We start from the raw sequence: 114471 nt of genomic DNA on the forward strand, positions 1-114471 counted from the left end.
ACGCTGAAGAGCGGAAGGAGCGGGACGCGCATGGCGCGGACACTGACAGCGCGCCCCTCGAGGCGCAAGCTCAGCCCTCGTAGACCTCGTCCTGCTCGATCCGCGACAGCACCCAGTCGAACTGCCCCGAGGTCAGCTTCACCCGGCAGTGCCCGCAGTGGCCCGCGGCGTCGAGCGCGAGGGGAGCGCCGCAGCTCGGGCAGACGGGGTCCGTCCGCGCTGGCCCTTTGGCGCCGCTCGCGCGGATCAGCGTCCAGTACTCGGTGTACTCCCGCTCCCGCTTGCGGTCGCCGCCGACGACCTGGCCGTCCGAGTCACGGACAGTGTAGTCGAGGCCGGTGGCGAAGACCCGCAGCGTGATGGCGTCGAACCACCGATCGCTGGTCACCCGGGCGAGCTCCAGCCGCCCGATGCGCGGGTTCTCCATCACGTTGCGCAGGCCCGAGCGCCGGTAGGCTTCGATCCAGTAGGTCTGCGCGGTCCACAGGTTGTCGCTCAGGTACGGGCGTGCCTTGTCCCAGGCGAGGCTGGACCAGGCCACCTGCATGGTCTGGAAGATCACGCCGACGCGGGCGAACAGCGCCTCCTGCTGAAACCCGGGGTCGCGCGCCGCGAGCGCGGCGAGAGCCTGCCCCAGGCCCGCGTCGATGCGGGTCGGCAGCTCGCTGCCCGTCTCCTCCGTGGTGCCGGTGAGCATCGGAGGGCGCGCCTCGCGGCCCATGACCGAGATCTCGCCCACTACCCAGTCGAACGCACCGGTGTCCACCACGGCCTGGCAGTAGCCGCAGCTGCCGCCGATCACGCGGTCGAGCGGGGCGCCGCAGTTGGGGCAAACGAACACGCGCACGCGATCCGGCGGGCGGCTGCGCGCGCCGGCCTTGCGGGTGAACGTCCAGGACTCCGCGACCCAATAGCTGGTCGGGCTGCCGCCCGCTGCGGTCTCGGTGTAGTTGGCTTCCAGCTCGATCACCACGTCGGCCTCGCTCGGCGTGACGTGCACCAGGTCGTAGCGCATCGACCCGACCACGACGGTGCTGACCGGATGGGCGCCGAGCGCGGCCAAGGTGGCGCGCGCCTCGGGGCGAAGGTACGGCGCCAGGGTGTCGAGCTTGCCCGCGCCGCGGGCGGCATGGGCCTCGGTGTAGAGGGCGTAGACGAAGTCCTCGAAGCAGACGATGGAGAAGTCCGGGTCCTGGGCCTTCAGCGCCTCGAGCTCGGAGCGCGCGGAGGTCGAGACCTCGGGCGCGGGCGGAGCCGCCGTGGTCCAGCCCTTGGGCTTCCTGAGCCAGCGAAGGAACAACACGCCGCCCAGACCCAGCATGGCCGTGGCGATGAAGCCCACCACGCCCAGGAACCCGAGCACGGCGATCTCCCCTTCGCGCTCGTTGTTGCCCCGCACGCGGGTGGCGGCGGGCCGCGGCGGGACCGTGCCGTAGAGCGACGGAGCACCGAGCGTCCAGCTCGTGGCGCGTTCCCGCGGGCTGCCCACGCGGTAGGTGTACACCGGCGCGGGCTTGTAGGTCGGGCCGGAGGTCCCGCTCTTGGACGACGACGACGACGAGGAGCTGGAGCGCGAGGAGCTGCCGCTGGAGCTCGAGCTCGAGCTGCGCGAGGAGCTGGACGAGGACGAGGACCGCGACGACGACGACGAGCTGCCCTTGAAAGAGCTGCCACCGCCGGGCCGCGCGTCCGCGGAGGTACCCCAGAGGCACGAGAGGACGAGCGCCAGGAGCGCAGTGCGTTTCACGACACCATCCCGTCCGGCAGCTCGTTCACGTCGTCCGCTGCTCGCGGCAGCCCGCGCGACAGCGGCGTCCCCAGCTGCGCGAGCCCGCGCTCCAGCTGGCTCAGGCCGTCGCCGCGCACGGCGGAGGCGATCTCCAGCACGGCCGCGCCGAAGTCGGCGCCGAGCTTCCTCGGGTCCACGCCCACGTCCGGTACCACCTCGACCGCGCGCTCGAACAGCGACACGTAGATCAAGATGCCCGTGCGGCCGGTGGTGGCGTGGATGCGCTGCTCGTGGAACGCGGTGAGCGCGGCCTTGCGCGCGTTGTCGGCCTGCGTGCTCGCGCGTACGAACAGGCGCCTGAGCGGGGGGACCTGCGCGCAGAAGAAGGCGGCGCAGGCGTAGAGCACGAGCAGCGCGGGCGGCACCAGGTCGTCGGCGAACTCGGCGGGGTGGTAGACGTAGACGAACAGCCCGAGCCCCGAGAGGATGGAGGCGAAGCTCAGGTCCGACGCCAGGTAGCTGCCGGAGCGCTGGCGCACGGTGACCACCACCTCGGCGGAGGTCCGAGCCTCCAGCGCGACGATGGCGCGTTCGACCCGCTGCTTGGCCGCGTCGCTCAGCCAGTCGTGGTCGCCCGACATCAGCTCGAGCCTCCCAGCACCGTGACGTTCGGCATGTGCTGCTTCAACGCCGCCTGGAGCGCCTGCTGGAGGTTCCATTGCAGGTCGAACTCGACCTCGAAGGCGGTGGCTCCCTCGAGCTTCTCGGCGCTCTCTGCCTGGACCCGCAGGCCGCCCAGCTTCTTCTTCTGGGCCAGGTCGAACACCAGGAGGTCGGCGCCCACGAAGCCGCCGTCGAACTCCTGGCGACCGCCCGCGTCGCGGCCGATGGACGGCCGCACGAAGGCGCGCGTGCGCAACACGAACAGGAAGTCGAGCTTCTCGCACACGTCGAAATGCTTGTTTGCCGTGTAGCCAGTGCCCGACAGCGGCGCGTCGTCCGGGTGAAGCGGGTCCCAGGGGTAGCGCTCGGTGTGCACGAAGGCCGAGCAGGTGTTGAGGATCTTGGTGCCGTCCACGCGCGCGTACACCAGGCCGAGCTCGTCCAGCTCGCGCAGGTCCTCGGCGTAGACGAGCACGGCGTTGGCGGCGTCCGGATAGCCCGACTTCATGTTGAAGCTGGCCTTGACGTCGGCCGGCTCGTCCTTGTCCAGGAGCGGCGTGCGGGCGAGCTCCTCGCTCACGCCGCGCACCAAGGCGAGCCGCTGCTCGACGGCCGGGCCGCGCTGCTTCACGACCTCGTCGACGTAGGGTCCGCACCCAGCGACGAAGAGCCACCCCCAGACCCAGAAGGTGTGGCGCAACGTCACGGGATGGCCTCGCCTCCCTGTTGGACGTTGTCCTTGGTGAAGGCGCGCGTGCCGAGCACGATCTTCTTCGGCACCGTCTTGCCCCCGAGGATGGCCAGCGCGGTCTCGATGGCCTCCGCCCCACCCGTTGGGTAGAGGAACGTCGCGTCCAGGATCCCCCGCTTCACGTACTCGACTCCCTCGTGAGGCAGCGCGTCGATGCCGACCAGCTTGATCTCCTTCTCCCGGTTCACGGCCTTGGCCGCCAGGTGGGCACCGTGCGCGCCGGGGTCGTTGTGGGCGTAGACGAGGTCGATCTTCTTCTGCGTGGTGAGCGCCGACTCCATCTCCTTGCGCGCGTTCGGCTCCAGCCACTGCATGTCCGCTTCGAACACGACCTTCAGGTCGGGGTGCTTGTCGAGCTCGAGCCCTTCCCGAAAGCCCTTGTGGCGGTCTTGACCCGGGGTGCTGGTCATCAGCCCCTTGAGCTCCACGATCGCGCCTTTGCCGCCGAGCGCCTTTGCCGCCCACTTGCCCGCCTCGCGCCCGATCTTGACGTTGTCGGCGCCGATGAAGGTCGTGTACTCGTCGCCCTGTACGGCGCGGTCGAGCACGATGACCGGGATCTTCTTCCGGTAGGCGTCGGCGACCGGCGCGGTAAGCGGCGCTGCTTCCTTGGGGCTGATGATCAAGAGATCGACGCGCTGCGCGACCAGCTCTTCGACCTGAGCGCGCTGGCGGAGCGAGTCGTTCTGCGCGTCTTTGAGCACGAGCTTCAGGCTCGGGTGCTTCTCCGCGGCCTTCTTCAGGTCCTCGTTCATCTGCACGCGCCAGGGCTCGCCCAGGTTGCACTGGCTCACGCCCAGGAGCCACGGGCTCTCCGCGGTGCCGCGCTTCGGGGCGGCGCTCGGCGCCGGGGCAGCACCACCTGGCGCCGACTCTTTGCAGGCCACCACCGTCAGCGCCCCGGCCAGCGCCAGCGCCATCCCCCTTGCACCCGGAGCGACCATCGGGCCGGGACGCTACCATGCCGCCGGGGACCCGTCCGCGCACCGATTGCACCGGCGCGCACGCCGCGCGCACGCTCTTCGCCTTGCTCCAGGCCGATCCGTGAGCCGCGCGCAGCTGCTGCGCTCTGCATGGGTCTTGCATGGCCTCTTGGTGCAGCCCCCTTGGGGCTTGCAGAGCTCCGGAGTGACGCACATGTCCAATCGTTCCGAACCCCAGGTCTTGGTCGCCGGCGCCGGTCCGGTGGGTCTGTTCGCCGCCTTGTGCCTGGCGCGGCGGGGGGTGAAGCCCTGGATCATCGACGAGGCCTGGCGCGGGGCCACGCACAGCTACGCGCTGGCGTTGCACCCCACCTCCCTGGAGCTCTTGGAGGAGCTGGGGCTGGCCAAGAAGGCGCTGGACGGCGCGCGCAGGCTGTCGCGGGTCGCGCTGTACGAAGGCAAAGAGCGGCGCGGTGAGCTCGACCTGTCGAAGCTGCCCACCCGCTTCCCCTTCATCGCCGTGCTGCCGCAGGCGGAGCTCGAAGAGCTGCTCGTGTCGGCGCTCCAGGCCCAGGGCGTCGAGGTGGAGTGGAACCGCCGCCTGGCCTTGATCAAGCACGAAGCCGCCGGAGTCGAGGTGACCGTCGAGACGCTGACCAAGGAAGCGCAGGGCTACGTCGTCGCCCACGAGGAGACGGTGGTCGAGAGCTCGGAGACGCTGACCGTTCCGTTCCTGCTCGGCGCCGACGGGCACGAGTCGCTGACGCGCACGCAGCTCCGCGTGGGTTTCGACGAGGTCCGGCCGGCGGAGCAGTTCGCGGTGTTCGAAGTTCAAGGTGAAGACGACGGCACGGACGAGATGCGCATCGGTCTGGAGCAGGGCTCGACCAACGTGCTCTGGCCGATGCCGGGCAATCGCCACCGCTGGAGCTTCCAGGTCGGCGACGACGTTCACGTCTGGCAGGACTCTCGCGACAAGGACCGCCTGCTCGGCATCGGTCACGGCCCGAGCTTCCTGGAGACGGCCAACCTGCCGAAGCTGGTCGCCGAGCGTGCGCCGTGGTTCGGCGAAGAGACCGGCGTCACGCGCTGGCGCACGGCGGTGCGCTTCGACTACGGCCTGGCGCGCTCGTTCGGCAAGGGCCGGGCCTGGCTGGCGGGCGAAGCCGGTCATGCCACCGGCCCCGTCGGCATGCAGAGCATGAACGTCGGCTTCCGAGAGGCGTGGCGCCTGGCGGAGATCTTCGCCGGCGTCCTCCAGGGCACGCTGAAGGTCGAGGCGCTCGCTGCCTACGACCAGGAGCGCCGCGCCGAGTGGACGCGCTTGCTCGGGATCGGAGACGACCGGTTGGCGCCCACCGAGCGCACTCCGGACTGGATCCGCCGTCACGCCGACCGGCTGAGCCCCTGCATCCCGGGTGGCGGCGCGGCTTTCGAGCAGCTGGTGGGCCAGCTCGGCTTCCAGACCCGGTGAGCGGCAACCGGCGACTTTTCGTGCGTTTCGCGCCGCCTGGTAGAAACCTCCGCCGGGCGGCGTAAGAGGCACGAGCCCGCTCCGCGGATGCGGGTAAACTGCGGGCTTGGGTCAAAGGGTGCGCTCCATGACTTACTTCGCTCGGCTCCCGCGGGCGCTCGCCATCGTGGCGGCGCTCCTCACTGTGCTGCTCGGGACTGGGACCGCGCTCGCGGCCACCACCATCCCTGGTGGAAACGTCATCAACCAGACCTGGACCCCTGCCGGGAGCCCCTACATCGTGGAGGGCGACACCATCGTGCCCGCCGGCGCGAGCTTGACCATTCAGGCCGGGACGACGGTGCTCTTCAAGTCGACGGACGCGCAGGGGGGCGGCGCCAACACGACGAAGGTCGAGCTGATCATCAACGGGACGCTGACCGTGGCCGGCACCACGGCGAACCCCGTCACCTTCCAGTCGGAGACGGGCACCACCGCCGGCAGCTGGTACGGCATCATCGTCAACTCCGGCGCCAGCGGGGCCAGCATCTCCGGCGCCGTGGTCAAGCACGCCACTTACGGCGTGAGCAGCGCGGCCACCGGTTCGCTGCTGAGCGTCGTGGACTCGACCTTCTCGACGAACACCAACGGCGTGCACTTGACCGGCGGCTCGCCCACGCTCACGAAGGTCACCACCACGGGCAACACCTACGGGTTCCACGTGATCCCTCCCGCTTCGCCGAGCTTCGTGGAGGCGCAGGTCTACGACAACACGAGCTACGGGCTCTACGCCTATGCGGCCTCGGGAACCAGCACCATCTCCGTGGACAAGAGCACGTTCGACAAGAACGGGAGCTACGGCGTCTACACCTACAAGGCCAGCGCAGCGACCCTGACGATCAACATCAAGAACAGCATCGTCACGAACCACACCACCTACGGGGTCTACCGCTACACGAGCTACTTGCCGACGATCAACATCACCTACAGCGACATCTGGGGTAACGGCACCAACACCAACGCGACCCTCGGCGCTGGCAGCTTCTCCTGTAATCCGCTCTACGTCTCCCCGACCAACCGGCGCCTGACGGAGAACTCGCCGGCGCGCAACTCGGCGGAGTCGGGCGGTGGCGACATCGGCGCGCTCGCGTACACGGGGGACCCGACGCCGGGTCTGCACGGTGTGCTGTGGACGAACAAGGTCCTGTCCAAGGCCGGGTCGCCCTACGCCGTGGCCGGTGACCTGCGCGTACCGGTCGGCGTGACCCTGACCTTGGAGCCCGGCGTGACGCTCAACTTCGCGACCACCGACATCATGGCCTGCGGCGTCGTCACCACCAAGGCTGAACTCCAGGTCGAAGGCAGCCTCTACGCCGTCGGCACCGCCGCCGAGAAGATCACGCTGACCTCGGCGGGTACCACCGCCGGCAGCTGGAACGGCCTGCGTCTGGCCCCGGGCTCCAGCGGCTCGACGCTGGGCTACCTGATCAGCGAAGAGGCGACCAACGGCATCCTCTACGACACCACTGGCACCGGGAACTCGCTGCACCACCTGACCCTGAAGACCAACACGTCCGGGCTCCGGGTGGACACCGGCTCGGCCGGCGCGGACATCGTCGAGGCCACGGCCAACACATACGGCGCCCACGTCAACTCGCCCGGCTCGCTGGCGCTGACCAACGCGCTCCTCTACGCGAACACGAGCTACGGCGTGTACGCCTACGCCGCGTCTGGCACCAGCACGGTCAACCTGATGAATTCGACGCTGAACGCGAACGGCAGCTACGGTGTCTACACCTACAAGGCGAGCGCGGCCACGCTCACCGTCAACGTCACGAACTCGATCGTGACCAACCACACCACCTACGGCGTCTACCGCTACACGAGCTACCTGCCCACGGTGAACATCACCTACAGCGACATCTGGGGGAACGGCACCAACACCAACGCCACCATGGGCGCGGGGTCCATCTCGCAGAACCCGCTGTACAAGAGCGCGTCGGACCTCCGCTTGCAGGCCAGCAGCGTGTGCGTGGACGCGGGGACGGCGACCGGCGCGCCGAACCACGACTTCGACGGCGTGAGCCGGCCGCTGGACGGCAACGGCATCGGCGGCGCGGCGTTCGACATGGGCGCGTTCGAGCTGTCCATCGTCGGCGTGTGCGGTGACGGTGTGCAGAACACCGGTGAGGCCTGCGACGACGGCACCAACAACGGCAGCTACGGCTACTGCAATACCAGCTGCTCGGGCCTGGGACCCCACTGCGGCGACAACATCAAGAACGGCACGGAGGACTGCGACGACGGCAACAACTCCAACACCGACAGCTGCACCAACGCCTGCAAGAACGCAGCCTGCGGGGACGGCTTCCAGCAGGCCGGAGAGGCCTGCGACGACGGCAACACCTCCAACACCGACGGCTGCCTGACCACCTGCATCGCGGCCAGCTGCGGCGACGGCTTCCAGCAGGCCGGCGTCGAGGAGTGCGACGACGGAAACAGCTCGAATACCGATGCCTGCGTGGCGGGCTGCAAGGCGGCGAAGTGCGGCGACGGGCACGTGCAGTCGGGCGTCGAGGCGTGCGACGACGGCAACACCAACAACAACGACGCCTGCTCCAACACCTGCGCGCTGCCCGGCTGCGGCGACGGCGTCCAGCAGGCGGGCGAGGCGTGCGACGACGGCAACAAGGACAACACCGACGCCTGCCTCTCGACGTGCATCGCAGCGTCCTGCGGCGACGGGTTCGTGCGAACCGGCGTCGAGGAGTGCGACGACGGAAACGCCGCCAACACGGACGCCTGCACCTCGACCTGCAAGGCGGCCAAGTGCGGCGACGGCTTCGTGCAGTCCGGCGTCGAACAGTGCGACGACGCCAACGCGGACAACACGGACGCGTGCCTGGGGACCTGCAAGTCCGCGGCGTGCGGCGACGGCTACGTGCAGAGCGGGGTGGAGGCCTGCGACGACGGCAACCAGGTGGACGCCGACGGCTGCTCCAACCAGTGCAAGCTGCCCGGCTGCGGCGACGGCGTGATCCAGCCCGGTGAGGCCTGCGACGACGGCAACACCAGCGACGAGGACGCCTGCATCAGCACCTGCAAGAACGCCTCGTGCGGCGACGGCCACGTCTTCGCCGCGGTCGAGAAGTGCGACGACGGCAACCTCCAGGCCGGCGACGGCTGCAGCCCGCTGTGCGAGCTCGAGGGCGGCACCGGCGGTGCGGGCGGCACCGGCGGCAGCGGCACCGGGGCCAGCGCGGGCACTGGCGCCAGCGCCGGCAGCGGCGGCACCCCGGGCTCCGGCGGTGGCACGGCGGGCGGGCAGGGCTCGAGCGACTCGAGCTCCGGCTGCGGGTGCCGAGTGCCCGCCGGCGACGGCGCACCCGGCGCGCTGGCCTCCTTGCTCGGCCTGCTGGCGCTCGCGTTGCGCAAGCGACGAAAGGTCCGCTACTGATCGCCCGCGTGCGCTCCGAGGTTCTGGTCGTGTTGCTCGGCTTGGGCGCGCTCGCCGCGTGCGCCCAGGCCGAACCGGTGACCGACGGCGCGGGCGGAGCCGCAGGCAGCGACGCATCCAGCGGTGGCGGCTCGGGCGGCAGCGACGGTGGCGGCAGCGGCGGCAGCGGCAACGCCGACGCCGGCGATGGCGAAGCCGACGCCTCGGTGCCCGAGCCCTGTCAGTGCGGCGAGCCGAGCTGCGGCCCCTGCCCCACGACCAAGAACGTCGCAGCGGGCGGCTACGGCATCAACGCCACCGAGGTCACCAACGAGGAGTACGCCACGTGGCTGCTCTGGCAACCGAACCCCAAGCTCCAGACCGGCGCCTGCGCGTGGAACACGAGCTACCTGCCCTCGCAGGGGTGGCCGGCGACGTACCCCAAGCTGCCCGTGGTCTACGTCGACTTCTGCGACGCGCTGGCCTACTGCCGCTGGTCCGGCCGCAGGCTGTGCGGCAAGATCGGCGGCGGCGCGAACGGGTTCCCGGACTTCGCGGATGCGAGCAAGAGCCAGTGGTACAACGCCTGTAGCGTCGGCGGCACGCGGGCCTACCCGTACGGCGCGAGCTACGCCGGAAGCAGCTGCAACGGCGCGGACTACGGCAAGGGAACGGCCGTCGCCGTGGGCGAGGCCACGGCCTGCGAGGGCGGCTACCCGTCGCTGCAAGACATGAGCGGCAACGTGTGGGAGTGGGAGGACTCGTGCAGCGGCAGCGCCGGCGAGGCCGACCTGTGCCGCATTCGGGGCGGCTCCTACTCGCAGAGCGGGGCGGCGCTGGCCTGCGACGCCGACAGCAGCTTGGCGCGCAACACCACGGGCAAGAGCGTGGGCTTCCGCTGCTGCGAGTGAAGTCAGCCCCGCTTAGCCACCACCAGCACGTTGCCGTCGGGATCCGCGAAATACGCCGCCTCGTCGCCCCAGGGCCGCTCGGCGAGCGGAGAGAGCAGCCGCGCCCCCGCCGCCACGAGCTGCTCGGCGCTCGCGCGCGGATCGTTCACGTAGAAGTAGAGCTCGGTGGGCGAGAGCGCACCGCTCGGGATCTGCTCGGGGAGCTGCCCGGTGTTGTGCGCGAATCCTTCGCGTTGATAGAGCCCGAGCCGCATCCCGCCGGGGAGCTCGTGCTCGGCGTACACCGGGACGTCCACGCTGAGCGGCCAGCCGAAGGCGTCCGCGTAGAAGCGCTTCGAGATCTCCAGATCGCCGACGGCCAGGATGGTCAACACGTGTCGCGCGCTCATGCTTCACCTCTCTGCCAGGGCCTCTGGAACAGCACCGCGAACACTAGGATGGCGCCGGTGAGCATCAGCCGCGCCTCGGTGCTGAAGGCGTTCAGGCTCAGGATCTTCTGGAGCATGCCCAAGGTGAGCGCGCCCACCAGCGTGAGCCCGACCCCTCCGCGCCCGCCGGCGAGCGAGGTGCCGCCCAGGACGACCATGGCGATGGCGTCGAGCTCGTATCCGGTGCCGGTCTCGGGATCGCCGTGGGTTTCCTGCGCGGCCTGGCAGATGCCGGCGACGGCCGCGAGGGCGCCGGAGAGGGCGTAGGCGAGGCCGAGCGTGCGGCCGACGGGCACGCCGGAGAGGCGCGCTGCCTCGTAGCTGCCGCCGACGGCGTACAGGTAGCGGCCCGCGCGCAGGCGCGCGAGCACGAGCCAGGTCAAGAGTGCCGAGGCCGCGAAGATCAGCGTGACCACCGCGACGTTGTCGCCGAGCACCTTGCTGTCGATGGCGCGGAACACCGCGGGCAGCTCGACCGTGCTCGACGAGCCGTCCGGCAGCGTCACGTAGTTCGTCACCTTCTTGCCGCCCGCGATCAGCTTCGCCAAGCCGCGCGCGAACACCATCATGGCCAGCGTGACGATGAAGGGCTGCACGCGGAAGCGGGCGACCAGCGCGCCGGAGCACAGTCCCATCAAGCCGCCGGCGGCGACCACGACGGCGATGGCGACGGGGGCGCCGAAGCCCATCGGCATGCTGAGGGTCGCGAAGCTCACCGCCGAGACCGCCAGCACGCTGCCCACCGACAGGTCGATGCCACCCGAGACGATCACCAGCGTCATGCCGCAGGCCAGGATCCCGAGCACGCTGATCTCCCGCAGCATGGCGCGGTGCGTGCTCCACTCGAAGAAGGCGCCGTTCTGGTTGAAGACGCAACCGATGACCACGACCACCAAGAGCGGCAACAGCGCGCGCGCGGCGCTCGAGCGGAGCACGTTCACGACGACCCCATGGTGAGCGCGAGCAGGCGCCCGCGGTCGAGCTCGGCCCGCGAAAAGAGGCCCTGGGCCCGGCCGCGGAACAGCACCAAGATCCGATCCGAGAGCTGAGAGAGCTCGTCCAGCTCCGACGACACCAGCACCACTCCGGTGCCGGCCTCGGCCACCTCGCGCACCAGCCGGTGCACGTCGGCTTTGGCCGCGACGTCGATGCCGCGCGTCGGGTCGTCGAGCAAGAGCAGCTTGGGCTCCGTCATCAGGCAGCGCGCCAGCGCGACCTTCTGCTGGTTTCCCCCCGACAGCGCGCCGACCGGTGCGCCGAGCGACGGTGCCACGAGCCGCATGCGCTCGGTGACGGGTTTCGCGCGCTCCGCTGCCGCGCGCGGCGAGACGAGAAAGCTCGACAGGCTGCTCAGCGTGGCGTTGTCGGCGATGGACCGCGCGGGAAAGACGCTGTCACCGCGAGCGCGCGCGAGCAGCGTCACGCCGCGCTTCACCGCCATCGCCGGTGAGCGGGGGCAGTAGCGCGTGCCCCCGAGCGTCATCTCGCCGCTGGCTTCGTCTGGAAGCGCGCCGAAGAGCGCGTGGAGCAGCTCGCTCGCGCCGGAGTCCCAGAGCCCGGCGACGCCCAGGATCTCGCCCTCTCGCACCTCGAGCGCCACGTCGTCGAGCACGGGCCGGGTTCCTCGGCGAGCCTTCACGCTCAAGCGCGACGCGGACAGCACGACCCGCTCCTTGGGCGTCCGCTCTCGAGCCCCCTCCAGATCGACGGCGGAGCCCACCATCTTCTCGATCAGCGAGCGCTCGTCGAGCTCCGAGGCAGGGCCGGTGTGCACCACGCGCCCGTCGCGCAGCACGGTGATGCGGTGGGCCAGCCGAAAGATCTCGTCCAGCCGGTGCGAGATGAACACGATGCCCTTGCCGGCAGCCGAGAGCTCTGCGACGCGCTCGAACAGGCGCTCGGCTTCGGGCTCGGCGAGCGCGCTCGTCGGCTCGTCCAGGATCAGCACGCGCGCTGCGTGGCTCAGGGCCCGCGCGATCTCGACCAGCTGGCGCTCGGCCAGGCCCAGCTCCTCGACGTGTCGATTCGGGTCGAGGTCGAGACCCACGCGCGCGAGGGTCGAGCGCGCTTCGAGCAGGTACCGAGACGACACCCAGGGGGACAGCAGCGGGCGGCGCTCACCCAAGAACAGGTTGTCGAGCACCGACAAACCGGGCACGAGCGAGAGCTCCTGATGGATGGTCGCCACGCCGGCCCGCGCCGCGGCCTGCGGCTCGCGAAAGCGCACGCTCTTCCCCCCCATGCAAAGCTCGCCTCCGTAGTCGCTGATGGCGCCCGACAGGATCTTGATCAGCGTGCTCTTGCCCGCCCCGTTGCCGCCGGCCAAGACGTGGACTTCCCCCGCCCGCACCTCGAACGAGACGCCGGACAGCGCTCGCGTCGAGCCGAACGACTTGTCGACGGCGCGGAGCTCGAGGAGCGGCTCGGTCACGCTGGCCAGAGTAGCGAAACCTGGCGGAAACGCGCGTTCGTTGGCATGCTTGGCGGATGCGCGGGACGACCCTGGGTGCGATCGCGATTCTGGCTCTGATTTCCCTGTCTGCTTGCGGCGAAGACGACGACGACGGGGGAGGGACCGGGGGGCAGAGCAGCGGCGGCGCCGCCGGCTCCGCCGGCAGCGGCGGTGGCAGCGCGGGTAGCGGCGGTGGCAGCGCCGGTAGCGGCGGCGGCAGCGCGGGCAGCGGCGGCGGCAGCGCGGGCAGCGCCGGTAGCGGCGGCGGCAGCGCGGGCAGCGGCGGCAGCGCGGGCAGCGGTGGGACCGACGCGGGCACCGGAGGCAGCGACGCGGGCAGCGACGCGGCATCCGGCGGCAGCGGCGGCGGCAAGCCCGACGGCGGCAACTCGAAGTGCACCTTCGACACCGACTGCAAGCTCTTCTCCTCGTATTGCGCCAGCGACCCTTGCGTGTGCTTTGCGCTCCAGCCCGGAGAGGCAGACCCGAAGTGCGGTGGCACCACAGTGACCTGCTTGAAGGACCCGTGTCAGGGCAAGGTGGCGGTGTGCGGGAGCGGCGGCACCTGCAAGGTGCAGTAGCGCTCGCGCTCTGCGTGTCGGCCTGCGGTTCGCGCTCGGCGCTGCTCGAGCCGGGCGCGAGCTCCGGCGGCGGCGCGGGTAGCGGTGCTACCGCGGGGGTTGGCGCCTTCGGCGGCGGTGGCTTCGGCGGCGGTGGTTTCGGCGGCGGCGGCTTCGGCGGCGGCGGCTTCGGCGGAGGTGGCGCCGGCGGAGTCGCGGGCTTCGGTGGCGCTACGGAGTGCGCGGGCTTGTTCCAGGTCGAGCCGCTCGTCGAGGTCCAGCACTCCGCCAGCGAGCACGATCAGCTGCCGGAGCTGGTGTTCTCGAGCGACGACGACTCGCAGGTCAGCGTGGCCTTCGTGCGCGAGCCCGTCGAGTCACCGAGCGCCTTCCGCAAGCTCGCGCACGCGACGCTCTCGCCCTGGCTCGACTGGCCGAACGGCGGAATGCTCGCGCCCTCCTACGAGACCTTCGCCAGCCCGCAGCTCTCGACGAAGTTCCGCGCGGGCGCCGGCTTCGGCGGCGAGCTGGCGCTGCTCGTCGCGCATCAAGCCGGTAGCAGCGCGGTCGCAAGCCTCGCGCCCATGGTGGACGCCAAGGCCTCGAGCGCCGGGCCCACGGTCACGCTGCTGGGCTCGACCCCCGCGTTCGTGGCGCGCGGCAGCGACGGCCGCCACCTCGCCGGGACGCGGGACGACACCTCGCTCTTCGTCCATGTCGTGAAGTCCGGCTTCGTCACCCAGACCAGCACGCTCGGCTGCGCTTCTTTCGGCGCCGTGGCAGACGCGGTGGCCTTCGCGGACGGCTGGCTGGTCGCGTACGCGAACGGCATGAACGCACCGAAGCTCGGCTGCGGCCAGCAAGATCCGGGACCGCCGGTTCGCCTCGACTTCGCGCGCGTCGGCTTCGACGGCACGGTCACGTTCCTGACCTCGCTGAACGCGGGCGCACCGCTCATGCACATCGCGGCGGCGCCGCACCCGGACGGCGCCTACGTGGTGTACCGCGTCGCCAGCGGCGGTCTGGTCGCGCCCATCGAGTGGGTGCGCGTCGAGGGCTTCGGCGGCAGCCTGCTCGGTCCCGTGGACGTCTCCGGCTCCGGCGACTTTCCGCTGGAGTTCGACGCCGCCGCGCTGGGCGACCGGCTGGTGGTCGCCTGGGGCAACGACCCGGCGGGCAACCCTCCGGACCTCGTGCTCAGCATGTTCGACCCGCTGGGTGCGCCAGTCGGCGGGCTCACGCTCGAGCCCCAGTTCGGCGGGCCGCTCTCGGTCATCGGCGCGCCCGGGGGCCACAGTCTGGTGGTGGCCTGGCAGGGGCCGCCGAAGAACGCGGGTCAAGGCGGCAGGGTGAACCTCGCGCGCTTCGACTGCTTCGGCGCGCCGTGACACTACTCCAGCTGGAGCAGATCGCGGGCTGCCACTGAGGCATCGACCCACGAGAGTGCCGGCGCGGCCGGCGCCTCCCCGGCGTCGGGTGGGATTTGTCGCCGAACGTTTCCGGAGATCGTCTTGACGAGGGCGCCGAAGAGCGCGCGGCTGGCCGACAGGCGCGGGGCACGCAAGGGCGAAACCCGAGTCTGAAAACACGAACGCCGCGGATGCCCGAGGGCACCCGCGGCGCGCGCGTGGGTCAGCTGGCGATCAGCCGGTGCCCGGTAGCGTGGCGTTCGACAGCCACTTGAAGCCGTCGAGCAGCGTCGCCGAGTCGAAGGCGCTGTCGCCCACGTCCCAGACCACGATGCGGAGCTCGACGATCTGGCCCGGGATGACGTTGCCCGCGGTGGTCAGCCAGTAGGTGCCGCCACCGATGGTGCAGCCGGTTCCACCCTGCTTGTCGAAGCCCGTGCCGAGCAGGCTGCTGATGCCCGCCTGGCAAGAGCTGGCGTTCACGCTGGTGTCCCAGCAGCCCGGGTTCGAGGTCTGGGTCTCGCACACCGCGAACAGGCTGGTGCCCGCCGCGATGTTGATGCCAATCGGCCACTTCTTGGCGGTGCTGTCCAGGTACGTCATCAGGTTCTTGTCCACCGGGTTGGCGATGGGCGAAGGCGTACCGCTCGGCGTGTCCACCAGCGCGATGACCTGATCGTTGAAGTTCGTGCAGACGTACTCGGGGTACTCCGCGCTGAGGAAGTAGGAGTTGAACGAGAAAGCCCGAGCGTTGGTCGGCGCGCGCAGGCGCAGGCGCAACATCACCGAGTCGTTCGGCGTCGCCGGGCTGCCCGAGGTGCCGGAGCCGCAGTTCGGCGCCACCGGCAGGGCGTTGGCGGCCTTGAGCGGCAGGTTCGCCGTGGTGAACCAGTCCTTGATGCAGCGGGCGTCCGTGCAGGTCGAGATGTTCACGGTGCTCGCCGGGGCGTGCGTCGTGCTGACGTTGCCGCCGCTCGGCGCGCCACCGTTCGGGCCGGGGTTGGTCTGGGTGCCGTCGGCGGCGATGCCGCTGGAGAACACCGCCATCGAGCCACCCTCGATCGGCACGTTGTTGGTGCCGAACTTCGGCCGGATCGAGCGGGCGCGGGCGTCGCCGAGCGCCGAGCCGTCGGCGCGCAGGATCTCCGCGGTGATGAGGCCCCAGGTCTTCTGGTTCTTGGCCGGGTTCTCGGTCGTGGTCCGGCAGATCCCCATGGCCTTGGCGTAGTCGCCCGGGGTCGAGGAGTTCGACGTCAGGGCCTGGTCGCAGGGCAGCGCGTCCTCCTGGTCGAAGAGATCGACCTTGGCGTTGCAGTTGTCGTCGATGCCGTTTCCGACCACCTCGACTGCGCCGGGGTTCACGTACTGCGGCTCGCTGCCGCAGGTGCCCGGCTTGTCGCAGCAGTCACCCTCGGAGACGAGCCAGCCGTCGCCGTCGCAGTCCGTGGTGGCGCTGTTGCACTGCTGGCAGGTGCCAGTCACGCAGGTGGCGCCGGGAGCACAGGCGTTGCCGCAGCTGCCGCAGTTGGCGCCGTCGGTCTGGGTGTTGACGCAGAAGTTGCCGCACTTGGTCAGGCCGCTGCCGCACACGCTGGCGCAGGCGCCGTTGTTGCAGACCTGCCCGGAGCCGCACACGGTGCCGCAGGTGCCGCAGTTGGCGCCGTCGGTCTTGGTGTCGACGCAGGTGTTGCCGCACTTGGTGGTGCCGCCGGAGCACTGCAAGCTGCAGGTCCCGCCGGAGCAGACCTGGCCGGTCGGGCAGGCGTTGCCGCAACCGCCGCAGTTGCCCGGGTCGGTGTTGGTGTCGACGCAGGTGTTGCCGCACTTGGTGGCGCCGCCCGAGCACTGCAAGCTGCAGGTGCCGTTCGAGCAGACCTGGCCGCCGGTGCAGGCGGTGCCGCAGGTGCCGCAGTTGGCCGAGTCGGTGTTGGTGTCGACGCACACCGTGCCGCACTTGGTGGTGCCGCCGGAGCAGGTCAGACCGCAGGTGCCGGTCGAGCAGACCTCACCGCTCTGGCACGCGGTGCCGCAGGCGCCGCAGTTGGCGGGGTCGATCTGGGTGTCGACGCACTTGTTGCCGCACAGCACCGTGCCACCGAGGCACTGCGAGGCGCACTGGCCGGCGGAGCAGACCTGTCCCGTGGTGCACGCGGTGCCGCATGCGCCGCAGTTGGCGGGGTCGATCTGGGTGTCGACGCACTTGCCGCTGCACTCCGTGCTGCCGCCCAGGCAGCTCGAGGCGCACTGGCCGGCGGAGCAGACCTGGCCGGTGGCGCAGGCGGTGCCGCAGGCGCCGCAGTTCTGGGGGTCGATCTGGGTGTCGACGCACTTGTTGCTGCACTCGGTGGTGCCGCCCTTGCACTGCCCGGCGCACTGACCCGCCGAGCAGAGCTCGCCGGTCGCGCACTTGGTCCCGCAAGAGCCGCAGTTGTTGGGGTCGTAGTCGGTCTGGACGCACTGGCCGTCGCAGAGCGTGGCGCCGGGGCACTGGGTGCCTCCACCGGTTCCGCCGCTGCCGCCGACGCTGCCGCCGGTGTTGCCGGAGCCTCCGGTCCCGCCGCCGACGCCGCCGGGGCCGCCGTCCTTGGCGCCGGTGCCGCCGAAGCCGCTCGAGCTTCCGCTGTCGCTGCCGCAACCGGCGAGCGGTGCGGCCGCGAGGCCGGCGAGCGCTGCGGCCGCGAAGGCCACATTGCGCAGTCTGTTCATCTTCATCGTCTTCTCTCCTATTGGAAGAAATTCCCGCCCCAACCCTCGCTGAGGTCGAGTGTCTTGGCGTGCCTGCCCGCGGGGCGGGCACACCGGGCCGGGTCCTCATACCGCGGGTCGACGCCGAGTCTTCCCTACGGTCGCACGGCGAACTACCCCAGTGCCAGGCCGCTGTCGATGGGGCAGAGCGCCTCGTTCCGAGACTTCCGGTGCCAGCGCGGACGGGGGCCAGAGCCCGGCGTCCGCCAGCAACGCGACCAACCGGTTCCGGAGCGGCTCCGCGACTGGGGCGGCCAGCCACGGCAGGAGCGGAGTCAGCGTGTCGAGCGCGCCGTCCGCGAGGGCACGCGTCCGGGTTTGTCCGGGAGACTCGTCGTGCACGAAGTACAACACCATTCCCAGCATCAGCACCCAGAGCCCCAGCGCGGCCTGGTCCCGGAGATCTTCGGCGACCTCCGGAATCGAGAGCGCTTCGCGCAGGATGCCGATGCCTCGCGCTCTGAGCGATCCCGTCTCGCGCGAGAACACCGACACGGTCGAGCTCGGATCGCCGATGGTCCGGAACAGCCCGGTCAGGAGCTTGCGGTCGTGCTTCATCAGATCCAGGCGCACGTGGAAGACGGCGCGCAAGCGCTCGCCCAGATCACCCGAGCGCGCGAAGACGTCACGAGCGCGGCGCTCGTGCTCATCCATCTGCGTCTCCCAGTGGGCGAGCACGAGCGCTTCTTTGGACGGGAAGTAGTAGTAGGCCGACCCGAGCGAAGTGCCCGCGGCCTCGGCGATCTCCCGCATGGTCGTGGCGTCGAAGCCGCGTTTTCGGAACTTGCCCAGCGCCGTCTCCAGGATGCGCTCGCGGGTGGACTCCGACTTCTTCTTGCGTTTCACCGGTACGGTCCTCGGGCTCCCAGCTCGCAACTATCCGACGCGCAGGGGCGGTGTGAAAAGAGCGCACCGACCCGGCGGCGCTCGGCGGAGACGGTGCGGAAGAAGCGCTCGGCCAGCGGGGCCAGGGCGGGGGTGGAGATGCGTTCGGCCCACTCCCGATAGTCACGGAGCGCCCACAGGCACATCACGAACGCGGGCGCGCCCGCCCAGACGCGGCCGTCGTCGGCGATGACGCAGAGCTGGCCGCCTCGAAAGGGGACTTGCCCGAAGCGCCGGCGAGCCTCCTCCGAGTCGCAGGGCAGGAGCTCGAGCGGCACGAAGCTCGGCTGCGTCCCGAGCCAGTCCTTGCAGTGCAAGCACAGGTCGCAGCCGGCGTCGTAGAGGATGGTCAGCGTTCGCATGTCCTCACCCGCTGGCGCCGCCGCTGGTGGCGTAGGCCTGGCTGGCGTGGGCCGCGGCGGCGGCCGGCGTGTAGTCGACGCGCCACTGGTAGGGCACGGGCGGCGGCAGCTCGGCGAGCTTGGCGCGCCGGCGGATGCGGTGGAACAGGTACATGTTGAAGAAATGCATGAACCCGAGCGACAGCAGCAGCCAGCCGAGCTTCTGCGCCAGGATCTCGACCGCGGCGACTCCGCTCTCCGGCCGATCCGCCCGGAGCAGCAGGCAGGCGTAGCCGAGGTTCATCAAGTAGAAGCCGACCACGAGCAGGCGGTTCACCGCCTGAGCCAGATCCGGTGAGTCCTTGAACACGTCGCGCAGGAACACCGCACCGTTCTTGAACAGCGTGCGCGCGAGCCAGATGGTGAGGCCGATGCTGACCACGCTGTAGACGGCGTACACGGTGGTGAGGGCGGTGGCTGGGTCCTGGGGGGTCATGGGTGCCTTTCTCGGGCCGCCGGCCCGTTCTTGAACATGTTCAGATTGTGAACACGTTCAACAAAACGTCAAGCCCTCCGACGTGCCAGAAAACCGCGAAGACGCCAAGAGCGCCAGGAGCGCCAAGAGTGCAAAAAGAAAAACGAATCTTTGGTTTCTCCGACTCTGAAGGGCACGCTCTCTGCTTGGCGTTCCTTCCGGCGTCTTGGCGGTCGATGCTGGTGGCTCCGATCCGCGGCCAGGTGGGGGGGAGGCGTGTTAGAAGGGGGCCTCGACGCAAGCTGCCGTTGCGTCAGGTTTTCGCCGGAGAACGCCGTGAATCACTGGGCCGCCGCGCTGGCCTTCCTAGTCCTGTCCGCCATCGTCGGCGGGAGCATGCTCGTGATCGCGCGCGTGCTCTCGGTGCGCGCGCGCGTCGAGTCGCCGCTCAAGCGGGACACCTACGAGTGCGGTGAGGAGCCAGAGGGTCCCGCGTGGCTCAAGTTCCACCCGCGCTACTACGTGGTCGCTCTGGTCTTCGTCCTGTTCGACGTGGAGGCGGCGTTCCTGTTTCCGTGGGCCATCAGCGTCGGCAAGCTCGGGCTCATCGCCATCATCGACATGCTGGTGTTCATCGGCATCCTGATGCTGGGTTGGCTGTACGCGCTCAAGAAGGGTGCGCTCGATTGGCACTGAAAGAAGACCACCGCGCGTTCGAGCACCCGCTCTACGACTTCATGGCTCGGATGCCCGGGCTGGACGTCGCCACGACGACCGTGGACAAGCTCCTGACCTGGGGCGCCTCCAACTCGCTGTGGATCTTCCCCATGGCCACCAGCTGCTGCGGCATCGAGTTCATGGCCGCCGCCGCCAGCCGCGTCGATCTCGACCGCATGGGGACCATCGTGCGCGGCACGCCGCGCCAGAGCGACATCATGGTCGTGGCCGGCACCATCACGGTGAAGATGGCGCCGCGGGTGAAGAAGCTCTGGGACCAGATGCCGGAGCCCAAGTGGTGCATCGCCATGGGCTCCTGCGCGATCAGCGGCGACTTCTACCGCGACATCTACTCGGTCGTGCCGGGCATCGACACCTTCCTGCCGGTGGACGTGTACGTGCCGGGCTGCCCGCCGAACCCGGAGGAGCTGATGCACGGCCTGCTGCGCCTGCAGCAGAAGATCATGGACTTCCGCGCCGGCAAGCCCCGGGAGGCCGCGGAGCGCCCGCCGACGCCGGAGCACATGCGCCGCCCCAGCCTGCCGCGCCTGGACGACCCGAGCCGTCCCGAGGAGCTCAGCCGGCTTCAGACCGCGAGCGCCGGCAGCCTGGGCCACGGCACGCAGATGAACCTCGCCGCGCTGCGCCGCTCGAAGGACGGCGAAGCGCTCGCGGCGAAGCTGGCGGAGCTGAAGCAGCCCCCGGTGGTCGAGACGAAGAAGGAGTAGCGCGTGACCGCGAAGGGCGTCGCCAAGAACGAAGAATTCGACAAGCTCCTCGCCGACTCGTTCGGCGTCACGGACTTCCCCGCCGACGCGCCGCCCGTCGTGGATCGCGCGCGCCACTTCGAGCTGGCCAAGCAGCTGAAAGAGCTCGGCTACCGCATCTACGTGACCGTGGTCGCCACGCACTACCTGCCCCAGGCCGCCAGCAAGACCGGCCCGGAGCAGCCGGAGCACTTCGAGGTGGCCACCGTGCTGCGCAAGCCGGTGAAGGGCGCGCCCGTGGCGACGTGGCGCTGCAAGCTCGCCGTGGGTGAGGGCATCGAGTCGCTGGTGCCGCTCTTCGCCGGCGCCGACTGGCAGGAGCGGGAGCAGTACGATCTGGTCGGCGTACGGTTCGAGAACCACCCGGATCTACGCCGCCTGATGATGCCCGACGACTGGGAGGGGCACCCGCTGCGCAAGGACTACGCCATCGACACGGCGTGCTCTCCCTGGAGGTGACGCGATGGAGCTGAGCGTCGATCCCACCCCCGACAAGCCGGTCAAGAAGGCGAAGCCCGGCCCCGCCTGGCTCCTGCCCGATGCCGCCGCGCCGATCCAGCGCGGCGACCCGTACCTGAACATCGAGGACTACGACCCCGAGGCGGATCTGATGATCCTGAACCTGGGGCCGCAGCACCCGAGCACGCACGGCGTGTTCCGCGTCAAGCTGTACCTCGACGGTGAGCTGATCGTGAAGGCGGTGCCCTACGCCGGCTACCTGCACCGCGGCGTCGAGAAGCTGTGTGAGAAGCTCGCGTTCACGCAGATCACCCCCATCGTGGACAAGAACGACTACGTGTCGCCGATGATGAACGAGCAGGCCATCAACATGGCCTTCGAGGCGCTGCTGGGCGCGGAGGTCCCGCGGCGGGCGCGCTACATCCGCACCCTGGTCGCCGAGCTCCAGCGCATCGCCAGCCACCTGCTCTGGCTCGGGACCTTCGCCCTCGACCTGGGTGGCGCGCTGGGCGGCGGCTCCACGGTGTTCCTGCACTGCTTCCGCGAGCGCGAGCTGATCCTCGACCTGTTCGAGATGCTGACGGGCTGCCGCTTCCACTACAACACGCACACCGTGGGCGGGAACCGCCATGACATCCCCGAGGGTTGGGCCGCGCAGGTGAAGCAGGCGCTCGCGGTCATCGAGTCGCGCGTCGGCGAATACGAAGAGCTGATGACCCACAACGCGATCTTCGTGAAGCGCTCGCGTGGCGTGGGTGTGCTCGACGGCGAGCTGTGCATGGAGCTCGGCATCACGGGCCCGCTGATGCGCGCCGCCGGCGTGGACTACGACATGCGCCGCGACGCGCCCTACCACGCCTACGACGAGATCGAGGTGCGCGTGCAGACCGAGAAGGCCGGCGACTGCCAGGCCCGGACGCTGGTGCGCATCCGCGAGATCGCCGAGAGCATCCGCATCGTGCGCGAGCTGATCGATGGTGTTCCAGAGGGTCCCATCTGCGGCCACAAGCCCATCAAGATCGTGCTGCAAGAGCGCAGCGCCGGCGGACAAGCCTACGCGGCGCTCGAGAGCCCGCGGGGCGAGCTCGGCACCTGGGTGATCGGCGGCGGCGCCAACAAGGGCACGAGCCCGTATCGCCTGAAGATCCGGCCGCCTAGCCTGCACGCTTCGTCCTGCTTGCCCTACGTGTTGCCGGGACACAGCGTGAGCGACGCCATCGCGATTCTCGGCAGTCTCGATCCGATCATGGGTGAAGTGGACCGCTAACGCTTGACCCCGCCCGCGCGTGTCCGCGAAAGTACGGGGCATGCGCAGCATCAAGTCGAAGGGTCTCGCTTCCATCGCTCTGATCGTGGGGGTCGCCGCCGCACAGGCGTGCTCGGGGGAGGGGGCGACGGAGCAGCAGGAGCCGGTGCAACCAGCTGCGGGCGCGATCCAGGTTGCCAGCGCAGGCGGCTGCACGGTGGAGTGGGTGCGCTTCAATTACGACACACCCGGCACCGACACCGGGGAGTTCATCGAGCTTCGCGTGACGAACGCGGGTTCGAGCGCGACAACGCTGGGCGCTTGCGGGCTGTCCAGCATCCGCCTGGTCAGCGACAGCGATTGCGGCACCTACAACACCATCAACCTCGCGAGCGTCGCGATCCCGAACGACGGCATCATCGTGATCTGCGACTCGACGCAGATCACCGGTGGCGTCTGCGACGTGAACGTCAGTGCGGGCGCCGCGGGGTGGCTCCAGAACGGGGCGCCAGACCACCTCAGCTTCGTGGCCGGCAACGGCAGCGTGTCGCTACACGCCACGTACGAAGGTGCCTCGGATTGTCTGCCGGACGGCGGGGCAGCGGCGACGGTGAGCCTGCTGACCGAGGACAACGCCTCGCCCGACATGGTCAATACCTGGTGCAACGGGGCATGGGTGCTCCAGGACGTCGCCATCTCCGGCGCAGGGACCGCGCTCAACTGCGCAACCGACGCCGGAGCGGACGCGGAAGCGGGCACGGATGCGGGCAACGAGGCTGCCGCGGACGCCACCAGCGACGTCAATCCTGACGCGCCCGGCGACGCGGCGAGCGAAGCCGCCCAGGACGCGACCAGCGACGTGAACACGGACGCGGCCAGCGACGCCGGGAGCGACGCGACGACCGACGCCGCGACGGACGCTGCCGGCGACGCGACGACCGACGCCGCGACGGACGCTGCCGGCGACGCGACGACCGACGCCGCGACGGACGCTGCCGGCGACGCGACGACGGATGCGGCTGGCGATGCAGCCACCGGAGGCACCGGCGGCACGGGCGGCGCGACGGGCGGCACGGGCGGTGCAGCCGGCAGCGGTGGCGCGACAGGCGGCACTGGCGGCGCAGCCAGCAGCGGTGGCGCGGCCGGCAGTGGCGGCGCGGCGGGCAGCGCGGGCGCAGCAGGCACGGGCGGCGCGAGCGGCGCAGCAGCGGCGCGGGTACCGGCGGGGCGGCCACCGGTGGCGCGTCGTTCGGCGGCTTCGGCGGCACGAAGGCCGACGCGGGCGTCGGCGGCAGCAAGGGCTCGGGCTCGGGCGACGACGGTGGTTGCGGCTGCGCGGTGCCGGGCACGACGCCGACCTCGCCCGGCGCGTTCGCGCTGGTCGCGCTCGCGTTGGCGGGTCTCTTCCGCCGGCGGCGCTGAGCTACTTTACGCGGAAGATCGCCGCGCTCTTCGCGGGCAGCGAGAGCTTGCCGCCGCCCGCGCCGAGCGCGAGCTTGCCCTGACCGGCGACGCGCTCGGCGCGCTGGCCCAGGCCGGGGCGCGCGAGCTCGGCGACTTGATCCTCCTCGCTCATGTTCACGCCGGCGACGTAGGCCATGAAGTCGTCGTGGCGATAGAGCGCGAACACCGAGTTGGTCCCGGTGTCCAGGACCTCCATCTCGCCGGTGCCCCAGACGGCGCGGCCGCGCCGGAGCTCGAGCAGCGAGCGGTAGAACGCGTACATCGAGTCCGGAGCGTCCTTCTCGACCTCCAGGTTGAAGCTGTCCGCCTCCGCACCGAAGGCGATCCAGGGCTTGCCGGTAGTGAAGCCGTGCCCGGGGCTGCCGTCCCACAGCATCGGCGTGCGCGCGGCGTCCCGCAGATCGACGACCTGCTGGCTGCCCGGGCGCAGCGCCAGCTCCTCGCCATAGTAGATGAAGGGTGTGCCCTTCGCGGTGAGCTGAATCAGCGCCGCGCGCTGGTGTCGCGTGTCGTCGCCCTGGGCGGCGCTGAAGGCCCGGGGTACGTCGTGAGAGCCGATGACCAGGCCGTCCTGCGCGCCGGGCGGGAAGCCGTTGAGCGACTTCTGGAACGTGTCCACGATGGCGGTGGCGTTCTGGCTGCCGAACGGGAAGGTCCAGAAGTAGCCGAAGCCGAAATGGAAGGCCATGTGGAACATGTCGCTGCCGTTGCCGAGGTAACCGGTGGCGTCCGTGAGGTTCGACGGCTCCGCCACGATCACTCGACCTGGATACTCGTCCACGACCTTGCGGAGCTTCTTCACGTAGTCCCGCGTCTCGGGGATGAGATCGCACTCCTTCGCCGACTCGTAGAGCAGGCCGATGACGTCGCAGCGGAAGCCGTCCACGCCCTTGGCGAGCCAGAAGCGCGCCACGTCGAGGGTGGCGTCCACCACCTCCGGGTTCCGGTAGTTCAGATCCGGCTGCTCGGGATAGAAGCGGTGGTAGTAGTACTGGCCTCGGGTCGAGTCGAGCTGCCAGGCGGAGCTGCCGAACACCGCGGACGCCGTGCCGCAGCCGATGTTCGGATCGCTCGGCGTGTCCGACCAGACGTACCAGTCCGCCTTGGGGTTCGTCTTGCTGCTGCGCGACTCGGTGAACCAGGCGTGTTGGTCGCTGGTGTGGTTCAAGACCAGGTCCATGATCACGCGCATCTTTCGCTCGTGCGCGGCGGCGAGCAGCGCCTCGAAGTCCGCGAGGGTGCCGTACTCGGGGTTCACGTCCTGGTAGTTCGAGACGTCGTAGCCGGAGTCCTTGAACGCCGTGGGCATGATCGGCATGAGCCAGATCGCGTCCACACCGAGCTCCTTCAGGTAGTCCAGGCGCGAGGTGAGGCCTTTGATGTCGCCGATGCCGTCACCGTCCGAGTCCTGGAACGAGCGCACGTAGATCTCGTAGAAGACGGCGTGCCGGTACCAGTCGTCGCCGTCGAGCAAGCTGGCCGCCTCGGCGGGCCAGTCCTTCTCGGGGAAAGCAGCGGGCTCCGGCTCGGAGTCGTCGCCGCAGCCGAACAGGGACAGGCACAAACCCAGGGTCGCGTGGAGCTTCTTCACCATCGACATCGTACCTCTCCTCGACACTGGGCGGGGATGGCTCGTGCCGGCGCGACGCACCTGCTCGGAAATTGTCGGTCAGCTCAGATCCCGAGAACCTCCCGTCCGTATACGGGAGGCGTGCGCGAGCTTGGCGCTCGTGCCGCGGACCTCCATGCGCGGCCCAGGAGTGACGATGTCGACGCGAAGCATTCGGCAATTGGCTTGGCTCTGCCTCGGGACATGGCTGTGGGTCGCGACCGGGTGCGCTCAGCAGGCTCCATCCGCGAAGCCCCCCGCTACGCCGAGCGGCCCAGGCAGCGTCGACCCATCCGTCCCCCAGGCGAGCCTGGTGTTTCCGGACGACGACCCCAACGCCGTGCCCGTCTCGTCCACGATCCGGAAGGTGACGGTCTACTCGGATCGAGCGCTCGTGTCCCGGGAGGCGGCGGTCAAGGTCACGGCGGCACCGACCGTGTACGCCTTCAAGCACCTCCCCGGTTGGGTGGACGACGGCTCCGTGCGCGCCGCGATCTCCGCCGGACGCATCGTGGACGTGCGCGTCGGCAGGAGCTACCTGGCCAAGGCCACCGAGCGAAGCTATCGCAAGGCCGAGTCCGATGCCCGGGCCTTGGCCGACCGGCTGCTCGCGCTCGACGACGAGCTCGCGGTGCTCGAGGCCCAGTCCAAGCAGGTCGAGGACATCAAGGCGTTCTCGCTCGCCAAGCTGAGCAAGGACGTGACCGGCGGCGATGCCAGGCCTGCAGCTCAGGTCGAGCCGACCGGCAGCGTCGGAGTCGGGACCTACGCGGCCGTGGTGGAGTACATCGGCAAGAAGCTGCGCGAGATCGCCAAGGGGCGACGCGCGGTCCAAGCCGAACGAGCCAAGCTCGCTCCCGCCGTCGAGGCCAGCAAGCGTCGCCTGGAAGAGCTCCGCGGCCTGACCCAGCTCGAGGAGACGAACGTCTTCGTCACCGTGCAGGGCACGGCCTCGAGCGCTGGCCAGCTCCAGCTCAGCTACATGCTCCCCGGGGCGACCTGGGAGGCCTCCCACGAGCTTCGCACCGGCGGCGCTGAGCCGACGTCGGTCGAGCTCACCTCGTTCGCCGTCGTCACCCAGGCCAGCGGCGAGGACTGGGACGACGCGGAGCTCACCTTCTCCACGCAGTCGTCCAGCGCCGCGGTCCGCATCCCCGAGCTCGAGGCGCTGACCCTGGGTGAGAGCCACGCGAGGACCCAGAGCATCGAGCGCCACTCGGCGTCCTTCAGGCGCGCCGAGGCCGCGTTCAAGGGCCAGAATCGTCTTTGGAACAAGCGAGTCCAGAGCGCCGAACGGAGCAGCACGTTCGAGGAGAGCTATCAGACGAACTTCGAGTACCTCCAGGTGGTGCAGGCCAAGACGGTGCAGATCTTCCAGAGCTTGCAGCAGCGCGGGACGACGACGCAGTTCAAGGCGATGAGCGCGACCAAGGTGCGCGCGGACGGCCGCTCGGTGCGGGTCCCGCTCGGTCGCGCGAGCCTGAAGGCCCAGAAGTCCTTGGTGGCCGCGCCGGAGCAGTCCCTGAACGCGGCTCAGACCCTCGAGCTCCTCAACGACAGCGGCCAGTCGCTCCTGCCGGGAAACGTGGCCCTCTACCAGGGAGGCGCGTTTCTGGGCATGACCAACCTCGACTTCGTCGCGGACGGCGAGCAGTTCGCCGTGTTCCTGAGCGTGGCGGACCAGCTCAAGCTCTCCCGGGTCCTGGACAAGCGGCGCAGCGCGCTGGTCCGCAAGCAGCGCACTCAGATGCAGCTGGCCTTCGTCGTCACGGTCGAGAACCTGTCCTCCAAGGTCATGTCGCTGAAGCTCGCCGATCGCATCCCGGTGTCCGAGGACCGGGACGTCGTGGTCAGCGGAGTCAAGATCGCGCCCGAGGTGAAGCCCGACTCCAAGGGCATCCTGCGCTGGCCGCTGACCTTGCAGCCGAAGGAGAAGCGCAAGTTCGAGATCCAGTACCAGATCGAGTACCCGCCGACGCTGGTGCTGGAGGCGAAGCGCAGGGAAGCCGCCGAAGCGAGCCCCGCTGCGGCGCGTCCCGGCAGTCCGGCGCTCCCATCTCCGCGCAAGGCCTACGACATCAGGCAGGACATCGAGCAGCTCGAGAAGGCGTTCTAGCGTCGCTTGGCTTCCACCGACGCCTCTGGTCTGATCCGACCAACGGAGGCCATCGTGGAGACTCGACTTCGGCACTGGCTCGTCTCGCTCACCGCGCTGGCCGCGGTCTTCCTGGCGGTAGGGCCCGCGCGCGCCCAGGTGTCGATCAGCGCCGTCGGCACCGCGGTCACCCAGAGCTTCGACACGCTCGCCAGCACGGGGACGTCGTCGGCGGTTCCGGCGGGCTGGGCCTTCTCCGAGGCCGGCTCGAACGCGAACACCACCTACACGGCGGGCACGGGCTCGAGCGCCACCGGAGACACCTACAGCTTCGGCAGCGCCAGCTCGAGCGAGCGCGCTTTCGGTGCGCTCTCGAGCGGGTCCGTTCAGTCGACGCTCGGCGCCTCCTTCGTCAACGACACCACCTCCACGCTCGGGATCGTCGAAATCCAGTTCAACGGCGAGCAGTGGCGGGCCGGCGGAACGGCGGCAGCGGACAAGCTGAGCTTCGAGTACAGCCTCGACGCGACCAGCCTCACCACGGGCACCTGGACCGCCGTCACCGCGCTGGACTTCGTCGGGCCGATCAACGCCACCACCGGGGCGCTCGATGGCAACGCCGCGGCGAACCGGGTCGCGGTCTCCGGGTCGATCTCCGGTCTGAGCCTGGCGCCGGCAGCCAAGCTCTGGATCCGCTGGCGCGACGCGGACGTGACCGGCAGCGACAACGGTCTCGCCATCGACGACTTCTCGCTCACCGCCCTCTCGTGCTCGTGCGTCGATCAGGGTGCGGCGAGCTGCGGCACCACCGGCCTCTGCGACGGCATGGGCGCGTGCCTGACCTACGCCGCCGGCACGGTGTGTCGCGCCAAGTCCGCCGCCGAGTGCGACGTCGCCGAGACCTGCGCGGGCAGCGGCGCGGCGTGCCCCACCGACGGCGGCGAGCCGAACGGAACGCCGTGCTCCGACGACGGCAACGCCTGCACGCTGGATCTGTGCGACGGGGTCAACCTCACTTGCCAGCACCCCGCCGGCAACGCCGGGGCGGCCTGCAGCGACGGCTCGGATCCCGGGACTTGTTGCGGCTCGTCGGCGAGCTGCTGCACGGGAGCCAACTGCTGCAACGGCGCGGGTGTCTGCACCTCCGGGAACAGCGCCAGCGCCTGCGGCAGCGGCGGCGGTGCTTGCGCGAGCTGTAGCGACGGCAGCGCCTGCACGAGCGACGTGTGCAGCGGCGGGACTTGCAGCAACCCGGCCATCACCTGCAACGACGGCAACCCCTGCACCACGGACGCGTGCAATCCGAGCACGGGCTGCACGACGACGAACGTCTCCGACGGGACCTCGTGCGCGGACGGCACCGTCTGCAACGGAGCGGAGACCTGCCAGGCCGGCACGTGCAGCGCCGGGACGCCGCTCAATTGCAGCGACGGCAACCCCTGCACCACCGACTCCTGCGACCCGACCTCGGGTTGCCAGACGGCGACAGCGCCCGACGGCACCTCCTGCGCGGACACCGATCTGTGCGATGGCGCGGAGACCTGCACAGGCGGCGTGTGCGGGGGCGGGACCCCGGTCGCCTGCAACGACGGCAACCCTTGCACCGTGGACGCATGCGATTCGACGACGGGCAACTGTACGACGACGAACGTCGTGAACGGGACGCCCTGCTCCGACGGCAACGCCTGCAATGGTGCGGAGACGTGCCAGTCTGGAGCCTGCACCTCCGGCACCGCTCTCGACTGCGACGACGGCAACGCCTGCACGACCGACTCGTGCGCCGCCGCCACGGGCTGCGCGTCCGTCCCGGTCGCCAACGGTACGGCGTGCTCCGACGGCAACGCCTGTACGCAGGGCGACTCGTGCAGCGCGGGAGCGTGCACGGCCGGCGCTGCGCTGAGCTGCGACGACAACAATCCGTGCACGACCGACTCGTGCGCGGCGGCCACGGGTTGCTCGAACGTCGCGGTTGCCAACGGGACGATTTGCGACGACGGCAACGACTGCTCCACGGCCAGCGCGTGCCAGTCGGGCACGTGCACCGCCACCGCCGGCAAGGACTGCAACGACAACAACCCGTGCACAGCGGACTCCTGCGACACGACGACGCAGGCCTGCACGCACACGCCGGTCGCGAACGGGACGGCGTGCAGCGACGGCGACGTGTGTACGGTGAGCGACACCTGCTCCAACGGCGCCTGCCAGGCGGGCGCGGGCCTCGACTGTCAGGACTCCAACGCCTGCACCAACGACGGCTGCAACCCGACCACGGGGTGCACGCACACCGCTACCAACGGCGCATCGTGCAACGACGGCAACCCCTGCACCCCCACCGACACCTGCGTGGGGAGCGTCTGCACCGGCGGCGGCGTTGCATGCCCGGCGGCGAACGAGTGTCACGACGTCGGCACGTGCAATACCGCCAACGGGCAGTGCACCGCGCAGCCGAAGGCGGATGGCACGGCGTGCTCCCTGGGCGTGTGCACCGCGGGGGCCTGCACGGCGGTGGGCGACGCTGGGATCGACGGCGCCGCGGGCGCCGCGGGCGCCGCGGGCGCTGCCGGTGCTGCGGGTGCCGCCGGTGCCGCGGGCAGCGGCGGAAGCGCGGGCGCCGCCGGTTCGGGAGGCGCGGGCGGGACCGGGGGCGGCGCGCCGGACGCGGCGGTGGGTGGCGGCGGCACCGGAGGCAAGGACGCCGGCGTGGACGGCGGCGCGGGCAAGCAGGCGTCGAGCGGCGACGACGGCGGATGCGGATGCCGGACCGAGCGCTCGGGCAGCTCGGCTCCGAGCGCGCTCGCCGGCATCGCGCTCGCGTTGCTGGCGCTCTCGCGGAGGCGGAGACCGAGCCGGCGTGACTGCGAGCTCAGCGAGTCGGGGCGCCGCGCCACCGGCGACGGGCCGGCGCTCCGTTGACGGTCGAGTACGCGCGAGCGGTGGCGCGGGTCGTTCCGCCGCGAGGGAACGAAACAATTGACCATGGCGAGAGCTCGGAGATCCCGCATAGCCTGAAGGTGTCCGATGCCAACCCCGCGTGCACCGAGAGCGGTCCTCGTCGTCACTCTCGGTTGTCTGGCGCTCGGCCCGTCCAGCTGTGGCGGAGAGGTGGACGCCTCGTCGATCCAGGGCGCGCCGGACGCCGGCTCGGACGTCGGTGCCGGCACGGGAGGCAGCCTCGCCGACGCCGGCTCCGGAGGCTCGACGGGAAGCTGCTGTTCCGCGCACCCTGGTGCGGGCTGCAAGGATCCGCTGATCGCCCAATGCGTCTGCGCGAACGACCCCTTCTGCTGCCAGGCGCAGTGGGACGAGGTGTGCGCGACCCAGGTCGTGAAGCTCGGTTGCGGTAGCTGCATCCCGAGCGGCGGAGGAGGGGCCGGCGGCAGCGGAGCGGCGGGAGGCTCCGGCGGTACGACGACCAGCGGCGGCGGTACGTCGGGGGTCGGCGGCGCGGCGAGCGGGGGCGCTGCGGCAACGGGAGGCTCCGGCGGTGGCGCGGCGTGCGATCCGACCAAGTGCCCCCCGCTGAACGCGCCGTCGTGCTGCGTGACGCCCTCGGGACCGTGCGGGCTCCAGCAGAACGACCAAGTCTGCGTCGAGAACCAGTGCGCGAAGCCTGTGGACGCATGCCGGACCTGCCTCTGCAGCACCTGCGGAACCGAGTTCCAGAAGTGCCTCTACTACGCGGGCTGCGAGAAGATCGCGGACTGCATGTTGAAGACGAAGTGCACGGACTGCTACACGGACTCGACCTGCAAGAGCGTGATCGACCTGCACGGCGGGTGGGGTGGCCCACAGCAGCAGGTGGCCGAATCGGTGCGACAGTGTGCGTCACTCAAGGGGTGCGCTTGCCCATGACGCCCACGACCCGGCGCGGGGTGCGATGGCTCGGCGTGGCCTTCCTCTCGGCGCTGGCGCTGATCGGATGTGGGGAGAGCGCCGACGGGCCGGCGGGAGGGACCGGCGGCGTTGCCGGCGCCGACGCTGGACCCGGCGCGGCCGTCGTCACCGACAGATCTGCTCTTGATGATCGACAATTCGCTGTCCATGGCCGACAAGCAGGCCTTGCTCCGGAGCTCCGTGCCCAGGCTCGTGCACCGACTGGTGAACCCTCCGGCTGGAGCGACGCCCGTTCGCGATCTGCACATCGGTGTCATCACGTCGAGCCTCGGCGGTCACGGCGCGGACACCTGCAGTCCGACGGCGACCGATCTCGAGCACACCAATCCGACCCAATTCGACGGCGCACACCTCTTGCCGAGCGTTCGCGAGGGCATCGCCAGCCATCAGTCCTTGGGGTTTCTCTGGTGGGACCCGGCCCAGAAGGGGGGAGGCGAGACCAACCTCGGAGCGCTGATCGCCGACCTCACCGATCACATTCAAGCCGCGGGTGAAGAGGGCTGCGGCTTCGAGGCCTCTCTCGAAGCCTGGTACCGCTTTCTGATCGATCCATCGCCCCCGGCGTCCGTCGTGCGCGTCTCCAGCGTCGCCGTGCCCAAGGGCGTCGACAACATCCTGCTCCAGCAACGCAAGGACTTCCTCCGGCCGGACTCGGCAGTCGCCATCGTGATGCTGAGCGACGAGAACGACTGCTCCATCGTAGACGGCGGCACGAACTGGATCGCCGCGCAAGTGACCACCGAGAGCGGCGCACTCTTCCATTTGCCCCGCTCGACGAGCGACTGCGCGACGGCTCCCGACGGACCCTGCTGTCGTTCGTGCGCCAACGCCGAGTCCGCGCCGCCGCCCGGCTGCGGCAGCCTCGCGGCGGATCCGGAGTGTCAGAAGGGGATGTGGGACGACCTCGGCGACCACGCGAACGTGCGCTGCTGGCAGCAGAAACGGCGCTTCGGCATGGACTTTCTGTATCCGACCAGGAGGTACGCGGAGGCGCTGACGCAGCCGACCCTGTGTCCGACGTGGACGAACGAAGCCGAGTGCGCGAGCGAGCGCGTCCCCAACCCACTCTTCAGCGAAGGGCGGGACCCAAGACTGGTGTTCTTGACCGGCATCGTGGGCGTTCCGTGGCAGAACCTGGCAACGGCGGAGTCGCTGAACGACCCGAACGCTCTCACCCTGCTCACCGCATCGGAGCTCGGAGCGCTCGGGCGCTGGGCGTGGCTCGTGCCGTCCTGCCTCGAGCAGGTGGACCCGGCGGAGCTGCCCAAGCCGCGGCCGATCTGCAAGACCTGGAACCTCACGGACCAGCCCGACGACCCGCTCATGATCGAATCGACCGCGCCTCGCTCGGGGGTCAACCCGGCGACGCAGCTCGCCGTGGCGGGCCCGGGCGCTGGCCCGATGGCGAACGCCATCAACGGACACGAGTGGAACACGGATCAGGCCGAGCTCCAGTACGCGTGCATCTTCCCGCTTAGCCAGCCGCGCGACTGCAAGTCGGGCGACCCGAGCTGCGACTGCTCGGACACTACGGGGGTGGACAGCGCGAAGAAGCCGCTGTGCCAGACCGCGAACGGCACGTACTCCTCGCAGCAGCGCTACGCCAAGGCCTACCCCGGGACGCGACACATCCAGGTGCTCCGCGACATCGGTGACCAGGCGGTCGTCGCGTCGATCTGTCCGAAGTCGGCCGACGCCTCCGCGAGCAGCTCCTACGGGTACAACGCGGCGATGGATGCGCTGGCGAGCCGCCTCGGACCCGTTCTTCGGAAGTGACGCAGCCTCGATACTGCGGGCGACATCGTCGCTCGCCGTCAGGGCACCAAGAGGAACTCGTACTCGAAGTCGCGCGCCACGCCGTCCACGCTGACGCCGCCGACGCGCACGGTGTAAAGCTCGCCGTGGGCGACGCCGTCGGCGCGCCAGGTCAGCACGTTCGGCAGCCCGATCAGATCGTACGCGCCGGACACGCCGCTCACTGCGAGCGCGGCACCGGACTCGTCCTTCACCTCCACCGTGGCGCTTGCGAAGGAGACCTTGTTGGCGCTCCCGAGGCGCTGGCTCTTGTCCGCGACCACGGAGAACGAGAACAGCCAGTCTCGATCGACGAAGCCGGCCGGGTAGAGCCCGAACGGGTAGGCGACGAAGTCGTTCGGCCACCAAGACAGGTCGGTGTCCTGGTCGTCCACGACGTGGAGCGCCGCGCCCACCACCGGCGAGTAGGGGAAGTCCACCTTCGGCTCGCCCTGCACGAAGCCGAACGCGACCTCGGCCACGAACGGATCGAGTAGCCAGCGGCGGTGGCCCAGGCTCGCGACGTTTGCGTCGCGCAGCCAGTCGCCCAGGAAGCGGTCCGGGTCCCGGACGTTGCCCACCTGGTTGCCGGCGGACAGGAACAGGAGGCTCTCGCTGCTCGCCTCGGCGGCCTCCGCGCTGTAGCAGAACGCGCCGGGCGAGGGGCTGTGCGACAGCTTGGCGTTGGCCACCGCGACGAGCGCTGCCGCCTGAGCCGCGGGAGCTCGGCCCTGGGAGATGGCGACGGGAGGCAGCTCGTGGTGGAGCCGGATTTGGTTCACGCGCTGTACGATGCGCGCTTGGTACTCCGGCGTGAGCGCGCCCGCGGCGCAGGCGCCGACGTCGGGCGCGACGCTGAACAGAGCGAGCTCGTCCTCGCCGCCGCTTGCGCCTTCGTCCGCGGGGTTCAGCTCGTCGCAGCCGAAGAGCGCGAGCGAGGCGAAGAGGGCGGCGGCCGGGCGGTTCATGCTGGCCTCAATGGTAAGCGAAGACGAACACGGCAGTCCCGTCGAAGACCGTGGGATCAGGGTTGGCGATGGACACCCCCGCGCGCTCGTTCGTCGGATCGCACGAAACGCTGGGCGTGGGCTGCCACGGGATGTCGTCGTACCAGGTGAACGGTACGCTGAGCTTGGTGAAGACCTCGTTCTTCAGCTGGTACACGTCCTTGGCCAGGAGCGCGATGTGCGGACGCAGCCAGACGGGGTGGCAGAGCTCGCCGCGGATCTCCTGCGTGCCCGCCGCGACCGGTGCCCACTGCACCTGCAGGACCTGCGGGCGCACGTCGACGCTGTAGGTGCCGACGGTCTCGGCGCCGTCCGAGAGGAATTCGGCGAGCTTGGCCGTGGGATCGTTGGCGCGGACGACCCGCACCGCGTAGGGCGTGGGCGGGAGCTTCAGGAGCTCGTGAGGCGCCATCGCCGGCGTGGCCGGCGTAGGGAACCCCTGCTTGGAGGGCGGCAAGCGCGCGTAGAGGATCTTGCCGTCGTCGGACCAGCCGCCCTTCTCGCTCTGGGTCGCCTCGTCCCACACGTCCAGCGCTTGCCACGCGGAGCTGGCGTTCTGCGCCAGGACCTGCCCCGTCTTTCCGCTCGGCGGTTTCGTGCCCAGGTTCCGGCCCTGCAACACGACCCAGCGCGTGGAGGTCTCGTTGACGGTGAAGACGATGTCGCGGTCCTTCGACGGAGTGGCCACGTCGAGCACCGGCACGCGTTTGCACCAGTTCTCGAGGGACTCGGCGGCGTGTCCTCGCTCGCCCTTCTGGCCCGGTTTTTCCACGTAGCCGTAGTGGAGCAGGTAGGGGCGCGCGTCGTCGGAGCTGTCGCTCGTCGCCACGAACCCGGTCTGATCCACGAGCTTGCAGATGGGCTCGTAGCTCGTTCCGTGCTTGGTCGTCTGGTCGAAGGGCAGGTGCTCGCCCATCAGCTCCGTGCGGGGCCCGTCGTAGCTCTGATCCGTGCGCTTGTGCATCCGCTCGGCCAGGTACGAGCAGGCCGCCGTCAGCACGTTCCGCGTCTCGTCGTCGCCGACGGTGGAGACGATCTGGTCTCGCAGCTCGGCCAGACGCCCGGTCACCGCCCCAGCCTGGTCCTTCGACAGGCTCTCGGTGCACCAGTGCTCCACCGCGCCTTTGTTGAAGAAGCCGTAGATGGCCGCCTTGTCCCGCCCGTGGACCTGGTCGAGGTCCGGCAGCGTGTCCAGATCCGCCGGCTCGTAGTACTCCGGCAGGCCGTAGTTCTGGTTGCCCTTCCACCAGAAATCGTTGGCGTGGAAGCTGGGGCTCTGGCGCGCGAGCTCGGTGCCGTAGTCCACGCTTCCGTCCGGGCGCTTGCGGTGCGCCTGGTCGGAGAGCACCTGCTCCAGCCCGTGCATCCGCGCCATGGTGTAGGCGAGGCCCGCGCGGATCGCGGGGGGCGTGTACTTCTGGTCTTCGCCGAACAGCGCCTCGCCCACCACGAACACCGAGTCCGCCAGCACCGAGTTCTGCCCCGCGATGGTGCGAAGGCCCATGTACCAGGACTCGTTCGTCACCCATTGGCTGTTGCAGAGCGGATCCTCGGCGGGGTTCTTCCCAAGGCGCTGGGCGCCCGGCACCCACTCGTACTCGTGCTCGGCCTCGTCCGGCGGCGGCAGCGGCAGCTCCAGCATGCCGTAGCTCGCGGCGCTCGGGTCGTCGTCGCCGAGCGCGGCGATCACCTGCCGGAAGCCCTGGGCGACGCAGTAGACCAGACCCTTCCTCTGGTTCACCGCCGGCGCGAGGGAGATCGCGGGCTTCACCTCGGCGCCCGGCACGCCGGAGTACGAGTTGGTCATCAGCGGTTTGAACAGGTAGTCGCCCACCGCGCCCTGGGTCTGCTTCGGCGGCGAGAACGCGTTGTCCGCGACGTAGCGCCAGCGCGCCAGCGTGCCCTGATCCTCCGGCGCGCTGCCCGTGAGCAGGAGCTTCGCCAGCCCGATCGGCCAGTCGGTCTTCAAGAGCGGAGCGCCCAGCGGATCCGGGCGGTGGAACACTGCTTGGCTGCCGTGCAGCATGCCGGTGAGCACGCCCGTCAGCACCGCGTCGTCCAGACGCGGCTTCTGCCCACCCACCCGCGGCAGCTCGTGGTACGAGCCCGGCCCCCAGCGCGCGATCATGTGACCCGAGGCCCAGCGGTCCTGCACGAAGTGCTGCCCGGTAGCCTCGTAGGTGAGCGCCAAGCGCTCGAGCTCCAGCACGTACTCCCGGTGCCAGACCTCCGCGCCGCCGCTCGTCAATTTCTTCCTGAGCGCGCTGGCTCGCTTGGCCAGCGCGAGGGCGATCTCGTGATAGCGCGCGTACACGCGGAGCGGCAGGTGCCCGAAGTGGGTGCTGTTCAGCCCCGCGCCCAGCCAGGCGGTGTAGACGTGGCAGAGCTCGCGGCGGTCCGCGTCCTGGGGCAGCGACGGGCAGAGCCGGCGCGCGTTGATCCAGTCGTAGACCGTGTAGGAGAAGTCCGGCAGCGACGACCACATCGCGAGGGGAGGGAAGCGCCGCTCTCGGAGCGTCGTCTCCTTCAGGTCGCCGGCCAGGTTCGGGTCGGGCTCGCCCTGCTTCGGCGCCGGGTGCACCACGCCCCGCCGGAGCCAGCTCGCGTTCAGATCCACCATGCGCGGGCAATTGGCGTCGGCGCTAGTCGTGTCCTTGCAGGCAGCGGCGCCGAACATCTGATGGAGCTTCGGCGAGATGAGCCAGAGCACGTGGTCCGAGATCTCCGCGTGCTCGTTGCCGTGGAGCTGCTTGTCTCCCGAGTGTAGGCCGCCGGTGTTCGGCTTGCCTTGCTCGTCCTTGCACACCTCGCTCACGTCGGCGACCCCGGAGCAGTAGATGCTCTTCCAGCCCTTGGTCTCGTCGAGCCCGACGTCCCAGCCCGCCGCCGGCCGCGTCGCCAGGCACGCCGCGCCGAGCGCCGCGAGACCCGCGATGCGCCGGATCACGGCACCACCTCCGGGCCCTTGCCGGCCGGCGCGCAGCGCGAGGTCGGTGAGACGAAAACAGCGCGGAGCGCGCTCCAGCGGGCCGAGAGGTCACTCTGTCCGAGGGCGCTCAGGCGAGCCTCGTAGTCGGCCTTGCACGCCTTGGGGCAGCCGGACTTCGCGACGCACGCGCTCTCGTCCTTCGTCTCCTCGACGCAGTCCAGGATGTCGTTCACGCAGCGCGTCCACTGCGCTTCGGGGTCGTCCACGTTCCGATCCACCATCAGCTTCGCTTCGCCCAGGTGCGAGAGCGTCACCGTGCCGAGCTCTTCGCAGCCCTTGCAGGTCGGGTCGAACGGGACCGTGGTCGGTGCCCACACGCTTCCGGAACCGCCTGCGTCGTCCCCGTCGCTGCTGCCGCAGGCCGCCGCGCACCCGAGCGCGATGAAGAAAAGGCCAGCGGCGCGCGTCGCCGTGAGCCGTGCGCTCTTGCCCATCCGAGCGAGTCTACACCGAGTCGTGGCTCGCGCGCGACGGCGGAGCCTGCCTCGACTCGAGACACCAAGCTGGTACACTCGTACCAGCAGCCGTGCGAATCGCTCGCTCCATCGCGGCGCTTGGTTTGGCCGCGGGGGTGTGGCTCGGGTCAAGCCCCGCGTGGTGTCAGAGCGCCGCGGACGACGAGCCGGCCGCGTGGCACCCCGGTTTCGCCCCACTCCCGAGTCTGCCGGACGACTCCACGTGGTACCCGGTGCTGGGCGCGGCGGTTTTGGGCGCCAGCTTCGGCTCGGGCACCTGGCTCGCGTTCGGGGCGCTCGGCAGCGAAGGTCTGCGAGACTCGATGCTGAAGCCTCTGCCCATCGGCGTCGCCCTCGGCGCGACCGCGGCTGGGGCGACGGCCGGCGCGCTGGCGATCACCGATCGGCGACGCTTCGCGAAGCTCGATACGCCCATGGCGGCGGGCGTGATCCTCGGTTCCACGGTCGCAGTGTTCGGCGGCGGCGCGTGGTTCCTCGCGTGCGAGGATCCGCGTGGTCCCGAGCGCGACGCCTGCGAGAGGCGAGCGGGACGGTTCTTCGCCGGCAGTCTCGCCGTCGGCACGTTCGCGGGCGGCGCCACGGGCCTGGCGCTCGCCCTCACGGACACGTCCGAGCCGGCTCGGCCCTCGAGCCTCACGCTCGTGCCGCACTTGGGCGGCGGCGCGCTCCGCGGCTCCTTCTAAACTGTGCGGCCGCGCACCTTCACTCCACGATCAGCCGATCCCCCGCGCCGCGGGCGAAGGTCTCCGGATCGTACATCTCCTCGACCTTGGGCGGAGGCACCACGAACTCGCCGGGTGTCGTGGCGCGCGCGACGTAGGTGTAGTCGTACACGCCGGCCCAGACCAGCGACGCGAAGGCCTCCACGCGCTCGTCCCGCATGTTCTGGTGCTCGTACCAGGCGCGCGACCACCACCACGGCGTCTTCGACTTCTTCTCCTCGGCCTGCGGGTCCACCGGAATCGAGCCGGTGGTGGCCAGGGCGGGGTTCAGCGGCTCGAGGCCCGCCGGGAGCGGATCGACCAACGCGACGTGGTAGCGCCGCGCCGGCGCCACCATCGCCAGGCGCACGCGCACCAGTGAGCCCGCCTTCACGCGCCAGGTGCCGTCCTTGTCGCGGCGCACGTCGCCGGGCTTCTCGGCGCCCTCGTACAGCCGGCTCACCGAGAAGCCGTGCTCCGCCGGCGGCGGCCGCAGATCCTCCGGCGCGTATTGCATGCCGATGCGGTAGTAGAGGCGGCCGTCACCCTCCTTGCCCAGCGTGAGCGTCGAGGGCTGCGGCAGCTCCGCGAGCATCGCCAACGGGATGTCCACGTGCTGCCGATCGTTGCTGCGGCCCTGGAAGCGGTGCTCGCTGGCTAGGCGCGTCCCAAGCCACGAGCGGGCGGTGAAGTTGGGCGTGACCTTCTCGTAGGTGGTGAAGTAGCGGTGCAGCGCCAGGAGCACGAACACGTTCTCCTGGGTCGAGAGCCAGCGACCGCGCTTCTTGTGCGCGAGCAGCCCAGCCACGACCTTCGGGATCAGATCGCTGTCGGGGCGGTCCTCGATGAAGGCGTCGAGCAGGATGGCGTCGCTCTTGCGGCTCGAGGCCAGGAGCACGTGCTCCGCGCTCTCGTCGAAGCTGGTGACGAAGTGCGCCTTGCCCGCGGTCTCGGTGGTGCGGTTGTCCAGGTGGCGGCGGATCGCCTCGACCTCCTTGGCGCTGGCGGTGTCCTTGCTCAAGGTCGGCAAGAGCCAGCCCAGCGCGTCGAGCGGGAGCTTCTCCACGCCGCCGGCCTCGGCGATCAGCGCGCGGGCCCGCGCCGGATCCCCCTGCTTGGCCAGGAAGCGCACGGCGAGCGCGTAGGCCTCGAGCACGCGGCGCGCCTCCGGCGGGTACCAGTGCGGGAAGCGGCTCCTGATGCTGGCGAGGAAGCGCAGCGCCGAGTCCCGGAGCTCCCGCGGCACCGGATACCCGGCCTTCTCCGCGCGGATCAGCGCGTGGGTCACGTGCACGCTCACGTAAGGGACCGGCTCGCGATCGCGCCGCCACCAGTCCCAGCCACCGCTCCAGTTCTGGCGGCTCTTGAGCTTCTCGATGTCGGCGCCGACGGTCGCGTTCAGAACCTTCGGTGGCGGCAGCCCCTTGGCGTCGAAGGCCGTGAGTACGTCGCGCAGCGCCGCGATGGTCATGATGCGCGTCGAGATCTGCTCGTTGCACTCGAACGGGTAGCGCACGATGTAGAGCAGGGCGTCGGTCAGGCCCTGGAGCGCCGTGGACGAGGTCGTGATCTCCAGGTTGCCGAACTCCTTGAAGACCTTGGAGGGCATCTTCACGGGCTGCGCGACGGCGCCTTGGTCGAGCTGCCCGTAGGTCGCGAAGGCCTCGGTGGTCGCCGGCGTCCAGACCGGGAGCTCCAGCTCGCTGGCGTCGTTGCCGGCGGGGGAGACCGCGCCCACCTGCAAGCGCGCCGTGCCGGCCGACATCGCCGCCGCCGGGAAGCGCACCTCCACGCGGTCGTTGGCGGGGACGCTGACCCGGAGCGCGCGAGGCTCCGCGAGCTTCAGGTTGTCCGCGCGAGCGACGACGTCCACGCTGAGCGGGCTCGCGGTCTGGTTTTGCAGCACCACCGGCAGCGAGAAGCGGTCGCCGAAGTTCAGGAAGCGCGGCGCCGAAGGCCGCACCATCAGCGGCAAGCGCGCGGTGACGGCGCCTTCGGCCGAGCCGAAGCGGTTCTCGCCGGAGGCGACCACAGCCATGATGCGGTAGCGCGTCAGGTTGTCCGGGAGCTTGATGCTGGCCTCGGTGCGACCGCGGGCGTCGGTGACGAGCTTCGGCAGGAAAGCGGCGAGCGCGCTGAAGTCGCTGCGCATCGCGATGGGCTGGTCCGGCGCTTCCTTGCCCTTCGCATCCTTGCTGTCCGCCTTCTTCTCGGCCTTCGCGGGCGGCGCCGGCGGCGGGGCGGGCGCCGACGTCGAGTACGGGTTCATCGCCATCGGTTTCGCGGCCACCCGGTGCGAGCCGCCCAGGCGTCCGCCGCCGGACCCGTAGCCCATGCCGGAGCCCATCACCTCGCCCGCGCGCAGCTTCCCGCCGCCGTTCTTGGCCTTCGGCCTCGCCTGCAAGCTGAAGCGGGCAGTGTCCGGCTTCATCAGCGCGACCTTCAGTCGCGTCTCGTAGTCGCTGACGCCCGCGTGCCGCGTCGGGTAGAACACCTCCATCGGATCGGGCAGGTCGTAGCCGGCCAGCGCCAGGACGCTCTCGTCCACCGCGACCATGGCCAAGGACGCGCCGCCCACGGGTTGCCCGCTCGAGTCGCTCACCTGGAACGCGACCCGCGTCTTGCCGCCGGGTGCGAGCTCCTTCCTCTCCGGCGTGATTCGGATGGACAGCGAGCGGTCCTTGGGCGGGATCTTCAGGGACGCGGCGCCCGAGGCGAAGGCCGGGCGCTTGGGCAAGCTCTCGTCGAGCTCGCCGCGCTCGTTCTCGCGCAGCGTGGCGCCTACCAGATCCAGCTCCACCGTCACGTTGGGCAGCCAGCGATCGGAGAGCGGGATCTTCAGCGTGCTCGAGCGCTTGTCCAAGCGCACGCGCTCGATCTTCACCACGCCCTCGCGGCGCACCGTGAGCACGCCCTCGGCCGGCGCGAACGGCGCGACCACCAGCAGCTCCGCGGTGTCCGACGGCGAGTACTCGCGCTTGCCGGGCACGAGCTGCACCTTCGCCTGGCGCAGCATCGGGTTCTCCGGCGGATCTTCGCCGAGCACCCAGAGCTCGAGCTGGGTGTGGCTGGGGCGGCCGTGCACGTCCGTCACGCTCGCCGTCACCCGGTGCAGCCCCCCGGCCCGCGTCGCCAGGCTGCAGCGCGCCGACTCCGCCGTGCTGGTCACGCTGCAGGTCTCCGCCGGACCGACCTCTTCCTCGGAGGTGGAGCCGCGCCAGCGGGTGACCACGCGCTCGAGCTTCACGCTGACGGGGCGGCCCGCCACCGCGTTGCCGTCGAGGTCCGTCACGACCACGTCCAGGTTCATGCTCTTGCCGGCGGCGAGCACGGTGCTCTCTTCCCGCAGGCCGACGGTGACGCTGGCGGGATGGACCAGCATCTTGGCGCGCGCAGTCCAGGCCTGCCGGTTCACGTCGGTGACCGTGGCTTGAAGGTCGAGCTGGCGCGGATACGCAGGATCGAGGCCGTCGAAGTCCACGCGCATGCGGTGCTGGCCGCTGGCGTCGGTCTTGCCCTTCCACTCCTCGCGCGCGCTTCGGTCCTTGTCGTCGCGGCTCCACCAGGACCAGCGGTTCGGCTTGCCGAAGTGGTAGCCCGAGCGGTTCGGCGGCACGAAGCTCGCGTCCGCCGCGCTCACGGCCCACTCGACCTCCGCGTCCGGCAGCCCACCGCCGGCGAAATACGTCGCCGCGACCGTGGCGACGGCGTGCTTGCCGACGAAGTGCGGCCCCTCCGTCGTCTGCGCGGTGACCTCGAACTCGGGCTTCCGGAACTCCTGGACGTCGAAGTAGTGCGAATGGCGATCGCCGTCGAAGGAGCGGCCGCCCTCCAGCTCGAGCGCGACCCGCGCGCTGCCCAGGTTCGCGGCTTTGGGGATGTCGAACGCGAAGTGGAAGCCGCCGTCGGAGTCCACCGGCACGGTGCTGCGGGCGATCTCGTTGCCGCGCGGCTCGTAGGCGATGAAGCTGACGCGTTCGGCGGCGCCGCGAGGCAACCGCGTCAAGTCACCGCTCTTGCCCGCGCCGGACAGCCGCACGAAGCCCTTGGCGTTGACCCGCTCCCCGGGCTTGTAGAGCTTGCGGTCGTCGAACACGAACCAACGGATGCGGTCGTCCAGCGGGTGCGCGACGAAGTTGCCGCTGCCGAGCCAGACCAGATCCTTGTCGCGCCGGGCGACCAGACGCTCGCCGGAGCTCGCGAGCGCGAGCTTGACCAGACCGTCGCTGCCGGTCTTCTGCCGGTCGCCGCGGGGCTCCACCGCGACGTCGATGCCGGCGAGTGGCGCGCCGTCGGCGAGGCTCGTGGCGAAGACGTGCCCCTCGGTGGAGTCGGTGAACGCGGTGAGGCCGATCTTGGTGACCTGAAGCCAGACCCGCACCCACTGCCGGGAGCGATAGCCCCAGCGGTCCGGCGGCGGGTGCGTCGGCGGCTCGACGATCGCCAGCACTTGGCCCACGCCGCCGCTCAGCGCGGGACCCAGGTCGATGCTGGTCTCGGTGAGCTCGTCCGCGGCTCCCTTCACGTCCACGGCGCGGTTCGAGATCAGCCGTCCCGGCGGCTCGCCCAGCTTGCCCTCCCAGTCCCAGTCCCGCCGCCACTTCTGGTAGCGCGCGAAGTCGGCGGGCTCGACCGCGTACAGGCGCACCTTCAGGCGCGGGCGGTTGATGCTGAAGACGCCGATCTTGGGACCGAACGCCGGATCGAGCACCAGCATCTCTTCCTGCTCCGGGAACAGGAACGGCTCCGCCGAGTCCACCTGGATCTCGAGCGTCGCGGGTTTGTCCAGCTTTTGCCCGAAGGTGTCGCCGAGCTCCGGCCCGACCGTGACCTTGTACTTGGTGCGACCCTTGCTGCGCCCGCGGATGACCAGGCTCGAGCCCGAGAGCTCGACGCGTTTCTCCGGCAGCGGCGGGGTCACGCTGATCAGGTTCTTGTCGAAGGTCTTCTCGTCCAGCGGGTTCGAGAATCGCAGGTACCAAGGGGTGAGCGGCGGACAGTGATCGTCCCAGCCGCAGGTCAGGCTCTCGGCCACGAGCGGTCCGTAGGTGCGGAAGGAGAAGCTCTGGTCCGAAGTGGTGAGCCGCTTGCCTTCCGCGCTGGGCGTCCCGGCCTTGAACGCCGCCTCGAACGAGGTGTTCTTGGGCAGCGGGCTCACCGGCTTGATGGCGATGAAGCGGTCCTTCTTCGCTCGTTCCCGGGCTGCGCGTGCCGGCCGCGACTTCTCGATCTCTTCTTCACCCGCGAGCCGCACCGGGAAGGTGCGCTGGCCCGCGCGCAGCACGAAGGCGCCGAGCACTGCGTTCGTGTCGATACGCTGGTCGAAGGTCGCGTAGAGCAGCGGCTCGAGATCCGTCGGCCCGTCCCATTGCCTGGGCATGAAGCTCTCCACGCGCAGTGGCGGCGTCGCGAAGCGCCAGCTCTTGCCCTGGGCGAAGCTCTGCCCGTTCGCCGAGCGCGTGCCCGCCGGGATCTCCACCTGGTACTCGGTGGCCATCGGCAGGCGCTCCTCCTTGGGCTCGAAGATCAGGGTCTGGGTGCCGACCCAGCGCCAGCTCCCGGGCGGCTCCGGCGTGAGGCGCACCGGAACGCCCTTCTGGGCGAGGTCGGCGTGCGAGGTGAGCTCGACCATCGGCTCCGAGAAGGTGACGCTCAGGCTCGGCGCCATGCTCACCTCCCCCTCGGGCTGGAAGCGGGTGACACCGACCGGTCCCTTCGGCGTCGGCGTGGCGGGCGGCGGCCCCGCCGCTGGTGGGAACGCGGTTTTGATGGTCTCGCCGGGGCGCGGCGCCGGCATCGACTTCTCGCGCAGCGCGAAGCTCTTGGCCTGGGCGGCGGCCTTGAACGGCGGCAGCTTCGACAGCACGCGCTGGGCGTCCGCCGCGGTGAGCGGCGTGGCGGGTGCGCTCTTAGCGCGGGCAGGGCGCTCCGGATCGGCGTCGGTCAGGCGGAAGCCCAAACCCGACTTGGAGATGCTCCACACCACCTTCTCTTCGACCGCGGCGGGCGGGGGATCCGCCTTCTTGACTGGCGCGACGGGCGGGGTGGTGCTGGGGCAGGCGGCGGCGGCGAGCGCCAGGAGCATGACCAGCGGCGCGGGTGATCGTTTCATCGGCATCTCCCTCGGACCAAGCGGACCGGGGCATCGTATACGAGCGGCGGGAATTGAGCCCGCTCCCGATGGTCGGCCCATACGCCACAAAAACCGCGTGTCCTTGAAGGCTTCCGGGCCTTGCTGCTAAATGGCCAGCGCCGCGTCCAAAAGTGACGCTACGTGACGCTTTGCCCACCGAGCTCCTGAAGAACCCGTACGTCCACGGCGCCGTCTACGGCGTCGTGATCGTGACCGTGCTCATGACCATCACGGCCTGGAGCATCTGGTTCGAGCGCAAGTTCGCGGGCCGCATGCAGAGCCGCGTGGGACCGACCATCGTGGGGCCCTTCGGCCTGCTCCAGCCGCTGGCCGACGCGGTGAAGCTCCTGCAAAAGGAGGACATCGTCCCGGCCTCGGCGGACCGGCCGCTGTTCAATCTGGCGCCGCCCTTGACCGTGCTGTTCGCGCTCGCCACCGCGGCGGTCATCCCCTTCGGGCCCGAGGTCATCGCCGCCGATCTCGACATCGGCGTGCTCTGGGTGCTGGCGATGGGCGGGCTCACGGTCTTCCCGGTCTGGATCGCCGGCTGGGCCAGCAACAACAAGTATGCGCTGCTCGGCGGCATGCGCGCGGTCGCGCAGGGAGTCTCCTACGAGATCCCGCTGGTGCTCGCCGCGCTCGTGCCGGTGACGCTGGCCGGCTCGATGAGCATCTCGGACATCGTGCGCTACCAGGAGCAGCACGGCTGGATCATCGGCTGGCCGCCGGGGCCCGGGCTCTTGGCCTTCGGGATCTTCTTCCTGGCGTCCCTGGCGGAGGCCAACCGCATCCCGTTCGACATCCCGGAGGCAGAGAGCGAGCTCATCGCCGGCGTCACCACCGAGTACACGGGAATGAAGTTCGGCCTGTTCTACCTGGCCGAGTACCTGCACACCTTGATCGTGAGCGCGGTGGCGGCGGCGCTGTTCTTCGGCGGCTGGGCCGGGCCGTTCGGGATCGCGCCGGGCCTGCACTGGATGGTGGTCAAGACGCTGCTGCTGTTCTTCGTGGTGTTCTGGGTGCGCTGGACGTTCCTGCGCTTCCGCGCCGATCAGCTGATGACCCTGTGCTGGAAGTACCTGGTCCCCGCCGGTCTCGTCCTGGTCATGTTCGCGGCGGTCTGGGTCCACTACAAAGCCGGAGCCGTGCGCTGATGGGCTACTTGAGCGATGGCCTCCGAGCGCTGGCGTTCACGCTGAAGAGCTCGTTCCGGCGGCCGGTGACGGTGCACTACCCGGTGCAGAAGCGCGAGCGCGCCGAGCGCTACCGCACGAGCTTCGCGCTCCTCCACGACGCAGAAGGGGACGAGGCCTGCGTCGGGTGCTTGCAGTGCGAGAAGGTCTGTCCCTCGCAGATCATCACCATCGTCGCCGAGAAGAAGGAGTCGCCGGTCACGGGCAAGCGCCGCGGCTACGCCAAGGACTTCACCCTCGACCTGAATGCCTGCATCTACTGCGAGCTCTGCGTGCAGGTCTGCCCGACCGACGCCATCGTGATGTGCCGGCAGCCGGAGACGCCCGCGTACCGTCGTGAGGACCTGGTGCTCACGATGGACAGGCTCTACGCGAACGAGAAGGAGAAGCCGCTGACCTGGGGCAAGGCCTCCAATCTGATGGAGATGCAGGACCCCAAGCGCGGCCAGCCTCCGCCGGAGAAGAAGCCCGCAGCGGAGGCGAAGCCCGCGGCGGAGGCGAAGCCCGCGGCGGAGGCGAAGCCCGCGGCGGAGGCGAAGCCCGCAGCGGAGGCGAAGCCCGCAGCGGAGGCGAAGCCCGAAGAGCCGCCGCCCCAGGACGAGTGACTCCCCTCTTGCCGATCCGGGCGCGGGTACAACACATGGGATCCCGGAGGACACGGTGAGCAGCGTCTACGACTTTTCCGCCAAGACCATCGACGGTGTGGAGCAGAAGCTCGAAGCCTATCGGGGCAAGACGCTCCTGATCGTCAACGTCGCCTCGAAGTGCGGCTTCACCTCGCAGTACGAGGGGCTCGAGGCCATGTACCGCCGCCTGAAGGACCAGGGCCTCGAGGTGCTGGGCTTCCCCTGCGACCAGTTTGGGCATCAGGAGCCGGGCGACGAGGCGAGCATCAAGAGCTTCTGCTCGACGACCTACGGAGTGACCTTCCCGATGTTCGCCAAAGTGGAGGTCAACGGCAAGGGCGCCCACCCGCTCTACGAGCACCTGAAGCACGAAGCGGCGGGGGTGCTCGGCACCGAGGCCATCAAGTGGAACTTCACCAAGTTCCTGGTGGACAAGCAGGGCCGCGTCCTCGAGCGCTTCGCACCCAACGACACGCCGGAAGCCATCGAGGCCAAGCTGCGCGCGGTGCTCTGAGCCCCGCGGGCAGCCGGGCCCGGAACGTGGGCGGGTCGTGATAGCGTCGCGCCCGTGAGCCCCGAAGCCTCGCCAAAGCGTCCATCCGCGCGCGCAGTCATCGCCGGGTTCTTCCTGGCCGTCCTCCTGTGCGCCATCAACTCCTATCTCACGCTCTCGTTCGGCGTGATCGAGGAGGGCCCGACCATCGCGGCGCTGTTCTTCTTCGCGATGTTCTTCCTCTCGAAGACGCGCATCACGTCCACGGAGATGGTGATCGTCGCGACCATGGGCAGCGCCGGCGGCAGCCTCGGCTTCATCAGCAATTTCTATGCAGCCAAGGCCATGACCGGCGATCCCTACTCGCTCTGGCAGATGGCGGGCTTTGCCGTGGTCACGAGCCTGATCGGTCTCGTGTTCGTCATCCCGCTGCGCGACCTGCTCATCTTGCGCGCGCAGTTGCCCTGGCCCGGCTCCAAGGCCACCGCCTCCGTGATCGAGGCGTTGGTCGAGAAGGGTGATCCGAAGCAGCCGTATTACTTGCTCGCCAGCGTGCTGGTCTGCATCGCCTACGTCGTCGCCAACAACGACGGCGGCTTCGGCATCGTGCCGGAAGGGACGGAGCTCCACGTCTTCGGCCTCGCCGCCTTCGGCGCCGCCATCGCCTGGTCACCGTTCGCCATCGGTGGGGCGTACCTGATGGGTATGCGCACCTGCGTCGGCTTCTTGGTGGGCGGGTGCATCCTGCTGATCATGGCGCCGCACGTGCCCACGCCGTCCGCGCCGCACAAGTACGTCTGGCCGGGCATCGGCTTCCTCGTCTCGACGGGGCTCACGCTGATGGCGGTCAACTGGAAGGTCGTGAGCACGAGCATGAAGTCGCTGCTGTCGATCCGCGGCTCCAACCCCGACGACGACGATCCGGTGCTGAAACCCAGGACCTACGTCGTCTTCGTCGTGGTGGCGCTGGTCGTCACGTCGCTGTTCTCGTCGCTGGCGCTGGGGCTGAACCTGGCCCTGGTGCTGATCCTGGTCGTCGTCGGCGGGTTCTTGCAGAACGTGATCGCCACCCGCGCGGCCGCCCAGACCGCGTTCAACCCGGCGCGGGTCATGGGCGTGCTGCTCCAGGGGGTGACGGCCTTGGCCGGCGGGAGCAGCGCGGCCACCAACCTGGCCGGCGCGGGCTTCGTGGCTGGCAGCGGGGCGCAGGCCGGAAACCTGACCGGGGACATGGTGTACGGCCGCTGGCTCAAGGTGCCGAGCCGCTGGCAGTTCTGGACTCAGACCCTGACCATCGTGCCCTGCGCGCTGGTCAGCGCCTACGTGTTCGAGTGGATCCGCAAGACGAAGACCGTGGCGCTCGACGGCGGCGACCTGCCCGCGCCCGTCGCCAAGATGTGGGCGGCGACGGCGCTCGTCTTCGACGGCCGTTCGCCCATGCCGCCCGGCGCCGTGAAGGCCATGGCCATCGCGGCGGTGCTGGGCGTGGTCTACGTGATCCTGGAAGAGAACCAGAAGCTCCACCGCTTCTTGCCGTCCTCCGTCGGCATCGGCATCGCGCTGGTGCTGCCAGTCGCCTACGACTTCGCGTTCTTCTTCGGCGGCCTGGTCTTCTGGGGGCTGCTTGGCCGAGCGCTCAAGGTGAAGAACATCACTCTGACGACCCTCGCCGTCGGCGCCATCGTGGGAGAAGGCCTCGGCGGCGTGATGAAGCCCGTCTTGCAGATGCTGCACGTGATCAAGGGCTGAGCGAGAACGATGAGCTTCCGCGAGCTCTGGCTGGGTACGGCTGCCTGCCTGCTGGCCATCGGTTGTCGCCAAGAGCCAGCCGCTCCCCAGGCCGACGCGGCGACCATCGAGGCTCCAGCCCCAGCCCCCGAAGCCGCAGCTTCCAGCGCCGGGAGCGCACAGCCAGCCGGATGTGCGCCTTTGCGGGAGCGCTACACCAAGGCGCGAGAAGCGGGTGGCGCGTGCGCCGCCGACTCCGACTGCGTCTGCTTTCGCTACGGGCTCGACGTGTACGCCGGCGTGACGGACTCCGCCACCAAGGCCGAGCTCGAGCGCATTCACTCCGCGTTCTCCGACGCCGGCTGCGCGGCGCCCGTCTGGGAAGGGCCGCCCATTCAGTGCGCGCCAAAGTGCCGAGCCAAGCGCTGTACGGCGCGGCGCTGAGGGGCGTCCTGCACGGGCGAACCGTGCGCCCACGCACGCCGTCGTGTTACGTTCGAGCAATGGCCGACGCCCCAGCGCTGACCCCGAGGATGCGGTGGGAGATGGTCGCCTCGCGCCTTGCAGAGGAGTCGCGGCAGGCGACCTACGAGGACAAGCTCGCGCAGCTCGAGTCCCTGATGGGCTCGGTCGACGACTTTGGTTGGCGTGACAGTCTCGGGCTGGACGACGACCGAGTGCGCGCGCTCTGGATGAAGTTGCGTCTGGCGTGCTCGCATGGCTAACCAGCGAAAGCGTCCGCGGAAGGCGCCGAGTCCGAGCTCACCCGCCTCGCTCGGCGGCCTCACCGCGGTGCTGCGGGCGGTCTCCGCCTGGCTCGTGGCCGCGAAGGTCGATTTTGCCGTCGTGGGTGGCGTGGCTGCATCGCTGCACGGGAAGCCACGGGTGACCAAGGATGTGGACGTCGTGGCGCTCGCGGACGAATCAACCTGGGAAGCGTTGGTGGAGAAGGCCGCCGGGCACGGGCTCTTCCCACGCATCGACGATCCGCTGGGGTTCGCCAGGAACACGCGGGTGCTGCTCTTGGTTCACCGCCCCTCGAAGATCGAGGTCGATCTGAGCTTCGGGATGCTGCCCTTCGAGTCAGAGCTGGTGCACCGCGCTCGGGCGACCGAGGTGGGCGAGCTCCGCTTTCCCCTCGCGACGCCCGAGGACGTCATCGTGATGAAGGCGCTCGCGCTCCGACCCCGGGACGTGGGTGACATCGAGGGCATCGTCGAATCGAAGGTGGATCTCGACTTCGGCCGAATCCGCGCGACGCTCGCGCAGCTCAGCGCGGCCCTGGAATCGGACGACCACGTCTCTCGTCTCGACGAGATCCTCCGCGCCGTGCGCCGCTGAGGCCGTCGGCGCATGCGCGGCGGTCGAGGAGCGCTCCGCCGAGTTCCGCCTGGCACGCGCCGGTGTATCCTTCACCCGTGGCCTTCGTCTGTCCCGAGTGCGGTCGCTCGTACCCAGCGGGGGGGTTCTGCACCGAGGACGGCGGCGCGCTCAACGACGACTCGTTCTCTCCGTTGCTCGGCTCGATGGTCGGCGCCTACCGCGTGGCGACGCTGATCGGACAGGGTGGCATGGGCGAGGTCTACCGGGGCGTGCACCCCGAGATCGGCAGCCGCGTCGCCATCAAGGTGCTCTCCTCCGATGCAGCGCGCGCGCCGAGCTTGGCCGAGCGCTTCTTCGCCGAGGCCCGCGCCGTGAACGTGGTGCGTCACGAGGGCATCGTCAGCGTGCTCGACCTGAACCGACTCCCCGATGGTCGGCCCTACATCGTGATGGAGTACCTGGACGGCGCGCCGCTCACGCGGGTCATCGAGATGTACCGGCCGGCGCCCCTCGGGGCCATGCTCCAGATCCTGCTGAACGTGCTCGACGCGCTCGGAGCCGCGCACGCGCAGGGCATCACGCACCGCGATCTCAAGCCCGACAACATCTTCGTGACCAGCACGGGTCGCACCAAAGTGCTCGACTTCGGCATCGCCAAGCTGCGCCCGGACATCGCCGGCGTCAGCGGCGCCACCAAGACCGGCGCCCTGCTCGGCACGCCCCACTACATGTCACCCGAGCAGGCGCGCGGGCAAGCCGTTGACCATCGCAGCGACATCTATTCGCTCGGCATGATCGCGTTCGAGCTCTTCACGGGGCAGCGCCCGTTCCACGCGGAGAACCTCTACGATCTCTTGCGCCAGCACATCGAGGTGCGGCCCCCGAGCTTGTGCGAGCTCCGCCCGGAGATCCCCCGAGCGCTGGAGAGCGTGGTCCTCCGCGCGCTGGAGAAGGACCCGGCCCGCCGCCAGCAGACGACGGAGGAGCTCGCGGCGGAGCTGCGCCAGACCGCACCTTTCCTCCCCGCGGAGAGCTTCGTCACGCTGACCGGCGTGCCGACCAGCGTGCCGCGCCCGGTCCTGACTCCCGGCGCTCAGGCCGGCAGAACCGCGCCCACCGCGCCCGGCTACGCTGCCACGCTGCCGGAGCAGCGCGTGCCGGTGAAGCGCGGCCCGAGCCCGCTCCTGTGGGGCGGCGTCGGCGTGCTGGTGCTGGGCGGCGGCATGGCGCTCTCGGCGGTGGTGGCGCTCGTGGTGTTCGGCGATCGCGACACCATCACCATCGTCGAGACGAAGCCACCCGCCGAGCCCAAGTCCGGTGCGGCGCCTCCGAAGGCGCCGGCGGCGGGAGTGACCAACCTGAAGCGGGTCGAGGCAGTGCAGTTCTACCCGAAGGCTCTGGAGCTGGCGCGCCAGCAGCTGCCCGGAGCGGAGCTCTCCACGCTGTCCGTGGACGAGCCGGAGTCGGATGGGAGCGTCGACTTCGCCAAGAGCGATGGGACCATCACCTACACCTTCACCGCGAAGGGCGAGGTCGCGTCGGTCACGCTGGACGGTGAGGCGCCGGTCGTCGCGAAGCTGCCAGTAGTGACGTTCATGACCGGCACGGTGCGCGCCCCCCGCTGCACCGTCGGCAAGGTGCTCGAGAGATCGGCGGTGAGTGGCGAAGACATCGTGGTGAGCTACGGCCCCGCGGCGTCGTGGACGGTGATCGGCGCCGACGACGTGAAGATGGTCCCCGATGACTGCTGAAAGGAAATGAACGGGTCAGAACGGCGCGTGCTCCTTCGGCACCCAGGAGTGCAAGAACGGGGTCTCGAACTGCGCGCAGCTCGTCCAGCCGGGGACGGAGGTCTGCAACGGCCTCGACGACGACTGCGACGGGCAGGTCGACGAGGGCTGCTGAAGCGCCATCACGACCCACAGTTGTAGTAGCAGGTGTTGAACTCGAGGCAGGCGGCCGTGCAGTACAGGTCCGTGCACTCGACCGCGGCCGGGGTCTCGAGGCAGGCGTAGCAGTTGCCGAGCTGGGCGCCGTTGCAGTAATCGACGCACTCGCTCTTGCACGGCGCGGTCGCCCCGCAGATGCACTTGTCGATGGTCTCCGCGTACGCCTGGTAGCCGCCGGGCACGAGCGCGTTGCAGCAGTCGGCGCAGTACTGGCGGTCGGTGCTGTTGCAGCCGCCGCCGCCCACGCCGCTGCCCGCCCAGCCGGCGCTGCCGCCCATCGCGCCGCCCGTGCCGGCGCCCCCGCTGGTGCCTCCTGCTCCGCCTCCCTGGCAGCCCAGGATGCACTGCACCACGTCCTGGGCCGCGACGCAGTCGCAGAACAGCGCGCAGCTCGAGCAGCCGCTGCACTGCACCCCTCGCTCGCAGCTCGACGGGCTCCCGCCCGCCGCTGCGTCGGTGTTTTCCTTGAGCGAGTCCAGTGGGGTCAGCGAGCACGCGCAGACGAGCAGCGCGACTGCGGTCAGGCGCTCTGGACCCCGGGCCATCGCGGCGATGGTATCACCTGCCAGTTTCCCTTAGATCTCGGCGATGCGCCCCCGCGAGCTCCTCCGCCAGCCCTTCGCGGTGCTGTTCGCCGCGATGGTGCTCGCGTACCTCGGCGTGGCGCTCGCGCTGCCGGAGCTCTGGCTCCGGCTGGCCGCCAAGGAGGGACCCATCGAGCACGCCGGGCACCTGGCGCTCGGTGGCGCGGCGCTGCTCTGGCTCTGGCTCGGCACCCGCGCTGCGGGCCGCGCGCGTGCGCTCGCCCTCGGTGTGGTCGCCTACCTTCTTCTGGCAGGCCTCGAGGAGATCGACTGGGGGCAGGTGTACGGCGTCGATCTGGGACACGGCCTCGTCGCCCGCTGGACCGGAGGCTCGCCGAACTTCCACAACGCGCAGCACAGCCACTCGTCGCTCGCCACCTGGTCGGTGCTCTGGATGAGCGCGCCGATGGCGCTCTTCTTCGGCTTGCCGCTGGCCCCGCTCGGCAGAGTGCGGGCGTTCTGGGCGGGTTTTTCGCCGGTGAGCTCGCGGCTCGCGGAGGGTGTCTCGTTCTTCGGCGCCGCGTGCCTGACCGCGGTGATCGACGGACTGCCGCTGCTCGAGCGCCGCCTGGGCTACGTCCCGCGCGCGGGCTCGGGCGATCCCGTCGGCGGTCCCCTCGGCTTCTTCCAGATCGCCTTCTACCTGGCCTGGGTCCTGGTCGCGTTGCGCGCGCTCGGCGAGCTCCGACGGGGACCGAGCGCCAAGGCGCCGCCCGGTGTACCCTGAGCGGACAGCGCACGTCCGTGAAACTCGCCTTCGTCTACCCGCCGTTCTACGCCAAGCCGTTCAACGAGAACCTGCCGACCGTCGACGACGAGTTCGGGCTGTTCCCGCACATCGGCTTCGGCTGGGCTGCGCGCGGCGCGAAGGCGGCGGGATGGCAGGTCCGGCTCTGGGACGCTCCCGCCGAGAAGAAGTCCTTGGACCGGGTGATCCGCGAGGTCGAGGACTGGGGGCCCGATCTGGTGGCCTTCTCCGCCCACGCCGCCCAGACCATCCGTGACCTCTACGCCTGGTCCAGGCCCTTCAAGCAGCGCACGCGCCTGCCGCTGCTGGTGGGCGGCTACGAGGCCAAGGTCTACCCGCACGAGATCATGGATCAGGGGGCGTTCGACTTCTTGTGCGGGGGCGAAGGCCACGAGCTCTTGCCCCAGCTCCTTCAGGCCTTCGAGCGCGGTCGCGGCTACGAACGTGTGCCGGAGCTGTTCTTCAAGAGCGGCGGCGAGCTCCGCCACACCTTCCCGGGCGCGCGTCCGTCGTTTCGGAGCTACCCCACACCGGATCGCAGCATCTTCGACAACTCGCTCTACTACTCGCACATCTCGCAGCGAAAGAGCTTCACCATCGGGATGAGTGAGCTCGGCTGCCCCTATCCCTGCACCTTCTGCTGCATGCGTCAGAGCGGCTGGGACGCCCGCAGCGCAGAGCAGATCGTGGACGAGATGGCCGAGTGCGTCGCGCTCGGCATCCACGAGATCGACTGGTTCGATCCGCTGATGCTCCACGATCGGCAGCGCGCGCTGGACATCGCCCGGGAGGTCGCGCGGCGAAAGCTCGACGTGATCTGGTCGTGTCGCTCCCGGGTGGACTCGCTGAGCTTCCACGGCTCGAAGAAGCAGCCGGACCACGAGCTGATCGGCGCGCTGGCCGAGGGCGGCTGCCGCCGCATCTACTTCGGCGTCGAGAGCGGTGACGACGACGTGCTCAAGCAGATGATGAAGGGGCAGGCGGCCTCCACCGACTTGGGCAAGACGCTCGCCGCGGTGCGGGAGGCCGGCATCATGGCCCTGGGCTTCTTCATCCTGGGCGCGCCCGGCGACACCTTGGCCAGCGTGCGACGAACCGTGGACCTGTCGCTCTCGCTGCCGCTCGCCTACGCGCAGTACCAGATCGCCGTGATCAAGCCCCACACGGAGCTCGAGCGCCGTCACGTCGTGGAGGAGCTGGGCATCGACTACTGGCGCGAGTACGTGGCCGGCAGGATCGGCGAGCACCTCTTGCCCACACCCTGGACGGAGCTCGACCGCGCGGAGCTCGAGCGGCTGGCGCGGCGGGCCTACCTCCGCTTCTACTCCCGTCCGGGCTACGCGCTCTCCATGCTGCGGCGCGTGCAGAGCTGGGAGGAGCTCGGGCGCTACGCGCGCGTGGGCGTGCAGCTCGCGCTCCGGCCGCTCCGGCCGACCGCGGCGGCGTCCCTCGGGCGGCGCGTGGGACGCGCGACCCTGGCCTTCGCCGAGGCGCTCTTCACAGTGGCGAGCCCCGGCGCCCGCCACGGCGTGTTCGCGAAGGGCGGCGGCGTGCGCGGCGCGCTCGAGCTCGCCCGCGACGAGGCCGCCCGGCGCCGGAGCGACAGCATGCTGACGCGCGGGCGCGTCGCCGAGCTCGGCCTGGCGAGGCCCGCCCCGGACAGCATCCCCAACCGCTACCGCACCTTCTTCGAGACGCTGCGCGAGCGCGTGGCGCCGCTCCGGGTGAGCGGCCCGCGGGAGGTAGAGGGCAAGTGAAGGCCGCCGACAAGGCCGCCGCGCTGCTGGACATGGCCAAGGTGCGCGCGCTCGGGCGCCGCATCCCGGTCGCGGTGCGCATCAACCTGAACAACCGCTGCCACTCGCGCTGCCGCTACTGCTCGTTCTGGTCCACGCCCAGCGAGGAGCTCGCGACCGGGGAGTGGCGCGCGGTCATCGCGGATCTGGGGCGGCTCGGCACGCGCCGGCTCTCCCTCTCCGGTGGCGAGCCCACGCTGCGCAAGGACCTCGCGGAGATCGTCCAGGCGGCGGTCGGCCAGGGCATCGCTACCGAGCTGAACTCCAGCGGATTCCTCTTCGCCGAGCGCAAGGACGCCCTGCGCCCCCTCGAGCTGGTGAAGCTCTCTCTCGACGGCAGCGAGCCGGTGCACGACCGCATCCGCGGCCGGGCAGGAGCCTTCCGCGAGCTCACCAGCGGGATCCGCGTGCTCGAGGAGCTCGGCGTGAAGTTCTCGTTCGCCTTCACCATGACCCGCGAGAACCTCGACGACATCCCCTTCGCCCTGGACTTCGCCCGCCGGCACGACACCTTCGTGGCGTTCCAGCCGGTCATGGCCACGGAGCACTCGGCGGAGCAGGTGAGGCAGGAGCTGTTCCCCGACCCGGCCGACTACCGCCGCGCCATCCAGGTCCTGGTCAAGGCGAAGGTCCGGGATCCTGCTCGGCTCCGCAACAGCCTGGGCGGCCTCCGCCACATCGCGGCCTGGCCCAACATCAGCGGCCTCGCCTGCTGGGCCGGGGAGGCCTTCGCGATGATCGAGGCCAACGGCGACGTGGTGCCTTGCGATCGCATCCGCTACGACGCGCCGATCCCGAACGTACGCACGCACGGCGTCGCCCGCGCCCTGGCCGAGCTGCCCGGCTACGAATGCGCCGGCTGTGGCTTCTGCGGCTCCGTCGAGCTGAACATGCTGATGGCTGGTCGAGTGGACATCGTGCCGAGCATCGCGCGGGTGATCCGAGCTCGCTGAAGCGTCGAGCGAGCTGGTGTAGGCTGGGGAGCATGGTGCGTCGTGAAGGAATCGGCTCCGCGCCCGCTCACGCGGTCGCTGCGCCGATTCCACGCTGCACTTTTCCTACGGGTGCAAGTCCCGTCCCGGTAAGCGTCGGTGCGCCGGGTAGCAGGCCCCAGGTATCGGAGGGAGACCTCCATGCCCGAGCGGCCGACTGCACGAAGGCGGGCTTCACCAAGTGCGCGCTCTGATCGGCAGCGCCGGGCGCTTCGTCGCCGCGTCCGTCCTCGGCCGCCCCCAGCTCCTGGGCGTCGGCTGGGCCATCACTCACCGCTGCAACTCGCGCTGCGCGTTCTGCAGCCGGCACAGCGGGCCCGACGGGCTGCCGACGGAGGCGGCGCTAGACGTGATCGACCAGCTCGCCGAGCTCGGCTGCCGACGCGTCCACTTCACCGGCGGCGAGCCGCTGGTCCGCAAAGATCTGCCGGCGCTGCTCCGGCAGGTGCGCCGAGACGGCATGACCAGCAGCGTGAACACCAACGGTGCGCTGCTCCCCGAGCGCCCGGAGGTCGTCGCGACCGCGGATTCATTCCTGGTCAGCGTGGACGGCCCGGAGGCCATCCACGATCGCTATCGAGGTGAAGGCTCGTTCGCCAAGCTGAGCGCCGGGCTCGGGCTGCTGGCGCGCGCGGAGAAACCCTTCGTGCTCTCGGTCACTTTGTTCCGCGAGAACCTGGAGCAGCTGCCCTACCTGATCGGGCTGGCTCGACGCTACGGCACGCGCATCGTGGTCCAGCCCGGAGCGACCCATGTGCTGGGCTCGGGAGAGCCGAACCCCGAGATGCCGGAGGTCCGGCGTTACCGCCAGGTGCTCCGCGAGCTGCTCGACGATCCCCGGGCCATGCGCCAGATCTGGAACTCGCCTCGTGGTCTGCGCGAGCTCATGCGCTACCCCGACCAACACCGACTGCGCACACACGCCGGGAGAATCACGGCGCGCCTGGAGGTGGACGGCCGGATGTTCCCCTGCTCCCGCAGCGTGAACGACCCGAGCGCGCTCCCGGCGCCCAACGTGCTGGAGCTCGGCGTGCGCGAGGCGTTCCGGCGCCTGCCGCGCATCGATTGCTCGGGGCACGTCTGTCAGTGCGCGCACAACGTCGAGAAGAACCTGCTCTTCGGCCTCTGGCCGAGCTCCTGGTGGAACCTCGCCACGCGTCGCTTCGGCGAGCTCCGCAGGATGGCAGGGTGAGCGCACCCGCCCGGCGCGTCTGGCTCTTCGCGCTGAGCGTCGTCGTCTCGCTCGGCCTCTGCGCGCTCTTGTTTCGGCAGATCGCCGCCGCGGAAGTCGGCGCCGTGCTGGCTCGGGCCGAGCCCACCGCACTTGCGCTGGCGCTGGGGACGGCGCTCACCGTCAATCTCCCGCTCTCGGCGCTGGCGCTCGGGAGCGCGCTCGCGGCACACGGCGTGAAGGTCCCTCGGCTCCTGGCGATGAAGGCCACGCTGGGGCACCTGGCCCTGCACGCCGGCGCGAGCTTCGTGGTCGGCAAGGGCGCGCGCGCGCTGTACCTGGCTCGCGTCCACGGCGTGGACGCCAAGAGCGCGCTCGGGGCCGAGCTCACGCTGCTCGGGCTGAAGGTGCTGGCGCTGCTGACCGTGGCGGCGAGCGGCGCCCTGCTCGGCGGCGCGCTGTGGGTCCTGCCTTGCGCGACGCTGGCGCTGCTCGCGGCCTGGGTGTGGATGCGCCGTCGCGGCGCCACGGTCGCTGCGCTCGCAGCTTCGTTCGGGTGGGCGCTCGGAATGGGCGTGGGGCAGCTCGCGGTGTTCGCGCTGGCGCTCCGGGCGCTCGGGCTGGCGATCCCCGCCGCCGCGCTGCTCGCCTGGTTCCCGCTCTGCCTGCTCGGGGCGAAGCTGCCTCTCGCCTGGCTCGGGCTCGGCCTGCGCGAAGCGCTGGTGGTCGTGCTGTTTCGCGGGAGCGCGCCGGCCGAGGCGCTGCTCGCCGCCTCGCTGGTCTTCAGTCTGCTCGAGCAGGTGCTGCCCGGTCTCCTGGGGCTGGTCTTCGCGCCGCGTTTCCTGGCGCGCACGCTGGGATGAACGTCACTTGTAGTACATGCGGCGCACGACGTCGGCCTCGGTGATGAAGAGATCACCGGTGCCGGGATCGAAGTGCACGTCCGTCGGCTTGTTGAACGCCGCCGCCGCGCCCACGCCTTCGGCGTGGTTCTGGTTGCCGGCCGTGCCGGCGATGGTGGACACGTTGAGCGACTTGGGGTTGACCTTCCGGATCACGAAGTTGTCGCTGTCCGCCACCAGCAGCTCGGCGCCGTCGCTGGTCACGCCGCGCAGCCGGTTGAGCTGCGCGACGGTCCCCACGCCGTCCGCCCAGCCCTGAGTCGAGCCAACGGGAGAGCTGACCGTGGAAGCGGCGGCGCTGTTGCCCGCGATGACCTTTCGCAACCGGTGGTTCTCGGTGTCACCCACCCAGATCTCGTTGTTGAAGGCTCCGAGCGCCCGCGGCGAGCTGAACTGGGCGAGGTTGCCCGGTCCGTCCGCGGAGCCGGCGCCGTTTTTTCCCGCCAGCGTCACGACCGCGCCGGTCTTCGGATCGATCTCGCGGACGGCGTGGTTGCCGGCTTCCACCAACACGAGCCGCCCGCCGACCAGCTCGAGCCCGCGCGGCGCGTTGAACTGAGCCGCCGCGCCGACGCCGTCCGCCACACCCGCGACTCCCTGCGTCCCGGCCAGCGTCTTCACCGTGCCGCTGGCGAGATCGACGGCGCGCAGGGTCTGGTTCATCGACTCGGCGACCCAGAGCGTCTTGCCGTCGGTAGCCAGGCCGCCGATGCCGCTGAAGCGAGCTGCCGTGCCGACGGCGTTCACGTACCCCGGCTGTCCCGGTTGACCGGCGAGCGTGCTCACGGTCGCGCTGCTGATCTCGATGCGCTGGATGGCGTCGCTCGAGCCGACGTAGACGTAGTTGCCGTCGCCGGTGATGGCGCCCAGGCTGGTGAAGCGCGCCTGCTTGCCGACGCCGTTGGCGTTGCCCGGTTGCCCGAACTGACCCGCCCAGTCGATCACGCAGCCGGTGGCGGTGCCCGGACAGGTCGCCGCGCCGCCGCTGCCCCCACCGGACGTTCCGCCTCCTGCCGTGGAGCCGCCGCTGCCGCCAGCTCCGCCGCCGGCGCCTGCCGCTCCTCCCCCGCCGGCGGAGCCTCCGCTGGCCGTGGAGCCGCCGCTGCCCTGGGCCGAGAACTCCTCGCCGCCGCAGCTCGTGGTGCCGAGACAGAGCAAGAAGAGCGCAGCGACCGACGGCTTCATTCCCGACACGCTACCCCCGACTATCGCATCTTCCACGCGCCCAGTCAGTCCGTAGAGTCCGTCAATGACATTGGTCAAGAGCGCGATCGCCGCTAACCTTCCGGGAATGAAGTCCGCCATCCGCAAGCTCCGCGCGCCGTTCGTCGTCACCGCGACCCTCGCGGGCGCGGCCACACTCGCCTGCGGCGGGGAGACCGACTCGTCCGCCGGGGGCACCGGCGGGAGCGGGGGCTCGGGCGCCACCGGCGGCAACGGCGCGACGGGCGGCAGCGGCGCGACCGGCGGATCCGGCGCCGTGGGCGGAAGCGGCGCGACGGGCGGCAGCGGCGGAGCACCTGGCTGCCCGGCGGCCCCACCGAGCTCGTTCGGCCCGTGCACGATCGCCGCGGGTGAGAAGTGCACCTACGAGATCCCCTGCCAGAGCGGCAAGCAGACCTTCATCTACACCTGCGCGCCCGAGCCGAGCTTCGCGCCCTGGCAGATCGAGCCGAAGGCCTGCGACCCAGCCAAGCCCTACGACTCGTGCCCCAACACCGACCTCTACTGCGGCAGCGGAGGCTGGTCGATCCCGCAGGGCACGAATCCGCCGTCACCCTGTCCCAGCGTGCCGCCCAAGCTCGGCGAGCAGTGCTACGCCGGCGGCTTCGGCGGAGTCTGGGAGAGCTGCGGCTACCCGTGCAGCACCGCCAGCGGCACCAGCGGCTGGACGGTGATGAAGTGCCTCTACAACCCCGATGGCGGTCCGAGCGCCTGGGAAGTCGGCACCGACTGCAAGTGACTCGCTTCAGCCGAGCAGCGCGTCGAGCGCGCCTGGCTCGTCCAGATCGCGGACCGCCAGCGAGGCACCGCGCGCTCTGAGCACTTCGAGCTCCTCGCCGCCGGTCCCCACCGCCAAGACCTCGGCGCCGATCGCCAGGCCCGCGTCCACGTCGCGAACCGTGTCGCCGATCACGACCACGCGGCACTCGCTCCGCGGACGACGGAGCCACGCCGCCCCCCGCTCGGCGCCAGCGCGGAGCAGCTCCGCGCGCTCCTCGTGGTCGCAGCCGAAGCCCCCGAAGGCGAAGCGTTGGTGGAGCTTGCCCCGGGAGAGCTTGATGCGCGCGCCCTCCCGCACGTTGCCCGTGCCGAGACCGACGGCGGTGTCGGCGGTGCGCTCCGCGGCGTCGAGCGCCCGTACGATCCCGGGGTACACGTCGTAGTCGCTCGCGGCGTCCACCTCGGCGCCGAGCAATGAGATGTAGATCGCCAGCAGGCGATCGACGGCCTGGTCGTCGTCTTCGTGTCCGACCATCCGCAGCCCCATCCGCACGATGGCCCGATCGGTCATGCCCGCGAAGGGGAAGCGCGTCGCGTCGCGCCGGCCGGTGGTCTGCTCGAACGCGCGCTCCATGGCGCGACGACCGGCCCCGCCGGTGGTGACCAGCGTGCCGTCGATGTCGAAGAGCAAGACCGTGGGTGCGCGCACGCGCTCCATGATAGCGTCGCCTGGCGCGATGGAGATGTTCCGAGAGTGCGGTTGGCCGGCCTTCGCCGTCTTGGGATTGGGGGTCGTGGCGGTGCTGGCGGGCTTGATCGCGCTCGCGGTGGCGATCTTCCGCCCTAAAGTCGGCCTGGTGCTCGGCGTGATGGCGCTGGCGGTCTCCTGCTCGGTGCCAGCGATGGGCGCCGGCGGCACGGTCATCGGGCGGGGTGCGGTCGATTCGGCCGTCTCCGGCGGCGGCGTCGATCCCGCGCAGGCGGAGCGGATCCGCCAGCTCGGCTACCAGGAAGCGGCGCAGTGCACCACGCTCGGCGCGAGCTTCGGTGCGCTGCCGCTGCTGCTGGCGCTCGTCGCGATCGCGGTGGGTGCGCTGCGCAAGAAGTCGGCGCCTCAGTAGCCTATGTCGTTCTTCGCTGGGCCGAGCGGCGGGTAGCCCGGTGGCGCCGTCGTGACCGGCACGGGGGTCGCGTAGGGCCTGCCGCCCGGCGTCGGCGGGCCGTAGGGCGTGGGCGCCAGGTCCACCATCGGTGCCCAGCCGGACGCTGCCGCGGTCTGGCCCGGCCCGCGACAGCGCACGAGCAGGCTGCCCCGCTCGCCGATGGTGCGCCCCAGATCGTAGCCCATCGGGCAACGCTCGCCGGCGAGCTCGTAGCAGCGCGCCTCGTTTCCGGCGCAGCTCACGTGGAACATGCGCGAGCCGTCGGGCCCGACGATGGGCGTGACCTTGGGCTCCGCGGCACAGGCCAGGGCAGAGAGCAGTGGCAGGCAGAGCATGAATCGACGCACGGCCGGAGCGTACCACGGCTCGTTCCTCTTGCAGCTCGTTCGCCCCCGGCGCACGAACTGCCAGATGAGCCTCGCTTCAGCGCTCCCACTTCCCTCGCGCTTGTCGGAAGCGCACGGCAACCCCATCCGTGAGCTGTGGGACCGGCTGAGCCGCGTACCAGGCGGCGATCGCTTGTTCACGCGCGCCGTCGGGCTGGCCGCGCCCTACACCGCTAGCATCGGCGCGCGCGTCGAGGTGCTCCGGCGCGGTCACGCCGAGGTCACGCTGCGGGACCGCCGCGCCGTGAGGAACCACCTGCGCTGCGTTCACGCCGTCGCGCTCGTCAACCTGGCGGAGCTGGCCGGCAACATCGCCCTGGCCTACTCGCTGCCGGACGACGCGCGCTTCATCGTGGCGGGGCTGGACATCGAGTATCTGGAAAAAGCCCGCGGGAAGCTGCGCGCGGTGGTGGACTGCCCCGTCCCGCCGAGCAGCGAGCGCTGCGAGTACCGGGTGCCGGTGGACATCCAGAACGCCGCAGGCCGCGTGGTCGCCCGCGCCACCTTGCGCACGCTCGTCGGACCCAAGCCTGCAAGCCGGCGCTAGTTCGTCTAGAATGTCCCCGATGCGCGCGCTCTCGGGCCTGCTGATCGTGCTGGCCGCAGCGTGCAGCGTGATCGACTCCGTCGACGGCTACGAGGGCCCGCCCCTCGGGTCCGCTGGCAGTGGCGGCAGTCCGCCCGACGCGGCCAGCGGGGGAACGGTCGGGGACGCCACCACGACCGACGCGAAGTGCAGCACGCCCGACGAGTGCGACGATGGGAACCCCTGCACCCTCGACGGCTGCTGGGGCAATCTGTGCACGCACGCGCCATCCCCTGGGGCGCCGTGCGCGGACGGGAACGTGTGCAACGGCGAGGAGACCTGCAACGCGCAGGGCAAGTGCGCGGCCGGCAAGCCGCTCACGGTGAGCGACGACGACCCCTGCACCGACGACGTCTGCGATCCGGTCAAGGGGGTCAGCCACACGCCACAGGCGAGCCCGCCCATGCAGATCCTCCAGTGCGGCAGCGTGGTCTGCCCCGCCGGGTATTACGTCAAGAAGCTCACCTGCCTGACGGAGTGTGGCCCCTGCAACCCGACCTTCTGCGTGAACGGCGTGCTCTGCGAGCGCGCCTGCGGCCCGAAGCTCTTCGCGTGCTGCAACAACGACTGCGGCGACGACTGCCCCCCCGGGTACACCGAAGCGGCGATCACCATGACGGGTGACTGCGGCTGCGGTCCGGGCAAGACGGCCACCTGCCAGCGCTGAGACGAACGTGAGCACCGGCCCTCGCAGCTACCGCTACTACGAGCTGATCATGGCGGCGTTCGTCTGCGTGCTCTTGTGCGCGAACCTGATCGGCGTGAGCAAGGTCACCGAGGTGACGCTGTTCGGTGAGACCTTCGCTTTCGGCGCGGGGAACCTGTTCTTCCCGCTGTCCTACCTATTCGGGGACATCCTGACCGAGGTGTACGGCTACGCGCGCTCGCGCCGAGTGGTGTGGGCGGGCTTCGGCGCGCTCGCCTTCGCGTCGCTCATGAGCTGGGTGGTGGTCCACCTGCCGCCGGCCGCCGGTTGGACCGGACAGCCGGTGATCGAGGCGGCGTTCGGCTCCACCTGGCGCATCGCGCTGGCCTCCCTGATCGGCTACTTCTGCGGCGAGTTCACCAACTCGTTCACGCTGGCGAAGCTGAAGATCGCCACCCGCGGCCGCTTCCTGTGGACGCGGACCATCGGCTCCACGATCGCCGGCGAGGCCTGCGACACGCTGGTGTTCTACCCGCTGGCGTTCTACGGCACTTGGTCGAACGACCTGCTCCTGAAGGTGATGATCGCGAACTACTGCATCAAGGTCGGCTGGGAGGTCCTGGCCACTCCGCTCACCTACCGCATCGTGCGCGCGCTGAAGGTCGCCGAGCGCGAGGACTACTTCGACACGCACACGCGCTTCACGCCGTTTTCGCTTCAGACCTGAGCGCCGTGTGCGGCTCGACCACCAAGAACGCTCGCGACCCAAGCTCGCAATTCGACCCGTGGATGGGCGGAAGCTCGGCGCTGGCTCGCGTCCACGGAGACAACGCACGCGATCTGCGGCACATGAGATGTCGGGACCTCGCGCGCGACGTGCGCTACCGGCATCATGCACGGCGCGAAGGCCAACCCGTGCTCGGGCATGTTGACCCATCAAGGCCCGTTCAGCGTCACGTTCTGAGCTCGCGCGTGACCGCCAGCGGCGCGTCGGAACCCACGTGGGTCAGAACGGATCTTCGACCTGCGCGAGGTCCCACAGCTCGAGGAACTTCTCCCGCACCCACGGGTCGAGGGACGAAGCCAGCTCGCGCGGGAGTTTCGCGCTGCGAATCAACTCCTGCACGTCGACCAGGTCCTTCGCGCGATGGGGCGCGACCAGCCCCGAGGCGAGCTTGAGCTCGATGTAGAGCGACATGGGAAGCAGCGCGAAGCGGGCACCGCGCACCGCAACGGCGGCCGGATCCGGGAACGCGATGGGTTTCGGCTTGTCGTCACCTGGAAAGCGGCCCGTGCTGAGCACGTCCACGTTCACCCCGAACTCGGTGTCAAACAGCTTGCCTGTGCCGGGCACGCGCTCCGCATAGCCCTTTCCGAGGTGCAGCCGCTTGAACTCTTGGAGGTCCTCGTCGCGCATCACCAGGTCGACATCGACCGTGACGCGCCGGTGGCCGTATTCGAGCAACGCGAACGCGCCGATGATTGCGTACGGCAATCCGTCTGCTTCCAACAGCGCGGTCAACTTGTAGAGGGCCTTGTGTGCTTCGGACTCTCCCACGAAGAACCTCCCGCAGTACTCGACGCCGGCTACGAAGCGTGCCTCTGCTTCCGCCGGCAGCGAGCCCTCACCCCATGATCGCGCCGACTGCGAACCCATGCACGCAGCCTAGCATGGAGAGAGCTGCGGCTTTCGCGGGCTCGGCCGCTGAACGAGCACCCTCGCGACGTGCTGCTGCGGCATGCGTTGCAGGAGGTCCACTGGGGCGAGTGCCGAAGGCCACGCAAAGCGCGACGCCCGAGTGCGTCAAAGCCGGCGGCGTGCACTCCTTCACCGGCGACGCGACCCACCTGTTCTTGACCGACAGCGCCGGTCACGTGGTCCGGCTTCCGAAGCAGGGGGGAGCCGAGGTCGAGATCTGGAGCCAACCCCAAGCCGACGCCGTGGCCTTGAACGATGGCGCCGTGGTCGTCGGCCAACGGCAGCGGGAGTGAGCGCGAAGCGGCTCGCACAGTACGGGCAGGCCATCTCCGAGGCCACGCCCGCGACCGGGAAGATGCCCCCGCAGTGCGGGCAAGGAATGCTGCGCGCCTGCATCCGGCCGCCAAGCCATCACGGGAGCCCTCACCGTACCTGCGAGCTCGCGCCCCCTCCGAAGCCCACCGGACCCGACAGCGAGCCCGACGTCGGGTGTCATGCGATTTTCGCGTTCCGCGCAGCCCGAAATTAGGGAGTCTGTGGGGCTCCTTGAGAACAGGATCGAGCAAGCTGAGCGGATGCGCCCTCACCTAGCTTGGCCGCGTTGCTGCCACAGCACGACCCTCGGCCGAAGCGTGCTGGCCCGTTCAGGCCAAAGCGCCCGATCCAAGTACGTCGCGGATCCGCTCCAGCAGCGTCGAGGCGGCGTATCGATCCAGGAGCTCCGCGAGCTTGGGCCTCGCGTTACGCGCGGCGCGCTCGAGATCCGAGGCGGCGAACACGAGCTCGCTCTTGGCGCAGCCGAAGTGGACCGGACTCCGGAAGAACCCCTCGAGCTCTTGCACGGCGTGAGGCGGGTGTTCGAAGCGCACCTTGCTCGGTGCGAGAGGACCTCCGGTGAGGACGCGCATGCGTGCGCAGACAGTCGCGAAGAACGCATCCTGCTCGTGGGGATCCGTGCCCGCGACCAGCCGCACGATCCTGACCTCGCGACCGTCGCGGACGATGCGGATCGCTAGGGAATCCGAGAGCAGGCGATAGAAACGAGCGATGCGCTCGATCGCGTCGCCCAACGTGCTGCTGAAGTACACTGCGTAGTCGAGCACCTCGAACTCGCCTTCCGCGGCGCGCTCTGCGAAACGGACGCCGAGCGCCTGATCGTCCGTTGCGCGCGCGAGCTCGGTCCAGGCGCGCTGGACTTTCTCGTCGGGGACGCGGGCGTCCAGCTCCTCGAGGAGCGCGCTCGAAAGCCCAATCGCGCGCAGCAGTTCCCCCGCGCCCAGACCGACCTTCTCCGCATGGGCACCGAGGCTTCTCAGGAGCACGACGGAGCTCGTGCGATGAAGGTCGGACGTGGACACGCGAGCAGCTCGACCGTAAGCCGGTCGCCTCCTCAAGTGAAGAGGTCGTGGAGCGCCCTCTTCTGCGTCGCCACGAAGCGGGAGAGCTTCCTGGCATGCTCGGCGTGGCGCGCGGCAGCGCGCGCTTCCGCCGCGTCAGCTTTGGCCTTGACGTTCGCGATCTCGTGGTCCCAGCTCTCCTGGAGCAGGCGCACGCGGGCCTCCAGCGCCGCGCGTCCGGCGTTCTGCTCCATGAGGAGCTCGTCCCGCTTTGCCAAGAGCTTGGCCTTCTCCTCGCCCACACTGCGGTCGATCTCGGCTTCGATTCGGTCCAGCGCATCGTTCATCGCCTGCCAGTCCGCCTTGATCCCGGCCACCACCACGTCGTCCGTCGCCTGGCGGAAGACGACGGTCCCGTGAGGCGCGACCGCTGCATCGACTGGACCCGTCGAATCCTCGTAGATGCTGGCGGCGACGACGTAGCTCCCGGGCTTCAGACTCGCGACGACAGGTCGCAGGAGCTCGCTGGCGAACTCCGAGTAGGTCAAGTCTCCGCCGACCGCCGCGGTCCCGCCCATCGTCCCCCCGACTGCCACGCCCGCCGCAGCGGCGGCAGCGGCGGCTCCCGCCGTGGCACCGGCCGCGAGCGCGATCGGTCCGCCGAGCAGGCCCAGAAGCGCGCCCGTGGACGTCGCCAGGGCTACAGTGCCCGGCGAACGGAGCCGGCGCTCTTCCTTGGCCGTGAACGTACCGCTGTCCGCCTTGAAGGTGACCGTGAACGAGTGGAGCTCGATCGTGCCCTCTCGGTCGAGCGCTTCGAGGGCCCTCACCACCTCGTACGCGGCGGCTTCACTGCTGACCACAACCAGGATTTCCTTGTCCATTTTCTCTCTCCTTGCGACGAGCGCGAGAGCAACATGGTCATGTTGTACCAGGTCGTCAAGTTGACAGAAGTGAGCACTATGAGCACACTGGGAGCTAGACGATGTCCACACGCCCTACCCCCCGCAAAAGCCGAAAGCAGGATCACCGGACGCGCGTCGGCCGGGAACGCAGCGCTCGCACCGAGACGCGAATCCTGCGGGCCGCGCTCGGGGTCTTCGGAGAGATGGGCCCGACCGCCCCCAAGATCGACGACTTCCTCGGCGCTGCCGGAATCTCCAGAGGAACCTTCTACAACCACTACGCGAGCGTGGAAGAGCTGCTCGCGGCCGCATCGGAGTGGGCGACCCGCCAGCTCATCGCGGCGATCGAAGGCAGTCTCGAGGGGATCGACGATCCTGTCCTCCGCTTTGGGGTCGGCCTGCGGAGTTTCCTGGCGAGGGCGAGGTCGGACTCGGGTTTCTGCAAATTCGTCGCGCAGGTGTGGACCCTTGGAGGACTCGATCTGCCGGAGCGCGACCTCAGGGCAGGCCTCCGTCAGGGCACCTTCCGTGCGTCCAGCCTCGAGTCGGCCACCGACCTACTCTACGGAGGGCTGCGGCAGGCGCTCATGCGTATGGCCAGCGGAGCCACGCCGCCCGACTACGGTGAGCAGGTGACCGAGCTCTACCTGCGGGCGCTCGGCACGCCCGCCCGCTACCTGACGGCGGTGTCGAAGTACCCGCTCCCCTCGTTCGAAGGTGCGTCTGGCTGAGAAGAAGGAGCTCGCACCATATTGATGAGATCCGTGTCGTGCGGTGGCTCAGCTCCGACGGCGTGAGCGGATCACCGCATCGACACCCGTGCCGGCGACGGCACGCGGGCGCTCCTCTGCGACGACCAACTCCCACGGCCGAGCGCCGGCAAGATCGAGCTCGGCGCGGACGCGCTACAGCGGCAGCGCGGCACGCGCCTTGGTCGCGCGCCTGTGCATGAACTCGGGTAGATTGTCGTGCGGATGCGACAACCACTCCTCTCCTGCGCGACCGTGGGCTTGCTCGTCGCACACGCCTGCGCGGGAGCGCGGGAGACGGGATCCCATGCCAGCCCAACGCTCACGCCGCGAACCGAGGGCAGCGTCGATGCGTCCCCCGGCGAGGCGCCGGCGGTGGTCGACGCTTCCGCGGGCGTGGGAGGCGACTCAGCGCGCGACGACGGTGCTGCCGCGCCTTCGCGCGATCAGGGCCCCGGTGCGGAGGCCGACGCACCTCCCGTCGAGCTCGAGCCAGAGAGGCCACCCGAGAAGCTCCGCTACCGCCCTGTCGGCGCGTGTGTTGACCCGGTGGCTGATGTCGAGCGCCGCGTGCGACCCGGCGGTACGCACCGCAAGCAGACGGACGATCACGACGGGCCGCGGGTCGTCATTCGGCGCGACCTGGACGGCGACGAGCAGGACGACCAGGTGTTGCTGGGGCAACCGACACTCGGCGGGGCGCACTTCGTCTACGTGATGCGCGGGCCGTGCGGTCACTATGCGGGACGCATCGACACCAGAGTACGGCTCGAAGTCGTCGGGGGATACTCCAAGGGGCTGCGCGCTCTCGGGGGGTTCTTCCCCTGCCTGCCGCACTGCTGTGAGCACTTGATGTACAACGAGTATCGCTACGATGGCGTGCGCTACCGCCGCGCGGTCGCGGAATCGCGCAAGTACCGCGATTGCCACCGGCCGTGAGGCGCGTGCAGCGATCTGGCAGGTCAGACGCTAGCCCGAGCGAAGCTACCGTGCGAAGCTCGACGAGCTGATGGGGCCGAGAAGTCACAGATCGGGTGTGATGCGATCTTCGTGCCACGCGCAGGCTGAAATCCGGGACTCTGTGGAGCCCAGGTAGGGGCCCTGGAAGAGCAGCCACCAGACCAGCGGCTTGACGCTCTTGAACCCCAAGCCTGTGCCCCCAATCGCGAACAGGTCGCCGTGTTCTCGTGCGCGGCCGGCCCCGGCGAGCACGTCCAGCCCTGGGAGATCTGGAAGCTGGGCAAGGCGTTGCGCGACGGCGAGCTGCCGGGCGGTGAGGTGGTGCGCGAGATCCGCGTCGGCTTCCCGGATCGCGAGTCGGCGATGCGTGAGCGGAGGCCGCTGCTCGACATCGGCGTGGTCGTGCAATGTTACGATGAAGGTGGCGAGCTGATCACTCGGAGCGCGAGACTACTCCGACGCGCCCGCGGGCTTCACGGCGTCTTCGCTCGAGGCCCCCGCCGGCGGCCAGCGCTCGGCGAAGACGCGGGAGAAGAAGCGCTCCAGCGCGCGGTTCAGCGCTTCCGGGTACTCGAGCGGGGTGTAGTGGGTGCCGCGCTCGATCTCGACGTAGTCCGCGTGGGGGATGTGGCGGGACAGCTCGCGCATGACGCTGGGCGGGGTGGCCACGTCCTTGGAGCCGGAGGTGACCAGCGTGGGCACCTTCACCTTGTCGAGCACCGGTCGCGCCGAGTGTCTGTCGAGCTCGAGCAGGATGCTGAAGTAGGTGCCGAGCTCCACCCGCGCGAGCTCCTGGGTGACCGCCGTCACGAACGGCGCGTTGGCGGTGGAGACGGCCAGCTTGTCCATCAAGAGGCCGGCGGTACCGCTGGCCAGCAGGCGGCGGGCGGCGGGGTTCAGCACGCGCGCGCCACGCACCAGCCCCGCGAGCGTGGCCCGGAGCAACGGCGCGGTGAGCGCGGGGCCGTAGGCCGTGCTGAGAACGTGCTCGAACGCCCCGTTGATCAGCGCCAACGCCTGGATGCGCTCCGGCATGCGTTCGTACAGGCCGAGGCCGAGCTGCACGCCCATGCTCCAGCTGCCCGTCACGAAGCTGTTCCAGCCCAGGCGCTCGACGATGGCCTCGGCGTCGTCCACGTGACGCTCGAAGCGGAGCGCGCTCCGGTCGCGCAGCCGCTCGGAGTCGAACAACCCGCGCTGGTCCCAGGTGACGATGGTCATGCGCTGGTGGAAGGCCTCGAAGATGTGCTTCCAGCACAAGAGCGGCGTGCCCAGGCCCGGGGTCAGGAGCCAGCGGTGCGGGCCGGTCCCGGTCTTGTGGACGCGCACGCCGGCGCCGTCCTTGGAGCGGATGGTGAACGACTCGACGGGCACCTCGATGCGCATGGGGCGTCACTCCGCAGGCGCGCGGTGTGCGAGATCGACGCTGACCACGCTGGGCGAGTCTGCCGCCTGGCGCACCGTCGGCGCCGTCGGGGCGCGCAGCCTCTCCAGCGGGTGCTCGGCGTAGAAGGCCGCGGCGTCCGCCTCGGTCCAGGGCTCGAGCCCCGCCCGAGCGAGCGCATCCCGCAGCGCCCGCGCGGACTCCGGCCGATCCTCGGGCTTCTTCGCCAGGCATGCCAGGATCACCTGCTCCAGCTTCTCCGGCAGCGCCTGCCCGAGCTTGACCGATGGCGGCACCGGTGTCTGGTGCAGGTGCTGGCTGCACACCTCCACCACGCTCTGCCCTTCGAACGGCGGCACCCCCGTGAGCAGGAAGTAGCCCACCGCGCCGAGCGCGTAGATGTCGGCGCTGCCGCTGACGGTGTCCGGCGACACGATGGCTTCCGGCGCCATGTAGAGCGGAGTGCCGACGATGGTGTTCACGGTGCTCAGCGTGGAGTCGGTGTTCGTCACGTCCTTGACCAGGCCGAAGTCCACGACCTTGACCGTGTCCGGCGCGCCGCCGCGTTCGCACAGCACGATGTTGGCGGGCTTCACGTCCCGGTGGACCAGGCCCTCTGCGTGGGCCTCGGCCAAGGCGCCGGCTGCCTGCGCAAGGACGTGGACGACCCGGCGCGGGTCCTGCGGCCCGGTCTGGTCCACCAGGTCTTGTAGGTCCACGCCGTCGAGGTACTCCATGGCGTAGTAGAAGACGCCGTCGGGAGTGCGCCCGTAGTCGTAGATGGACACGGTGTTCGGGTGCGTCAGGCTGCTGGTGTGCTGCACCTCGCGCTCGAAGCGCGCGATGGTCTGCGCACCCACCTTCTCCAGGGGCAGGAGCTTGATGGCGGTCGGCCGGCGGAGCAGCGCGTGGCGAGCGCGGTACACGGTGCCCATGCCGCCCTCGCCGACCTTCTCGTCGAGCAGGTACTGCCCGAGGCGGCGCGCCTCGGCGGCCTTGCTGCGCAGGCCGTAGATGACCCGGGAGGTGAACGTCGCGACGACGACGATCACCAGCGACCAGATGGCCGCGTAGACCGGCGCGGCGAAGTGAGCGACGGTGGACGGCGCGTGCCGGCCCACCACCGTGCCCACCGTCACGGCCGGAACGCAGGCGAGGCTCGTCACCGCCAGCGTCTGGAGGGGGCTCGACGGCACCAACACCGCGCGCAGGGTCAGCACGATCATCGTGATCAGCAGCATGACCAGGTCCACCCGCTCCGGGCGCGCGGTAAACTCGACCAGCGTCATCCCAGCGTAGGCGCTGAGCACCGAGACGGTGAGCGCCACGTCGGCGAACAGCAATCCTCTGCGACTGGGCCTGCCGAACCGGAGCGCCGCCCAGAACAGGAAGCCCAGGCCGATCGCGCCCAGGTGGATGCGATTGCCCGCGTTCTGGAGCACGCCGGCCACCGTGTATTCGTCGGCCAGCGCCAGCATCACGGAGTTCGCGAGCAGGAAGAACCCCAGCGCGACCAGCGCACCCACCAGCGCGAACAGCGCCACGCGCCCTTGCAGGAACGCCTGCTCGTCGGCGTGTGCGTCGGAGTCGGTGCCGAAGCGCAGCGCGCCGAGGAAGGATGGGCGAGGAGTCCTGGTCACGGCCCTGCGCAGTATATCGAAGCGTCAGCTCATTCACCCGCCTCGCGTCCGGAGCAGCTCCTCCCTCAGGGTCGAGGCGTCCCGTTTCGGCCGGTCTGCCGGGACCAGCCTGCCGAGCAGCGGCAGCGCGGTGGCGCGAAGCGCCTCGGGGAGCACGTTCTCGAAGTACTCCAGCGCCGTACCTCGCAGCGCCTCGTCACCGCTGCCCAAGGCCCGGTAGGCCAGGCCCAAGGGCTCGCGCTCCAGGACCAGCGAGAGCACCACCACCGCGTGCTCGATCGAAGCGAGCGCTGCCTGCCGGGCGGCTTCGTCGGAGGCCTCGGCTTCCTGGTGGCCCGCGCCGGTCCTGAGCTCGTTCTCCACCGCGGCGAACACGCGCTCGACCGGCGGCGTCAGCCCCAGCGAGGTCGCCTGGCGTTGGAGCGCGAAGGCCGCCTGCCGGCGCACCTCGAGCTCGGCGGCGAAGAGCGCGCTCGTCAACCCCTCGACGGCCCGCGGATCGGAGAGCGACTCGAGCACGCGTGGAATGCGCCTCCGCACCACCACGTCCAGCCGCTCGTCGAGGAGCGCGTCCACCAGTTGCCCGGCGATCTGCGCGCCCTGGCGCCGCAGCGCGCGCAGGGCGTCGCGCGAGAGGTCGTCGCTGCCCAAGAGCGCGATCACCGCCGGCACCAGCTCGGGCTCGAGCTGGTCCGTTCGCTCCAGTCGGGCGCGCGCGCGGGCGACGGAGCCCGACTCGAGGTCGTCGAGGGCGTCGTCCCGCTCGCTCGGCGCCTCGCTGTCCCGCGAGAGCGCGAAGCGCATCGAGAGCGGTGCCGAGCCGAAGCCTTCGTCGCGGACGTCCGGGGGAAGGCTCACGAGCGGGTCCTCCGAGAGCCGCTCCGGCGGCGGCTGGTCGGAGTCGCGGCTCTCGCTCGGCCGCAGGCGCTCGATGCTGGCGAGGAGCTTCTTGCGATCCAGCGCCGCCGTCTCGGCCAGCGTGCGTCGCGTCGTCGCGTCCAGCACGTCGCGCTCGCTGAGCCGCACGGCCCCGCGCTTGAGGCTCTGGGCGAGGGCCGTCACGTAGCCGCGGCTGAGCCGCATGGCGGTGATCAGGGACAGCACCGAGAACCCCAGCGCCAAGAGGAGCAGCACCCCTTCGACGTGGGCGACTCGCGGCAGGATCTGGAGCACGAGCCCGCTGCCGAGCGCCGTGCCGATGCGGTCGAAGCCCACGTCGATCAGCATCTTGGCCGGCCGCTTCTGCGTGCGGGGCACGGGCGTGTAGGCCACCTCGTAGGCGGCGCGGTAAAGCGAGCTCTGCACCAGCGCGTCGGCCCCGCGGGCGGCCACGGCGCTCCAGGACGCAGGAGACAGGAGCGCCAGGCCCGTGACCCCCAGCACCGTCGCCGGCAAGAGCGACATGGTGCCGCCCAGGCCCAGGCGTCCGAGCGCGGCTCGCGTCACGAAGGCCTGGATGGCGAACGAGGCCAGTCCGACTCCCATGTGGAAGAGCGCGAAGAACGCCAGGAGCTCGGGTCCCTTTGGGACGCGCGCGACCACTCTCGCGCTCATCACGTAGTCGAGCAACGCGCTCGTCACCGCCACCAGCACCACCAGGAGCGCGAGCTGCCTCAGGTATGCGTGCTCCGAGAGCACGTCGAAGCCCGAGCGCTTGGCGGCGCTTCGGTCCGGCGCCGGCTGGCTCTTCGCGCGCCGCGCCAGCATCGTCACCGGGATCACCGCGAGTAGGTTCAGCGCGCCGAGCACGATCAGCATCACGGGGACTCCGCTCACGCGGCCGAGCGAGAAGCCCAGGAGCCCGCCCAGCGCGCCCCCTGCGGTGCCGCCCATCGCCACCCGGCCCACGACGCGCTTGGCGGTGTGCGGGTCGAAGCACTCGTTGACCAGCGCCCAGGTGCCGGCGGAGAGCGTCGCACCCAGGAAGGCGACCTGAAGGTACAAGGCGATCGCTGCGATGGCCGGCGAGCGTGCGACGAGCAGCCACTCGACGCCACACGCTGCTGCGTTCACCACCAGCGCCACGGGGAGCACTCGCGCAGGGGCCCAGCGCGCCATGGCGCGCGCGGCCGCTACCGCGGCGATGAGCGACACGATCGCCGCCGCCGCCATCATCTCCGGGAGTCGCCGGACCTCGTGGTGCGAGAGAAACAGAGCGTCGCGGGCGGCCTTGGACCCGACCAGCTGGGCGACGGTTGCACCCGACGCGACGGCGGCCGCGAGGACGGCTCGGCCGACTTCCGCGCGACGGCCCTGGCCCATGGTTCGCGCCGAGGATACACGCCGGGTCGTCCCTGTCCCAACCGCGCCGTCTGCGCTGTCCCTGGGGCGGGCGCCGGGCCGGCGCTAGGCTCTCGTCCGAGATGGCGAGAGCCCCGTTCGTTCGAGTCAATTTTCAGCCGTCCGGTCCGCGCCGCCGGGTCAACGCCGAGGACATCGTGCGCACCCTCGCCGAGGAGGTCGGCGCCGGCCGGCTGCCGCGAGGCTCGCGCCTTCCGCCGGTGCGCGCGCTCGAGCACGAGCTCGGGATCTCCAAGAACACGGTTCAGGCGGCCTACGACGAGCTGTGCTCTCGCGGGCTGCTCCTGACCAAGGAGCGCGATGGCGTGTTCGTCGCCGAAGCGCCGAGCGCTGCCTGGGCTGCCACGCCGCTCGGCGCGCCCGCGCCGCGCTTCGGCGAGCCGGCCCTGGACCGCCAGCGTCTGCCGGAGCCCGACGTGCTGCCGCTCAGCATGGTGTTCATCGACCCGGAGCTCCTGCCGCGCGAGCGCCTGGCGGAGTGTTTCAAGAGCGTCTTGCACATCCCCGGGCTGCACGCCCTGTACGACGCGCAGGGATACGCGCCCCTGCGCGAGGTCATCGCCAAGCGGCTCCGCGGCCGCGGCATGGAGGTGAGCGCCGGCGACATCGTGATCACGACGGGCTCCCAGCAAGCCTTGGACGCCGTGTGCCGCGCGCTCACGCGCCGCAAGATCGCCACCGAGAACCCGGTTTACCAGCAGGCCAAAGCGCTGTTCGAGACTCTGGGCGCCGAGCTGGTGGGGCTCCGGCTCGATCCCTTCGGCGCGGTCCCGTTCGACGAGTGGCGAGCGGTCCTCGAAGCAACTCGTCCCGAGCTGTTCTACACCGTTACCAGCTTCCACAACCCCACCGGCCGCTCGTACTCGACCCACGAGCTCGTGCGTTTGCTCGAGCTCGCGAACGAGCTGGGCTTCGCGTTGGTCGAAGACGACTGGGGCTCTGACATGCTGTCGCACGAGGAGTACCGGCCGACGCTGCGCGCCTTGGGGGGCGAAAACGTCACCTACGTCAACTCGTTCACGAAGAAGCTCCTGCCGTCGCTGCGGCTGGGCTTCGTCGCAGGCAACGCGGAGACGGTTCCGGCCCTGGTGGCGGCCAAACGCGTCGCGACGCTGGGAAACCCCACGCTGATCGAGGCGGCGCTGTGCGAGCTGCTCGAGCGCGGCTACTACGACACGCACCTCGCCGGCATGCAGGTCGAGCTCGACCGGCGCTACGCCAGCTGCCTCGAGGCGCTCGACGCGCTGATGCCCCCGGGGGTGCGCTGGACCTCGCCCGGCGGAGGGCCGACGCTCTGGCTCGAGGTGCCGCGAAGGGTCGATCTCGATCGCTTGTCGGAGCGAATGCTCGAACGCAAGGTGCGCATCACGCTCTTGCCTCGGGCCTTCCACGGCGCGCCTCACTTGCACGGTTTCCCGATCGGCTTCGCGTTCCTGCCCACGCCCAAGTTGACCCGTGGCCTCGAGATCCTGGGTGAGGAGCTGTCGCGGCTCTTGGAGGCGGCGTGAACGTCGGAGCGGAGTCGGATCCCCTCGTCGTGTTCGAGGCCTGGTACGCGGAGAACGCCCGCACCGTGCCGAAGCACCCGGACGCGATGACGCTCGCCAGCGTCGGCCCGCACGGACGGCCGTCGCTGCGCACGGTGCTGCTCAAGGGCGTGGTCGCGGGGCGCTTCCGCTTCTTCACCAACTACGAGAGCCGCAAGGCGCGCGAGCTCGAGCAGAACCCGCACGCGGCGCTCCTCTTCCACTGGCCGGCGCTCGAGCGCCAGGTGCGGGTCGAGGGCAGGGTGGAGCGGGTGCCCTCCGCCGACTCCGACGAGTACTTCGCGACGCGCCCTCGCGAGAGCCAGCTCTCGGCGCTGATCTCGCCGCAGAGCCGGCCGATCTCTCGGGACGAGCTCGTGCGGCTGCGCCAGCGGGCAGAGGCCGACCTCGCCGGGGCGCCCGTGCCTCGCCCTCCGCACTGGGGAGGCTACGCGCTCGATCCCGAGTCGATCGAGCTCTGGGTGGGGGACCCGACTCGCCTCCACTTCCGCCACCTCTTCGTCCGAGAGGCGACCGGGTGGCGGTACCAAGTGCTCGCGCCGTAGACTGAGGGCGCCCGGGGGAAGGTGTCCCCGGGCATCGCGTAGGAAGCTCGCCATGACGAGATCCGCCTGGCTCGCCGCGTTCATCCTGGCCTCGGGCTGCGCGGGCGCACCCCCGCCGGCGAGCCAGGGGCCCAAGCTGACCGTGGTCGAGGCTCCGAAGCCCGCGGCCGAGAAGGCGCCGCCGCCGGAGCCCCGGCCGCTGCCGGTGGTGGCGATGGCGCTCACCATGTACGCCCACTACGCCGATGCTCACGTCGGCAGCGTGCGCGCGCGACCCCTCGACGAAAAATCGATCGCGAACGAGCTCGCCCCGCCGTGGAAGGGGCGCTTCGAAGCGGCGCTCGCGGCGACCGCGCAGCTCGAGAAGGCGGCTGGTCCGATGCGCGAGGCCCACTACGCGACGCTCGGCTGCATGGAACAGTGCGACGCCGCGGCCGCCAAGTACGACAAGCTGCGCGCGGCCTTCGACAAGCGAGCGGACCTCATCCGCCGCGCTCACGAGAAGACCGTGACCGCCTTCGAGAAGCAGCTCGAGAAGGCGCCGAGCGTAGCGCTCGCGCTCGCCGTCGCGCGACTGCAGATCGAAGACAGCCGGCAGTCCGACATCGCCAGCATGAACCAGCCGGCCGACTACGGCTTCGACTACGGGGAATTCTCCCCGGGCTGGGAAGCGGGCGGCTCGAGCCTCGCCATCCCCGCTCTCGAGCGCGCCAAGGAGCTGTCCGACGCGAGCACGGAGCTGGGGCGGGTCGCGCGCTACGCGCTCCTGGTGCAGCGCTGGGCGGCCGCCGACGCCGATGGGGCGCTGGGGGAGCTGACGCCGCTGCTCGCGAGCGCCCCGGCGGACCAACGCTACGAGCTTCACGCCCGGCACGGACTCTTGCTCGGCAAACGCGGTGAGCACCGACAGGCGGCCGAAGCGTTCGCGCGTGCGCTGGCCGAGCCCGAGCTGAAGGACGAGCCGGTGAAGCGCTCGGACCTCCGGTCGGCTCGGGTCGTGGCCGAGTACCGCGCGGGCCGCTTCCGCGAGGCGCTCTCGCTGGCGCTGGCGGAGCTGGATCGGACTGCTACGCAGCACCCGGTCTTCACCACGCGGAGGTCGCCGGAGCTCAGGCTGGCCAGCGACGCCGTCGAGCGACTCGGCGTGGACGTGGAGTCGGTGCAAGCCAAACCCGAGACTCAGGCGCGGGTGCAGAGCGAGCTCGCGCTCCGGGCGCTGCACCGACACGATCCGAAACGTGCGGCGGAGCTCGCTCTGCGGGCCATCGCGCTCGCGCCGAAGCATGCGAAGGACGGCTACTCGGTGCTGATCGCGCTGGCAAAGCAGAAGGGAGACACGGAGCGCGTCCGCGAGCTCGAAGAGCAGGAGCGGAGAGCTGCGCCCAGCTCCGGCATGATCGGCCTCCTGTCGGCCCTCGGCACGCGCGACCTCTCGCCCGAGCACGACGAGCGCAACGCGCTGAAGGACGACGCCAAGGCGGACGGCAAGCGCAACGTAGCGTCCTTGTTCCGGCTGTGCCTCGAGGCGAGCTTCTGGCGCTTGCCCGAGCGCGGCGGCAAGCAGGCCGTGGAGCTGGAGGCGACGCTCAAGGACGACGGCTCGGTCACTCTGGAGGTGAGCGGTGACGCCCCCGGCGACGTGGCCGAGTGCCTGCGCAGCATGGGCCCCAAGATCCTCGCGCGCGCTCCTTCGAGCATCAAAGCGCGCGTGGAGCTCGGCACTGCGCGCCAAACCTGGGGTGGAATGGACGGCGTGCTCGGTGGGCTCGCTGGCAGCAGCATCGGAGAGGCGTTCGGCGCCGGTGGGCTCGGACTTCGGGGCACCGGCGGCGGCGGCGGTACCGGCGAGGGCACCATCGGCATCGGGTCCTTCGGCCTCCGCGGGCAAGGCGCGGGCGCTGGCGCTGGCTACGGCCGGGGGGCGAAGCCGCCCAAGGCCAAGGCTCCGAAGAAAAAGTGAATGGTTTCGGAGTATTCACTGGGTCTGGTCCGGCCTCGCGAGCCGATCCACCCGGGTCGAGCGTCTGGGCTTGTGTGGGCCGGTCTGCGGCTCACCACAGGAGGATCCCTCAAGATGAATCTGCGTACCGCAACCGCTCTCGTTTCGCTCGTTTGCATCAGCGCCCTCGGCATCGCCTGCGGCGGAAGCCCGGCCCCCGAGGCGAAGGCTCCGGAAGCCCCCGCGACCCCCGAGGCGACGCCCCCGGAGACCCCCGAGACCCCCGAGGCTCCGGCCGCTGGCGGCGAGGAGAAGAAGGAAGAGGGCGGCGAGAAGAAGGAAGAAGAGAAGAAGTGAGCCGCAGATTCGGGCCCGCCTGCGGAGCTCGAACGCGATTCCCGAAGGGCGGCCAATCGGCCGCCCTTCTTCTATTTCGAGGGCCGAGTTAGGCTCTGAAGGACCGAGACTTTCGTTCACGGTTCTTCCCCAATGGCCCGCAAGCCAGCCAAGCCGGCAGAGCGTGGCGGCGACGCCGCGCGCCGCGCCGAGATCCTCGACGCCGCCGAGAAGCTCTTCCGCCACTACGGCCCGCAGAAGACCACCATCGGTGACATCGCGCGCGAGGCCGGCATCGGCGTCGGCAGCGTGTACCTGGAGTTCTGCTCGAAGGAGGACATCGTCGCGGAGCTGTCGGCGCGCCGGCACGATCGGGTGCTCGGCGCGATGCGGGTCGCGGTGGAGGGCAAGCGCGGCGCGCTGCGGCTGAGCGCCGCGCTCGAAGCGCGCGTCTCCGCGCTGTTCGAGCTGAAGTCCGAGGGCGCTCACTCCTGCGATCTGGTGCTCTGCTCCGTCACGAAGCGCTCTTACGCGCGCTTCCGCGACGAGGAACGTGCGCTGGTCGCGCGCGAGCTGGCCGAGCTCGGGGCTGCTGATCCGGAGCGGGCCTCGCTCTTGGTGGAGCGAGCCTTCGCGACGCTCAGCCCGCCGTGGTTGTTCGAGCTCGAGCGCGGCGAGGCCCTGGGGCTGTGTCGCGATCTCGCCCAGCTCTTGCTGCACGGCCTGCTCGACCGTCCGGGAGCCAAGCCGATGCGCCGGCGTTCGGGCTGAGCGCTTGCCCGCCTGGGGCCGCGACCCCAAATGAATCGCGCCGAGCGCCTTGACGAATCTGTGAACGAATTTACTTTCCGTTCATCGTTCACGGAGGTCCCTTGAAAATCCTGCGTTCGGGAGCCGCGCTCCCAGATTCCCCGCTCCCAGTCCTGCCCCTGCGCTCCGGCGTGCTGTTCCCCGGCTCCACGCTCGCGTTCAACGTGGGGCGGCCGCGCTCCCTCGCGCTCGTGCTCTCGCTGCACGCGGGCGATCTCGTGTTGGTCATGAGCCAGCGGCGGGGCGAGGTCCTCGAGCCGGGCTTCGCCGATCTGCATCCGCACGGCACGTTGGCGCGCGTCGTCGGGGTGGAGCGCCAGAACGAGCGCACCTACCGCGTCACCCTGGAAGGGCTGGAACGGTTCGAGCTCGCCGAGCTCGCCGGCGTCGAGCCGTTCTGGAGAGGGCGCGGTCGAGTGCTCGAAGAGGCTCGCGATTCGGAGGCCGAAGCGCGGCTCCTGGCGGAGGCGCTGAAGCGCGAGGTCGAGCGCACGATGAAGGACGCGGGCGGCGCCTTGGAACAGGTGCCGAGCATCGACGGCAAGCCGGGCCTGTTCGCCGATCGTGTGGCCGCCGGGCTCTTGCCCGACACGGACAAGGCCCAGGAGCTCCTGGCGACGGCGGACGTCATCAAGCGACTGGAGCTCGTGATCCAGCTCCTGGCTCAGGCCAAGACCCTGACCGAGCTGCGGAGCAAGATCGACAAGAACGTGCGCGAGCAGTTCGGCAAGAAGCAGCGCGAGGCCGTGCTGCGCGAGCAGCTCTCCGCGATCCGCCGCGAGCTCGGCGACGGCGACGAAGGCGGCGACGGCGAGCGTCTGAGGAAGAAGCTCGGGGAGGCCGAGCTGCCGGAGGAGGTCGCCAAGGTGACCGAGCGCGAGCTCCGCCGTCTGGAGGCCCAGGGCGGGCAGGGGCCGGAGGCCAACGTCATCCGCACCTACCTGGAATGGCTTGCAGACCTGCCGTGGAGCAGGCGCGCGGAGACGACGAACGATCTGGGTCGGATTTCGGCCCAGCTCGACGAGGACCATTTCGGCCTCGACGACGTCAAGAAGCGGATCCTCGAGCACATGGCGGTACACAAGCTCTCCGGCAACCCGCGCGGCACCATCCTGTGTCTGGTCGGCCCTCCGGGGGTCGGCAAGACCTCGCTCGGCCAGAGCATCGCCGACGCCACCGGACGCCCCTTCGTTCGCATCGCCCTGGGTGGCGCTCGGGACGAGGCGGAGATCCGCGGGCACCGCCGCACCTACGTGGGCGCGCTCCCGGGCCGCATCGTGCACGCCCTGCGCAAGGCGGGGAAGAAGAACCCGGTGATCCTGCTGGACGAGATCGACAAGCTCTTCTCCGGCTGGGCGGGGTCGCCGGAAGCCGCGTTGCTCGAGGTGCTCGATCCGGAGCAGAACAAGACCTTCACCGATCACTACCTGGAGGTGCCGTTCGACCTCTCCGAGGTGCTCTTCGTGTGTACGGCCAACACCCTCGACACGCTCTCCGCGCCGCTCCGCGACCGGCTGGAGATCGTCGAGCTCTCCGGCTACACCGACCCGGAGAAGCTGGGCATCGCCAAGAAGCACCTGATCCCGAAGCGCATGCGGGAGGTCGGCCTGGGCGACGACGCACTGATCCTGACCGACGGCGCGATCGGCGCCATCGCCGCCGATTTCACCCGCGAGGCGGGCGTGCGCCAGCTCGACCGGGAGCTCACCAGGCTCCTGCGCTCGGTCGCGCTCGACGTGGCGCGGGCCACGGACTCGGCGCCGCTTCGCGTGCGCGTCGAAGCGGCCGACGTGGGGCGCTACCTGGGCAAGCCGCGCTTCTCCAACGACGTGGCCGAGCGCACCGCGGTCCCCGGAGTGGCGACGGGCCTGGCCTGGACGCCCGTCGGCGGTGACATCCTCTTCATCGAGACCTCGCGCATGCCCGGCAAGGGCCGGCTGGAGATCACCGGCAAGCTGGGCGACGTGATGAAGGAGTCGGCGCGCGCCGCGCTGACCTACCTTCGGAGCCACGCCTCGGAGCTCGAGCTGGACGTCTCCGGCCTGGACGAGAGCGATCTCCACCTGCACGTGCCCGCGGGCGCGGTGCCGAAGGACGGCCCGAGCGCGGGGATCACCATCTTCACGGCCCTCGCCTCGCTGCTGTCCGGACGCAGCGTGCGCGCCGACACCGCCATGACCGGCGAGGTCACGCTGCGCGGTCGCGTGCTGCCCGTCGGCGGCATCAAGGCCAAGGTGCTCGCTGCGCACCGCGCGGGCATTCGCCGGGTCATCTTGCCGGAGAAGAACCGGCGCGACTACGAGGAGGTCCCCGCTGAAGCTCAGGCCGCGCTCGAGGTCGTGTTCGTGACCGACATGCGCGACGCGCTGGCCGCGGCGCTCGACGCCGGGCCCGCCCGTGTGTTGCTGGACCCGGGGTCTGCGACGACGAGTCTCAGCCGAGCGTCCTGAGCTTCGGGCCTCAGCCGATGCGCAAGATCATCAGCGCCGTGGCCACGTAGGCCATGGCCTCGATGGCGCCCATTCCCACGTTCTTGTCGCGGGCGATCTCGGTGTCCAGCGTGCCGCCGCGCAGCGAGAACGAGCCGAGCAAGATGGTCTGCACCACGAGCTGCCGCACGACGTACAGGCCCGCGCCCCACGACAGCGCCTTGCCGTAGGCCAAGAGCGAGTCGCCCCAGCCCGTGAACGTGCCCTCCACGGCCTGGCCGACGATGATCGCCACGCCGACGGTCAGGCCGGCGTAGCTGAGCGCTGCGGCCACGTTCCCGCTCTGGATCTCCGCCGCGTCGTCGTATTTGGTGAGCAGCCGGAACAAGAGCACCAGCACGTGCAGCGTGACCTGCGCCAGCGCGAAGAACACCAGCGACAGTCCCAGAGTCTTCAGATCGCTGCCGGCGACGGCGCGCGCCACGATGATGCCGGTGGCTAGCGAGTGGGCGCCGCCGGCGATGCCCGCCGCGATGTTGCCGGCCTCGATCTCGGCGTTCATCCGAGACTTCAGCAGCGCGCGCACGCCCATGCGCGAGGTCACGAAGAACAGCAGGAGCGCCGCGACGCCGAACGCGGACACCCAGATGACGTCGGCCTTCCAGCTCTTCTCCTCCATGCTGCCGGTGGCGATGTTCGCGGCGATCAGGAAGATGCCGAAGACGTCGCCGCCGTGGAGCATCGCGCGGGCAGCGTTGCCCTGCTCCAGGTCCGCTTTCACCGTCTGTTTCGGGGACAGCAGGCGGAGCCCGAGCTGGAACAACAAGAGCAGCACGAGCGTCGCACCGAGCGCGAAGGCGAGGCGGTACAGAGGACTGTCGGGTTGCATTGCGACGGCGAGCTTACCATGGGTCCCGTCCTTGACTCCCGTCGGGCCCGCGGTCGATGCTGGCCGGCGTCGTGGACCGCCCGCCGTTTTCGGCCGCCGAGCTCGGCTCGGTGCTCGCGCCCCTGGCGCAGGCCGAGCCCTTGCCAAAGGCGGCCTACACGGACCCTCGGATCTTCGAGCTGGAGCGAGCTCGACTCTTCGAGCGGACCTGGCTCGCCGTGGGTCGCAGTGAGGAGGTGGAGGCACCCGGCTCCTTCGTGCTCGCGCCCGTCACGGCCGAGGGCGTGCTCGTCGTGAGAGGCGCCGACCTCCGCCTCTACGCGCACTTCAACGTGTGTCGCCATCGCGGAGCGCTCCTGTGTCGAGAGCGAGCCGGGCGCGCCGAGGCGTTCGTGTGTCCGTATCACGCCTGGCGCTACGAGCAGAGCGGGCGCCTGTCCGCCGCGCCGGGCACCGACGGGCTGAGCCACTTTCGGCTGTCGGATCACGGTCTCTCGCCCGTGCGCGTGGCGGAGTGGAAGGGTTTCGTGTTCGTCAACCTGGACGCCGAGGCGGCTCCGCTCGCCGACGCGCTCGCGCCGGTCCCGGCCCACCTCGAGCGCCTGCACCTGGGCCAGCTCCGCCTGGGCCGGCGCGTGGAGCACGAGGTCGCCGCGAACTGGAAGCTCTTGATCGAGAACTTCCAGGAGTCGCACCACTTCCGGACCGTGCACCGCGCGCTCGAGCGCTGGACGCCCTTCGAGCGCTCGTCGAGCTTCATCGCCGACGGCGCCTGGCTCGGCGGCACGATGGAGCTCGTGGACGAGGCCGAGACCGTGTCGCTGGACGGGCAACGGCACGGCCGCCCGCTGCTCGGCGGTACGAGCGAGCTCGATCGGCGCCGCGTCTACGACTATTTCTGCTGGCCGAACCTCTTGTTGAGCGCGCAGCCCGACTACCTCTTGAGCTATCGCGTCTGGCCGCTAGGACCCGCACGGAGCCGCGTGACCGCCGACATCCTGTTTCACCCCGCCGCGGTCGTCGAAGGCTTCGAGCCCAGCGACGTCTACGAGTTCTGGGACGTCACCAACCGTGAGGACCGAGAGATCTGCGAGAGCCAGCAGATCGGCGTCGCGTCCCGGGGCTACGGCCGGGGTCGCTACGCGACCAGTGAGGACGGCACCCACGCCTTCGACGGGCGCATCGCCCGCTTCTACTTGGAGCAGATGGAGAGATGAGCCAGCTCTGGGGCATCCTGGGCAAGCCGTACCTCGACCTCGAGCCGCACGTGGATCTCGAGCTGCTCGGCGAGCTCGACGACGAGATCTGCGCGGGCCTGGCCGAGGTCGAGGTCGGCTACACCGGCGGCAGCCTGAAGTGGATGGGCGTCGCCGCCCCCTGGGTGCTCGACGACCCGTACGAAGATCTGGGCTGGGTCATCGAGCGCATGACCCGCGAGGAGCGGGAGAAGCTCGTCTCTCTCGCCGACGACCCCGGCGTCTTCGAGCCGGAGCGGCTGATGGAGTATCGCTTCGGGGACGAGACGGAGCACCCGCTGTCCCAAAAGCAGGTGCGCTGGCTGGAGTACAAGTTTGGCGTCTACTTCCCCTGGAAGGTCGTCTACCACCTGCTCGAGAACTTCCGCTGGGAAGACAACCAGAGCGGGCGCGGCAAAGAGTGGGATCCACAGGCCCTGCGCTTCTTCCCCAAGACGGTGGCCTTCGTGAAGTCGCTGCCGTTCACCGAGATCGGGCGCTGCCTGATCTTCGGCCTCTTGCCCAACGACCACGCCACCGTGCACCGCGACAGCGAGCCCGGGCAGAGCGTCGCCGTCGCGCAGTGCGTGAACATCTGCCCCCGCGGCGACAAGCGCTTCTTCCTGATCGACCCCGAAGGGGAGTCCCAACACTTCGTGGGCTCGCGCGTCTACTGGTTCAACGACATGGACTACCACGGTGTCGAGGCGGATCCGTGGTTCCGATACTCCATCCGCGTGGACGGCAAGCTCGACCCTGCGTTCGTGAAGCAGGTGAGCCGCGAGGCGCGGCTCGGGTAGACGCCGGCGGCCGGCGTGGCGCTCCAGTCACAGTGTGACCGGGAGATCAGCGCCATCCACTGCGCCGCGGCACCGTACGGTGACTTGGCTCGAGGCACGCGCTTTGCTTTCCCTGGCGGAGTACTGGCGTCCGTCCTTCTGCTCCAGCTGGCGACCTCCGCCGCGCAACCGCCGCCCGGGTGGTACGACGACGAGCCCAAGGACCGAGCCTCACCCGAGCCACGGCGCTCTCGGGAGGAAGCGGTCGCACACGGGTTCCTGCTCAGGGCAGGCGCCGGTGTCGGGTCTCTCCAGCCAAGTGAGCACGCCGAGCTCCTGGCCAAGGACGGCTACGATCTCGACACTCGGGCGGAGCTGACGCTCGCAGCCTCCGCGGTCGTGGCGGGGCGCGTCGCGATTGGTGCCTACGCGGGCGTGGGCACCGGGGGCACCGCTCCCTCGTCGGACGCGCCGACCCTGACCCAGACGGTGGCGCGCACGGGCGGCGAGCTCTCGCTCGTTCTCCAGCCCAGCGCCGGGTCGCTCCTGCTCTTCGGTCCGCAGGTCGGCGTGCTCCAGGGGACTCTTTCGGTCCACGGCGCGGGAGAGAGCCAGACGGTGCTCGAATACGGCGGCATGCTCGGCGCCTACTTTCGCGTCAACGTCGGCCGCCCCGTCTGGTATCTCGGCGCCACGCTCGCGTACACGCTGGCGCCGGCGGAGCCGCCGGGCGCGGTCGGGCGCGACTACGACTACGGGGCCTTCCACATCGAGCTCACGGCGGTGCTCGGTGGCTGAGCGACGGCGTCGAGGCATCGTCGTGCTGGCGCTGCTCGGGTGCAGCGCCTGCTTCGACTTCACCGATCCCGCTCCGGGTGACCCGCGCCTCCTGGATCGCGTTTGCAGCCTGCCCGAGGACTGCACCACCAGCGGCAGCGCCGAGCGGACGACGGGTATCACCGCCGACAGCGTCGGCTTTCGGCTCGGCCCCGGCGGCGGCAGCGTCACGATCACACTGGTCTCCACCAGCGGCTCCGGGGCGCGCGAGCTCGAGGTGCTCGCGTCAGGAGCGGGGACGCTGCGCGTCACCTCGGCCGCGCTCGGAGTGTCCGAGGTCTTCGACCTGCGCGCGGACTACGACTGGTACCGGGTGGCGGGCGACCCAGGCTCCTCCAGTAACGTCGTCATCGATCTCGGCGTCGAGGGCGATTCGCGCGCCGAGGTCGCCGACTTGCGCGCGCAAGGTCTCGACCACTCCGGCTGTTCGGTCGCGGCACCCGGCAGCCCGGGACGCGCTCGCCCACGCCTGCGCGCGCTGCCGTAGCTCTGTGCTCGACGAAGCTCGACACCCGTCCGCGGCCAGCTCGGCGTGCGCTCCGGAGCCCTATCGCTCGGCGCTGGCAGCGAGCGCTCGCACCTCGTGCATCAGCTCGGACAGCTTGGCCCCGTCGAGCGTCGAACGGATGTTCTCGTTGGTCCAGTACAGGCGCGTCACGCGTCCGCGGGACTCGGTCCCGTCGCTGTTCGTGTGGGACTCCACGCTCGAGTGGACTTCGGGCAGCCTCAGGCGATTCAGAGTGAAGCTCGCGTACGTGATCGGACCCCAAGCTTGCCAGACGCGAATCGTCTTCTGCTCGACGTCGACGTCGAAACCCGCTCGGAAGGTGGGCGCCAGCGGCAATACGCCGAAGATCACCAGCATCGCCCAGGGGAAGCCCTTTCCTTCGCCGACCATCTCGCTTCCGACGACCGCGACCAGGGCGGCCGAGATCGCGGCCATGATGCCGACCCAGAGGAGCTCGATGGGCCGCACGACGTAGCGCACGGATCCGTTGGGCTGGAGCTTGCCGAAGCGAAGCTCCGGCGGTGCGGGTGGTTCGGACGCCGGCTTCGACCGACCCGAGGCAGCACGCTCCTTCTTCTGCCGCTTCTTCTTCGCGTTCGGAGCGTTCTCGGACTCGGCGCGCAGCCGGGCGAGCTCCGTCTCCTTCTCGGCCAGCTCGCCCTCCAAGTAGTCGACGCGATGCCGCAGTGCCTCCTTGGAGTCTCGCATGCCGTCAGCCTACCAAAGGAAGCACCGAGATCACGGCGCCATCGGGCCGATGTACGACTTCGCGGCCACGACGTTGTCGTAGTACTTCTTGGTCTCGTTGGGGCTGGCGTGGGCGTGGAACGACAGGTTGAAGCGATCGAGCTTCAGGCTGTCGATGTCGCGAAAACGCAGGTTGCCGAAATTTGCGATCTGCTTGCCGTCCAGCCAGAGCGTGATGCGGCCGTCGCGCTGTCCCGGCGTGTTCGCCTTCACCATGAGCTCGTAGCAGTACCACTTGTCGAGCTCCGGCGTGACCTCGGGCTGCGGGACGAAGTCGGCCCCGAAGTCGAAGGGGAGGCTGGTGTTCGGCATGACCAAACCCGACGGGAAGAAGTGGTCGCCGTAGTTGTCGCGCTGCTCCGGGTGGTAGACGTACACGTTCATCTGCCCCGGGGTCTTCGTCGAGGCTTCCCCGCGCCAGTGCTCGAACTCGACCAGGAACTTGTTCTTGCCGTCGGCGGGCACGCCCGGCGTGGCCTGGTTGCCGTTGTAGTAGTGGGCCGACATGCCGCCGCCGTTGTGGCTCGAGCCCACGATGTCGTTGTTCGGACCGAACTTGGAGTACCAGCGCAGGTACATCGCATCGAGCTCGGTGGTGAGCACCTTCTGGACCGCGTTGCTCAGCTCCTGGGTTCCCTTCGGGATCGTGAACTCCAGGGACTGCTTGCCCGCGAGCACGTTCCCGGTCTCGGTCGCCATGCGCGTCTGCGCCGCCTGGAAGGTGTTGTCCCAGCGATCCCAGAGCTTGGAGGCGTCCGCGTAGCTCTCGAAGTCGTCGGCGAAGATGACGTCGGGATCCTTGTCGATGCCCTGGTCGCCCGGATACTTCTGGGCGATTCCAACCGTCGCGCCGGCGCCGCCCGACGACGTGCCGCCCGACGACGTGCCGCCCGACGACGCGCCGCCCGACGACACTCCACCGGAAGAAGCCCCACCCGACGACGTCCCCGCCCCGCCGCCGGAGGACGTGCCGCCGCTGCCGGCCTTCGACTCGTCGTCCCCACCGCAGCCGGTGCCGACCAGCGTGAGGGCGAGCAGCAGTATCCCCGATTCGATCCCCGATCGCGCCATCCGAGACTCCTCCTCACGAGAGTATCACTCGCAATGAGCGCTCGAGCTAGAAGAACGTGCCCTTGCGCACCTGAAGCGACATGTCCTTCACGCCGGTCACGTCTTCGCGCGGCGTCCCTTGGACCTACCCCCCGCGGCGCGCCGCTGGTCATGATACGGGTCGACGGGCTAGAAGACCGAGCCGAGGGACGCGGGCATGAGCCAGTTGATCACGTACAAGATCGTCAGCGACGAGAAGGGCAAGGTGAAGAAGGCAGCCCGGACGGCCTGCAACTTCTGGAACCGCTTCGTCAGCCCCAAGAGCTCGGTCGTCATTCGTTTGGGAGTCTTCGACGAGGACTCCGACACGATCGCGATGGCCTACGAGCCGCACCGGCGCGCCGGCGTCGTCTACGGTCGGGTGGACTTCAACGCGAAGTACCTGGCCCGGTACGATGACCTCGAGATCGCCGGGACCGTCGTCCACGAGATCGGCCACACCCTCGGCTTCGGCTGGGCCAAGTGGATGACGCTCTTCGACGAGGAGACCGGCAAGTTCAAGCCCAGGTCCACCAAGGCCGTCCCGGCGCTCGAGAGCATGCTGGTCGAGACCGACGGTGACGAGGGCACCGCCCTCGCTCACTGGGACGAAGACACCTTCGACAAGGAATTGATGACTGGCTACGAGGACGCGTCGGAGCACGTCCTGCCGGTGACCATCGCGGTGATGAAGCTGCTCGGGCACCGGGTGAAGAGCACGCTGCCGAAGAAGACGTCGCTCCGGAAGCTGCTCCGGGAGTGCTCGGCCATCACCTTCAAACGCAAGGCCGAGGCCAAGAAGCTCGACCTCGATCTGTTCCGAGAGACGCCGCTCTTGGAGACGGTGCCTCACCCCAGACCGCGAGGGCGAAGAGGGCGAGGACGACGGAGGTAGGAGAAGGCCTCCTTCACTCCTCTCCGGCAATAGCGGACAGGTACGCCGTCTGCGCCGCGCGCATCTCCGGCGAGGCGGGCTTCTCGCTGGGGAACCCCACCACCAGGAGGTAAGCGCCCGTTACCGTGCTCTGCGGGTAGTTGAGCTCGGGTCTCATGGAGACGAGCGCCTCGGTCAGCGCCTTCTCCTCGGCCTTCGCCTTGGCGTGCCCGTCGAAGCGGAACACGTGGAGCCAGAGCGCCGGGCCCTCGACGCGCAGGTCACGCGCCGCTCGGACCTCGTGTCGCGTCCGGATCTCGGCGTCCACGCCGTGGTCGAGCGACAGGAGCTCGCGCTTCGGCGCACGCAGGCGGGCGAGCACCCAGCCTTCGATTCCCTCTTCGTCCACGACTGGCCTCCTCTGCTCGGCGCTCGCGATCGACGCCGGGGGCGTCGGGCTCGAGCTGCCGGGGCTTCCGGACGGCGCAGGCGTGCGACCACACGCCACCGCGAGCATCGAAAGAACGGCCACCCGCAGAAACGCACGCGCCACGGAGCGAGAGTACCTGCTCAGCAGCCCGGGAAGGGTCCGTAGACGCTCAAGGGCACTTGCAGCTGATTTGCAGCGGTCCCGGTGGCACCTGCTCGTCGGGCTGCCCGAGAACGCCGGCGTCGCAGTGCGCGGGGCAGGCTGCCTGCACCAGCCGGTACTCGTAGGAGACCCCCGTGCGACACACGGGCCCGGGGCGCGGGTTGGGGCAGTCCCAGCCGTCCGCCACCTCGTGGGATCCAGATCACGGCGCGCAGTCCAGCCGTGCGAGACGCACACGGAAGTCGCCGGGTGGCGTGGCGGTCCAGGCCACGACCAACCCCTCGCCAGCCGGTGAGCCGAAGAGCGCCGAAGGCCCGAACGAAGGCTCGGAGACGACCACGGTCTCGGCCCGGAGCCCGAACGACGCGTCGAAGACCGACACCGCGAGGTCGAAGTCCTTGCGCCACGCGATCGCGAGCTGATCGCCGACGGAGCCCAACGCGAAGGAGGTGATGGCGAGGTTCGGCGGCGAGATCGCGGTGGGGCCCGCCACCACGCCGCCCGTGTCCGCGACTCGCGCGGCGACGATGCGTCCGCCGTCGGCTCCTGCCGTGCTGTAGACCACGAACGCGCCGTCCGGGTGCGCCGCGACTTGCACGTCCACGATGGCGTCCTCCGAGGTGAGCTTCCCCAGCGAGACCGGCGAGCCCGTCTCGCGCACTCTCGAGATGGCGACCTCGGTCGGCGCGCCGAGGCAGCTCTTCAGCGTCGAGCGGGAGGCCGCGACCAGCCAGTGATCGCCGAACCCGATCGCCGCCGCCCTGGGCGGCTGTCCGGTGGCGCAGCCGAGATCGGTGAGGCCTTTGGCGCTGCCGCTCGGACCCACGAAGGTGGCGCGCAGCACCTGGGCCGGGGCGTCGAGATCGAAGCTGCCGACCAGGTGGCGCTCGTTCGCGGTCTGGTCGGCGGACACGAACATCGGGTCGATACCCGGGACGGCGATCGGCGGCTCGCTGCCGCCGCCGGCCTCGGCGTCGATGCCGCGGTAGAGGAGCACGCCGGCGTCCGCTCGCACCGCCGCTGCCCAGCGCTGGCCCTCACTCTGCCCGATGGCGTGGCTCGACTGCGTCTGGATGCCCGAGACGTAGATCGGTCCCAGCGTGCCAATCTCCGGCCAGTCGTCCCAGGGCGCGAGCGCGGCGTGCTCCAGAGCCAGCACGCCGTCCGGGCTCTTGCGCGCGAAGACGGCTGCGACGCGGCGCCCGTCGTCGCTGATGGCCGTGACCCGCAGGGCGTCGTCGAGGGCCGGGCTCGGCACGCCCTCCGGGGTGATGACCGGCCCGTGCGGCGAGAGGGTCGCGCACGGGGACGTGGGCGCGCCCCCGGCACCGGTTGGCAAGTCGGCGAAGGTCTCCGCGAGGCCCGAGCGCGAGCCGCAGCCGAGGGCGAGCAGGGCGAGGGCGATTGCCCTTCGCGTCATGCGCGCTCCGGGCTGTGGGCGCGAGTCGTGAGCACCTCGCGCGGCTCGCTCACGCCGCGCAGCAGGTGCTTGCCGAGCGAGACCAGCTCGTCGCTGGCGAGCCCGGCTGCGAAAGCGTCCGTCATCAGCAGCGGACAGCCCAGGGGCTTGCACAGCGCTTCGACGCGACAGAGCTCGTTGACGGACCCGCCAATCACGGTGAAGTCCAGGCGCCGGTGCCCGCCGACGTTCCCGTACATGACCACTCCGAGGTGCAAGCCAACGCCGATCGCGAGCTCTGGTCGGGCGCTGTCCGCGTGCGACCAGCCGTGCACCGCGTCGAGCGCCTCCTCCGCGGCGCTGAGGGCGCGGCGACAGGGCTCGCGGTCGTCGTTCCCCGCCGGGAAGACGGCCAGCACGGCGTCCCCGATGAACTTCAGGATCTCACCGCCGTGGTGCTCGATGGGCGACGTGACGAGCTCGAAGTACGCGTCGAGCACGCTCACGACCTCCCTCGGGGGCAGGCGGTCGCTCAGCTCCGTGAAGCCACGCAGGTCGCAGAACCACATCGCCGCGCGGCGCTCGACCCCCGTGCCTCGCCGGAATTCGCCCGCCAGGACCCGCCCCGCAGCGTTCGCGCCCAGGTAGACCTCCAGCAGCGAGCGGGTCCCGAAGCTCGCCCGAGCGAGCTGGAAGTGCAGCGAGAGCAAGGGGCCGAGCGCCTGCAAGCGCTCCACCTGCTCCGGCTCGAAGCCCCCGCTCCGGTCGGTGGTGAAGGCGATCCACGGGGGGCGATCCCCGCCGGGGTCGAGCGACAGGATGAAGTAGTCGCTGGCGCCCGAGTCGGCCAGCTCTCTCAGCAGCTCGAACGGGATCTGATCGCGCGGACCGTCCAGGCGGCAGCGCAGCGAGCCCACGCGATCGCGGTGGATCACCTCGGCAGGCGTCCCGATGTAGTCGGGCGTCGAGGACACGTCGTGGTCGCGGCGCACGACCCGACACGGGCCCCTCTTGTCCCAGAAGAGCTGGTTGCCCCAGAGCTCCGGGTGCAGTGTGGGGATCCAGGCGCTGATCCTGCAGATGGAGAAGCCCGCGAGGTTCAGGCGCGTGCCGAGCTCGGATACGAACGCCTCGGGCTCGAGCCGGCCTGCCGAGGTCTGTAGCAGCCACCCGGAGACGTCCTCGCTCATCGATCGCTCGGCTCGCGGTCCTTCGCCGGCAGCGCGTCGGCGAAGCGCGGGTCGTCCTTCCATCCGGGGCGAGGCGCGGGCTCACCGGCCCGTGGGACATGGGGCGAGGCCGCCACCTTCTGCATCTGGTGCACGTAGCGCGGGCAGTTCGGGAACACGCGCACGACGTCCACGCGCACCACGAGCTGGGCGCCCGGCATGCCCTCGAGCAGCGGATCGTCGAACGAGAGGTGCGCCGTGCCGTGGATGCGCAGGCGCGCCGGGCGCGCCCAGTCGATGAACAGGAGCGCCACATCGCTCCTGACCTCGACGTTGCCCAGCGATCGGAACTGGCCGTTGCCGTCGTAGTCGGGCCACGCGAGCTCCGTCGGCGAGAGCACCCGTACGAACCCAGGGGCGCCGCCCTTGTAGGAGCAGTCCGGGAAGCCGCTGGCGTCCGCGGTAGCCAGGAAGAACATGTCGGCGGCGCTCACCAGCGCCGCGTCACCGTCGCCGAGCGCGCTCTTGTAGGTGATCTGCTCCAGACGATCGGCGATGCGCCGCGTGTCGAAACGATCCTGGAGCCCGCGACTCCCCGAGTGGTAGCTGGACATCCGACGCGCCCATCATACGCGCGCGGGTGGCCAGGGGGTGTCCCTAGTTCGGTGTGCGACCGAGCGGCTCGATTCGCGCCGCTCGGCGGTCAGCCGAGCCCCGGAATCACTTGAACAGTCTGGTCATGATCAGATCTCGATCCGCCAAGGAGGCGTGGGCTCGAAAACCGGCCGGACGCGCTTCGCGATACCCGACGGGGTGGGCCGGCGCCGGCCGTTTCGACCGAACGGAAGGGCCGCGTGGCGTTTGCTGCCGCCAGCGGAGCGCGAATCAGGGACACCCCCTCAGGGCTGCACCAGCGTCGCTACGCTCAGCGCCTCGTCCGTCGTGGCGCCCTTGTGCTTGCGCGAGTAGAGCCCGGCGGCGTTCCCCGCCACCAGGTAGACGCCATAGTTCACGACCTCGCCGTCCGCGTTCGCCCGTGCCTCGAAGTAGCGCTGCGCGACCCAGTGCCCCGAACGGGCGTGCTCCAGGCTCTTTTGCCAGATCTCCGGCGTCGCCTGCTTGCCGATGATCACCTCTTCGCCTTCGGCACCATAGTCGCTCTTCAGCACCCAGTCGTCCTTCTCGGCCGCCACGACCTTCGGCTCCAGCGTCTCCAGGCGGAACGTGGCGGGGATGAAACGGCGGATGACCTCTTGAGCGGCGGGGCCGAAGCGGTGGATGTGCTCCCACATCAGGGCCATGGTGCGTTTGTTCTGCGGCAGGACGGCACCGAACGGGTTCACGATGCAGAGCTTGCCGCCGAGCGCCGCGGCCAGGGCGACGCCCAGGGGCTCACGCAGTGGCTCCGTGTCCGGCAGGCTCTCGTCGTCCCAGGCGCTCACACGCTCGCCCCACCAGTCGGTCTTGTAGTGGCGGAGCATCACGCTGAAGGGCACGTCGAACAGGCAGGCACGGCCTTCGGCGTCCAGCGTCAGGTTGTAGGGAGAGCCGAGCACCACGTCCCAGCCGCGCTCCTCGAACCAGCGCTTGAACAGGCGAATCACGCCCAGGTCCTCCGTCAGCTCCGTCGGGTAGACGATGCCGGCGACGCGGGGATGGCCTTCGCCCAGGGTGAAGCGGGCGAGTCCCTCGACCATCTCGCAGTAGGTTGCGCCCAGCGCCGCGTTCGGGTCCAGCGTGTCCGGGTGGTCCGGGTGTGCAGCCTGGTTCAGCACGACGGCTTCGGCTTCGCCTGTCGGCGTGTCGCTGTTCAGCTCGGCGAACGCCAGGCCCTCGTCGGTCTCGAACACGTCCGCGCGAGCGATGCCGTGCCACATCGGGCGCGACGACTCCCACATGGCCTTCTGGAACGGGGTGAGCCGAAAGAACGAGTCGAGCAGCTCGGGGTCGTCCGCGCACATACGGCAGACGTCGTTGTAGACGCCGGCGACCTGCTCCGTGGCGCGGTACAAGGCGGTCTGCTCGCGCGCCGTGAGGATCAGCGGCTTCTCGGCGAGCCGCGGCTTGCCGCGGATCCAGGGGTCGGTGACGATGCCCGACTCGACCACTCTCGCGGCGAAGTCGTCGTAGCTCGGATCGCTCATGCGGCGGCTGTCGAGCCTAGCGCAGACCCGGACAAATGCTCTACCGTCGGTCTCCACGGTGATCCACGGCATCTGGGGCAGACCCTTCATCGACCTCGAGCCGCACCTGGACCTGTCCGGGCTCGACGCCATCCACGAGGAGGTGTGCCTGGGGCTCGCGCAGGTGCCGGTCGCGTACACCGGCGGCAGTCACCGCTCCATGGGCATCATGCCGCCGTCGCTCGAGACCGAAGCGTTGGTGGACTACGGCGACGTCCTCCGCGGGCTGACGGGCGAGCAGCGCGCCGTGTTCGCGTCGCTGGCCGACGACCCCATCGCCGCCCGCGACGAAGACATCTCGGACTTCGGCGAGGAGCGCCCGCGCACGCTCTCGCGCCGGCAGCAGCTCTGGCTCGAGTACCGCCACGGCGTCTACTTTCCGTGGAAGGTCTACTACGAGATGATCCCGAACCATTACTGGGACGAGAAGAGCTCCGCCGAGGGCAAGGCCTTCACCCGTGAGGCGCGCACGTTCTTTCCCGAGACCGTCGCGTTCGTGAAGCGGTTGCCCTTCCAGCAGATCGGGCGCTGCAACATCATGGGTCTCCGCGCCCACGACTACGGCACGGTTCACCTAGACGGTGACCCGAATCAGAAGCCGGAGGCCGATCACTTCGTCACCTTCTGCCCGGCGGGGAACAAGCGCCTGTTTCTCTGGGACGAAGAACGCGCAGAAAAGTTCCACATCGAGGCTCGCGCCTACTGGTTCAACGACAGCGACCACCACGGGGTGGAAGGCGCGCCGTTTTTCCGCTATTCGATCCGAGTCGACGGGGTGTTCCAGCCGGACTTCCTGCAGGCGCTCCGAGAGCGCCACCCCGAGCTTGCCCGAGGTAACGCGTGAACCCGAACGACCCGTCATTCAAAGAGGCATATCGCGTCGAGAAACCCGGCATCGTCGGCGCCAAGTGGTGGCAGGAAGGACTGGTCGAGCAGGCAGCGGTCGCCATCCCGCGGCGCTCGGCCCTCGCCGGCATGGTCGGGATCGTCACGGTCACGGGAGCCATCGCAGTGATCGGCGGAGCGCTGGCCATCTGCGGCGCCGCCGCGAGCAACGACGAGGTCGAGTACAAGACCATCGACCAGGCCTCGCTCAAGGCTCAGCGGGACTACGGCTGGAACTTCGGCGCCGTCACCGAGAAGCTGGTGTTCGACGGCGAACAGAAGACGCCCTTCGATCGCGCGGCACTGGCGCGGCTGCGCAGCGAGCTCATGCCGGTGAAGGGCGAGCTGCGCCCCTTCTACTGGCCCACGCTGTTCGAGGCGCCGACGGCGATGCCGACGATCCCCATCGAGGGGGAGTCGCCGACCGCGCCGCTCTCGACGGTGCTGAGCCCGATCTTCACCTCCGCGATGGATGTCGCCTACAAGCGGGGCCGGGCGCTGGCCGCGCTGTTCGAGAAGGCGACGCCGGACACCGCGGTGCTGGTCGATTTGCCGGGGCCGGAGGCGGTGGCCATGGCGGCGGGGATGGCCGAGCGCTTCGAGCCGGTGGCGACCTTCGACAACTGGCCGCACCCGCGCGGGGTGGTGCCGGCGCACCTGACCCTGGCGGCGGCGGCGTATTACCAGCCGCTCTTCGCCAAGGCGCAGCAGCGTCGCACGCTGAGCGCGCTGCCGCTCCTGGTGCTCGATCGCAAGCGCCTGACGCAGTACACTGACGAGACGCGGCAGTTCGACAACCGTTACGTCGCCAAGCTGCCCCCGCCGGACGGCTTCAAGAAGCTCGGGGTCAAGCGCCTGCTCTACGTCGCGCCGGGCGGCGCCGACGCGCAGGAGCTCGACGACCTGAACGAAGACTTCGTGGCCTACGAGAAGGCCGGCATCGACGTGAAGATGGTCGCTGCGACCGATTTCACCGCGGGCAATCCGAGCCTCCCCGCCGCTGAGCGGCAGAAGCTCGAACAGGCGGGGGACTGGCCGCCCTACTACTACGGCGGCGACACCGGCTCCTCGGAGGGCTTCTGGTCCGACTACGGCTGGGAGTCGGGCACCGCCTCGCCGCCGAAGAAGCTCGCCTCGAACCGCCGCTCGTCGTCGCACAAGAGCTGGTCGCCGAGCGCTCGCGCAACGGCCTTCGGTTCGAGCACGTCCGCGCCCAGCACGAACGCCGACGGCACGGGCTCGATGAGCAAGGTCGCCAGGGTCGCCGTCGGCACCGTGGGCGTCGCCGTGGCGGCGGGCACCGGGGTCGTGCTCGGCACGCGTTACGGCACCGGACGCAGCACTGGGCCCCGCACCGGCGGGCGCAGCGGCTCGTTCGGGCGATCCACGGGCTCGGGCTCGGGCTGAGTGGAGGGATAGGCAAGTGTCCAACTCCGTCTTCGCCATCGAGATCGCCGCGCGCACCTACCCGAACGACCCGTTCCGGCAGGCGCTGCATCAGCTGATCCGTTCGCAGCCGTCGTTCCAGTCGCCGATCCAGAAGCGCCAGCTCTACTTCCAAGCCGCGCAGCACATCGGCGCGAACTTCGGCTCGGTCGAGCGTGGCTGCTGGGACTACTGGCCGGACCACGACAAGGCCGTCGCCGACTTCGAGATGTGGACGCAGGGCATGGTGACCGAGGAGGGCGCGCGCCAAGGGCCTTCGTACGACGGACCGCCGCGCTACCTGACCTTCACCATGGCCTTCCTGATGGTGCACGGCTCGCCCACGGACCAGGCCATCGCCCAGCGCTGCAACATCCCTCAGGAGAACCTGTGGCGCCGCGACGTGTTCGGCTACATCGTGCAGGCGGTCGCCGCCATCGACTTCGCGGACGTGCAGTCCGACGTCGTCTACCTGATCCCGGGCGACGACTCCTTCGCGCTCACGCCGCAAGATCTGGCGCTGCCGAAGTTCCAGTATCTGCGGCAGATCGCTTGAGTCAGAACCACGGAATCGACCGGCGCCCTCGACCCACGGCGCGGGCCGTGCAACACGGCGGGGATGCGCACCGAGGGTCGACGCCGTTCCAGTAACTTCGAAGATCGCGGCGCTGGAGCTGGCGGCGGCGGTGGTGGCGTTCCGATTCAGGCCCTGGCTTCCGTCGTCAGGCTGTTCGGCTGGAAAGGCGCGCTCATCGTCGCCGTGGTGCTGGGCGTCGGCTACTTCGTGCTGCCGTCGGCGTTGAAGCAGCAGCTGCTCGGAGCGCTGGCCGGAGGCGGGCAGCAGTCGGGCAAGGGCCGGGGCGCTGGCAGCGTATGTGAGGCCTCGCCGACGAACGCCAAGGCCTGCGACTTCTCGCGCGTGGTGCTGGCTTCCACGGAGGACGTGTGGACGCCGGTGTTCAAGAGCGGCGCGCTGCCCAGCTACGGCGCCGCGCCCGGTCCCTACCAGGCGCCGGTGCTGGTGGTGTTCGCCAATTCCGTCACCACGGGCGGCTGCGGCGGCGCGACCTCCGACGTCGGCCCCTTCTACTGCCCTGCGGACAGGAAGCTGTACATCGACCCCAGCTTCTACGACGTGATGGAGAAGCGCTTGCGCGCGCCCGGCGACTTCGCGCAAGCCTACGTGATCGCGCACGAGGTCGGTCACCACGTCCAGAACTTGATCGGCTCCAGCAAGACGCAGGTCGGCGGTGAAACCAAGAACCAGCAGTCGGTACGCGTCGAGCTCCAGGCAGATTGCCTGTCGGGCGTGTGGGGACACACCGCGCGCGCGTCGCTCGAGATCACCGACGAGGACCTGTCCGAGGCCATGACCGCTGCGCACGCCATTGGCGACGACACGCTCGGCCACGCCAACGAGCGCAACTACACCCATGGCTCCGCCGCCCAGCGAAAGCGCTGGTTCCGGCGCGGCTTCGACAGCGGCGACGCCCGGCAGTGCGACACCTTCGCGGTCAAGAACTACGCGGAGCTGTGAGCTGGGTCTTCTTGCGCATCGCCCGCGCCGGCGCTCCCGAGCTGCGGGCCGAAGGGCACGCCCGAGGTGATCCGCCTGCGCAGGGCCGGCTGAGCTACTCGAGCTTCAGCTCGGCCGAGGCGGGCAGGTTGCGCGACGAGTCGCCGGCCCAGAGCTGCACGCTGGTCGGCTCGACGACCCAGCTCCCGACGCCCACGTCCCAGTACGCGAGGTCACGCACCGGAAACTCGAGCGCCACGTTCTTGGTCTCGCCCGGCTGAAGGTCGACCTTGGCGAAGGCCTTGAGCTCCCGCGGCGCCCGCTCCACGGCCGAGCTCGGGTAGCTGGCATAGAGCTGCACCACGGTCTTGCCCGCTGCCTCGCCGGTGTTGGTCACGTCGATGCTCGCGTGCACCGTGGCGCCGTCCGACAGCGTGGTCTCCGCGAGCCCCAGCTCGCCGAAGACGAAGCTCGTGTAGCTCAGACCGAACCCGAAGGGGAAGCTCGGGTCCAGTCCCTTGGCGTCGACGTAGCGATAGCCATGGAAGTAGTCGTAGGTGACGGCGTCCTGGTCGTTCACGAACGCGGGCAGCTGCGCTTCGGATGCCGGGAAGGTGAGCGGCAGCTTGCCCGACGGGCTCACGTCGCCGAACAGCACGTCCGCGATCGCGTGGCCGCCCTCCTGCCCGGGGTACCAGACCATGAGCAACGCCTCCACCTGATCGAGCCAGGGCGCCACGATGACCGGGCCGCTGCCTTCCAACACGACGATGGTCCGGGCATTCTGGGCGGCGACCGCGGCGATCAGCGCGAGCTGCTCCTGGGGCAGGTCCAGCGACTCGCGATCGCCACCACCGAGCGCCTCGAAGTTCTCGCCTTCCTCCTTCGCCGTCAGCCCCACCACGACGACGGCCGCGTCCGCGGCAGCCAGCGTGGCGAGGTCGGCCGGCGCCAACGTGGGACCGGGGATGTAGTCGAGCTTGGTGCCCGAGCCGGCTCGATCGACGAGCCCCGCGCGCGGCGTGACGGCCCAGCTCGGCTCCGCGTTGCTGCTGCCCGCGTCTCCCAGGTTCTTCGTGTCGGCGAGCTGGCCGACCAGCGCCAGCGTCGCGAGCTTGGCGCGATCGAGCGGAAGCGCGGCTCCTTCGTTCTTCAGGAGCACGATGGCCTCGCGCTCGACCTCCAGGGTGAGGTCGGTGTGCTCCTGGCTCTCGACCACGTCGGCGGGCACCTGTTCGGGCGCGTCCAACGAGAACTCGAGCTTCTTGCGGAGAATGCGCCGCACAGCCTCGTCGATGACGCTCTCCTTCACCGTGCCCTGCTCGACGGCCGCGCCGAGGTCCTTCTGGTCGAAGTAGGCGCCCATCGGCATCTCGATGCACAGACCCGCGTTTGCGGCTTCCACCGTGCTGCGCGTCCCGGTGAGCCAGTCGGACTCGACGAAGCCGTCGAACTCCCACTCCCCGTAGAGCAGATCCCGGAGCAAGTGAGCGTTCTCGCTCGAGTAGTGCCCGTTGACGGAGTTGTATGCGGTCATCACCGACGCCGGGCGAGCGTGGCGCACCACCTGCTCGAAATGCCGCGTGTAGATCTCGCGCAGCGTGCGCTCGTCGATGCTCACGTCGACGGACATGCGCCGATCTTCGATGCTGTTGGCGGCGTAGTGCTTCAAGCTGGCCAGCACGTGCTCCTGCGCGCCCGTGACGAAGGCCGAGCCCATGGCGCCGAGCAAGCACACGTCCTCGCCGTAGGTCTCCTGCGCGCGGCCCCAGCGCGGATGGCGGACGTTGTTCACCGCTGGAGCCAGGATCACGTTCCCGCCCTTGGCGGCGGTCTCGAGCCCGATGGCCTCCCCGACCCGCTGCTCGAGCTGGGTGTTGAAGGTCGCGGCTCGCGCCATCGGTACGGGGAAGGTGGTGGCCTTGCCGGCGCGTACGCCCCGCGGGCCGTCCACCATCTTGTAGCTCGGGATGCCGAGCGCTTCGTCCTCGGGCGTCAGGTAGAGGCCGTCCACCGGCGCCATGCCCGAGCCGTGCATCTGAGCGATCTTCTGCTCGAGCGACATCCTGTCGAGCCAACCTTCGACCCGACCCTCGATGCCGCCCCGCTGCTGGACCTCCGGGTCACCACCGCAACCGCTGGCGACCAGGAGCGTCGCCAGCGTCGCCGCGCGCTGCTTGCGTCGACCCGCCACGCGTCGGAGCATAGCGCTGTTGGCGGCCGTTGAGGTCCTCGCGATTGGGGTGTACGGGCCGAGAGCTCCTCGCCTTCGTCTTGATGCCTGCGGCTTGCGAGGCCGGAGCCGTCAGAGCTGCACGTCGGCGACGAGAATGCTCCGGGTCCGGTGCGCGTCGCACGAATTGCGCGGTACGCGGGGGTCGAGGCTCAGGCTGGCGATCGAGCGTGCGGCCGCCGCGAGAGAGCTGCAATGCTGGGATTCGCCAGCTAGTCTCGGGCACTCATGAAGTCAGCGGCGAACACCGAGGCCTTCGCATCGACCATCGGCGCCATCGCGGGCACCAGCTCGGGCGAGGCCCCGGCGCCGCCAGCGCACGGGGTCGAGCGCTTCGAGCTGCTGCGCGAGATCGGCCGCGGAGGCATGGGGCGCGTGCTCGAGGCGAAGGACGGACAGTTCGGCCGACACGTCGCCGTCAAGGAGCTGGCGCGCGACGTGACGGATGTCGGGCACGTGCGGCGCTTCGTCGTGGAGGCCTTGGTCACGGGGAACCTCGAGCACCCGGGCATCCCGGCCGTCTACGAGCGAGGCAGCCGTGCGGGAGTGCCCTACTACGCCATGCGCCACGTGCGCGGACGCCCTTTCTCGGAGGTCCTGGGGGAGCGCAAGACGCTGCGCGAGCGCCTCAAGCTCCTGCCTCCGGTCGTGCAGGTTGCCCACACGCTCGGCTTCGCCCACGAGCGCGGCGTCGTCCATCGCGACGTGAAGCCCGACAACATCATGCTCGCACCCCACGGAGAGGTGGTGCTCTTGGACTGGGGGATCGCCAAAGTCCGCGGTGTCGACGGCGGGGCGTCGAGCGGCGTGATCCCCGAGTCTCACCCCGTCGCCTCGGAGAGCACGCGCGAGGGCGCCATCGTTGGCACGCCGGCCTACCTCTCGCCGGAGCAGGCCTCGGGGCAGACGGACCGGATCGACGAACGGACCGACGTCTTCGCCCTCGGTGCTTTGCTCTATCATGTCGTCGCCGGCCGACCGCCTTACGCGGGACCGAGCGTGGCGGCGGTCGTCGCCCGGGCTGCCGAGGCCGATTTCGAACCGTTGGAGCAGCTCGCGCCGGAGGCTCCCGCGGCGCTCCGCGCCATCATCGAAAAGGCGATGGCTCGGCTGCCCGACGACCGCTACGGCTCGGCGGCCGAGCTGGCTGACGCGCTCGAGGCGTTCCTGGCGGGTGCGGTGCTTTCCAGGCCTTCCCGAGTCCTGGCGGCGCTCGCCTGGGCAGGCGCAGTCGCGGCGCTCCTGGGCATGCTCGCCGGTTCGGCGCAACTCTGGGCGTTCACACCCACCTTGCGCGAGCAGGGCCTCGGCGCGCTCATCGTGCTGTTCCTGGCCGCGGCCTTCCTCTTGCTCGCACTGACCGAGTGGCGGACGCGGGGCCGTTACTGCTTGAGCCCGCTGCTCCTCGCACTCGCGGGAGCGAGCTTCATGCTCGGCCTCGCCGGAACGTTCACCGGGCTCTCGATCACGCTGAACGCCGCAGCCGCAGCCGAGACGCCGAGCTCGGCGATCCTCTTGTCGGGCGTCTACGAGACGAGCGGAGCGCTCGTGACCGCCAGCATCGTCACGGCCTTCGAGCTCGTGATCTGGAGTTTGCTGAGGCGCGTGGCGCCCGAGCCGGCGGCGGGGGCCGCGACGGGGGCCTCCCTCGGGATCGGCGCGCGCTTCCGCTCCATGGAGCGCCGATGACCGAAGCAGACCCATCTCGGACCTCGCCGAGGGCCGGGCGCTGGCCGCTCGGAAGCGGTGCTCAACTGACGCACGCCGTCGTCGTGTCCTTCGCGATCATCACGCACTTCTTCGTGGGCTTCGCGCTGATCGGTCCGGCGCTCGGGCTGACGCCCGACCGCGTGTTCGACGGCAGCAGCGCGGCGCTGCTGATGACGGCGGCGCAGGGGGTGTGGGGCCTCGGGCTGGTGGTGGGCGTCGGCCTGTTGCTGATCGGGCGGCTGAAGCCCGCGGACGTGGGCTGGCGCTTCCACGACCTGGGCAGAGACGTCGCCCTGGGAGCGCTGGGCGCGCTGCTCTTGATCGTCTGTGTGCTCGGACCGGCCGTGCTCGCCGGCAGGCTAGGCGTCGGCGAGACGCTGGCCACGATCCGCGGCTTCTCACCGGGGCAACGCGCGCAGATCCTGTTGATCGGCGTCTTGGCGGCTGGAACGGAAGAGACGGTCTTCCGCGGCTACCTTCAGCCCGGCTTGGTGGCGCGCCTGGGCTTTCCGGCAGGCCTGCTGGTGGGCGCGCTGCTGTTCGGCCTCTACCACTTCCCGATGGGACTCCCGCTCGGGCACCTCGCCTCGAAGGCCGTCTCCGGCGTGGTCTTGGGGCTGCTCCGCGGGCGCGATCGCTCGCTGGTCGCGCCCGCGTTCGCGCACTTTCTGTTCTGGCAGCTCGTCGGGTTCACCTGAGCGCCCTGACCGCCTCGGAGTCGACACCGAAGATCGGCACGCCGACCGCCCGGAGGCCCGCCAGCGCCCGCCCGACCTGGCCGATGAAGGCGCCCCGAGCCGCCCGCGGCCCTTCGATCACAGCCGGTCGCTGCCGACACCCTGACTCAGAACCAGACCTCCCAGCTCCCTGGCTCGACCTCGGCGGCGTGCGCGGTGACGCTGATGCGGTCGCGGCGGCCGCCAAAGGGCTGGATCTGGTGCAATCGGTAGCTGTCGAAGACGCACAGCTCCCCCACGCCGTATTCGACGATGGTGCTCGGCATCTCGAGCTCCGCTTCCGTCGCTTCGTCGGCGCCGGAGTAGCGCACGTCCCAGAGCGCGATGCCGCCGCCGCGCTGCGGCGCCTGAAGCATCACCAGGAGCGACAGCGCGGGCTTCCGCCCTCGGATGTGCTCATCGGTCAGGCCCTCGGTATCGAAGTGCACGACGCCCCCGCGCCGCGCGACGACCTCTCCGTTGGGGAACACGTGGACCCCCGGTCCGCACCACTCGGCGCGCTGCGCCGCCCGGCCGCCGGTCAGGGCCGCGACGGCCTCGATCATGCGGCGTTGCATACCCGGGAGCGTCGCCTCGACCAGGCGGTCCGACGCTCGGGCGTTCGCGAAGTAGTCCTCCGAGAGGTCTTCCTCCAGGTGGGTGTACCAGGCGCGCCCGAGCGAGTACTGCTCGCCGTCGAAGGCGGGCGTCCAGTGCTCGCGAGCGCGGTACACCGCGTTCGTCCAGTCGTGGCACTCGTCCCAGCTCAGGAAGCCGGGTGCGCGCAGCGCGAAGTGTCGCTCCACGTCGGCGAGCAGCCGGTCGCGGTCGCCGGGCTCGGCGCTCGGCCATGCGACGACACGCGGCTCTTCGCTCGAGGTCATGGCGGCGGGACGCTGTCCAGCCGGCGAGCCCGCGTCAAGGCGAATCAGGGGATCAACATCGGGCATACGGACGTGCAGTTGGTCTGCAGGCAGGACGACACGCCGATGAAGGTTCCGGTGGCGCCCAGGCAGGTAGGACACGTGCCGGGGACGCAGTTGAACGCGCTCTGGTTCAGGCAGTTTTCGAGATAGCAGCGCAGCTGCTGCGCGCAGGTCTCGTTGGCGAGACAGGCGTTGGTCTGGTTGCAGCAGTTGGCGCGCCCGCACTGGTCGCAGGTCGCGTCGCCGGTCGTGACCAGTGGGTCCTGACAGTCCTTGCCGAAGAGCTCGCTGGTGCAGTTGTTGGGTGGGGCGGCATCGGCGCCGCCGCCGCTGCCACTCTGGCCGCCGGCCGCGCCCGCGCCGCCAGTCGCGCCGCCGCCGCTGCCGCCGCCGCCGCCGCCAGTCGCGCCGGTGCCCGCGTCACTGCCGCCGGTCGCGCCGCTCTCGGAAAACTCGCTGCCGCCGCAGGCGGTCACGAGACAAAACAGACACCCAAGCCCAAGTACCCGAGCCAAGCCACCCATCGCACCCGGATTGTTCGCCGAAGCGTGTCGCTCGGCAAGCCGGGAGTCGGCTAGCCTGCCGCAATGGCGCGCGCTCTCGTACTGGCCCTGCTCCTGCATGCGTGCGCGAGCGCGCCTGCACCGGCTCCGCAGCCGGTCGTGGTAGCGCCGGCGTCCGCCGAGCCGGCGACCGAGCCGTCCGCGCCGCCGGCCGAGCGGGCGGCGCCGGCGGAGGAGCCCTTGGGGATCCGCGACTGCGACGAGTACCTGGCGCTCTATCGCGACTGCGAGCCGAAGCTCGCGGGCGAGATCGCGGCGGGGAATCGGCGCGCGTACCGCGCGGAGCGTGCGCGGCTCGTGTACCTGAAGTCGAGCGACGAGGCGCCGGCGCTCCCCTCGGCTTGCGGCGACATGCTGCGCGAGCTCGAGCAGGTGTGTCGCTGACATGCTGCTACTCCGCGGCACCGAAGAGCTGAGCTTCGAGCTCGGCGGGAGCGTCGCGGAGCATGACGCGCGCGCCCGCCTTCCGCCCGAGCTCGAGCCCGCGCTCGTCGCGGGCAGAGCGCGCGTCGCGCTCACGGTGTTCCGCATGCGCGGGCTCCGCCTGCGCGGCTTGCCCGGGCCCGGGCTCGACTACTCGGAGGCGCTGTGGCGTCTGGCCGTGCAGCACCGAGGAGAGCTCGCCTGGCTCGCCGTGGCGTGCGATCTGGACTCGGCACCAGTCCGGCTGACGGGACGCGCGCTGATCCGCTATCCGGTGCGCGAGGCGAGCCTCGGCCTGGCCGACGACGGCTTCTCCGTGCGCGCGGCCGACGCCGTGCTGGCGATCGAGCTCGGGGATCCGGCGACGGCAGAGCTCGAGTCACCGGGAACGCGACCTCTGCTCGTCGCGAGCGGCGGTCGGCTGTGGCGCGTGCCCTGGGCGGAGGTTCCGGCACCCGAGTCCCGCTGCCGGGCGCTCGAGGTTCGCGCCGATACGCTGAGCCAGCAGACTCTCGGGGCCGTCGACTGGGATCCGGTCGCCCTCTGGTTGCGGGGCCGCGGGCATCGCTGCGGGCGCGCGACGGATCTAACCAGTGTGCTACGGTAGGTCCCATGGGTAAGTCGGGGCTTCTCGGGTTGGGAGCGGTGTGCTCACTGGGTCTGGGTCTGTTGGTCGCGTGCGGCGGGGGTGACACCGGCACCGGTCTTCCGGGAATCGGCGGCGCCGCGGGCAGCGGCACCGGCGGCACGGGCGTCGGCGGCGGCAGCGGCGGCAGTGCCGGCGTCGCTGGCAGCGCCACGGGCGGCGCCGGCGGCGCGGGCGGCGCAGCCGGCAGCGGCGCGGTCGGCGGCGGCGGCACGGGTGGCGCCCCGGCGTGCAACAGCGGCCCGAACGACGATCAGGACAAAGACGGCTTCACGGTCGCCGACGGGGACTGCAACGACTGCGACGCCAAGGTGAACCCCGGCGCGATCGAGGTCGCGACGCCGAGCGGCGAGACGGCGAAGGACGACGACTGCAACGGCACCGTGGACGACGTGCCGGCGACCTGCGACGACGCCGTCGCGCTCGACGAGAAGGATCCGGTCACCGTGGCCAAGAGCATCGAGCTCTGCAAGGCCGCGACCGGCGCCAAGGACTGGGGCCTGGTGAGCGCGAAGTGGGTGCTGCCCGACGGGACCGCCGTCGCGACCGCGAACGAGACCAACTACCACCTGGGGCACGGAGCGCATTCGGGACCAACGGCAAGGTCCAGAACGGCAAGCGCCTGCTCGGCCTGTCCAGCGGGACGGCGCGCCAGCCGTCGGACCCCGGCTACCAGGCTCCCTCGGGTTTCTCCAAGGGTTACACCTCCGGGAGCCCCACCGGCTTCCCCAAGGAGTCGCCGGCCTGTCCGAACGTCACCACGGGCGCGCCCAACGACGGCGTCGCGCTCGAGGTCGAGGTCCGCGTCCCGACGAACGCTGTCGCGTTCTCTTTCGACTCGAACTTCTACACCTACGAGTGGCCGACCTACGTGTGCAGCCAGTACAACGACTTCTTCCTGGCGCTGATGTCGCCGGTGCCCAGCGGCCTCACCGACGCGAACGTGGTGTACGACTCTGCGGGCAACCTGATCAGCGTGAACTCCGCGCTGCTCGACGTGTGCTCGTGCACGGGCGGTCCGCCATGCACTGCCGGCAGCAAGAGCTACTCTTGCGCGCAGGGTGGGAGCCTGCTCCTGGGCACCGGCTTCGGCAAGGACACCGCCAACGGCGAAGATCACGGCGCCACGGGCTGGCTCGTTACCACCGTGCCGGTGACCGGCGGCTCGACGGTGACCATGCGCTTCACCGTCTACGACTCCGGGGACGGCGTCTACGACTCGACGACGCTGCTCGACAACTGGACCTGGCTCACCTCCGGCGCGCCGACCACGCCGACGACGAAGGCGAAGCCTTAGTCGCGCCGCTCACTTCGGCACGGGGGGGACCTTGACGGTGGTCAGCACCGCGGCGTTCCCTCCCGCCGGGTAGGCGTACGACGAGTAGCAGTCCAGCCCCCACACCGTCATGCCGAACGGCGCCGCGCTGTCCGCGACGTGGCGTCCGTTGGTGCAGGTGCCCACGCCGACTCCGCCCCGCACCAGATCGACGGTGGTGAGCTCGTACTCCCCGCTCGTGCCCACGGGTTTCCAGCCGCTCACCGCGCCGAGGCAGTCCACCTTCACGTCGGCGAAGCCCTTCGGGCCCTTCTTGCGGGCTATCACCAGGTGCGTGGTGAAGTAGGTGGGATCGGTGAAGAACACGTACTTCGACAGGAACTGCGTCGGCGGCAGCATCATGACGATCTCTTCGTCACCGAGCGTGGTCGGCAGGTTGAAGGCCGAGCAGTAGGCTGCGGAGCCGCCGGGCACGCTGCCGCTCGGCACGTTGGCGGTGTCCATCATTTGTGCTGCGGCGAACGGGTGGTCCGCGTCCTGGCTCGTGACCCGGAAGGGCTCCGACGCCAGGAAGTCCGCGACCTGACCTCGGGCCAAGGAGGTGGGCGCTCCGCTCAGCGCCGGATCGAAGCTGAGGGTGGTGCCGTCCACGACGCCGACGAAGCGGTAGCGGATGGGCTCGGGGACGCCGTCCTGGCGGCGGGTGGCGAACGGCGCGCCGACGTACTCGCGGCCGAGGGCCGACACCGCCGAAATCTGCTGATGGGTGGACTCGCCGCCGGGGCCGGGAGTCGGCTGCTGGCGGTAGAAGCGGTTCCCGGTGAAGACCGCGACGGGTTTGTCGGCGAGCACGATGGAGCCCGAGACGTCGGCGGTGCCTTGGGGCAGCTCCCACTGCACGTATTGGCCGGCCGACAGCGTGACGCTCCCTGTGGTGTTCTTGGCGATCGCGCCCACCGAGCCGCCCGCCGGCAGATCGACCGCCGGCAACAGATCGACCTTGGTCCCGTCCTGTTCGGCGAGGATCTGGAGCCACACCGGACCGGCTGGGCTGTGCGTGCCAGGGGGCGTGCCGAGCACCACGTAGTTGACCCCCCAGGCCGAGGTCGGGAACAACAGCTCTGCGCTCGGGAAGTGCGACTGCGCGCCGCCGAACGGCAACACGTCGTACGCGCTCACCGGCACGTCGGAGCCGACCTGGAACGCGGCCTCCGTGCCGGTTCCGTCCAGCATGGTGGACGCGGCGACGGCCGTCGGCACGGGGCACTTCATCGGCACGTTGTTCTCCGGGAAGATGGACGTCGGATCGGCCGACAGGAACAGCACCGCCACCTGATCGGCGGGGATGCCCGTCGCGGGCACCGGCGTCCAGCTCGCCGGCGGCTGTCCGTCCACGGGGATGCGCGCGAAGCTGGTGACGTCGAACGTAGTCCCGGAGCGCGTCACCGTCAGCTTCGCCGGCTTCGGCCAGGCGTTGGCGAGCGCGAGCGCGAAGCAGGGCGGCTTGGTCGTGTAGTAGGCCAGGGGAGTCGGCACCAGGAACTTGCAGCCCAGGTTGCCGTGGCTCGCCGCCGCCGCGGCGCAGGCCTCGACGCACTTGCCGCCGGAGCAACCCTGATCCGCCGGGCAGGTCTCGACGATGTCACCGCTTTCATCCACGACGGAGCGCAGGTCCGCGCTGCAACCGAGGGTTCCGGAGTCCCCGCCGTCGATGATGATGACCGGCCCGTCGCCGCCGGAGTCGCCGGCGCCGCCGCCCCCGCTGCCCCCGCTGCCGCCGCCGCCCAGGCCGGCGTCCTTGCCCGGCGTCGTCCCTTCGGAGTCGCTGCCGCAGGCGCCTGCCAGGACGAATGCCGCACCGATCCCCAACACACCCGAAAGTCGTCGAGCCCGCATGCGCCGAGGCTACGCCTTTTGCCTAGCCGGCGGAACGCCGCAGGGGCAAGACCAGGCGAGCCGTGCTTCGTCAGGACTACATCGGTCGGCTGATCCAGCAGCTCGCCGAGGCGCTGGCCCGTGTCGCGAGGCTCGCCAAGGAGTCGAAGCTCGAGCAGGCGGAGGCGGAGCTCGCGGAGGCCGAGCAGGCTCTGGCCCTGCCGCGGGGCATCGAGCTCTTCGATGCGCGCTCGGCGGCGCTGGTGATCGGGGGAGGGGACAAGGTGGTGCTGGCCGCGCTCCTGCTCGAGCACCGAGCCCTGCTGCTCGAAGCCCGGGGGAATTCGGGCCAGGCCCAGCGGCTCAGGGCGCGGGCGCTCGCGCTGCTCGAGCACGCCAAGCCCAACGAGCTCGGTAAGGAAGCGGCGGAGCTTCGCGCACGGCTCGGCGGATGAGCTATCCTCCGGCGCATGGGGCGCTCCTGGCGGTTGGTTCGGGCTGGCGCTGCTCGCGCCCGCCTGCGGTGGCGACGACTCGAGCGATGGCAGCGGCGGAGCGGCCAGCACCGGCGGCGCTGCGGGGAGCGGAGCCGCCGCGGGCGCCGCGGGCGCCGCGGGCGCGGGTGGCTCGAGCGGCTCCGGCGGTACGCCGAGCGCAGCGAAGCCCTCGCCGGGCTGCAGCGGCGGAGGTCTCGCGCCCGGTGACAGCACGCTGAAGCTCACGCACGGCGGAGTCGAGCGCGAGTACCAGCTGCACGTCCCGCCGGGCTACGACGGCAAGGCGCCCTTGCCGCTGGTGCTGAACTTCCACGGCTACACCTCGAACGCGGGGCAGCAGGCAGCGTTCTCGGCCATGAACGCCAAGGCGGACTCCGCGGGGTTTCTGCTGGTCTACCCGCAGGGCCTCCAGAACCCGGGCACCGGGCTGACCTCGTGGAACGCCGGACTGTGCTGCGCCTTCGGCGACACCGCGCGGGACGACGTCGGCTTCGTGGGGGCCGTGCTCGACGACGTGTTCGCGAAGTCCTGCGTCGATGAGCGCCGCGTGTACGCCACGGGCATGTCGAACGGCGGCTACCTGTCCCACCGGCTGGGCTGCGAGCTCGCGAATCGCTTCGCGGCCATCGCGCCCGTGGCCGGCGTGCTGGGCATCCCGGCGGGCGACTGCAAGCCGTCGCGTCCGATGCCGGTCGTTCACTTTCACGGCACAGCGGACAGTCTGGTCGCCTACGACGGCGGCAGCCTCGGCTCCTCCGCGAGCGTGCCCGACACCTTCGCGGGCTGGGCCTCGCGTAACGGTTGCAGCGGCTCGCCCAAGGAGAGCTTCAAGAACGGCGCGGCGCACTGCGAGACCTACGAAGGCTGCCCCGCCGGGGTCGAGGTGACGCTCTGCACCATCGACGGCATGGGCCACTGCTGGCCGGGGCAGTCCATCTGTCCCTTCGGTCAGTCGAGCACCGACGTCAGCGCGAACGACCGCATGTGGGAGCTGTTCCAGAAGTCCAGCCTGCCCTGAGCTCGGTTCGCGCTATCATCTCTCGCGGAGGCTTCCATGCGCTCGGTACTGGCGTTCCTGGCGATGATCCCGCTCAGCGTCCTCTCCTGCTCCTCGAGCGACGACGGCGGCGTGGCGGAGGGCGGCAAGGGCGGCGTCGGCAACGGCGGGAGCGGCGGCTTCGGCGGCTCCGGCGCCAGCACGGGGAAGCCCTGCGCGGGCGCAAAGGACTGTAGCGCCGGACAATACTGCAGCGTGGCGGGCTACTGCGTGGGCGACGGGTCGTGTGGCGCCGACGGCGACTGCAGCGCGCCGAAGCTGTGCGGCGAGAGCTCGAAGAAGTGCCTGGACCCGGGGAGCTGCGAGCAAGACGGCGACTGCGCCAGCGGTCAGGTCTGCAACGCCGGCACCAAGAAGTGCGAGATCGGCTCGGGCTGCGGCAAGAGCGAGTTCACCATCACCCAGCTCGCGCCGAACGTGATGATCCTGCTCGACCGCAGCGGGAGCATGGAAGGCGACGCGGGCGGTGACAGCCGCTGGAACGTGGCCAAGAAGGCCATCGCTCAGGTCACGACCAAGTTCGACGACAAGCTGCGCTTCGGCTTGGCGACGTACTCCTCGTGCGCTTCCGGAGGTTGCTCGGCGGGCAGCATCGTGGTCCCCATCGCGGACAAGAACGCCACCGCCATCAACACCTTCCTCGGCAACACCATCGACCAGGGCAGCTCCAACGGGCAGGGCACCTCCGGCGGAAAGATCCAGTACCTGTGCGACAGCGGCGATCCCGAGACCAGCACGGGCAAGAGCCTGGTGGCCCTGGTGGGTCAGGCGTCGTTGCAGGATCCCACCCGCTCGAACGTGGTCATCCTGCTGACCGACGGCGCCGAGAGCAACGAGTGCAAGGGTTCCTGCGACGGACCTTGCGGCGCCGCGCAGCTCCTCGGGCAGGCGCCCTCGGTGAAGACCTACGTCATCGGCCTGGGCGTGAACCCGGCGTCCGTGGACGCGATCGCCGCCTCCGGCGGCACCGCGCAGTCGGTTCCGGCGACGAACCAGACGGAGCTCGACAACGCTTTCAACAAGGTCGCCGACGCGGTCGCGAGCTGCGACTACTTGCTCGACAACGCCCCAGCCGATGCCAACGGCATCTACGTCTACTTCAACGACGACCCCGCCGGCGTGCCCAAGGACAGCGCGAACGGCTGGAGCTACGATCCGGTGACCAAGAAGCTCAGCTTCAACGGCACGGCGTGTACCCAGCTCAAGGGCGGGACGGTGAAGGACGTCGACGTGGTCTACGGCTGTCCCGGGCCCATCGTGGAGTGAGCCCCCCTCGTCCCGAAAATGGTCCATACTTCACGGCGATGACTCGCTCCGTCTTCGTAGCCGCACTGGTTGCCTTCGTCTTCGGCGCGGGTTGCGGCGACGAACAGTCGGGCGTGGCGGGTCCCGACGCCGGCCTGGCCGGAACGGGCGCCGTAGGCGGCAGCGGCGGCTCCGGCTCGAGCTGGCCCGGTGGGACCGGCGGCGCTGCGCAGGGCGGCAGCAGCGGAGCCGGTGGCGCCAGCGGGGGGGCCGCCGGCACGACGACCAGCGGTGGCACCGGCGGCGGTAGCAGCGGCAGCGGCGGCAGCGGTGGCAGCGGTGGCAGCGTCTCCGGCGGGAGCGGCGGCGTCGCGCCTGGGTGCACGCCGGGCAGCGGCGGCAGCGGCGGTCCCTGCGAGTTCCCCCAGGGCGTCCCCGACCCGGACTTCACCTGCGCCGCGACTAGCTACACCGACACCGACCCGTCGGTGGACGCCGCGGTGAACAGCGTGATGGCGTCGCTCACCGGCTGCGGCGTGATGAGCGACTGCCCCATCACGGGGTACCCGGGCACGAACGCCCACGAGATCTGTCAGGCCTGGTTCGCCGCCGTGACCAAGGAGCTGCGCGCCAAGGGTTACTGCGCTGGTCAGCACGCCGCCGGCGACACCGACGAGATCGCCGTCAGCAACACCGGCTGCGCGGGCAAGTGGTACGGCTACCACATCTGCAACTACGGCGGCCCGAAGGTGGTGTGGAACCCGGGCGCGCGCCGCGGCTGGTGGCTGATCAAGCCTTCGTATTGCCAGTAGCGTCAGCGCCGCAGCTGCTCGGCCTTGCGCGCCAGATCAAGGAGCTCGCGACGGCGCTCGTCGAGCTCGCCGGAGCTCGCCAGCCGCACCACCTCCGAGTAGCTGGAGCTCCCCCTGTAGGGCGAGTCGCGGAGCAACATACCGAGCTGGGCGACGGCCGCCGCGAAGCGGAAGTCGTTCGACTCGGCGACCCCGCTCTCGCGCACCACCACCTCGAGGAGCTGGCTCTCGCTCGCGTCCGGCAGCTTGTAGCGCAGCTTCACCGTGCCGAGCTCGCCCTTCACGGCGGCGCCCGTGGGCGCGCCGGGGGTCTGGTACTTGAGCGGATCGGTCCCTGGGATCGCGAGGCCGCGCCCGGCCGGCACGATCTCGTAGAGCGCCGTGACACTGTGGTCGGCGCCGATCTCCCCGGCGTCCTTCCTGTCGTCGTTGAAATCCTGGTGCGAGAGCACGCGGTTCTCGTAGCCGATCAGCCGGAACGCCGAGACCTCGCTGGGGTTGAACTCGATCTGGATCTTCACGTCCTTGGCGATGGTCAGGAGCGTGCCCGTGGCCTGCTCGACCAGCACCTTCTTGGCTTCGTTCAGCGTGTCGACGTAGGCGTAGTTGCCGTTGCCCTTGTCGGCCAGCTTCTCCATCGTCGAGTCGTTGTAGTTGCCGGAGCCAAAGCCGAGCACGCTGAGGAACACGCCGCTCTTGGCCTTGTCCTCCACCAGCTCGACCAGATCGCTCTGGTTGGTCACGCCCACGTTGAAGTCGCCGTCGGTGGCCAGGATGACGCGGTTCACGCCGCCCTTCACGAAGCCCTCGCTCGCCAGCTTGTAAGCGAGCTCGATGCCCTGGCCGCCGTTGGTCGAGCCGCCGGCGTCCAGCCGCTCGAGCGCGCCCAGGATCGCCCGCTTGTCGTTGCCGGGCGTGGGCCCGAGCACCATGCCCGCGGAGCCCGCGTAGGCGACGATGGACACGCGATCGACGGCGTCCAGCTGCTGCACCAGGAGCTCGAAGGCGCGCTTGAGCAGCGGCAGCTTGTTCTCGTCGCTCATGGATCCGGAGGTGTCGATCAAGAACACCAAGTTGGTGCCGGGGACGTCCGCCGGCGCCACGTGTTTGCCCTTGAGCCCCAGCTTGAGCAGCCGGTGCTGAGGCGCCCAGGGCGCCGCGCCGACCTCGCTCGACACCGAGAAGGGACGATCGCCCTCGGGCTCCGGGTAGGCGTAGCTGAAGTAGTTGATCATCTCCTCGATGCGCACCGCGCCCTTGGGCGGGAGCTGCCCGTCGTTCAGGTGACGGCGGATCAGCGCGTAGGAGGCAGTGTCCACGTCCACGGAGAACGTGGAGCGCGGATCGGTGGCGACGCGGATGAAGGGGTTGTCCTGGAACGAGTCGTAGGCTTCCCGCTGGAAGCGGCGGCCTTCGACCTTGCGCTCCTCGTCCACCATGCCCTGGCCCGGCGACGCCGCCGACGCCAGGGCGGGCGGTGACGCAGGCATGTCCGACTTGTGCTTCTCGGAGATGCGGTCCACGTGGGACGCGACGGGGCTCCGGTCCTGGGTCTTGACGAAGAAGAGCGCGCCGGCTGCCATCGCCGTGGCGGTGACGGCGGTGAAGACGACGGCGCGCAGCCGGGTCTTCGCCCGCGGCTTCGGCGAGGTCAGCTCCTGCCGGATGCGCTCGCGGCGCGGCTCGTCGAGCGTGGCCTTCGGTTTCCTGCCGAGCTCCTCGCGCAGCGCGCTGAGCGTGCTCTCGATGCCCAGGAGCTCCTCGCGCAGCTCGGCCGACTCGGCGAGCTCCGCCTCGAAGGCTGCGCGCTCGGCGGCATCGAGCTCGCCCAGAGCGTAGGCGGTGACGCGGGTGTCTGCGTGTGTCTCGTTCATGACGTCCTCCCAGCGGTGCGCACCGGCACTCCGGCTTCGCCCATGATCTCGCGCTGCAAACGCTTCAGGGCACCGTGCAGGATGAACCCCACGTTGCTCGGCGTGAGCCCCATCACCTCCGCGATCTCCTTGTAGCTGAGCCCACCGTCGAGCTTCAGCAACAGCGCCTCCCGTTCGCGCGCGGGCAAAGCCGCGAGCGCCGCGCTGACTCGGCTCGCGGCTTCCCTGCGCTCCAACTTGCTGACTGGTCCACTGTCCGGCATCTCGTCCACGTCCGCCTCCTCCAGGCTGCGAAGGCGTCGCTCTCTCTTGCCGACGTCGAGCGCGCGGTGCTTGCACACCGTGAACAACCACGCGGCGAGGTGTCCCTCCACCTGCTCGCGCTTCGCTCTGCAAAGCTCGAGAAAGGTGTCTTGGACCACGTCCGCCGCGAGGGATCTTCCGACCAACGTCGTCGCGTAGCGGAGCAGCTGAGCCTCGTACCGAGACAGGGCTTCCATCACCCAGTGCGCCGCTGCTTCTTGCATTGCCTTCGGATGGACAACGTGGCCGGGGGAGATTTCTTAGAAGAAAATCTCCGGCCGGCGAAAGTACCTGGAAATGCGAGGCTTTCCTCGGGCGCCCTGGGGCTTTGGGTCGGGCTGCCCCACATGAGAGAGTCACCGAGGAGGAGGTGAGGCGTGTACGAGCTCTACTACTGGCCGGGGATCCAAGGACGCGGCGAGCTGATTCGGCTCGCGCTCGAGGACGCGGGCGCCGAATACCTCGACGTCGCGCGCAGCGAAGCGCACGGCGGTGTGCAGGCCCTGCTCGCCCTGCTCGAGGCCGAGCCGAGCCCGCCCTTCGCTCCGCCCATCCTGAAGCACGACGGGCTTCTGCTCTCGCACGCCGCGAACATCTTGATGTACCTGGGCCCGCGGCTCGGGCTCGCGCCCGCCGACGAGGCGGGCCGGCATCGCGCGCACCAGCTCCAGCTCACGGTCGCCGACTTCATCGCCGAGATCCACGACACCCATCACCCCATCAGCAGCGCCCTCTACTACGAAGACCAGAAGTCGGAGGCGCTGCGGCGCACCGAGGAGTTCCTGCGCCACCGCCTGCCGAAGTTCCTGGGGTGGTTCGAGCGCACGCTGGCTGGGAGAGACACCCTGCTCGGCAGCGAGCACGG

104 protein-coding genes and 3 pseudogenes (2 of these 107 running past the window's edge) are annotated in these 114471 nt (G+C 70.1%); 61 read left to right on the forward strand and 46 right to left on the reverse strand.

All coding sequences use genetic code 11. From position 1 onward, the window contains the following. The 5 genes in view from HS104_31605 to HS104_31625 are tightly spaced (at most 38 nt apart) and all read right to left on the reverse strand, a layout consistent with a single transcriptional unit that may run on beyond the window. On the reverse strand, positions 1-32 hold the beginning of the coding sequence (locus HS104_31605) for a hypothetical protein (GenBank protein MBE7484501.1). It extends 1024 nt beyond the left edge of the window; 32 of the gene's 1056 nt are visible here — the first part of the coding sequence; it begins with the start codon at positions 30-32; its stop codon lies beyond the left edge, outside the window. Between the two features lie 38 nt (positions 33-70). Next, positions 71-1747, reverse strand: coding sequence for a TIM44-like domain-containing protein (locus tag HS104_31610; GenBank protein MBE7484502.1), 1677 nt, complete (start codon positions 1745-1747; stop codon positions 71-73). Continuing rightward, positions 1744-2370 (reverse strand): hypothetical protein, encoded by a 627-nt coding sequence (locus HS104_31615; GenBank protein ID MBE7484503.1) that lies wholly within the window; start codon positions 2368-2370, stop codon positions 1744-1746. Before HS104_31615 ends, HS104_31610 begins: the two co-directional genes overlap by 4 nt. Next, positions 2370-3098 (reverse strand): hypothetical protein, encoded by a 729-nt coding sequence (locus tag HS104_31620; GenBank protein ID MBE7484504.1) that lies wholly within the window; start codon positions 3096-3098, stop codon positions 2370-2372. The genes HS104_31615 and HS104_31620 overlap by 1 nt, the downstream gene beginning before the upstream one ends. Continuing rightward, positions 3095-4063 carry a substrate-binding domain-containing protein gene (locus HS104_31625; protein ID MBE7484505.1) on the reverse strand — a complete coding sequence of 323 codons (969 nt, stop codon included), beginning with the start codon at positions 4061-4063 and terminating at the stop codon, positions 3095-3097. Before HS104_31625 ends, HS104_31620 begins: the two co-directional genes overlap by 4 nt. Positions 4064-4280: 217 nt before the next feature. Between HS104_31625 and HS104_31630 the strand changes: the two genes are divergently transcribed. From HS104_31630 to HS104_31640, 3 genes are all read left to right on the forward strand, one after another. After that, the gene (locus tag HS104_31630; protein ID MBE7484506.1) at positions 4281-5540 is read left to right on the forward strand and encodes an FAD-dependent monooxygenase; all 1260 of its coding nucleotides are present in this window, start codon (positions 4281-4283) and stop codon (positions 5538-5540) included. Between the two features lie 127 nt (positions 5541-5667). Then, on the forward strand, positions 5668-8976 hold the full coding sequence (locus HS104_31635; GenBank protein ID MBE7484507.1) for a DUF4215 domain-containing protein: 3309 nt from the start codon (positions 5668-5670) through the stop codon (positions 8974-8976). Between the two features lie 8 nt (positions 8977-8984). Continuing rightward, complete coding sequence (locus HS104_31640; GenBank protein MBE7484508.1) at positions 8985-9866, forward strand: SUMF1/EgtB/PvdO family nonheme iron enzyme; 882 nt, start codon at positions 8985-8987, stop codon at positions 9864-9866. A 2-nt stretch (positions 9867-9868) separates the two neighbouring features. Here the strand turns inward: HS104_31640 and HS104_31645 are convergent, their stop codons facing one another. Genes HS104_31645 through HS104_31655 form a run of 3 tightly spaced genes read right to left on the reverse strand, consistent with a single transcriptional unit; the run spans position 9869 to position 12725 of the window. Beyond that, the gene (locus HS104_31645; GenBank protein MBE7484509.1) at positions 9869-10255 is read right to left on the reverse strand and encodes a VOC family protein; all 387 of its coding nucleotides are present in this window, start codon (positions 10253-10255) and stop codon (positions 9869-9871) included. Beyond that, entirely contained in the window at positions 10252-11235 is a 984-nt protein-coding gene (locus tag HS104_31650; GenBank protein ID MBE7484510.1) for an ABC transporter permease, read from the reverse strand. Before HS104_31650 ends, HS104_31645 begins: the two co-directional genes overlap by 4 nt. After that, positions 11232-12725, reverse strand: coding sequence for a sugar ABC transporter ATP-binding protein (locus HS104_31655; protein MBE7484511.1), 1494 nt, complete (start codon positions 12723-12725; stop codon positions 11232-11234). The genes HS104_31650 and HS104_31655 overlap by 4 nt, the downstream gene beginning before the upstream one ends. Positions 12726-12883: 158 nt before the next feature. Between HS104_31655 and HS104_31660 the strand changes: the two are divergent. Together HS104_31660 and HS104_31665 are read left to right on the forward strand one after the other, a co-directional pair. Then, a pseudogene (locus HS104_31660) lies at positions 12884-13114 on the forward strand (hypothetical protein). A 179-nt stretch (positions 13115-13293) separates the two neighbouring features. Beyond that, the gene (locus HS104_31665; protein MBE7484512.1) at positions 13294-14694 is read left to right on the forward strand and encodes a hypothetical protein; all 1401 of its coding nucleotides are present in this window, start codon (positions 13294-13296) and stop codon (positions 14692-14694) included. A gap of 255 nt (positions 14695-14949) precedes the next feature. Here the strand turns inward: HS104_31665 and HS104_31670 are convergent, their stop codons facing one another. From HS104_31670 to HS104_31685, 4 genes are all read right to left on the reverse strand, one after another. Continuing rightward, the gene (locus HS104_31670; GenBank protein ID MBE7484513.1) at positions 14950-17427 is read right to left on the reverse strand and encodes a hypothetical protein; all 2478 of its coding nucleotides are present in this window, start codon (positions 17425-17427) and stop codon (positions 14950-14952) included. A gap of 99 nt (positions 17428-17526) precedes the next feature. Further along, positions 17527-18306: a TetR/AcrR family transcriptional regulator gene (locus HS104_31675; protein MBE7484514.1), complete on the reverse strand. Its 780-nt coding sequence runs from the start codon at positions 18304-18306 to the stop codon at positions 17527-17529. Beyond that, positions 18303-18707, reverse strand: a complete 405-nt coding sequence (locus HS104_31680) for a DUF393 domain-containing protein (GenBank protein MBE7484515.1) — start codon at positions 18705-18707, stop codon at positions 18303-18305. Before HS104_31680 ends, HS104_31675 begins: the two co-directional genes overlap by 4 nt. 4 nt (positions 18708-18711) lie before the next feature. After that, a complete protein-coding gene (locus tag HS104_31685) occupies positions 18712-19182 on the reverse strand; it encodes a hypothetical protein (protein ID MBE7484516.1) in 471 nt (156 codons plus the stop codon). A 375-nt stretch (positions 19183-19557) separates the two neighbouring features. Between HS104_31685 and HS104_31690 the strand changes: the two genes are divergently transcribed. From HS104_31690 to HS104_31705, 4 genes are all read left to right on the forward strand, one after another. Then, positions 19558-19857, forward strand: a complete 300-nt coding sequence (locus HS104_31690; GenBank protein ID MBE7484517.1) for an NADH-quinone oxidoreductase subunit A — start codon at positions 19558-19560, stop codon at positions 19855-19857. A 41-nt stretch (positions 19858-19898) separates the two neighbouring features. Continuing rightward, positions 19899-20606, forward strand: a complete 708-nt coding sequence (locus HS104_31695) for an NADH-quinone oxidoreductase subunit B (protein ID MBE7484518.1) — start codon at positions 19899-19901, stop codon at positions 20604-20606. A gap of 3 nt (positions 20607-20609) precedes the next feature. Then, a complete protein-coding gene (locus HS104_31700) occupies positions 20610-21104 on the forward strand; it encodes an NADH-quinone oxidoreductase subunit C (GenBank protein MBE7484519.1) in 495 nt (164 codons plus the stop codon). 151 nt (positions 21105-21255) lie between these two features. Next, complete coding sequence (locus HS104_31705; protein ID MBE7484520.1) at positions 21256-22371, forward strand: NADH-quinone oxidoreductase subunit D; 1116 nt, start codon at positions 21256-21258, stop codon at positions 22369-22371. Positions 22372-22719: 348 nt separating this feature from the next. On the opposite strand, the gene HS104_31710 is transcribed toward HS104_31705, so the two are convergent. Then, on the reverse strand, positions 22720-23424 hold the full coding sequence (locus tag HS104_31710; GenBank protein MBE7484521.1) for a hypothetical protein: 705 nt from the start codon (positions 23422-23424) through the stop codon (positions 22720-22722). Positions 23425-23688: 264 nt separating this feature from the next. Here HS104_31710 and HS104_31715 point away from each other — a divergent pair, with 264 nt between their 5' ends. Next, complete coding sequence (locus tag HS104_31715) at positions 23689-23772, forward strand: MYXO-CTERM sorting domain-containing protein (GenBank protein ID MBE7484522.1); 84 nt, start codon at positions 23689-23691, stop codon at positions 23770-23772. Between the two features lies 1 nt (position 23773). Here the strand turns inward: HS104_31715 and HS104_31720 are convergent, their stop codons facing one another. Beyond that, on the reverse strand, positions 23774-25405 hold the full coding sequence (locus tag HS104_31720) for an alpha-amylase (GenBank protein ID MBE7484523.1): 1632 nt from the start codon (positions 25403-25405) through the stop codon (positions 23774-23776). A gap of 199 nt (positions 25406-25604) precedes the next feature. Between HS104_31720 and HS104_31725 the strand changes: the two genes are divergently transcribed. Beyond that, positions 25605-27539, forward strand: coding sequence for a mucoidy inhibitor MuiA family protein (locus HS104_31725; GenBank protein ID MBE7484524.1), 1935 nt, complete (start codon positions 25605-25607; stop codon positions 27537-27539). A 2501-nt stretch (positions 27540-30040) separates the two neighbouring features. Here HS104_31725 and HS104_31730 read toward each other — a convergent pair. Further along, positions 30041-30115 (reverse strand): annotated as a pseudogene (locus HS104_31730) (peptidase). A 421-nt stretch (positions 30116-30536) separates the two neighbouring features. Between HS104_31730 and HS104_31735 the strand changes: the two are divergent. Together HS104_31735 and HS104_31740 are read left to right on the forward strand one after the other, a co-directional pair. After that, positions 30537-31370: a hypothetical protein gene (locus HS104_31735; GenBank protein ID MBE7484525.1), complete on the forward strand. Its 834-nt coding sequence runs from the start codon at positions 30537-30539 to the stop codon at positions 31368-31370. A gap of 168 nt (positions 31371-31538) precedes the next feature. After that, entirely contained in the window at positions 31539-33188 is a 1650-nt protein-coding gene (locus tag HS104_31740) for a hypothetical protein (protein MBE7484526.1), read from the forward strand. A gap of 38 nt (positions 33189-33226) precedes the next feature. On the opposite strand, the gene HS104_31745 is transcribed toward HS104_31740, so the two are convergent. From HS104_31745 to HS104_31755, 3 genes are read right to left on the reverse strand one after another with little or no spacing between them, the layout of a single operon-like run. Then, positions 33227-34174, reverse strand: a complete 948-nt coding sequence (locus HS104_31745; GenBank protein MBE7484527.1) for a hypothetical protein — start codon at positions 34172-34174, stop codon at positions 33227-33229. Positions 34175-34181: 7 nt separating this feature from the next. Next, positions 34182-37160: a hypothetical protein gene (locus HS104_31750; GenBank protein ID MBE7484528.1), complete on the reverse strand. Its 2979-nt coding sequence runs from the start codon at positions 37158-37160 to the stop codon at positions 34182-34184. Beyond that, positions 37157-37636: a hypothetical protein gene (locus HS104_31755; protein ID MBE7484529.1), complete on the reverse strand. Its 480-nt coding sequence runs from the start codon at positions 37634-37636 to the stop codon at positions 37157-37159. Before HS104_31755 ends, HS104_31750 begins: the two co-directional genes overlap by 4 nt. A gap of 92 nt (positions 37637-37728) precedes the next feature. On the opposite strand from HS104_31755, the gene HS104_31760 reads away from it, so the two are divergent. Beyond that, a complete protein-coding gene (locus tag HS104_31760) occupies positions 37729-38361 on the forward strand; it encodes a hypothetical protein (GenBank protein ID MBE7484530.1) in 633 nt (210 codons plus the stop codon). Between the two features lie 19 nt (positions 38362-38380). On the opposite strand, the gene HS104_31765 is transcribed toward HS104_31760, so the two are convergent. Next, complete coding sequence (locus HS104_31765; protein ID MBE7484531.1) at positions 38381-44491, reverse strand: Ig-like domain-containing protein; 6111 nt, start codon at positions 44489-44491, stop codon at positions 38381-38383. Positions 44492-44733: 242 nt separating this feature from the next. Between HS104_31765 and nuoH the strand changes: the two genes are divergently transcribed. From nuoH to HS104_31810, 9 genes and pseudogenes are all read left to right on the forward strand, one after another. Beyond that, the gene (nuoH, locus tag HS104_31770; GenBank protein ID MBE7484532.1) at positions 44734-45666 is read left to right on the forward strand and encodes an NADH-quinone oxidoreductase subunit NuoH; all 933 of its coding nucleotides are present in this window, start codon (positions 44734-44736) and stop codon (positions 45664-45666) included. Beyond that, a complete protein-coding gene (locus HS104_31775; protein MBE7484533.1) occupies positions 45666-46310 on the forward strand; it encodes an NADH-quinone oxidoreductase subunit I in 645 nt (214 codons plus the stop codon). Before nuoH ends, HS104_31775 begins: the two co-directional genes overlap by 1 nt. Positions 46311-46365: 55 nt before the next feature. Further along, positions 46366-46845, forward strand: a complete 480-nt coding sequence (locus HS104_31780; protein MBE7484534.1) for a glutathione peroxidase — start codon at positions 46366-46368, stop codon at positions 46843-46845. Positions 46846-46899: 54 nt separating this feature from the next. Next, positions 46900-48573, forward strand: coding sequence for an OPT/YSL family transporter (locus HS104_31785; protein ID MBE7484535.1), 1674 nt, complete (start codon positions 46900-46902; stop codon positions 48571-48573). Between the two features lie 9 nt (positions 48574-48582). Beyond that, positions 48583-48996 (forward strand): hypothetical protein, encoded by a 414-nt coding sequence (locus HS104_31790; protein ID MBE7484536.1) that lies wholly within the window; start codon positions 48583-48585, stop codon positions 48994-48996. A gap of 59 nt (positions 48997-49055) precedes the next feature. Continuing rightward, on the forward strand, positions 49056-49277 hold the full coding sequence (locus HS104_31795; protein MBE7484537.1) for a hypothetical protein: 222 nt from the start codon (positions 49056-49058) through the stop codon (positions 49275-49277). Beyond that, on the forward strand, positions 49270-49893 hold the full coding sequence (locus tag HS104_31800; GenBank protein ID MBE7484538.1) for a nucleotidyltransferase: 624 nt from the start codon (positions 49270-49272) through the stop codon (positions 49891-49893). Before HS104_31795 ends, HS104_31800 begins: the two co-directional genes overlap by 8 nt. A 77-nt stretch (positions 49894-49970) precedes the next feature. Continuing rightward, entirely contained in the window at positions 49971-51626 is a 1656-nt protein-coding gene (locus tag HS104_31805) for a serine/threonine protein kinase (protein ID MBE7484539.1), read from the forward strand. Between the two features lie 94 nt (positions 51627-51720). Next, positions 51721-51780: pseudogene (locus HS104_31810) on the forward strand (hypothetical protein). Between the two features lie 7 nt (positions 51781-51787). On the opposite strand, the gene HS104_31815 reads toward HS104_31810, so the two are convergent. Next, positions 51788-52369: a hypothetical protein gene (locus HS104_31815; protein ID MBE7484540.1), complete on the reverse strand. Its 582-nt coding sequence runs from the start codon at positions 52367-52369 to the stop codon at positions 51788-51790. 43 nt (positions 52370-52412) lie between these two features. Between HS104_31815 and HS104_31820 the strand changes: the two genes are divergently transcribed. From HS104_31820 to HS104_31840, 5 genes are all read left to right on the forward strand, one after another. Next, the gene (locus HS104_31820; GenBank protein MBE7484541.1) at positions 52413-53135 is read left to right on the forward strand and encodes a hypothetical protein; all 723 of its coding nucleotides are present in this window, start codon (positions 52413-52415) and stop codon (positions 53133-53135) included. Between the two features lie 17 nt (positions 53136-53152). Continuing rightward, positions 53153-54913 carry a B12-binding domain-containing radical SAM protein gene (locus tag HS104_31825; GenBank protein ID MBE7484542.1) on the forward strand — a complete coding sequence of 587 codons (1761 nt, stop codon included), beginning with the start codon at positions 53153-53155 and terminating at the stop codon, positions 54911-54913. After that, entirely contained in the window at positions 54910-55905 is a 996-nt protein-coding gene (locus HS104_31830) for a radical SAM protein (protein ID MBE7484543.1), read from the forward strand. Before HS104_31825 ends, HS104_31830 begins: the two co-directional genes overlap by 4 nt. A 220-nt stretch (positions 55906-56125) precedes the next feature. Next, on the forward strand, positions 56126-57136 hold the full coding sequence (locus tag HS104_31835; protein MBE7484544.1) for a radical SAM protein: 1011 nt from the start codon (positions 56126-56128) through the stop codon (positions 57134-57136). Beyond that, a complete protein-coding gene (locus HS104_31840; GenBank protein ID MBE7484545.1) occupies positions 57133-57978 on the forward strand; it encodes a flippase-like domain-containing protein in 846 nt (281 codons plus the stop codon). The genes HS104_31835 and HS104_31840 overlap by 4 nt, the downstream gene beginning before the upstream one ends. 3 nt (positions 57979-57981) lie before the next feature. Here the strand turns inward: HS104_31840 and HS104_31845 are convergent, their stop codons facing one another. Continuing rightward, on the reverse strand, positions 57982-59202 hold the full coding sequence (locus HS104_31845) for a hypothetical protein (GenBank protein ID MBE7484546.1): 1221 nt from the start codon (positions 59200-59202) through the stop codon (positions 57982-57984). Between the two features lie 106 nt (positions 59203-59308). On the opposite strand from HS104_31845, the gene HS104_31850 reads away from it, so the two are divergent. Beyond that, positions 59309-59980: a hypothetical protein gene (locus HS104_31850; protein MBE7484547.1), complete on the forward strand. Its 672-nt coding sequence runs from the start codon at positions 59309-59311 to the stop codon at positions 59978-59980. 6 nt (positions 59981-59986) lie between these two features. Here the strand turns inward: HS104_31850 and HS104_31855 are convergent, their stop codons facing one another. After that, entirely contained in the window at positions 59987-60679 is a 693-nt protein-coding gene (locus HS104_31855; protein ID MBE7484548.1) for a haloacid dehalogenase-like hydrolase, read from the reverse strand. 76 nt (positions 60680-60755) lie between these two features. On the opposite strand from HS104_31855, the gene HS104_31860 reads away from it, so the two are divergent. After that, the gene (locus HS104_31860; protein ID MBE7484549.1) at positions 60756-61082 is read left to right on the forward strand and encodes a hypothetical protein; all 327 of its coding nucleotides are present in this window, start codon (positions 60756-60758) and stop codon (positions 61080-61082) included. Here HS104_31860 and HS104_31865 read toward each other — a convergent pair. After that, positions 61076-61471 carry a hypothetical protein gene (locus HS104_31865; protein MBE7484550.1) on the reverse strand — a complete coding sequence of 132 codons (396 nt, stop codon included), beginning with the start codon at positions 61469-61471 and terminating at the stop codon, positions 61076-61078. The two genes, HS104_31860 and HS104_31865, sit on opposite strands and share 7 nt — an antisense overlap. A gap of 64 nt (positions 61472-61535) precedes the next feature. On the opposite strand from HS104_31865, the gene HS104_31870 reads away from it, so the two are divergent. The 3 genes from HS104_31870 to HS104_31880 are packed head-to-tail and all read left to right on the forward strand — an operon-like array spanning position 61536 to position 63469. Next, positions 61536-62057 (forward strand): DUF4442 domain-containing protein, encoded by a 522-nt coding sequence (locus tag HS104_31870; protein MBE7484551.1) that lies wholly within the window; start codon positions 61536-61538, stop codon positions 62055-62057. 19 nt (positions 62058-62076) lie between these two features. Further along, positions 62077-62763: a hypothetical protein gene (locus HS104_31875; GenBank protein MBE7484552.1), complete on the forward strand. Its 687-nt coding sequence runs from the start codon at positions 62077-62079 to the stop codon at positions 62761-62763. A 49-nt stretch (positions 62764-62812) separates the two neighbouring features. Next, on the forward strand, positions 62813-63469 hold the full coding sequence (locus HS104_31880) for a queuosine precursor transporter (GenBank protein MBE7484553.1): 657 nt from the start codon (positions 62813-62815) through the stop codon (positions 63467-63469). A gap of 279 nt (positions 63470-63748) precedes the next feature. Here the strand turns inward: HS104_31880 and HS104_31885 are convergent, their stop codons facing one another. Further along, positions 63749-64264, reverse strand: a complete 516-nt coding sequence (locus HS104_31885) for a hypothetical protein (protein MBE7484554.1) — start codon at positions 64262-64264, stop codon at positions 63749-63751. 245 nt (positions 64265-64509) lie between these two features. On the opposite strand from HS104_31885, the gene HS104_31890 reads away from it, so the two are divergent. Next, positions 64510-64734 carry a hypothetical protein gene (locus HS104_31890; GenBank protein MBE7484555.1) on the forward strand — a complete coding sequence of 75 codons (225 nt, stop codon included), beginning with the start codon at positions 64510-64512 and terminating at the stop codon, positions 64732-64734. 351 nt (positions 64735-65085) lie between these two features. Here HS104_31890 and HS104_31895 read toward each other — a convergent pair whose 3' ends face one another. Together HS104_31895 and HS104_31900 are read right to left on the reverse strand one after the other, a co-directional pair. After that, complete coding sequence (locus tag HS104_31895; GenBank protein MBE7484556.1) at positions 65086-65763, reverse strand: AraC family transcriptional regulator; 678 nt, start codon at positions 65761-65763, stop codon at positions 65086-65088. Between the two features lie 68 nt (positions 65764-65831). Then, positions 65832-66662: a hypothetical protein gene (locus HS104_31900; GenBank protein MBE7484557.1), complete on the reverse strand. Its 831-nt coding sequence runs from the start codon at positions 66660-66662 to the stop codon at positions 65832-65834. Between the two features lie 224 nt (positions 66663-66886). Here HS104_31900 and HS104_31905 point away from each other — a divergent pair, with 224 nt between their 5' ends. Both HS104_31905 and HS104_31910 read left to right on the forward strand, forming a co-directional pair. Continuing rightward, positions 66887-67414, forward strand: a complete 528-nt coding sequence (locus HS104_31905; protein ID MBE7484558.1) for a TetR/AcrR family transcriptional regulator — start codon at positions 66887-66889, stop codon at positions 67412-67414. 243 nt (positions 67415-67657) lie between these two features. Next, the gene (locus HS104_31910) at positions 67658-68371 is read left to right on the forward strand and encodes a hypothetical protein (protein MBE7484559.1); all 714 of its coding nucleotides are present in this window, start codon (positions 67658-67660) and stop codon (positions 68369-68371) included. A gap of 84 nt (positions 68372-68455) precedes the next feature. On the opposite strand, the gene HS104_31915 is transcribed toward HS104_31910, so the two are convergent. From HS104_31915 to HS104_31930, 4 genes are read right to left on the reverse strand one after another with little or no spacing between them, the layout of a single operon-like run. Continuing rightward, complete coding sequence (locus HS104_31915; protein ID MBE7484560.1) at positions 68456-68800, reverse strand: hypothetical protein; 345 nt, start codon at positions 68798-68800, stop codon at positions 68456-68458. Positions 68801-68842: 42 nt separating this feature from the next. Next, entirely contained in the window at positions 68843-69778 is a 936-nt protein-coding gene (locus HS104_31920) for an alpha/beta hydrolase (GenBank protein ID MBE7484561.1), read from the reverse strand. 6 nt (positions 69779-69784) lie between these two features. Then, entirely contained in the window at positions 69785-71416 is a 1632-nt protein-coding gene (locus tag HS104_31925) for a serine/threonine protein kinase (GenBank protein MBE7484562.1), read from the reverse strand. Positions 71417-71449: 33 nt separating this feature from the next. Then, positions 71450-73678, reverse strand: a complete 2229-nt coding sequence (locus tag HS104_31930; GenBank protein MBE7484563.1) for a hypothetical protein — start codon at positions 73676-73678, stop codon at positions 71450-71452. A 101-nt stretch (positions 73679-73779) separates the two neighbouring features. Here HS104_31930 and HS104_31935 point away from each other — a divergent pair, with 101 nt between their 5' ends. The 6 genes from HS104_31935 to lon all read left to right on the forward strand — a co-directional run bounded on the left by HS104_31935 (position 73780) and on the right by lon (position 81344). After that, on the forward strand, positions 73780-75225 hold the full coding sequence (locus tag HS104_31935; GenBank protein MBE7484564.1) for a PLP-dependent aminotransferase family protein: 1446 nt from the start codon (positions 73780-73782) through the stop codon (positions 75223-75225). Beyond that, entirely contained in the window at positions 75222-75809 is a 588-nt protein-coding gene (gene pdxH, locus HS104_31940; GenBank protein MBE7484565.1) for a pyridoxamine 5'-phosphate oxidase, read from the forward strand. The genes HS104_31935 and pdxH overlap by 4 nt, the downstream gene beginning before the upstream one ends. 52 nt (positions 75810-75861) lie before the next feature. Next, positions 75862-77769: a hypothetical protein gene (locus tag HS104_31945; protein MBE7484566.1), complete on the forward strand. Its 1908-nt coding sequence runs from the start codon at positions 75862-75864 to the stop codon at positions 77767-77769. A 114-nt stretch (positions 77770-77883) separates the two neighbouring features. After that, positions 77884-78105, forward strand: a complete 222-nt coding sequence (locus HS104_31950; protein ID MBE7484567.1) for a hypothetical protein — start codon at positions 77884-77886, stop codon at positions 78103-78105. Positions 78106-78237: 132 nt separating this feature from the next. Then, a complete protein-coding gene (locus HS104_31955) occupies positions 78238-78855 on the forward strand; it encodes a TetR/AcrR family transcriptional regulator (protein ID MBE7484568.1) in 618 nt (205 codons plus the stop codon). Between the two features lie 101 nt (positions 78856-78956). Continuing rightward, the gene (gene lon / locus HS104_31960; protein ID MBE7484569.1) at positions 78957-81344 is read left to right on the forward strand and encodes an endopeptidase La; all 2388 of its coding nucleotides are present in this window, start codon (positions 78957-78959) and stop codon (positions 81342-81344) included. Between the two features lie 10 nt (positions 81345-81354). Here the strand turns inward: lon and HS104_31965 are convergent, their stop codons facing one another. Further along, complete coding sequence (locus HS104_31965; GenBank protein MBE7484570.1) at positions 81355-82212, reverse strand: DUF350 domain-containing protein; 858 nt, start codon at positions 82210-82212, stop codon at positions 81355-81357. 71 nt (positions 82213-82283) lie between these two features. Between HS104_31965 and HS104_31970 the strand changes: the two genes are divergently transcribed. Genes HS104_31970 through HS104_31985 form a run of 4 tightly spaced genes read left to right on the forward strand, consistent with a single transcriptional unit; the run spans position 82284 to position 85550 of the window. Next, positions 82284-83429 (forward strand): aromatic ring-hydroxylating dioxygenase subunit alpha, encoded by a 1146-nt coding sequence (locus HS104_31970; protein MBE7484571.1) that lies wholly within the window; start codon positions 82284-82286, stop codon positions 83427-83429. Further along, complete coding sequence (locus HS104_31975; protein ID MBE7484572.1) at positions 83426-84247, forward strand: hypothetical protein; 822 nt, start codon at positions 83426-83428, stop codon at positions 84245-84247. The genes HS104_31970 and HS104_31975 overlap by 4 nt, the downstream gene beginning before the upstream one ends. A 15-nt stretch (positions 84248-84262) precedes the next feature. Continuing rightward, positions 84263-85024, forward strand: coding sequence for a hypothetical protein (locus HS104_31980; protein MBE7484573.1), 762 nt, complete (start codon positions 84263-84265; stop codon positions 85022-85024). Then, positions 85017-85550: a hypothetical protein gene (locus HS104_31985; GenBank protein MBE7484574.1), complete on the forward strand. Its 534-nt coding sequence runs from the start codon at positions 85017-85019 to the stop codon at positions 85548-85550. Before HS104_31980 ends, HS104_31985 begins: the two co-directional genes overlap by 8 nt. A 60-nt stretch (positions 85551-85610) precedes the next feature. On the opposite strand, the gene HS104_31990 is transcribed toward HS104_31985, so the two are convergent. Both HS104_31990 and HS104_31995 read right to left on the reverse strand, forming a co-directional pair. Further along, positions 85611-86279: a hypothetical protein gene (locus HS104_31990; protein ID MBE7484575.1), complete on the reverse strand. Its 669-nt coding sequence runs from the start codon at positions 86277-86279 to the stop codon at positions 85611-85613. Between the two features lie 30 nt (positions 86280-86309). Beyond that, positions 86310-87389 carry a hypothetical protein gene (locus HS104_31995; protein ID MBE7484576.1) on the reverse strand — a complete coding sequence of 360 codons (1080 nt, stop codon included), beginning with the start codon at positions 87387-87389 and terminating at the stop codon, positions 86310-86312. Between the two features lie 196 nt (positions 87390-87585). Here HS104_31995 and HS104_32000 point away from each other — a divergent pair, with 196 nt between their 5' ends. After that, positions 87586-88302, forward strand: coding sequence for a hypothetical protein (locus HS104_32000; GenBank protein MBE7484577.1), 717 nt, complete (start codon positions 87586-87588; stop codon positions 88300-88302). Positions 88303-88315: 13 nt separating this feature from the next. Here the strand turns inward: HS104_32000 and HS104_32005 are convergent, their stop codons facing one another. The 6 genes from HS104_32005 to HS104_32030 form a co-directional block, all read right to left on the reverse strand. Beyond that, positions 88316-88690 (reverse strand): hypothetical protein, encoded by a 375-nt coding sequence (locus HS104_32005; protein MBE7484578.1) that lies wholly within the window; start codon positions 88688-88690, stop codon positions 88316-88318. Between the two features lie 190 nt (positions 88691-88880). Continuing rightward, positions 88881-89060, reverse strand: coding sequence for a hypothetical protein (locus HS104_32010; GenBank protein MBE7484579.1), 180 nt, complete (start codon positions 89058-89060; stop codon positions 88881-88883). Positions 89061-89075: 15 nt separating this feature from the next. Then, complete coding sequence (locus HS104_32015) at positions 89076-90293, reverse strand: hypothetical protein (protein ID MBE7484580.1); 1218 nt, start codon at positions 90291-90293, stop codon at positions 89076-89078. Next, complete coding sequence (locus HS104_32020) at positions 90290-91462, reverse strand: adenylate/guanylate cyclase domain-containing protein (protein MBE7484581.1); 1173 nt, start codon at positions 91460-91462, stop codon at positions 90290-90292. Before HS104_32020 ends, HS104_32015 begins: the two co-directional genes overlap by 4 nt. Then, positions 91459-92055, reverse strand: a complete 597-nt coding sequence (locus HS104_32025; GenBank protein ID MBE7484582.1) for a pyridoxamine 5'-phosphate oxidase family protein — start codon at positions 92053-92055, stop codon at positions 91459-91461. The genes HS104_32020 and HS104_32025 overlap by 4 nt, the downstream gene beginning before the upstream one ends. A 285-nt stretch (positions 92056-92340) precedes the next feature. Beyond that, complete coding sequence (locus HS104_32030) at positions 92341-93585, reverse strand: glutathionylspermidine synthase family protein (GenBank protein MBE7484583.1); 1245 nt, start codon at positions 93583-93585, stop codon at positions 92341-92343. Here HS104_32030 and HS104_32035 point away from each other — a divergent pair. From HS104_32035 to HS104_32050, 4 genes are all read left to right on the forward strand, one after another. After that, complete coding sequence (locus HS104_32035) at positions 93584-94468, forward strand: hypothetical protein (GenBank protein ID MBE7484584.1); 885 nt, start codon at positions 93584-93586, stop codon at positions 94466-94468. The two genes, HS104_32030 and HS104_32035, sit on opposite strands and share 2 nt — an antisense overlap. Next, a complete protein-coding gene (locus HS104_32040; protein ID MBE7484585.1) occupies positions 94465-95916 on the forward strand; it encodes a hypothetical protein in 1452 nt (483 codons plus the stop codon). The genes HS104_32035 and HS104_32040 overlap by 4 nt, the downstream gene beginning before the upstream one ends. Before the next feature lie 16 nt (positions 95917-95932). Then, on the forward strand, positions 95933-96490 hold the full coding sequence (locus tag HS104_32045; protein MBE7484586.1) for a hypothetical protein: 558 nt from the start codon (positions 95933-95935) through the stop codon (positions 96488-96490). 63 nt (positions 96491-96553) lie between these two features. Further along, positions 96554-97471, forward strand: a complete 918-nt coding sequence (locus tag HS104_32050) for a neutral zinc metallopeptidase (protein MBE7484587.1) — start codon at positions 96554-96556, stop codon at positions 97469-97471. A 94-nt stretch (positions 97472-97565) separates the two neighbouring features. Here the strand turns inward: HS104_32050 and HS104_32055 are convergent, their stop codons facing one another. Further along, positions 97566-99644: a glycoside hydrolase family 3 C-terminal domain-containing protein gene (locus HS104_32055; GenBank protein MBE7484588.1), complete on the reverse strand. Its 2079-nt coding sequence runs from the start codon at positions 99642-99644 to the stop codon at positions 97566-97568. A 267-nt stretch (positions 99645-99911) separates the two neighbouring features. Here HS104_32055 and HS104_32060 point away from each other — a divergent pair, with 267 nt between their 5' ends. Together HS104_32060 and HS104_32065 are read left to right on the forward strand one after the other, a co-directional pair. Continuing rightward, positions 99912-101372 carry a serine/threonine protein kinase gene (locus tag HS104_32060; GenBank protein MBE7484589.1) on the forward strand — a complete coding sequence of 487 codons (1461 nt, stop codon included), beginning with the start codon at positions 99912-99914 and terminating at the stop codon, positions 101370-101372. Between the two features lie 83 nt (positions 101373-101455). Next, positions 101456-102091: a CPBP family intramembrane metalloprotease gene (locus HS104_32065; protein MBE7484590.1), complete on the forward strand. Its 636-nt coding sequence runs from the start codon at positions 101456-101458 to the stop codon at positions 102089-102091. A gap of 146 nt (positions 102092-102237) precedes the next feature. On the opposite strand, the gene HS104_32070 is transcribed toward HS104_32065, so the two are convergent. Both HS104_32070 and HS104_32075 read right to left on the reverse strand, forming a co-directional pair. Beyond that, on the reverse strand, positions 102238-102879 hold the full coding sequence (locus HS104_32070; GenBank protein ID MBE7484591.1) for a hypothetical protein: 642 nt from the start codon (positions 102877-102879) through the stop codon (positions 102238-102240). A gap of 158 nt (positions 102880-103037) precedes the next feature. Continuing rightward, positions 103038-103511 (reverse strand): hypothetical protein, encoded by a 474-nt coding sequence (locus HS104_32075; GenBank protein MBE7484592.1) that lies wholly within the window; start codon positions 103509-103511, stop codon positions 103038-103040. 111 nt (positions 103512-103622) lie between these two features. Here HS104_32075 and HS104_32080 point away from each other — a divergent pair, with 111 nt between their 5' ends. Next, the gene (locus HS104_32080; protein MBE7484593.1) at positions 103623-103982 is read left to right on the forward strand and encodes a hypothetical protein; all 360 of its coding nucleotides are present in this window, start codon (positions 103623-103625) and stop codon (positions 103980-103982) included. Between the two features lies 1 nt (position 103983). After that, positions 103984-104628 carry a DUF2071 domain-containing protein gene (locus HS104_32085; GenBank protein MBE7484594.1) on the forward strand — a complete coding sequence of 215 codons (645 nt, stop codon included), beginning with the start codon at positions 103984-103986 and terminating at the stop codon, positions 104626-104628. 292 nt (positions 104629-104920) lie between these two features. Here the strand turns inward: HS104_32085 and HS104_32090 are convergent, their stop codons facing one another. Continuing rightward, a complete protein-coding gene (locus HS104_32090) occupies positions 104921-105157 on the reverse strand; it encodes a hypothetical protein (GenBank protein ID MBE7484595.1) in 237 nt (78 codons plus the stop codon). 24 nt (positions 105158-105181) lie between these two features. On the opposite strand from HS104_32090, the gene HS104_32095 reads away from it, so the two are divergent. Then, positions 105182-105964 (forward strand): hypothetical protein, encoded by a 783-nt coding sequence (locus HS104_32095; GenBank protein ID MBE7484596.1) that lies wholly within the window; start codon positions 105182-105184, stop codon positions 105962-105964. Between the two features lie 9 nt (positions 105965-105973). Here HS104_32095 and HS104_32100 read toward each other — a convergent pair whose 3' ends face one another. Beyond that, positions 105974-107839, reverse strand: coding sequence for an IgGFc-binding protein (locus HS104_32100; protein MBE7484597.1), 1866 nt, complete (start codon positions 107837-107839; stop codon positions 105974-105976). A gap of 62 nt (positions 107840-107901) precedes the next feature. Between HS104_32100 and HS104_32105 the strand changes: the two genes are divergently transcribed. The 4 genes from HS104_32105 to HS104_32120 all read left to right on the forward strand — a co-directional run bounded on the left by HS104_32105 (position 107902) and on the right by HS104_32120 (position 111429). Next, positions 107902-108273: a hypothetical protein gene (locus HS104_32105; GenBank protein MBE7484598.1), complete on the forward strand. Its 372-nt coding sequence runs from the start codon at positions 107902-107904 to the stop codon at positions 108271-108273. Positions 108274-108529: 256 nt separating this feature from the next. Beyond that, on the forward strand, positions 108530-109333 hold the full coding sequence (locus tag HS104_32110) for a hypothetical protein (GenBank protein MBE7484599.1): 804 nt from the start codon (positions 108530-108532) through the stop codon (positions 109331-109333). Positions 109334-109369: 36 nt separating this feature from the next. Then, a complete protein-coding gene (locus tag HS104_32115; protein MBE7484600.1) occupies positions 109370-110638 on the forward strand; it encodes a VWA domain-containing protein in 1269 nt (422 codons plus the stop codon). A 38-nt stretch (positions 110639-110676) separates the two neighbouring features. Next, positions 110677-111429: a hypothetical protein gene (locus HS104_32120; GenBank protein ID MBE7484601.1), complete on the forward strand. Its 753-nt coding sequence runs from the start codon at positions 110677-110679 to the stop codon at positions 111427-111429. A gap of 2 nt (positions 111430-111431) precedes the next feature. Here the strand turns inward: HS104_32120 and HS104_32125 are convergent, their stop codons facing one another. Beyond that, entirely contained in the window at positions 111432-113303 is a 1872-nt protein-coding gene (locus HS104_32125) for a VWA domain-containing protein (protein ID MBE7484602.1), read from the reverse strand. Beyond that, positions 113300-113830 (reverse strand): sigma-70 family RNA polymerase sigma factor, encoded by a 531-nt coding sequence (locus HS104_32130; protein ID MBE7484603.1) that lies wholly within the window; start codon positions 113828-113830, stop codon positions 113300-113302. The genes HS104_32125 and HS104_32130 overlap by 4 nt, the downstream gene beginning before the upstream one ends. Before the next feature lie 153 nt (positions 113831-113983). Between HS104_32130 and HS104_32135 the strand changes: the two genes are divergently transcribed. After that, a protein-coding gene (locus HS104_32135; protein MBE7484604.1) for a glutathione S-transferase crosses the window boundary here: on the forward strand, positions 113984-114471 show its 5' portion. 229 nt of this gene lie beyond the right edge of the window; 488 of the gene's 717 nt are visible here — the first part of the coding sequence; it begins with the start codon at positions 113984-113986; the stop codon falls past the right edge of the window.

Source organism: Polyangiaceae bacterium (assembly GCA_015075635.1).
Taxonomy (GTDB): Bacteria; Myxococcota_A; Polyangia; order Polyangiales; family Polyangiaceae; genus JADJKB01.

What these genes read in the sequence shown, in the direction of transcription:
- HS104_32125 (MBE7484602.1), bottom strand. Translation starts at nt 113,303, where the DNA reads ATGAACGAGACACACGCAGACACCCGCGTCACCGCCTACGCTCTGGGC.
- HS104_32050 (MBE7484587.1), top strand. Translation starts at nt 96,554, where the DNA reads ATGCGCACCGAGGGTCGACGCCGTTCCAGTAACTTCGAAGATCGCGGC.
- HS104_31775 (MBE7484533.1), top strand. Translation starts at nt 45,666, where the DNA reads ATGGGCTACTTGAGCGATGGCCTCCGAGCGCTGGCGTTCACGCTGAAG.
- HS104_31875 (MBE7484552.1), top strand. Translation starts at nt 62,077, where the DNA reads ATGCGCGCGCTCTCGGGCCTGCTGATCGTGCTGGCCGCAGCGTGCAGC.
- HS104_31965 (MBE7484570.1), bottom strand. Translation starts at nt 82,212, where the DNA reads ATGCAACCCGACAGTCCTCTGTACCGCCTCGCCTTCGCGCTCGGTGCG.
- HS104_32080 (MBE7484593.1), top strand. Translation starts at nt 103,623, where the DNA reads ATGGCGCGCGCTCTCGTACTGGCCCTGCTCCTGCATGCGTGCGCGAGC.
- HS104_31870 (MBE7484551.1), top strand. Translation starts at nt 61,536, where the DNA reads ATGAGCCTCGCTTCAGCGCTCCCACTTCCCTCGCGCTTGTCGGAAGCG.
- HS104_31740 (MBE7484526.1), top strand. Translation starts at nt 31,539, where the DNA reads ATGATCGACAATTCGCTGTCCATGGCCGACAAGCAGGCCTTGCTCCGG.
- HS104_32035 (MBE7484584.1), top strand. Translation starts at nt 93,584, where the DNA reads ATGCGGCGGCTGTCGAGCCTAGCGCAGACCCGGACAAATGCTCTACCG.
- HS104_32030 (MBE7484583.1), bottom strand. Translation starts at nt 93,585, where the DNA reads ATGAGCGATCCGAGCTACGACGACTTCGCCGCGAGAGTGGTCGAGTCG.
- HS104_32120 (MBE7484601.1), top strand. Translation starts at nt 110,677, where the DNA reads ATGACTCGCTCCGTCTTCGTAGCCGCACTGGTTGCCTTCGTCTTCGGC.
- HS104_31945 (MBE7484566.1), top strand. Translation starts at nt 75,862, where the DNA reads ATGACGAGATCCGCCTGGCTCGCCGCGTTCATCCTGGCCTCGGGCTGC.
- HS104_31795 (MBE7484537.1), top strand. Translation starts at nt 49,056, where the DNA reads ATGGCCGACGCCCCAGCGCTGACCCCGAGGATGCGGTGGGAGATGGTC.
- HS104_31850 (MBE7484547.1), top strand. Translation starts at nt 59,309, where the DNA reads ATGAAGTCCGCCATCCGCAAGCTCCGCGCGCCGTTCGTCGTCACCGCG.
- HS104_31755 (MBE7484529.1), bottom strand. Translation starts at nt 37,636, where the DNA reads ATGGGCAAGAGCGCACGGCTCACGGCGACGCGCGCCGCTGGCCTTTTC.
- HS104_31765 (MBE7484531.1), bottom strand. Translation starts at nt 44,491, where the DNA reads ATGAAACGATCACCCGCGCCGCTGGTCATGCTCCTGGCGCTCGCCGCC.
- HS104_31975 (MBE7484572.1), top strand. Translation starts at nt 83,426, where the DNA reads ATGAGCCAGCTCTGGGGCATCCTGGGCAAGCCGTACCTCGACCTCGAG.
- HS104_32060 (MBE7484589.1), top strand. Translation starts at nt 99,912, where the DNA reads ATGAAGTCAGCGGCGAACACCGAGGCCTTCGCATCGACCATCGGCGCC.
- HS104_31680 (MBE7484515.1), bottom strand. Translation starts at nt 18,707, where the DNA reads ATGCGAACGCTGACCATCCTCTACGACGCCGGCTGCGACCTGTGCTTG.
- nuoH (MBE7484532.1), top strand. Translation starts at nt 44,734, where the DNA reads ATGACCATCACGGCCTGGAGCATCTGGTTCGAGCGCAAGTTCGCGGGC.
- HS104_31790 (MBE7484536.1), top strand. Translation starts at nt 48,583, where the DNA reads ATGAGCTTCCGCGAGCTCTGGCTGGGTACGGCTGCCTGCCTGCTGGCC.
- HS104_31855 (MBE7484548.1), bottom strand. Translation starts at nt 60,679, where the DNA reads ATGGAGCGCGTGCGCGCACCCACGGTCTTGCTCTTCGACATCGACGGC.
- HS104_31625 (MBE7484505.1), bottom strand. Translation starts at nt 4,063, where the DNA reads ATGGCGCTGGCGCTGGCCGGGGCGCTGACGGTGGTGGCCTGCAAAGAG.
- HS104_31800 (MBE7484538.1), top strand. Translation starts at nt 49,270, where the DNA reads ATGGCTAACCAGCGAAAGCGTCCGCGGAAGGCGCCGAGTCCGAGCTCA.
- HS104_32020 (MBE7484581.1), bottom strand. Translation starts at nt 91,462, where the DNA reads ATGAGCGAGGACGTCTCCGGGTGGCTGCTACAGACCTCGGCAGGCCGG.
- HS104_31935 (MBE7484564.1), top strand. Translation starts at nt 73,780, where the DNA reads ATGGCGAGAGCCCCGTTCGTTCGAGTCAATTTTCAGCCGTCCGGTCCG.
- HS104_32115 (MBE7484600.1), top strand. Translation starts at nt 109,370, where the DNA reads ATGCGCTCGGTACTGGCGTTCCTGGCGATGATCCCGCTCAGCGTCCTC.
- HS104_31705 (MBE7484520.1), top strand. Translation starts at nt 21,256, where the DNA reads ATGATCCTGAACCTGGGGCCGCAGCACCCGAGCACGCACGGCGTGTTC.
- HS104_31635 (MBE7484507.1), top strand. Translation starts at nt 5,668, where the DNA reads ATGACTTACTTCGCTCGGCTCCCGCGGGCGCTCGCCATCGTGGCGGCG.
- HS104_31615 (MBE7484503.1), bottom strand. Translation starts at nt 2,370, where the DNA reads ATGTCGGGCGACCACGACTGGCTGAGCGACGCGGCCAAGCAGCGGGTC.
- HS104_31735 (MBE7484525.1), top strand. Translation starts at nt 30,537, where the DNA reads ATGCCAACCCCGCGTGCACCGAGAGCGGTCCTCGTCGTCACTCTCGGT.
- HS104_31815 (MBE7484540.1), bottom strand. Translation starts at nt 52,369, where the DNA reads ATGGCCCGGGGTCCAGAGCGCCTGACCGCAGTCGCGCTGCTCGTCTGC.
- HS104_32015 (MBE7484580.1), bottom strand. Translation starts at nt 90,293, where the DNA reads ATGACGCGAAGGGCAATCGCCCTCGCCCTGCTCGCCCTCGGCTGCGGC.
- HS104_31670 (MBE7484513.1), bottom strand. Translation starts at nt 17,427, where the DNA reads ATGAAGATGAACAGACTGCGCAATGTGGCCTTCGCGGCCGCAGCGCTC.
- HS104_32100 (MBE7484597.1), bottom strand. Translation starts at nt 107,839, where the DNA reads ATGCGGGCTCGACGACTTTCGGGTGTGTTGGGGATCGGTGCGGCATTC.
- HS104_31905 (MBE7484558.1), top strand. Translation starts at nt 66,887, where the DNA reads ATGGGCCCGACCGCCCCCAAGATCGACGACTTCCTCGGCGCTGCCGGA.
- HS104_31990 (MBE7484575.1), bottom strand. Translation starts at nt 86,279, where the DNA reads ATGCGAGACTCCAAGGAGGCACTGCGGCATCGCGTCGACTACTTGGAG.
- HS104_31930 (MBE7484563.1), bottom strand. Translation starts at nt 73,678, where the DNA reads ATGGGCCAGGGCCGTCGCGCGGAAGTCGGCCGAGCCGTCCTCGCGGCC.
- HS104_32000 (MBE7484577.1), top strand. Translation starts at nt 87,586, where the DNA reads ATGAGCCAGTTGATCACGTACAAGATCGTCAGCGACGAGAAGGGCAAG.
- HS104_31745 (MBE7484527.1), bottom strand. Translation starts at nt 34,174, where the DNA reads ATGAACCGCCCGGCCGCCGCCCTCTTCGCCTCGCTCGCGCTCTTCGGC.
- HS104_31955 (MBE7484568.1), top strand. Translation starts at nt 78,238, where the DNA reads ATGGCCCGCAAGCCAGCCAAGCCGGCAGAGCGTGGCGGCGACGCCGCG.
- HS104_31695 (MBE7484518.1), top strand. Translation starts at nt 19,899, where the DNA reads ATGGCTCGGATGCCCGGGCTGGACGTCGCCACGACGACCGTGGACAAG.
- HS104_31645 (MBE7484509.1), bottom strand. Translation starts at nt 10,255, where the DNA reads ATGAGCGCGCGACACGTGTTGACCATCCTGGCCGTCGGCGATCTGGAG.
- HS104_31685 (MBE7484516.1), bottom strand. Translation starts at nt 19,182, where the DNA reads ATGACCCCCCAGGACCCAGCCACCGCCCTCACCACCGTGTACGCCGTC.
- HS104_31900 (MBE7484557.1), bottom strand. Translation starts at nt 66,662, where the DNA reads ATGGACAAGGAAATCCTGGTTGTGGTCAGCAGTGAAGCCGCCGCGTAC.
- HS104_31920 (MBE7484561.1), bottom strand. Translation starts at nt 69,778, where the DNA reads ATGCGCATCGAGGTGCCCGTCGAGTCGTTCACCATCCGCTCCAAGGAC.
- HS104_31820 (MBE7484541.1), top strand. Translation starts at nt 52,413, where the DNA reads ATGCGCCCCCGCGAGCTCCTCCGCCAGCCCTTCGCGGTGCTGTTCGCC.
- HS104_31995 (MBE7484576.1), bottom strand. Translation starts at nt 87,389, where the DNA reads ATGGCGCGATCGGGGATCGAATCGGGGATACTGCTGCTCGCCCTCACG.
- HS104_32130 (MBE7484603.1), bottom strand. Translation starts at nt 113,830, where the DNA reads ATGCAAGAAGCAGCGGCGCACTGGGTGATGGAAGCCCTGTCTCGGTAC.
- HS104_31880 (MBE7484553.1), top strand. Translation starts at nt 62,813, where the DNA reads ATGGCGGCGTTCGTCTGCGTGCTCTTGTGCGCGAACCTGATCGGCGTG.
- HS104_31630 (MBE7484506.1), top strand. Translation starts at nt 4,281, where the DNA reads ATGTCCAATCGTTCCGAACCCCAGGTCTTGGTCGCCGGCGCCGGTCCG.
- HS104_32025 (MBE7484582.1), bottom strand. Translation starts at nt 92,055, where the DNA reads ATGTCCAGCTACCACTCGGGGAGTCGCGGGCTCCAGGATCGTTTCGAC.
- HS104_31690 (MBE7484517.1), top strand. Translation starts at nt 19,558, where the DNA reads ATGCTCGTGATCGCGCGCGTGCTCTCGGTGCGCGCGCGCGTCGAGTCG.
- HS104_31845 (MBE7484546.1), bottom strand. Translation starts at nt 59,202, where the DNA reads ATGAAGCCGTCGGTCGCTGCGCTCTTCTTGCTCTGTCTCGGCACCACG.
- HS104_31950 (MBE7484567.1), top strand. Translation starts at nt 77,884, where the DNA reads ATGAATCTGCGTACCGCAACCGCTCTCGTTTCGCTCGTTTGCATCAGC.
- HS104_31910 (MBE7484559.1), top strand. Translation starts at nt 67,658, where the DNA reads ATGCGACAACCACTCCTCTCCTGCGCGACCGTGGGCTTGCTCGTCGCA.
- HS104_32085 (MBE7484594.1), top strand. Translation starts at nt 103,984, where the DNA reads ATGCTGCTACTCCGCGGCACCGAAGAGCTGAGCTTCGAGCTCGGCGGG.